General features: G+C 38.4%; 122 protein-coding genes, 4 tRNA genes and 1 riboswitch (2 of these 127 running past the window's edge). Of the genes, 77 read left to right on the forward strand and 49 right to left on the reverse strand.

The window, feature by feature from the left end:
- Positions 1-1184 carry the 3' portion of an acetate kinase gene (locus tag ACPT9C_RS07950; RefSeq protein ID WP_012054452.1) on the forward strand. It extends 22 nt beyond the left edge of the window, so only the last 1184 of its 1206 coding nucleotides appear in the window; its start codon lies beyond the left edge, outside the window; it ends in the stop codon at positions 1182-1184.
- Positions 1185-1251: 67 nt separating this feature from the next.
- Positions 1252-3387 carry a phosphate acetyltransferase gene (gene pta / locus ACPT9C_RS07955; protein WP_005686526.1) on the forward strand — a complete coding sequence of 712 codons (2136 nt, stop codon included), beginning with the start codon at positions 1252-1254 and terminating at the stop codon, positions 3385-3387.
- 76 nt (positions 3388-3463) lie between these two features.
- On the opposite strand, the gene smrB is transcribed toward pta, so the two are convergent.
- Positions 3464-3967, reverse strand: a complete 504-nt coding sequence (gene smrB, locus ACPT9C_RS07960; protein ID WP_005689264.1) for an endonuclease SmrB — start codon at positions 3965-3967, stop codon at positions 3464-3466.
- A 130-nt stretch (positions 3968-4097) separates the two neighbouring features.
- On the opposite strand from smrB, the gene prmB reads away from it, so the two are divergent.
- The gene (prmB, locus tag ACPT9C_RS07965) at positions 4098-5042 is read left to right on the forward strand and encodes a 50S ribosomal protein L3 N(5)-glutamine methyltransferase (protein WP_050846899.1); all 945 of its coding nucleotides are present in this window, start codon (positions 4098-4100) and stop codon (positions 5040-5042) included.
- 58 nt (positions 5043-5100) lie between these two features.
- On the opposite strand, the gene cysB is transcribed toward prmB, so the two are convergent.
- From cysB to ACPT9C_RS08000, 7 genes are all read right to left on the reverse strand, one after another.
- A complete protein-coding gene (gene cysB, locus ACPT9C_RS07970) occupies positions 5101-6072 on the reverse strand; it encodes an HTH-type transcriptional regulator CysB (RefSeq protein WP_021035010.1) in 972 nt (323 codons plus the stop codon).
- Between the two features lie 10 nt (positions 6073-6082).
- A complete protein-coding gene (rluB, locus tag ACPT9C_RS07975) occupies positions 6083-7156 on the reverse strand; it encodes a 23S rRNA pseudouridine(2605) synthase RluB (RefSeq protein ID WP_050948500.1) in 1074 nt (357 codons plus the stop codon).
- A gap of 61 nt (positions 7157-7217) precedes the next feature.
- Entirely contained in the window at positions 7218-7841 is a 624-nt protein-coding gene (locus ACPT9C_RS07980; protein WP_061671377.1) for an L-threonylcarbamoyladenylate synthase, read from the reverse strand.
- 121 nt (positions 7842-7962) lie between these two features.
- Positions 7963-8844, reverse strand: a complete 882-nt coding sequence (sucD, locus tag ACPT9C_RS07985) for a succinate--CoA ligase subunit alpha (RefSeq protein WP_050948502.1) — start codon at positions 8842-8844, stop codon at positions 7963-7965.
- Positions 8844-10013, reverse strand: a complete 1170-nt coding sequence (gene sucC, locus ACPT9C_RS07990) for an ADP-forming succinate--CoA ligase subunit beta (protein ID WP_061671376.1) — start codon at positions 10011-10013, stop codon at positions 8844-8846. The genes sucD and sucC overlap by 1 nt, the downstream gene beginning before the upstream one ends.
- A gap of 35 nt (positions 10014-10048) precedes the next feature.
- Positions 10049-11140 (reverse strand): 23S rRNA (cytidine(2498)-2'-O)-methyltransferase RlmM, encoded by a 1092-nt coding sequence (gene rlmM, locus ACPT9C_RS07995; RefSeq protein WP_050948503.1) that lies wholly within the window; start codon positions 11138-11140, stop codon positions 10049-10051.
- Entirely contained in the window at positions 11133-12026 is an 894-nt protein-coding gene (locus ACPT9C_RS08000; protein ID WP_005660440.1) for a transcriptional regulator GcvA, read from the reverse strand. The genes rlmM and ACPT9C_RS08000 overlap by 8 nt, the downstream gene beginning before the upstream one ends.
- A gap of 606 nt (positions 12027-12632) precedes the next feature.
- Between ACPT9C_RS08000 and ACPT9C_RS08005 the strand changes: the two genes are divergently transcribed.
- Positions 12633-13664, forward strand: coding sequence for a branched-chain amino acid aminotransferase (locus tag ACPT9C_RS08005; RefSeq protein WP_050948504.1), 1032 nt, complete (start codon positions 12633-12635; stop codon positions 13662-13664).
- 50 nt (positions 13665-13714) lie between these two features.
- Here ACPT9C_RS08005 and ACPT9C_RS08010 read toward each other — a convergent pair whose 3' ends face one another.
- Complete coding sequence (locus ACPT9C_RS08010; protein ID WP_005689278.1) at positions 13715-13858, reverse strand: hypothetical protein; 144 nt, start codon at positions 13856-13858, stop codon at positions 13715-13717.
- A 111-nt stretch (positions 13859-13969) separates the two neighbouring features.
- Positions 13970-14014, forward strand: a riboswitch (PreQ1 riboswitch).
- 1 nt (position 14015) lies between these two features.
- Between ACPT9C_RS08010 and queC the strand changes: the two genes are divergently transcribed.
- Positions 14016-14708: a 7-cyano-7-deazaguanine synthase QueC gene (gene queC / locus ACPT9C_RS08015; RefSeq protein ID WP_050948505.1), complete on the forward strand. Its 693-nt coding sequence runs from the start codon at positions 14016-14018 to the stop codon at positions 14706-14708.
- A gap of 202 nt (positions 14709-14910) precedes the next feature.
- Positions 14911-15666: a Nif3-like dinuclear metal center hexameric protein gene (locus ACPT9C_RS08020; RefSeq protein WP_050948506.1), complete on the forward strand. Its 756-nt coding sequence runs from the start codon at positions 14911-14913 to the stop codon at positions 15664-15666.
- A gap of 55 nt (positions 15667-15721) precedes the next feature.
- Here ACPT9C_RS08020 and ffh read toward each other — a convergent pair whose 3' ends face one another.
- Positions 15722-17110, reverse strand: coding sequence for a signal recognition particle protein (ffh, locus tag ACPT9C_RS08025; RefSeq protein WP_050948507.1), 1389 nt, complete (start codon positions 17108-17110; stop codon positions 15722-15724).
- 280 nt (positions 17111-17390) lie between these two features.
- Here ffh and ACPT9C_RS08030 point away from each other — a divergent pair, with 280 nt between their 5' ends.
- From ACPT9C_RS08030 to ACPT9C_RS08040, 3 genes are all read left to right on the forward strand, one after another.
- Positions 17391-18653, forward strand: coding sequence for an HlyC/CorC family transporter (locus ACPT9C_RS08030; RefSeq protein WP_040034093.1), 1263 nt, complete (start codon positions 17391-17393; stop codon positions 18651-18653).
- A gap of 128 nt (positions 18654-18781) precedes the next feature.
- The gene (locus ACPT9C_RS08035; protein ID WP_005667922.1) at positions 18782-19552 is read left to right on the forward strand and encodes a threonine/serine ThrE exporter family protein; all 771 of its coding nucleotides are present in this window, start codon (positions 18782-18784) and stop codon (positions 19550-19552) included.
- 1 nt (position 19553) lies between these two features.
- A complete protein-coding gene (locus ACPT9C_RS08040; protein ID WP_005628250.1) occupies positions 19554-20033 on the forward strand; it encodes a threonine/serine exporter family protein in 480 nt (159 codons plus the stop codon).
- A 46-nt stretch (positions 20034-20079) separates the two neighbouring features.
- On the opposite strand, the gene ACPT9C_RS08045 is transcribed toward ACPT9C_RS08040, so the two are convergent.
- Positions 20080-20298, reverse strand: a complete 219-nt coding sequence (locus ACPT9C_RS08045; protein WP_050948508.1) for a YdcH family protein — start codon at positions 20296-20298, stop codon at positions 20080-20082.
- A 120-nt stretch (positions 20299-20418) separates the two neighbouring features.
- Positions 20419-20700, reverse strand: a complete 282-nt coding sequence (locus tag ACPT9C_RS08050; protein WP_050948509.1) for a hypothetical protein — start codon at positions 20698-20700, stop codon at positions 20419-20421.
- Positions 20701-20858: 158 nt separating this feature from the next.
- Here ACPT9C_RS08050 and serS point away from each other — a divergent pair, with 158 nt between their 5' ends.
- Positions 20859-22148 carry a serine--tRNA ligase gene (serS, locus tag ACPT9C_RS08055; RefSeq protein ID WP_050948510.1) on the forward strand — a complete coding sequence of 430 codons (1290 nt, stop codon included), beginning with the start codon at positions 20859-20861 and terminating at the stop codon, positions 22146-22148.
- A 50-nt stretch (positions 22149-22198) separates the two neighbouring features.
- Here the strand turns inward: serS and selD are convergent, their stop codons facing one another.
- From selD to seqA, 8 genes are all read right to left on the reverse strand, one after another.
- Positions 22199-23239, reverse strand: a complete 1041-nt coding sequence (gene selD / locus ACPT9C_RS08060) for a selenide, water dikinase SelD (RefSeq protein WP_118879840.1) — start codon at positions 23237-23239, stop codon at positions 22199-22201.
- A gap of 56 nt (positions 23240-23295) precedes the next feature.
- A complete protein-coding gene (lpxM, locus tag ACPT9C_RS08065) occupies positions 23296-24252 on the reverse strand; it encodes a lauroyl-Kdo(2)-lipid IV(A) myristoyltransferase (RefSeq protein WP_050848281.1) in 957 nt (318 codons plus the stop codon).
- A 46-nt stretch (positions 24253-24298) separates the two neighbouring features.
- Entirely contained in the window at positions 24299-25066 is a 768-nt protein-coding gene (locus tag ACPT9C_RS08070) for a TSUP family transporter (protein ID WP_050948511.1), read from the reverse strand.
- 17 nt (positions 25067-25083) lie between these two features.
- A complete protein-coding gene (gene mepA, locus ACPT9C_RS08075) occupies positions 25084-25944 on the reverse strand; it encodes a penicillin-insensitive murein endopeptidase (protein ID WP_050948512.1) in 861 nt (286 codons plus the stop codon).
- Between the two features lie 252 nt (positions 25945-26196).
- The gene (gene aroC, locus ACPT9C_RS08080; RefSeq protein ID WP_050948513.1) at positions 26197-27270 is read right to left on the reverse strand and encodes a chorismate synthase; all 1074 of its coding nucleotides are present in this window, start codon (positions 27268-27270) and stop codon (positions 26197-26199) included.
- A 9-nt stretch (positions 27271-27279) separates the two neighbouring features.
- Positions 27280-30618, reverse strand: a complete 3339-nt coding sequence (gene mscK / locus ACPT9C_RS08085; RefSeq protein WP_076773622.1) for a mechanosensitive channel MscK — start codon at positions 30616-30618, stop codon at positions 27280-27282.
- A 27-nt stretch (positions 30619-30645) separates the two neighbouring features.
- The gene (gene menE, locus ACPT9C_RS08090) at positions 30646-32004 is read right to left on the reverse strand and encodes an o-succinylbenzoate--CoA ligase (RefSeq protein WP_050948515.1); all 1359 of its coding nucleotides are present in this window, start codon (positions 32002-32004) and stop codon (positions 30646-30648) included.
- Positions 32005-32006: 2 nt separating this feature from the next.
- Positions 32007-32612 (reverse strand): replication initiation negative regulator SeqA, encoded by a 606-nt coding sequence (gene seqA / locus ACPT9C_RS08095; RefSeq protein ID WP_050948516.1) that lies wholly within the window; start codon positions 32610-32612, stop codon positions 32007-32009.
- Positions 32613-32681: 69 nt separating this feature from the next.
- Between seqA and ACPT9C_RS08100 the strand changes: the two genes are divergently transcribed.
- The 3 genes from ACPT9C_RS08100 to fur all read left to right on the forward strand — a co-directional run bounded on the left by ACPT9C_RS08100 (position 32682) and on the right by fur (position 34551).
- Positions 32682-33464, forward strand: coding sequence for an alpha/beta fold hydrolase (locus ACPT9C_RS08100; RefSeq protein WP_050948517.1), 783 nt, complete (start codon positions 32682-32684; stop codon positions 33462-33464).
- A 94-nt stretch (positions 33465-33558) separates the two neighbouring features.
- Positions 33559-34083 (forward strand): flavodoxin FldA, encoded by a 525-nt coding sequence (fldA, locus tag ACPT9C_RS08105; protein WP_005648709.1) that lies wholly within the window; start codon positions 33559-33561, stop codon positions 34081-34083.
- A 27-nt stretch (positions 34084-34110) separates the two neighbouring features.
- Complete coding sequence (gene fur / locus ACPT9C_RS08110; protein WP_005671209.1) at positions 34111-34551, forward strand: ferric iron uptake transcriptional regulator; 441 nt, start codon at positions 34111-34113, stop codon at positions 34549-34551.
- Positions 34552-34659: 108 nt separating this feature from the next.
- On the opposite strand, the gene gdhA is transcribed toward fur, so the two are convergent.
- The 5 genes from gdhA to ACPT9C_RS08135 all read right to left on the reverse strand — a co-directional run bounded on the left by gdhA (position 34660) and on the right by ACPT9C_RS08135 (position 38567).
- Positions 34660-36009, reverse strand: a complete 1350-nt coding sequence (gene gdhA / locus ACPT9C_RS08115; protein ID WP_118879841.1) for an NADP-specific glutamate dehydrogenase — start codon at positions 36007-36009, stop codon at positions 34660-34662.
- Between the two features lie 361 nt (positions 36010-36370).
- The gene (tatC, locus tag ACPT9C_RS08120; RefSeq protein WP_050948519.1) at positions 36371-37141 is read right to left on the reverse strand and encodes a twin-arginine translocase subunit TatC; all 771 of its coding nucleotides are present in this window, start codon (positions 37139-37141) and stop codon (positions 36371-36373) included.
- 9 nt (positions 37142-37150) lie between these two features.
- Entirely contained in the window at positions 37151-37711 is a 561-nt protein-coding gene (gene tatB, locus ACPT9C_RS08125; RefSeq protein WP_050948520.1) for a Sec-independent protein translocase protein TatB, read from the reverse strand.
- Between the two features lie 3 nt (positions 37712-37714).
- Positions 37715-37942, reverse strand: coding sequence for a twin-arginine translocase TatA/TatE family subunit (gene tatA / locus ACPT9C_RS08130; RefSeq protein WP_021034982.1), 228 nt, complete (start codon positions 37940-37942; stop codon positions 37715-37717).
- A 217-nt stretch (positions 37943-38159) separates the two neighbouring features.
- Complete coding sequence (locus ACPT9C_RS08135; RefSeq protein ID WP_005671199.1) at positions 38160-38567, reverse strand: MerR family transcriptional regulator; 408 nt, start codon at positions 38565-38567, stop codon at positions 38160-38162.
- 121 nt (positions 38568-38688) lie between these two features.
- Here ACPT9C_RS08135 and ACPT9C_RS08140 point away from each other — a divergent pair, with 121 nt between their 5' ends.
- Positions 38689-39825: an S-(hydroxymethyl)glutathione dehydrogenase/class III alcohol dehydrogenase gene (locus ACPT9C_RS08140; protein WP_050948521.1), complete on the forward strand. Its 1137-nt coding sequence runs from the start codon at positions 38689-38691 to the stop codon at positions 39823-39825.
- 8 nt (positions 39826-39833) lie between these two features.
- The gene (gene fghA, locus ACPT9C_RS08145; RefSeq protein WP_050948522.1) at positions 39834-40661 is read left to right on the forward strand and encodes an S-formylglutathione hydrolase; all 828 of its coding nucleotides are present in this window, start codon (positions 39834-39836) and stop codon (positions 40659-40661) included.
- A gap of 185 nt (positions 40662-40846) precedes the next feature.
- Here fghA and ACPT9C_RS08150 read toward each other — a convergent pair whose 3' ends face one another.
- Positions 40847-42286, reverse strand: a complete 1440-nt coding sequence (locus tag ACPT9C_RS08150; protein ID WP_050948523.1) for an alanine/glycine:cation symporter family protein — start codon at positions 42284-42286, stop codon at positions 40847-40849.
- A gap of 182 nt (positions 42287-42468) precedes the next feature.
- On the reverse strand, positions 42469-43383 hold the full coding sequence (gene nagK, locus ACPT9C_RS08155; RefSeq protein WP_044332088.1) for an N-acetylglucosamine kinase: 915 nt from the start codon (positions 43381-43383) through the stop codon (positions 42469-42471).
- A gap of 271 nt (positions 43384-43654) precedes the next feature.
- Between nagK and tesB the strand changes: the two genes are divergently transcribed.
- A complete protein-coding gene (gene tesB / locus ACPT9C_RS08160) occupies positions 43655-44515 on the forward strand; it encodes an acyl-CoA thioesterase II (RefSeq protein WP_050948524.1) in 861 nt (286 codons plus the stop codon).
- Between the two features lie 10 nt (positions 44516-44525).
- Positions 44526-45392, forward strand: a complete 867-nt coding sequence (locus ACPT9C_RS08165; protein ID WP_050948525.1) for a ferritin-like domain-containing protein — start codon at positions 44526-44528, stop codon at positions 45390-45392.
- 74 nt (positions 45393-45466) lie between these two features.
- Here ACPT9C_RS08165 and cysS read toward each other — a convergent pair whose 3' ends face one another.
- A complete protein-coding gene (cysS, locus tag ACPT9C_RS08170) occupies positions 45467-46846 on the reverse strand; it encodes a cysteine--tRNA ligase (protein ID WP_050948526.1) in 1380 nt (459 codons plus the stop codon).
- A gap of 102 nt (positions 46847-46948) precedes the next feature.
- Between cysS and ACPT9C_RS08175 the strand changes: the two genes are divergently transcribed.
- From ACPT9C_RS08175 to ACPT9C_RS08190, 4 genes are all read left to right on the forward strand, one after another.
- Positions 46949-47458: a peptidylprolyl isomerase gene (locus ACPT9C_RS08175; RefSeq protein ID WP_005634038.1), complete on the forward strand. Its 510-nt coding sequence runs from the start codon at positions 46949-46951 to the stop codon at positions 47456-47458.
- 54 nt (positions 47459-47512) lie between these two features.
- On the forward strand, positions 47513-48301 hold the full coding sequence (locus tag ACPT9C_RS08180) for a TatD family hydrolase (protein ID WP_050948527.1): 789 nt from the start codon (positions 47513-47515) through the stop codon (positions 48299-48301).
- 111 nt (positions 48302-48412) lie between these two features.
- The gene (locus ACPT9C_RS08185) at positions 48413-48931 is read left to right on the forward strand and encodes a hypothetical protein (RefSeq protein WP_230304873.1); all 519 of its coding nucleotides are present in this window, start codon (positions 48413-48415) and stop codon (positions 48929-48931) included.
- Positions 48924-49388, forward strand: a complete 465-nt coding sequence (locus ACPT9C_RS08190; protein WP_009766751.1) for an OsmC family protein — start codon at positions 48924-48926, stop codon at positions 49386-49388. Before ACPT9C_RS08185 ends, ACPT9C_RS08190 begins: the two co-directional genes overlap by 8 nt.
- A 99-nt stretch (positions 49389-49487) precedes the next feature.
- Here ACPT9C_RS08190 and trxA read toward each other — a convergent pair whose 3' ends face one another.
- The 3 genes from trxA to ACPT9C_RS08205 form a co-directional block, all read right to left on the reverse strand.
- Positions 49488-49811, reverse strand: coding sequence for a thioredoxin (gene trxA / locus ACPT9C_RS08195; protein ID WP_050948528.1), 324 nt, complete (start codon positions 49809-49811; stop codon positions 49488-49490).
- Positions 49812-49930: 119 nt separating this feature from the next.
- Positions 49931-50926 carry a 2-hydroxyacid dehydrogenase gene (locus ACPT9C_RS08200; protein WP_050948529.1) on the reverse strand — a complete coding sequence of 332 codons (996 nt, stop codon included), beginning with the start codon at positions 50924-50926 and terminating at the stop codon, positions 49931-49933.
- Between the two features lie 12 nt (positions 50927-50938).
- Positions 50939-52048 carry a methionine biosynthesis PLP-dependent protein gene (locus ACPT9C_RS08205; protein WP_050948530.1) on the reverse strand — a complete coding sequence of 370 codons (1110 nt, stop codon included), beginning with the start codon at positions 52046-52048 and terminating at the stop codon, positions 50939-50941.
- 246 nt (positions 52049-52294) lie between these two features.
- Between ACPT9C_RS08205 and ACPT9C_RS08210 the strand changes: the two genes are divergently transcribed.
- The 12 genes from ACPT9C_RS08210 to ACPT9C_RS08265 all read left to right on the forward strand — a co-directional run bounded on the left by ACPT9C_RS08210 (position 52295) and on the right by ACPT9C_RS08265 (position 61171).
- A tRNA-Gly gene (locus tag ACPT9C_RS08210) sits at positions 52295-52370 on the forward strand.
- Between the two features lie 6 nt (positions 52371-52376).
- Positions 52377-52450 (forward strand) — tRNA-Cys (locus tag ACPT9C_RS08215).
- A gap of 27 nt (positions 52451-52477) precedes the next feature.
- Positions 52478-52564: transfer RNA gene (locus tag ACPT9C_RS08220), tRNA-Leu, on the forward strand.
- A 75-nt stretch (positions 52565-52639) separates the two neighbouring features.
- Positions 52640-53476 carry a ParA family protein gene (locus ACPT9C_RS08225; protein ID WP_005653598.1) on the forward strand — a complete coding sequence of 279 codons (837 nt, stop codon included), beginning with the start codon at positions 52640-52642 and terminating at the stop codon, positions 53474-53476.
- Position 53477: 1 nt separating this feature from the next.
- Positions 53478-54833, forward strand: coding sequence for a replicative DNA helicase (dnaB, locus tag ACPT9C_RS08230; protein WP_112064981.1), 1356 nt, complete (start codon positions 53478-53480; stop codon positions 54831-54833).
- A complete protein-coding gene (locus ACPT9C_RS08235) occupies positions 54826-56526 on the forward strand; it encodes a ParB family protein (RefSeq protein WP_112064982.1) in 1701 nt (566 codons plus the stop codon). Before dnaB ends, ACPT9C_RS08235 begins: the two co-directional genes overlap by 8 nt.
- Complete coding sequence (locus ACPT9C_RS08240; protein ID WP_005653590.1) at positions 56526-57077, forward strand: DUF2857 domain-containing protein; 552 nt, start codon at positions 56526-56528, stop codon at positions 57075-57077. The genes ACPT9C_RS08235 and ACPT9C_RS08240 overlap by 1 nt, the downstream gene beginning before the upstream one ends.
- A 149-nt stretch (positions 57078-57226) precedes the next feature.
- Positions 57227-58450 carry an STY4528 family pathogenicity island replication protein gene (locus ACPT9C_RS08245; protein WP_049380300.1) on the forward strand — a complete coding sequence of 408 codons (1224 nt, stop codon included), beginning with the start codon at positions 57227-57229 and terminating at the stop codon, positions 58448-58450.
- Positions 58451-58714: 264 nt separating this feature from the next.
- Complete coding sequence (locus ACPT9C_RS08250) at positions 58715-59470, forward strand: PFL_4669 family integrating conjugative element protein (RefSeq protein ID WP_112064984.1); 756 nt, start codon at positions 58715-58717, stop codon at positions 59468-59470.
- Positions 59471-59484: 14 nt separating this feature from the next.
- Complete coding sequence (locus tag ACPT9C_RS08255) at positions 59485-59958, forward strand: DUF3158 family protein (protein ID WP_005653583.1); 474 nt, start codon at positions 59485-59487, stop codon at positions 59956-59958.
- A gap of 245 nt (positions 59959-60203) precedes the next feature.
- On the forward strand, positions 60204-60626 hold the full coding sequence (locus ACPT9C_RS08260; protein ID WP_005687556.1) for a single-stranded DNA-binding protein: 423 nt from the start codon (positions 60204-60206) through the stop codon (positions 60624-60626).
- Between the two features lie 26 nt (positions 60627-60652).
- Positions 60653-61171: a membrane lipoprotein lipid attachment site-containing protein gene (locus ACPT9C_RS08265; RefSeq protein WP_005687559.1), complete on the forward strand. Its 519-nt coding sequence runs from the start codon at positions 60653-60655 to the stop codon at positions 61169-61171.
- Between the two features lie 215 nt (positions 61172-61386).
- Here ACPT9C_RS08265 and ACPT9C_RS08270 read toward each other — a convergent pair whose 3' ends face one another.
- Positions 61387-61944, reverse strand: a complete 558-nt coding sequence (locus ACPT9C_RS08270) for a plasmid fertility inhibition factor family protein (RefSeq protein WP_011271830.1) — start codon at positions 61942-61944, stop codon at positions 61387-61389.
- Between the two features lie 90 nt (positions 61945-62034).
- Between ACPT9C_RS08270 and ACPT9C_RS08275 the strand changes: the two genes are divergently transcribed.
- The 25 genes from ACPT9C_RS08275 to ACPT9C_RS08395 all read left to right on the forward strand — a co-directional run bounded on the left by ACPT9C_RS08275 (position 62035) and on the right by ACPT9C_RS08395 (position 84294).
- On the forward strand, positions 62035-64080 hold the full coding sequence (locus ACPT9C_RS08275; RefSeq protein ID WP_105872825.1) for a DNA topoisomerase III: 2046 nt from the start codon (positions 62035-62037) through the stop codon (positions 64078-64080).
- A gap of 885 nt (positions 64081-64965) precedes the next feature.
- Positions 64966-65394 (forward strand): STY4534 family ICE replication protein, encoded by a 429-nt coding sequence (locus ACPT9C_RS08280; protein ID WP_011271832.1) that lies wholly within the window; start codon positions 64966-64968, stop codon positions 65392-65394.
- A 114-nt stretch (positions 65395-65508) separates the two neighbouring features.
- Positions 65509-66150: a DUF3560 domain-containing protein gene (locus tag ACPT9C_RS08285; protein WP_040975694.1), complete on the forward strand. Its 642-nt coding sequence runs from the start codon at positions 65509-65511 to the stop codon at positions 66148-66150.
- A 139-nt stretch (positions 66151-66289) separates the two neighbouring features.
- On the forward strand, positions 66290-66760 hold the full coding sequence (gene radC / locus ACPT9C_RS08290; protein ID WP_112064985.1) for a RadC family protein: 471 nt from the start codon (positions 66290-66292) through the stop codon (positions 66758-66760).
- Positions 66761-66852: 92 nt separating this feature from the next.
- Positions 66853-67449 (forward strand): hypothetical protein, encoded by a 597-nt coding sequence (locus tag ACPT9C_RS08295; protein ID WP_233781949.1) that lies wholly within the window; start codon positions 66853-66855, stop codon positions 67447-67449.
- A gap of 90 nt (positions 67450-67539) precedes the next feature.
- A complete protein-coding gene (locus tag ACPT9C_RS08300; protein WP_047922047.1) occupies positions 67540-68271 on the forward strand; it encodes a TraX family protein in 732 nt (243 codons plus the stop codon).
- A 98-nt stretch (positions 68272-68369) separates the two neighbouring features.
- Positions 68370-68999: a lipoprotein gene (locus ACPT9C_RS08305; RefSeq protein WP_012564935.1), complete on the forward strand. Its 630-nt coding sequence runs from the start codon at positions 68370-68372 to the stop codon at positions 68997-68999.
- 3 nt (positions 69000-69002) lie between these two features.
- On the forward strand, positions 69003-69743 hold the full coding sequence (locus ACPT9C_RS08310) for a TIGR03759 family integrating conjugative element protein (RefSeq protein ID WP_012564936.1): 741 nt from the start codon (positions 69003-69005) through the stop codon (positions 69741-69743).
- Complete coding sequence (locus tag ACPT9C_RS08315) at positions 69722-70480, forward strand: transglycosylase SLT domain-containing protein (protein ID WP_011271840.1); 759 nt, start codon at positions 69722-69724, stop codon at positions 70478-70480. The genes ACPT9C_RS08310 and ACPT9C_RS08315 overlap by 22 nt, the downstream gene beginning before the upstream one ends.
- Positions 70481-70495: 15 nt before the next feature.
- Positions 70496-71002 (forward strand): integrating conjugative element protein, encoded by a 507-nt coding sequence (locus ACPT9C_RS08320; RefSeq protein ID WP_011271841.1) that lies wholly within the window; start codon positions 70496-70498, stop codon positions 71000-71002.
- Positions 70999-73248: a type IV conjugative transfer system coupling protein TraD gene (gene traD, locus ACPT9C_RS08325; RefSeq protein WP_047922048.1), complete on the forward strand. Its 2250-nt coding sequence runs from the start codon at positions 70999-71001 to the stop codon at positions 73246-73248. Before ACPT9C_RS08320 ends, traD begins: the two co-directional genes overlap by 4 nt.
- Positions 73232-73567 carry a hypothetical protein gene (locus ACPT9C_RS08330; protein WP_005687581.1) on the forward strand — a complete coding sequence of 112 codons (336 nt, stop codon included), beginning with the start codon at positions 73232-73234 and terminating at the stop codon, positions 73565-73567. Before traD ends, ACPT9C_RS08330 begins: the two co-directional genes overlap by 17 nt.
- Complete coding sequence (locus ACPT9C_RS08335) at positions 73567-74253, forward strand: TIGR03747 family integrating conjugative element membrane protein (protein ID WP_005687582.1); 687 nt, start codon at positions 73567-73569, stop codon at positions 74251-74253. Before ACPT9C_RS08330 ends, ACPT9C_RS08335 begins: the two co-directional genes overlap by 1 nt.
- Positions 74254-74413: 160 nt before the next feature.
- Complete coding sequence (locus tag ACPT9C_RS08340; RefSeq protein WP_005687583.1) at positions 74414-74734, forward strand: RAQPRD family integrative conjugative element protein; 321 nt, start codon at positions 74414-74416, stop codon at positions 74732-74734.
- A 3-nt stretch (positions 74735-74737) separates the two neighbouring features.
- On the forward strand, positions 74738-74983 hold the full coding sequence (locus ACPT9C_RS08345; protein ID WP_005687584.1) for a DUF3262 family protein: 246 nt from the start codon (positions 74738-74740) through the stop codon (positions 74981-74983).
- 19 nt (positions 74984-75002) lie between these two features.
- Positions 75003-75404, forward strand: a complete 402-nt coding sequence (locus tag ACPT9C_RS08350; protein WP_005653541.1) for a DUF2976 domain-containing protein — start codon at positions 75003-75005, stop codon at positions 75402-75404.
- 19 nt (positions 75405-75423) lie between these two features.
- A complete protein-coding gene (locus ACPT9C_RS08355; protein WP_011271844.1) occupies positions 75424-75795 on the forward strand; it encodes a TIGR03750 family conjugal transfer protein in 372 nt (123 codons plus the stop codon).
- A gap of 11 nt (positions 75796-75806) precedes the next feature.
- Complete coding sequence (locus tag ACPT9C_RS08360) at positions 75807-76451, forward strand: PFL_4703 family integrating conjugative element protein (RefSeq protein WP_047922049.1); 645 nt, start codon at positions 75807-75809, stop codon at positions 76449-76451.
- The gene (locus ACPT9C_RS08365) at positions 76451-77320 is read left to right on the forward strand and encodes a TIGR03749 family integrating conjugative element protein (protein ID WP_047922050.1); all 870 of its coding nucleotides are present in this window, start codon (positions 76451-76453) and stop codon (positions 77318-77320) included. Before ACPT9C_RS08360 ends, ACPT9C_RS08365 begins: the two co-directional genes overlap by 1 nt.
- A 14-nt stretch (positions 77321-77334) precedes the next feature.
- Positions 77335-78741 (forward strand): TIGR03752 family integrating conjugative element protein, encoded by a 1407-nt coding sequence (locus tag ACPT9C_RS08370; RefSeq protein WP_080447656.1) that lies wholly within the window; start codon positions 77335-77337, stop codon positions 78739-78741.
- A 9-nt stretch (positions 78742-78750) separates the two neighbouring features.
- Positions 78751-79158 carry a TIGR03751 family conjugal transfer lipoprotein gene (locus ACPT9C_RS08375; protein ID WP_005653518.1) on the forward strand — a complete coding sequence of 136 codons (408 nt, stop codon included), beginning with the start codon at positions 78751-78753 and terminating at the stop codon, positions 79156-79158.
- 15 nt (positions 79159-79173) lie between these two features.
- Complete coding sequence (locus ACPT9C_RS08380) at positions 79174-82044, forward strand: conjugative transfer ATPase (RefSeq protein WP_425627461.1); 2871 nt, start codon at positions 79174-79176, stop codon at positions 82042-82044.
- Entirely contained in the window at positions 82016-82459 is a 444-nt protein-coding gene (locus ACPT9C_RS08385) for a hypothetical protein (protein ID WP_005687593.1), read from the forward strand. The genes ACPT9C_RS08380 and ACPT9C_RS08385 overlap by 29 nt, the downstream gene beginning before the upstream one ends.
- 9 nt (positions 82460-82468) lie before the next feature.
- The gene (locus tag ACPT9C_RS08390; RefSeq protein WP_011271851.1) at positions 82469-82792 is read left to right on the forward strand and encodes a hypothetical protein; all 324 of its coding nucleotides are present in this window, start codon (positions 82469-82471) and stop codon (positions 82790-82792) included.
- 8 nt (positions 82793-82800) lie between these two features.
- Entirely contained in the window at positions 82801-84294 is a 1494-nt protein-coding gene (locus tag ACPT9C_RS08395) for a conjugal transfer protein TraG N-terminal domain-containing protein (protein ID WP_011271852.1), read from the forward strand.
- Between the two features lie 55 nt (positions 84295-84349).
- Here the strand turns inward: ACPT9C_RS08395 and ACPT9C_RS08400 are convergent, their stop codons facing one another.
- Positions 84350-84679 carry a hypothetical protein gene (locus ACPT9C_RS08400; RefSeq protein ID WP_005667844.1) on the reverse strand — a complete coding sequence of 110 codons (330 nt, stop codon included), beginning with the start codon at positions 84677-84679 and terminating at the stop codon, positions 84350-84352.
- A gap of 157 nt (positions 84680-84836) precedes the next feature.
- Positions 84837-87842 carry a Tn3-like element Tn3 family transposase gene (locus tag ACPT9C_RS08405; protein WP_001143760.1) on the reverse strand — a complete coding sequence of 1002 codons (3006 nt, stop codon included), beginning with the start codon at positions 87840-87842 and terminating at the stop codon, positions 84837-84839.
- 163 nt (positions 87843-88005) lie between these two features.
- Between ACPT9C_RS08405 and ACPT9C_RS08410 the strand changes: the two genes are divergently transcribed.
- The 3 genes from ACPT9C_RS08410 (at position 88006) to ACPT9C_RS08420 (ending at position 89874) form a co-directional block, all read left to right on the forward strand.
- On the forward strand, positions 88006-88563 hold the full coding sequence (locus ACPT9C_RS08410; protein WP_001235713.1) for a recombinase family protein: 558 nt from the start codon (positions 88006-88008) through the stop codon (positions 88561-88563).
- 47 nt (positions 88564-88610) lie between these two features.
- Entirely contained in the window at positions 88611-89471 is an 861-nt protein-coding gene (locus ACPT9C_RS08415; RefSeq protein WP_000027057.1) for a broad-spectrum class A beta-lactamase TEM-1, read from the forward strand.
- Between the two features lie 223 nt (positions 89472-89694).
- Entirely contained in the window at positions 89695-89874 is a 180-nt protein-coding gene (locus ACPT9C_RS08420) for a hypothetical protein (protein ID WP_005667851.1), read from the forward strand.
- A gap of 44 nt (positions 89875-89918) precedes the next feature.
- Here the strand turns inward: ACPT9C_RS08420 and ACPT9C_RS08425 are convergent, their stop codons facing one another.
- Genes ACPT9C_RS08425 through ACPT9C_RS08440 form a run of 4 tightly spaced genes read right to left on the reverse strand, consistent with a single transcriptional unit; the run spans position 89919 to position 93732 of the window.
- Complete coding sequence (locus ACPT9C_RS08425) at positions 89919-90326, reverse strand: hypothetical protein (protein ID WP_005667853.1); 408 nt, start codon at positions 90324-90326, stop codon at positions 89919-89921.
- Between the two features lie 15 nt (positions 90327-90341).
- The gene (locus tag ACPT9C_RS08430) at positions 90342-92342 is read right to left on the reverse strand and encodes an integrating conjugative element protein (RefSeq protein WP_005687597.1); all 2001 of its coding nucleotides are present in this window, start codon (positions 92340-92342) and stop codon (positions 90342-90344) included.
- 14 nt (positions 92343-92356) lie between these two features.
- Positions 92357-93298: a TIGR03756 family integrating conjugative element protein gene (locus tag ACPT9C_RS08435; RefSeq protein ID WP_011271853.1), complete on the reverse strand. Its 942-nt coding sequence runs from the start codon at positions 93296-93298 to the stop codon at positions 92357-92359.
- Complete coding sequence (locus tag ACPT9C_RS08440; RefSeq protein ID WP_005687600.1) at positions 93295-93732, reverse strand: TIGR03757 family integrating conjugative element protein; 438 nt, start codon at positions 93730-93732, stop codon at positions 93295-93297. The genes ACPT9C_RS08435 and ACPT9C_RS08440 overlap by 4 nt, the downstream gene beginning before the upstream one ends.
- 380 nt (positions 93733-94112) lie before the next feature.
- On the opposite strand from ACPT9C_RS08440, the gene ACPT9C_RS08445 reads away from it, so the two are divergent.
- The 6 genes from ACPT9C_RS08445 to ACPT9C_RS08470 all read left to right on the forward strand — a co-directional run bounded on the left by ACPT9C_RS08445 (position 94113) and on the right by ACPT9C_RS08470 (position 97149).
- Positions 94113-94469: a hypothetical protein gene (locus ACPT9C_RS08445; RefSeq protein WP_005653504.1), complete on the forward strand. Its 357-nt coding sequence runs from the start codon at positions 94113-94115 to the stop codon at positions 94467-94469.
- A gap of 84 nt (positions 94470-94553) precedes the next feature.
- Positions 94554-94787, forward strand: a complete 234-nt coding sequence (locus ACPT9C_RS08450; protein ID WP_005653503.1) for a hypothetical protein — start codon at positions 94554-94556, stop codon at positions 94785-94787.
- A 53-nt stretch (positions 94788-94840) separates the two neighbouring features.
- The gene (locus ACPT9C_RS08455; RefSeq protein ID WP_015701374.1) at positions 94841-95038 is read left to right on the forward strand and encodes a hypothetical protein; all 198 of its coding nucleotides are present in this window, start codon (positions 94841-94843) and stop codon (positions 95036-95038) included.
- 3 nt (positions 95039-95041) lie between these two features.
- Entirely contained in the window at positions 95042-95200 is a 159-nt protein-coding gene (locus tag ACPT9C_RS08460; protein WP_005687605.1) for a hypothetical protein, read from the forward strand.
- Positions 95201-95330: 130 nt separating this feature from the next.
- Complete coding sequence (locus ACPT9C_RS08465; protein WP_204705046.1) at positions 95331-96284, forward strand: ArdC family protein; 954 nt, start codon at positions 95331-95333, stop codon at positions 96282-96284.
- Between the two features lie 103 nt (positions 96285-96387).
- Complete coding sequence (locus tag ACPT9C_RS08470; protein WP_204705044.1) at positions 96388-97149, forward strand: N-6 DNA methylase; 762 nt, start codon at positions 96388-96390, stop codon at positions 97147-97149.
- Positions 97150-97273: 124 nt separating this feature from the next.
- Here the strand turns inward: ACPT9C_RS08470 and msr(D) are convergent, their stop codons facing one another.
- Both msr(D) and mef(A) read right to left on the reverse strand, forming a co-directional pair.
- A complete protein-coding gene (msr(D), locus tag ACPT9C_RS08475) occupies positions 97274-98737 on the reverse strand; it encodes an ABC-F type ribosomal protection protein Msr(D) (protein WP_000420313.1) in 1464 nt (487 codons plus the stop codon).
- Between the two features lie 119 nt (positions 98738-98856).
- Positions 98857-100074 (reverse strand): macrolide efflux MFS transporter Mef(A), encoded by a 1218-nt coding sequence (gene mef(A), locus ACPT9C_RS08480; protein WP_000417519.1) that lies wholly within the window; start codon positions 100072-100074, stop codon positions 98857-98859.
- A 1077-nt stretch (positions 100075-101151) separates the two neighbouring features.
- On the opposite strand from mef(A), the gene ACPT9C_RS08485 reads away from it, so the two are divergent.
- Positions 101152-101343: a cysteine-rich KTR domain-containing protein gene (locus ACPT9C_RS08485; RefSeq protein ID WP_001860868.1), complete on the forward strand. Its 192-nt coding sequence runs from the start codon at positions 101152-101154 to the stop codon at positions 101341-101343.
- A gap of 59 nt (positions 101344-101402) precedes the next feature.
- Here the strand turns inward: ACPT9C_RS08485 and ACPT9C_RS08490 are convergent, their stop codons facing one another.
- Complete coding sequence (locus ACPT9C_RS08490) at positions 101403-101756, reverse strand: helix-turn-helix transcriptional regulator (RefSeq protein WP_001227347.1); 354 nt, start codon at positions 101754-101756, stop codon at positions 101403-101405.
- Between the two features lie 503 nt (positions 101757-102259).
- Here ACPT9C_RS08490 and ACPT9C_RS08495 point away from each other — a divergent pair.
- From ACPT9C_RS08495 to ACPT9C_RS08510, 4 genes are all read left to right on the forward strand, one after another.
- Positions 102260-102682 (forward strand): sigma-70 family RNA polymerase sigma factor, encoded by a 423-nt coding sequence (locus tag ACPT9C_RS08495; protein WP_016399599.1) that lies wholly within the window; start codon positions 102260-102262, stop codon positions 102680-102682.
- The gene (locus ACPT9C_RS08500; protein WP_000857133.1) at positions 102679-102909 is read left to right on the forward strand and encodes a helix-turn-helix domain-containing protein; all 231 of its coding nucleotides are present in this window, start codon (positions 102679-102681) and stop codon (positions 102907-102909) included. Before ACPT9C_RS08495 ends, ACPT9C_RS08500 begins: the two co-directional genes overlap by 4 nt.
- A 460-nt stretch (positions 102910-103369) precedes the next feature.
- Positions 103370-103573: an excisionase gene (locus tag ACPT9C_RS08505; protein WP_000814511.1), complete on the forward strand. Its 204-nt coding sequence runs from the start codon at positions 103370-103372 to the stop codon at positions 103571-103573.
- Positions 103574-103654: 81 nt separating this feature from the next.
- A complete protein-coding gene (locus ACPT9C_RS08510; protein WP_204705037.1) occupies positions 103655-104872 on the forward strand; it encodes a tyrosine-type recombinase/integrase in 1218 nt (405 codons plus the stop codon).
- 262 nt (positions 104873-105134) lie between these two features.
- Here ACPT9C_RS08510 and ACPT9C_RS08515 read toward each other — a convergent pair whose 3' ends face one another.
- From ACPT9C_RS08515 to ACPT9C_RS08535, 5 genes are all read right to left on the reverse strand, one after another.
- Positions 105135-105617 (reverse strand): hypothetical protein, encoded by a 483-nt coding sequence (locus ACPT9C_RS08515; RefSeq protein ID WP_204705029.1) that lies wholly within the window; start codon positions 105615-105617, stop codon positions 105135-105137.
- 79 nt (positions 105618-105696) lie between these two features.
- On the reverse strand, positions 105697-106287 hold the full coding sequence (locus tag ACPT9C_RS08520) for a recombinase family protein (protein ID WP_204705027.1): 591 nt from the start codon (positions 106285-106287) through the stop codon (positions 105697-105699).
- Between the two features lie 14 nt (positions 106288-106301).
- Entirely contained in the window at positions 106302-106493 is a 192-nt protein-coding gene (locus ACPT9C_RS08525) for a hypothetical protein (protein ID WP_005653495.1), read from the reverse strand.
- A gap of 29 nt (positions 106494-106522) precedes the next feature.
- A complete protein-coding gene (locus tag ACPT9C_RS08530) occupies positions 106523-106729 on the reverse strand; it encodes a hypothetical protein (protein ID WP_204705025.1) in 207 nt (68 codons plus the stop codon).
- Between the two features lie 25 nt (positions 106730-106754).
- The gene (locus ACPT9C_RS08535; protein ID WP_204705023.1) at positions 106755-106961 is read right to left on the reverse strand and encodes a hypothetical protein; all 207 of its coding nucleotides are present in this window, start codon (positions 106959-106961) and stop codon (positions 106755-106757) included.
- A gap of 217 nt (positions 106962-107178) precedes the next feature.
- Between ACPT9C_RS08535 and ACPT9C_RS08540 the strand changes: the two genes are divergently transcribed.
- Positions 107179-107496, forward strand: a complete 318-nt coding sequence (locus ACPT9C_RS08540) for a hypothetical protein (protein WP_012564948.1) — start codon at positions 107179-107181, stop codon at positions 107494-107496.
- Between the two features lie 289 nt (positions 107497-107785).
- Entirely contained in the window at positions 107786-108484 is a 699-nt protein-coding gene (locus tag ACPT9C_RS08545) for a helix-turn-helix domain-containing protein (protein ID WP_012564949.1), read from the forward strand.
- A 263-nt stretch (positions 108485-108747) separates the two neighbouring features.
- Here the strand turns inward: ACPT9C_RS08545 and ACPT9C_RS08550 are convergent, their stop codons facing one another.
- Positions 108748-109452, reverse strand: coding sequence for a phosphoribosyltransferase (locus ACPT9C_RS08550; RefSeq protein ID WP_020910024.1), 705 nt, complete (start codon positions 109450-109452; stop codon positions 108748-108750).
- A 236-nt stretch (positions 109453-109688) separates the two neighbouring features.
- Here ACPT9C_RS08550 and mobH point away from each other — a divergent pair, with 236 nt between their 5' ends.
- Both mobH and ACPT9C_RS08560 read left to right on the forward strand, forming a co-directional pair.
- Complete coding sequence (mobH, locus tag ACPT9C_RS08555) at positions 109689-111596, forward strand: MobH family relaxase (RefSeq protein WP_425627465.1); 1908 nt, start codon at positions 109689-109691, stop codon at positions 111594-111596.
- 90 nt (positions 111597-111686) lie between these two features.
- Positions 111687-112499: a tyrosine-type recombinase/integrase gene (locus ACPT9C_RS08560; protein WP_080317073.1), complete on the forward strand. Its 813-nt coding sequence runs from the start codon at positions 111687-111689 to the stop codon at positions 112497-112499.
- Here the strand turns inward: ACPT9C_RS08560 and ACPT9C_RS08565 are convergent.
- Positions 112494-113270 (reverse strand): hypothetical protein, encoded by a 777-nt coding sequence (locus ACPT9C_RS08565; protein ID WP_042599689.1) that lies wholly within the window; start codon positions 113268-113270, stop codon positions 112494-112496. The two genes, ACPT9C_RS08560 and ACPT9C_RS08565, sit on opposite strands and share 6 nt — an antisense overlap.
- Before the next feature lie 431 nt (positions 113271-113701).
- Between ACPT9C_RS08565 and ACPT9C_RS08570 the strand changes: the two genes are divergently transcribed.
- Positions 113702-113777: transfer RNA gene (locus tag ACPT9C_RS08570), tRNA-Lys, on the forward strand.
- A 223-nt stretch (positions 113778-114000) separates the two neighbouring features.
- Here ACPT9C_RS08570 and thrC read toward each other — a convergent pair.
- Positions 114001-114210, reverse strand: partial view of a threonine synthase gene (gene thrC, locus ACPT9C_RS08575; protein WP_118879842.1) — the 3' portion only. The gene runs 1068 nt beyond the window's last position; only the last 210 of its 1278 coding nucleotides appear in the window; its start codon lies off the right edge, out of view; it ends in the stop codon at positions 114001-114003.

A 114210-nucleotide genomic window follows, 5' to 3' on the forward strand; every position in this document is an offset into this window, starting at 1 on the left:
TTAACTGCGGTAGTTCTTCACTAAAATTTGCAATTCTTGATCCAGCAACAGGGGAAGAAAAATTATCTGGCTTAGCCGAAGCATTTTTCTTACCAGAAGCACGTATCAAATGGAAACTCAATGGAGAGAAAGGTAACGCAGATTTAGGCGCAGGCGCAGCGCATACTGAAGCGCTTAATTTTATTGCATCTAACATTCTGACTGATGAACTAAAAAATTCTATCGCAGCAATTGGTCACCGTATCGTTCACGGTGGCGAAAAATACACCCAATCTGTTATCGTAACTGATGAAGTTGTTAAAGGTATTGAAGATGCTGCACAATTTGCGCCACTTCACAACCCTGCTCACTTAATTGGTATTCGCGAAGCATTTAACGCATTCCCACACTTAAAAGATAAAAACGTGGTAGTTTTTGATACAGCATTCCACCAAACTATGTCTGAAGAAGCCTTCCTTTATGCCCTTCCATACTCTTTATATAAAGAGCACGGCGTACGTCGCTATGGTGCACACGGCACAAGTCACTACTTCATTTCTCGTGAAGTCGCCGAATATGTAGGCAAACCCGCAGACCAAGTCAATGCTATTATTTGTCACTTAGGTAATGGTGGTTCTGTTTCTGTTGTGCGTAACGGTCAATGTATCGATACGTCAATGGGTTTAACTCCGCTAGAAGGTTTGGTAATGGGTACACGTTGTGGCGATATTGACCCTGCAATCATATTCTATCTATACAAAACTTTAGGTATGTCTATGGAACAAATCGAAGAGACTTTAGTGAAAAAATCTGGTCTTTTAGGCTTAACTGAAGTAACCAGCGACTGCCGTTATGCTGAAGATAACTACGATAATGCATCTAAACCAGAAGCAAAACGCGCTTTAAATGTTTATAGCTATCGTTTAGCGAAATACATTGGTGCTTATATGGCTGTGTTGGGCGATGATCACTTAGATGCGATTGCATTCACTGGTGGTATTGGCGAAAACTCAGCGCACGTTCGTGAATTAGCATTGAATCACTTAAAATTATTTGGCATTCAAATCGATAATGAACGAAATCTTGCCGCACGTTTTGGTAAAGATGGCGTAATCACGACTGATGATTCCGCATTTAAAGCGATTGTTCTTCCAACTAACGAAGAATTGGTTATCGCACAAGATACCGCAAGACTTTGTTTCTAATTCAACAACAAACTGCCGAATTTTTCGGCAGTTTTTATTTATAACATATACATATTAAGGTTTAACTATGTCTCGCACGATTATTCTTATCCCTGTAAGTACAGGCGTGGGTTTAACTAGCATTAGTCTTGGATTAATCCACTCTCTCGAACAAAAAGGCACGAAAGTTGCTTTTATGAAACCCGTTTCTCAACCAAGCACTGGCGAAGATAAATTGGATCGCACAACCTCTATTATTCGCACTAGCACTAGCCTTGAAACTGCCGAACCCTTTATGTTAAGCGTGGCAGAATCATTAATTGGTCAAAATCAGTCTGACGTATTGTTAGAAAAAATTGTAGCTAACCACCAACAATTAACCAAAAATAATGACATTGTTGTAGTTGAAGGTTTAATTCCAACAAGAAAACACGGTTATGCAAATAATATCAACTATGAAATTGCACAAGCATTAGATGCAGAAATCGTATTAGTTGCAGCACCAGCAACTGAAACCCCAACCGAATTAAAAGATCGTGTAGAAGCAGCAGCCTCTTTATTTGGTGGTAAAAACAATCCAAATCTTTTAGGCGTAGTTGTAAACAAATTCAATGCACCTGTTGATGAATCTGGTCGTACACGCCCCGATCTTGCTGAAATCTTTGATTCATTCCAACACAATCATATTAGCGAAACAGAAGTAAACAAATTATTTGCAGGTAGTGCCATCAAGTTATTAGCTTGTGTGCCTTGGAATGCAAATTTAATCGCTACACGAGCAATCGACTTAGTCAAGCATTTAGGTGCATCAATCATTAATGAGGGGGAAATCAATCGCCGTATTCGTGGTATCACTTTCTGCGCAAGAAGTTTACCAAATATGGTTGAGCATTTCCGTGCAGGCAGTTTATTAGTCGCTTCAGCAGATCGTCCAGATGTGCTTGTAGCAGCCGCTCTCGCAGCGTCAAATGGTATTGAAATCGGCGGTATTTTATTAACAGGCGGTTATAAAATTGATGCTCAAATTAATAAACTTTGCCAACCTACTTTTGAAAAAGCGAAATTGCCGATCTTCCGTATTGAAGGCAATACTTGGCAAACGGCATTAAGTTTACAAAGCTTTAATCTTGAAGTCCCTGTTGATGACAAAGAACGTATTGAAAATATTAAACAATACATTAGCCAACACTTTAATGCTGACTTTATCAATAATTTAGTTGCAGATTCTAGCCGTTTACCTCGCTTATCCCCACCTGCATTCCGTTTCCAATTAACTGAACTTGCTCGTGCGGCGAAAAAACGTATTGTGCTTCCTGAAGGCGATGAACCTCGTACAATCAAAGCAGCCGTACTTTGCGCAGAACGTGGCATTGCGGAATGTGTGCTTTTAGCAGATCCTGCATCCGTTCAACGTGTTGCAGAAGCACAAGGTGTTAAATTAGGTAAGGGTATTACAATCATCAATCCTGCTGACGTTCGTGAAAACTATGTTGATCGTTTAGTTGAATTACGTAAAGCGAAAGGTATGACTGAAACCGCAGCTCGTGAACAATTAGAGGATACCGTAGTGCTTGGTACTATGATGTTAGAAGCAAATGAAGTAGATGGTTTAGTATCTGGTGCCGTTCACACGACTGCAAACACCATTCGCCCACCAATGCAGATCATAAAAACTGCACCAGGTAGTTCAATCGTTTCTTCTATCTTCTTTATGTTATTACCAGATCAAGTGCTTGTTTATGGCGACTGCGCGGTAAACCCAGATCCAACAGCAGAACAACTTGCGGAAATCGCAATTCAATCTGCGGATTCTGCGAAAGCATTTGGTATTGATCCAAAAGTCGCAATGATCTCTTACTCAACAGGTACATCTGGTAGCGGTGCTGATGTGGAAAAAGTGAAAGAAGCAACCCGTATTGCGAAAGAAAAACGCCCTGATTTATTAATCGATGGCCCATTACAATATGATGCAGCTGTGATGGAAGACGTGGCTCGCTCTAAAGCACCAAATTCACCAGTAGCAGGTAAAGCAACAGTATTCGTATTCCCTGACTTAAATACGGGTAACACCACTTACAAAGCAGTACAACGTTCTGCAGATTTAGTGTCTATTGGCCCAATGCTTCAAGGTATGCGTAAGCCAGTCAATGACTTGTCTCGTGGTGCTTTAGTTGATGATATTGTATACACAATTGCCTTAACCGCAATTCAAGCGACACAATAGTTCATACAAAACTGTAAAAGAAAATACCGCACTTTGCCCTAGCAGTAAAAGTGCGGTATTTTTTTATAACGTTTTTTTACAAATCAACTAAAATCAAAATTGCGGCTTCGCCACCCCATTCTCTTGGTGCTTGATGTAATGCCCGCACTTTAGGATGTTGTACTAGCCAACGTGGAATTTGTTTTTTCAATGTAAAGGTGCCATAGCCCGTCATGATACTGGCACAATCAATATGCTCATTTTCACAAGCCAGTAAAAGTGCGGCTAATTCTTGCTTAGCTTGTTCACGGGTTAAACCGTGTAAATCTAAAAACAATTCTGGCGAAAAATCTCCACGACGAAGTTGTTTTAATAAATGGGAATCTTCCCCATCACGTAAATATTTCACAACACCATCATGCTCATTCAGTAACGGCTCATATTCATCAGAAAAATAAAATAACGTATCTTCTTTCGCTCGTAATTCTTTCAATTCTATTTTTTTCTGATCACGTTTTTGGTGAGGGGCAACAAAAGTATCTTGTTTCATTGGCTTAATGCCTTTGGTTTCCGCACGGAATAAATCAAATTCGTCTTGCATTTTTTTCTCATTAATTTCAAATTTTGCGTATCATATCATAGTTCTACATTCTCATCTGTGGTATAACTACGCCAAATTTTCATACCGAATTTTATGCTAACTTTTCTACTCACTTTTATGGAGAAATGCGATGGAAACTTCACATAACCAAGAATTAGTTGCAACTATCTTGGAAGATAATGTTGCAAACGAACTGCAAACCATCCAAGATTTTCTGCGTTGGACGTATAGCATTCTCAATCGTTCTGATATTTACTTCGGGCAAGGGCACGATAATCCTTGGGATGAAAGCCTGCAACTCGTTTTAAGTGGCTTACATTTACCCATTGATTTACCTACCGAATTATTTAACAGTCGATTAACCCCATCTGAAAAAGAAACCTTAGTTCAACTTGCATTAACCCGAATCGAACAACGTGTGCCAGTGGCATATTTAACAAATAGTGCTTGGTTCTGCGGTCACGAATTTTATGTCGATGAACGAACCATTATTCCACGTTCTCCAATTAGTGCGTTAATTCAAGATCGCTTTGAAAATTTAATTTCACAAGAACCTCATCATATTCTCGATCTATGCACAGGCAGCGGTTGTATTGCCATTGCTTGTGCTTATGCTTTCCCAAATGCGGAAGTAGATGCTATCGATTTATCGGTTGATGCACTTAATGTGGCGGAGATCAATATTTCACGCCATCAATTAGAACATCGCGTATTCCCGATTCAATCAAACTTATTTACAAATATTTTAGGACAAAAATACGATCTTATCGTGACCAATCCACCTTATGTGGATGAAGAAGATCTCGCCGATATGCCAGAAGAATTCCATTTTGAGCCAGAGTTAGCCTTAGGCTCTGGCAGTGATGGCTTAAACATTACCAAACAAATTTTAAAACAAGCACCAAATTACTTAACCGAAAATGGCGTATTGGTGTGTGAAGTGGGCAATAGTATGGTGAGCTTAATTGAGCAATATCCAGATGTGCCATTTGAATGGGTAGAACTTAAAAATGGCGGGCTAGGCGTATTTGCTATTCAGCGTAAAGATTTAGTGAAATATCACGATCTCTTTTAATCTTTTAAGTGCGGTTGAAATTCTTATTAAATTTCAACCGCACTTCATTTATACATTGTTATCTTGTTTCTAATTCAATGCCTTCAAATAATTTTTTCACTGAATTGTTATCACGCAAACGCTCGGCTTTTTCTACGACACTACGAGTTAAGTGCGGCGAAAAATATTCCATAAAATCATACATATAATTACGTAAGAACGTGCTATGTTTAAATGCAATATTCGTCATACTTGGGCGGAACAAATGGCTTGCATCAATCAGTACAAGATCCGTATCTAGTGCCGTATGTGCCATAGATGCCATAATGCCCACCCCTAACCCCAAGCGCACATAAGTTTTAATAACATCAGCATCGGTAGCCGTAAAGACTATATTCGGTAAAATACCGGCACTATTAAATGCGTAATCTAAATCAGAAACACCCGTAAAACCAAATGTGTAAGTCACAAGTGGGTATTTTCCTAATTCCTCAATGGTCAGTTCTTTCACTTTAGCAAGTGGATGATCGGGCGTAACAATCACGGCACGATTCCACCAATAGCATGGAATTTGAACTAAATCATCAAATAAATAAGGTGCTTCAGTGGTAATTACCAAATCCACTTCGCCTGACATTAAAGCATCGTGAATTTGTGTTGGAGAACCTTGATGAATATGCAAACTCACATCAGGATATTTTTTAGAAAAACGTTCAATCACGCTTGGCAACATATAACGTGCCTGAGTGTTTGTCGTCGCAATACGTAATACACCGTGATTTGGCTGAGTATATTCATCGGCAACGGCACGGATACCTTGCGCTTTAACAAGTAACTCGCGTGCAATCGAAATAATTTTTTTCCCTGCTGGTGTAATTGATTTTATATGCTTACCATGACGCTCAAAAATTTCCAGACCTAATTCATCTTCTAAGAGGCGAACTTGTTTACTGATACCCGGCTGCGATGTGTAAAGTGCATTTGCAGCTTCTGTAACATTCAAATTTTGGTTTACAATCTCAACGATATAACGCAATTGCTGCATTTTCATAAAAAAGTCCTTATTTTTTATAACGTTTATTCATCTCCGAATAACGTTTCACCGCTTTACGAATTTGCCCAGATTTTGGACGACGACTTGCCTGTTTTACATCTAATTTCGTTTCGGTTTCAGCAGGTAATCCCACCAATTCACGCAAATAATTGACGTTTTCAAGATCCATTTCTTCCCAGCCACCACGAGGCAAACCTTTCATTAATTTGATATTTCCATAACGAATACGAATTAATCGGCTAACTTGAATACCTTGGGATTCCCACAAACGACGCACCTCACGATTACGTCCTTCCATCAAGGTTACATCATACCATTGGTTAATACCCACACCGCCTGTAAATTTAATTTCTTTAAAATTGGCAGGGCCATCTTCAAGCTGAACGCCTTTGCGTAAACGTGCTAACATCGCATCATCCACTTGACCAAATACACGCACAGAATATTCACGTTCCACTTCACGGCTTGGGTGCATTAAACGATTTGCTAATTCTCCATCAGTGGTAAAAAGCAATAAACCCGATGTATTAATATCTAAACGCCCTACTGCAATCCAACGAGACCCCGTTAAACGTGGCAAACGATCAAACACTGTGGCACGCCCTTCTGGGTCGCTACGAGTACAAAGTTCCCCTTCAGGTTTGTAATACATTAACACTCGACAAATTTCTTTTTGTGCGTGGCTAAGATTAATGATTTGACCATCAATACGCACTTTCACGCCAGAATGTACGTCAATACGATCGCCTAAAGTCGCAATTTTACCCTCTACGCTCACTCGACCGGAGGCAATCATCGTTTCAATTTCACGACGAGAGCCTTGTCCAGCGCGCGCTAAAACTTTCTGTAATTTTTCGCCCTCTATTTTAGGTTGATTCGAGGCTTTTACAACAGGTTTCGCTTTTGGCTTAGATAAAAATTTGTTATCAGAATTAACCGCACTTTTCTTCGTATTTGCCGTTTCTACGCGTGCAGTACGAGAGACTGAACGTCTATCATTTTTAACTGAAAAATCACTTTTCTTTGCTGAATCTTTGGAAAAGTGCGGTTGTCTTTGAGTTTGTTTTTGACTAGGTTTCATTGTTTTCCTTGAATAATGGAAAGGTCGCTTTCACAAGCGTCTATCTGTTACATAATATGTATTAAATAAAAGGATCAGTGCTTCCACTTCCCTCGCGTAAAATCACTGGCGATTCTTCCGTTAAATCCACCACTGTTGTAGGCTCTTGCCCTAAATATCCACCATGGATAATTAAATCCACTTGATGTTCTAAACGATCACGAATTTCTTCAGGATCGGATTGTGTAGTATGTTCTTCATTAGGCAACATTAACGAACAAGATAAAATAGGCTCGCCTAAAGCTGAAAGTAAATCTAAAGCGATCTTATTATCTGGTACGCGTAAACCAATAGTTTTACGTTTTGATGTCATTAAACGACGCGGTAATTCTTTCGTTGCTGTAAGAATAAAAGTATAACGCCCTGGCGTATTATTTTTAATCAAACGATAAGCAATATTATTTACCGTTGAGTAAGTTGAAAGCTCCGACAAATCACTACACACCAAGGTAAAATTATGTCCTTCAGGCAATTTACGAATTGCTACAATACGATCCATTGCATGTTTATCGCCCATCATACAGCCTAAGGCATATCCCGAATCCGTTGGATACACAATTACACCGCCTTTTTGTAAAATCTCTACAGCTTGATTAATCAAGCGCGCTTGGGGATTTTCAGGGTGGATATAAAAAAATTGGCTCATGTATTTCTTCCTTAAAAAGTGTGCGCTGATTATAGCAGTTTTGCGTTCACTTTATAATGGCGAGCATATAAAAATAAAGGCGTAGAGAGTCAATCTACGCCCTTGTTAAACTAAAGTGCGGTTAATTTTTAGATGATTTTAATACCTTTCTCAAGGCTGAACCAATTTCAGCGAGACTTTTTACACAGGTCACACCAGCGGCGTCTAACGCTGCAATTTTTTCTGCGGCAGTGCCTTTTCCGCCACTAATAATCGCCCCTGCATGCCCCATCCGTTTGCCTTTTGGCGCAGTGATACCCGCAATATAGGCAACCACTGGTTTAGTGACATTATCTTTAATGAAGATTGCCGCCTCTTCCTCTGCGGAACCACCGATCTCGCCAATCATCACAATAGCTTCAGTTTCGGGATCTTGTTGAAATCTTTCGAGAATATCAATAAAACTAGAGCCAGGAATAGGATCTCCCCCAATACCCACACAAGTCGATTGTCCAAAGCCTTCATCTGTAGTTTGTTTTACCGCTTCATAAGTTAAAGTACCAGAACGAGAAACAATCCCCACTTTACCTTTTTTATGTATGTGAGCGGGCATAATGCCGATTTTACATTCATCAGGCGTAATCACACCTGGGCAATTTGGTCCAATCATCACTACGCCCGTTTCATTTAATTTTTGTTTCACTTTAAGCATATCCAATGTAGGTATGCCCTCAGTAATACAGACAATTAACTTAATCCCTGCATCAATAGCTTCAATTATGGCATCTTTACAAAATGGTGCTGGCACATAAATGACCGTCGCTGTTGCCCCCGTATTTTCGACAGCTTCACGAACTGTATTAAATACAGGCAAACCAAGATGACTACTGCCACCTTTATTTAGCGATACGCCACCAACTAATTGCGTTCCATAGGCTAATGCTTGTTCAGAATGAAAAGTCCCTTGTCCACCAGTAAAACCTTGGCAAATCACTTTAGTATTTTTATCAATTAAAATCGCCATTAGTGTTCTCCTTTTGCTGCATTCACAGCTAATTCTGCAGCTTGTTGTAAATTCTGTGCGGTAAGGATATTAACATCGCTTTGCGTTAAAATTTGGCGACCGATTTCAGCGTTCGTTCCTTCTAATCGAACAACCACAGGCACTCTCACGCCCACTTCATTTACTGCAGCAATGACGCCTTCAGCAATCAAATCACAACGAACAATGCCACCAAAAATATTCACTAAAATAACCTTCACGGAAGGATCGGTTAAAATGATTTTGAACGCTTCAGCAACCCGATCTTTCGTTGCACCACCACCCACATCAAGAAAATTCGCAGGCTTCCCACCATAGAGTTTCACAATATCCATGGTTCCCATTGCAAGCCCAGCCCCGTTTACCATACAACCAATATCGCCCTCTAAAGCCACATAGTTTAACTGGAATTTTTCAGCTTCTGCTTCACGAGCATCATTTTGAGTTAAATCTTGAAGTGCTAAGAGATCTTTATGACGAAATAAAGCGTTATCATCAACAGATATTTTGGCATCGAGACAAACCAAATTCCCTTGTTTAGTGAGAACAAGCGGATTGACTTCCAGTAAAGATAAATCTTTTTCTAAAAACAAACGAGATAACCCCATAAAAATATCGGTAAACTGTTTGTTTTGCACACCACTTAACCCTAATTTAAACGCCAATTCACGCCCTTGATAAGGCAATCCTCCAAATAAAGGATCAATGGTAACTTTGTGGAGTAAGTGCGGTGAATTTTGCGCGATTTCTTCAATATTCATTCCACCTGCAGAGGAAGCAATAAACACCACTTTTTGAGAGGCGCGATCAACAACCGCACTTAAGTAAAATTCTTTATCAATATCGCAAGTTTCTTCAAAATAAATCTGGTTTACTGGCTGCCCCAATTTATCCGTTTGAAAAGTGACTAAACGTTGTCCTAGCCATTTTTCTGCAAAAGATCTTGCTTCCTCTACATCCTGTACCAATTTAACGCCACCTGCTTTGCCACGCCCACCCGCATGAACTTGGCATTTCGCTGCCCACTTATCGCCTGAAAGTTGAGCCAGTACCAAATCTACTTCATCAACAGATTGACAGACTGCCCCATTTTTTACGGGTAATCCATAATGCTCAAATAGTTGTTTTGCTTGGTATTCGTGTAAATTCATTCGCGACGTCCTTTTTGGTTATGAAAACAATTCACTCAAGGTTTTAATGCTATATGTACCGTGATTTCTTCACGATCGTGATATAAATGTTTTGCTTGAATCGCAAAATTCAAATTCTGCTCCGCCAACATAACAGCCAAGTTTTCTAAACATAATATCACTTCTTGATAACGTTTTTTCATGGGTAATTTTAAATTAAAGATGGTTTCTCGGCACCAACCATTCAACAACCATTTGCCAATTAATAAAGAAATACGACTTGGTTGTTCCACCATATCACAGACTAACCAATCCACTTTTTTCCTTTTGGGAGGCTGAAATTTAAAGCCATCTTCCACGCAATGTTCAATGCGACCTGTATCATGCAAACTCGTCGCCATTTTTCCGTGATCAACCGCATAAACAAATAAACCACGTTTGACTAATTGATATGTCCAACCCCCAGGGCAAGCCCCTAAATCAACGCCAATCATATTTTCATTTAAACGTTTATTCTCTTCTTTACGCGGAATAAAAGTCAAAATAGCTTCTTCTAGTTTTAACGTAGATCGACTCGGCGCATCTGCTGGAAATTTTAAACGAGGGATTCCCATAAAATGGGGGGAATGATTATCTACATAAGAATATCCCACATAACAGCAATTCGATTTTACAAAAAAACAATGTAAAAATTGACCGCACTTTTGACTCGCTTTTGCAGAAAGCCAGCCTTGTTTTTTCAATGCCTGACGTAAAGGCACGGTAAATTTACGGCAAAAAGTGGAAAGCTCTTTCGCTTCATTGGTATCTGCAGTTTCGACAAAAAGCTCGCTAGATTGAGCAAAATTAACTTGTTGCGATAATGCTTCAAACACCGCCACAATGGGACTAATACGATCAGTGGGATCTAAATCTTCCAATAAATCGGAAATAACTATCATCTGACGAGCAAAAATCAAACGATTAAAAGGAATGTCTCGGGCAAGGCGATCTGCCTCATCAGGTTGATAACATTCAAAAATCACATAGCCCGAATTATCTTGTACTCGTGCAAAACCAAATACTCCTAAATGACTTGCTTGATCAGTAATCTCTGCGGCGACTTCTTTCTCAAAACCTGGGCGACAATATAATGCGAGTTTATTCATTTTCTTCTCGTTTAATTGAGTTAATAATCCATTGGCGGAATGCTTGAATTTTTTGGTCATCAAGGCGATCAAGATGATTGACCACATAAAATGATTTTGGATCAGGCAAATTGGTTGGCAACACCGCTTGCAATGATCCATTTTCAATTTCTTGCAAAGCTAATAAGCGATTAGCTAATACAATGCCTTGCCCGTGAATAGCCGCCTGTAACGCCATAAATGTATGGCTAAATAACGGCCCTTGCTGAATATTTAAATCATCTAACTGTAAATGATTTGCCATCGCTTGCCAATTATCACGGGTATGAATATGAATTAATGTGTGTTTTTTTAAATCTTCAGGCTGAATAATTGGATTTTTATCTAGTAATTCAGGCGACGCAAAAATCAATAAATTTTCTTCGCCAAGACGATCTACTTGAAGATTCTGCCAATTTCCCAAGCCATAATAAATAGCAAGATCAATTTCTTTATTTAACAAGCCTTCATCTTGATCCACGCCTGTTAAACGCACCTCAATTTGCGGATAAAGCTGATTAAATTCACTCAAATGTGGAACTAGCCATTGAATACCAAAAGTTTGTGGCACGCTAATATTTAAATGCGGGTCCGTTTTTAACGTTAATAATCGCTCTGTTGCTTCATTTAAACGACGTAGAATTTTATTAATATCAACAAAATAAGCTTTACCAAGCTCCGTTAATTCTAAAGAACGATTCTTTCGCTTAAATAATTCAATTCCTAAAAATTCTTCTAATAATTTAATTTGATGACTAACCGCCGCTTGTGTCACACAAAGCTCATCTGCAGCTTTAGTAAAACTTAAATAACGAGCAGCAGACTCAAAAGATTTTAGCGAATTCAATGGGGGCAAACGTTTATACATAAGTATTTCCATTCATAAATTTTATGTCTATAATGGACAAGATTTATTTCAAATTAGTTTTTCTAATACCTCAAATAAAAAAACGTCGCTTGTCCTTTCTTGCCCTTTTTTCTTAAAATATCGCCATACTTAATGATTGGTAATTCCTTACTAGTTAATGAGTTTCAGACTTAAGTATGATGTTGTGTTTGCATATAGTTCGGGAAACCGAACTTGAGTAACAATTTGTTACTCATTTACTTCCTGTATATTATTAAACCGATTTGGTTAAATCGCCGCTCCATTGAGCGGCGTTTTTTTCATCCTAATTCTATCACAATTACATATTGATTTCCTGATCCACTTCACAATTTTGACAATTCCTTGTTGATTTCTTGAAATTTGAGCGATTTTGAAAATCTATTATTTTAATCAAAGAGAGAATATTGTAGATTAAGCAACACTTTCACAAAAATATATCACCGTGGGTAAACATACCCACGGCTAATTATAGTAATAATGGTTCCCCTTTGGGGAACATCCTATCTCCCCCAAAGGGGTAGTATTAAAACTAGCCTAGGGTATACTTACCCTAGGCGACATAACTTCATAAAAAAAGGAAGCAAAATGAAAAACTTAGACTGGAATAACCTTGGTTTTAGTTATATTAAAACAGATTACCGTTTCATCGCTCACTGGAAAGAGGGCAAATGGAACGAAGGAAAACTCACGACAGATAGCACATTACATATTCACGAAGGTTCTACCGCACTTCACTACGGTCAGCAATGTTTTGAAGGCTTAAAGGCTTACCGCTGCAAAGATGGTTCAATCAACTTATTCCATCCACAAGCCAATGCAGAACGTATGCAACGTACCGCAGACCGTCTTTTAATGCCACGCGTACCAACTGAATTATTCGTACGTGCGTGTAAAGAAGTGGTTAAAGCTAACCAAGATTGGTTGGGCCCTTACGGCTCTGGTGCAACCTTATACTTACGTCCATTTTTAATTGGCGTAGGCGAAAACATCGGTGTGAAAGCGGCACCAGAGTTTATTTTCTCTGTTTTCTGTTGCCCAGTGGGTGCTTACTTCAAAGGTGGTTTGGCTCCATCAAACTTCATCACGACCGATTACGACCGTGCAGCACCAATGGGAACCGGTGGCGTAAAAGTGGGCGGAAACTACGCAGCAAGCTTACTTCCGCACGAATTAGCAGCAGAACAAGGCACACCAGAACGTAAATTTGCGGATGCTATTTATTTAGATCCAAAAACTCACACCAAAATTGAAGAAGTCGGTGCGGCAAACTTTTTTGGGATCACAAAAGACAATAAATTTATCACGCCAAAATCAGAATCAATTTTACCAAGTATTACCAAATACTCTCTTTTACATATCGCAAAAGAGCGTTTAGGAATGGAAACAATCGAGGGCGATGTGTATATCGATCAGCTAGATCAATTTGCTGAAGCTGGTGCCTGTGGTACAGCAGCAGTAATTACCCCTGTAGGCGGCATTCAACACAACGGCAACTTCCACGTATTCTATTCAGAAACTGAAGTAGGCCCTGTTACCCGTCGTCTTTACGATGAACTAACAGGCATCCAATTCGGTGATGTCGAAGCACCTGAAGGCTGGATTGTGAAAGTAGAATAATTTCTAGCAATATAAAAACCAAAAGAGTGGTTGAAATTAACCGCTCTTTTTTATTGATTCAATCCCCATTGGCGAGAATCTTTATCAAATTTAACACCTGAATGCGAACCTTCTGCGCCGTTAAAATACACATCTTTATTCGCGCAAGCTGAAATAATCAATGTGCCAGCGATAATGAATAACCATTTTTTCATAAATAAACCTTTTTGCTAAATTAAAAACCTGTGAATTGTAGCACAACGACTTCACATCCCAACGAAATATTTCACTTGTCTTGCTAAAATAGAACTTCCCCACTAGAATACCCCCCCGTAGTTCGCAAACCTCCTACAATAAAAAACTAGGTAGAATATGAATATTTTCAATCCAAACCACGATCGTAAAGCGATTGTCATCTTTTCAGGTGGACAAGATTCCACAACTTGTTTATTCCAAGCTATTGCTAAATACGGCAAAGAAAACGTAGAAGCCATTACCTTTCAATATGGACAGCGTCATGCTATTGAGTTAGAAAAGGCGCGCGCCATTGCGCAAAATTTAGGCATTAAACAAACCTTGATTGATACATCTGTTATGAAAGCTATCACGCATAATGCCTTAATGGATGAACAGTCGCATATTGAGCAAAAAGAGAATGAATTACCAAACACTTTTGTTGATGGTCGCAACGCTCTATTTTTACTTTATGCAGCGATTTATGCGAAAGGTCAAGGCATTCAAGATATTATCACTGGCGTATGTGAAACAGATTTCAGCGGTTATCCCGATTGCCGAGATGTGTTTATCAAGTCTATGAATGTTACATTAAATTTGGCTATGGATTATCAATTCAATATCAAAACACCATTAATGTATCTCACTAAAGCCCAAACTTGGCAACTTGCTGATGAATTAGGCGTATTAGATTATGTACAAAAACATACGCACACTTGCTATGAAGGGATTGAAGAGGGATGCGGAAAATGCCCAAGCTGTATTCTTCGCAATAAAGGCTTACAAGAATATTTAGCACAAAAGTGCGGTAAAAAAACACAAGGAATTTAAACCGCACTTTAAATAAAATAAAAAATTTCTTATTTCCCCTTGATCGCTATAAATTTATGTATATAATGAATCCTGTTTTAGATACTAGATAGTAATTTAATAGTAATGAAACTTGGCTAGTGCATTCCCCCACTCCTTCGCACTAGCCATTTTTTTTGGAATTTTGTACCATATCTCAACTTTTTCCAATCAACGATCCATTATGAATAATCTCGAACTTGAACAACTCATTAACCAAAAACTTTCTTCCGATAAAATCAATGACTATGCCCCAAACGGTTTACAAGTCGAAGGTAAAACAGAAATCAAAAAAATCATTACAGGCGTAACAGCGAGTCTGGCTCTAATTGATTACGCAATCAGTCAAAACGCCGATGCGATTTTGGTTCATCACGGATATTTTTGGAAAAGTGAAAACCCTTGTATCCGAGGAATGAAAGGCAAGCGAATTAAAGCACTTTTAGTAAACGACATTAATTTATATGGCTATCATTTGCCATTAGATGTGCACCCAGAATTAGGCAATAATGCACAATTAGCCAAACTGCTCGACATTAAAAATTTACAACCATTAGAAAAAGGTGCTGTAAGTATTCCTGTTTGGGGCGAATTAAAAGAACCGATGACAGGTAAAGACTTTGCAGAAAAAATAGAAAAAGTGTTAAATCGAAAACCGTTAATTTGCATTGAAAACGGACCGCACTTAATCCGAAAAATTGGTATCTGCACCGGTGGCGGACAAGGTTATATTGATCTTGCGGCAGAACAAGGCTGCGATGCGTTTATTACTGGAGAAGTGTCAGAACAAACGATTCATTCTGCCCGTGAGCAAGGATTACATTTCTTCTCTGCAGGTCATCACGCAACAGAACGATATGGCATCAAGGCATTAGGCGAATGGTTGGCGAAAGAATATGGTTTTGATGTAGAATTTAAAGATATAGATAATCCAGCGTAAAATGCAAAAGTGCGGTAAAAATATTTCTTTTTAACCGCACTTTTATCTTCTGAAATTATCGTTTAAACATTCCGCCTAAACCGCCAAGACCGCCTAAGCCTCCGCCCATTAAGCCTTGCATTCCACGCATCATTTTAGCCATACCGCCTTTACGCATTTTCTTCATCATACGTTGCATTTCATCGAATTGTTTAAGTAATTTATTAACATCTTGCACTTGAGTGCCAGAGCCTAATGCAATGCGACGACGGCGAGATCCTTTGATAATATCTGGGTTCGCACGTTCTTTTAGGGTCATGGAGTTAATGATCGCTTCCATTTTGATAAACATTTTGTCATCTACTTGATTTTTAACGTGATCAGGCAAATTTTTTGCACCTGGTAATTTATCAAGCATAGACATCATACCGCCCATTTTTTTCATCTCGATAAGCTGCTCGCGGAAATCATCTAAAGTGAAATCATCGCCTTTCTTGAATTTCTGCGCCATTTTTTCGGCTTTTTCACGGTCAACAGAACGTTCAAGATCTTCAATCAACGAAAGCACATCGCCCATGCCCAAAATACGGGAAGCGACACGGTCTGGATGGAACGGCTCAAGTGCTTCTGTTTTCTCACCTACCCCCAAGAATTTGATTGGTTTACCTGTGATTTGACGAATTGATAAGGCTGCACCACCACGCGCATCACCGTCCACTTTTGTCAAAATAACACCTGTAAGCGGCAATGCTTCATTAAAGGCTTTTGCCGTATTGGCTGCATCTTGACCAGTCATCGCATCAACAGTGAAAAGGGTTTCGATTGGATTTAACGCTGCATTGACTTGCTTGATTTCATCCATCATTTCTGTATCAACATGCAAACGACCTGCCGTATCCACAATCAACACATCGTAGAATTTCAGTTTTGCATCAGCAAGTGCCGCTTTAGCAATATCAACTGGATTTTGTTTGACATCCGATGGGAAAAAATCCACGCCAACAGATTGAGCCAAAGTTTCAAGTTGCTTAATCGCAGCAGGGCGATATACGTCGGCAGAAACCACTAACACTTTCTTTTTATGGCGTTCACGCAAAAATTTTGCCAATTTACCCACACTGGTGGTTTTACCCGCACCTTGTAAACCTGCCATTAAGATAACTGCTGGTGGTTGGGTTGCGAGATTTAAACTCTCATTGGCTTCGCCCATAGCTTTTTCAAGCTCACGCTGAACGATTTTTAAGAACTCTTGCCCCGGCGTTAAACTTTTATTGACTTCTTCCCCAAGCGCGCTTTCTTTTACTTTTGCGATAAATTCACGCACCACAGGTAAAGCAACATCGGCTTCAAGTAATGCCATACGCACTTCGCGTAAGGTTTCTTTAATATTATCTTCCGTTAAACGACCTTTTCCTGTGATATTACGTAAGGTTTTGGAAAGGCGATCCGATAAATTCTCAAACATGGCTAACAATCCTGTTTTTCTTAAAAAATTAAGCTGATTATACCGAAATTTAGGCGTTTTTCATCATTTCAAATGAAAATGGATTTTTGAGTAGGCGATTTCATGAAGAAAGTATAGGACATAAGGAAAAAGAATGATTATTTAGCCAATTTCAGGTATTATTCTGCCCACTCTTGGCTATTTGAGCAGCTATTTGATTTAGCAAAATCAAATAACAGGTAAAAAGTGCGGTGAAAAATGACCGCACTTTTTGTTGATTAACGAACAAAAGGATTTTCCCTTGGATAGCATTCCCCTTAGTACTTTATTTATTATTCTTATTATCTGTTTAGTTTTATCAGCCTATTTTTCTGGTTCTGAAACTGGACTACTCTCCCTCAATAAATATCGTCTTCGTTTTCTATCTGAACAAGGCAATAAAGGCGCGAAAAAAGCGGAAAAACTGCTAGAAAAGCCAGATACCTTGTTAAGTTTTATTCTTATTTTTAATAACCTTGTGAATATCAGCGCATCTGCAATTGCAACAGTAATTGGTATGCGTTTATATGGCGATGCCGGCGTGGCGATTGCAACGGGTTTGCTCACTTTCGTAATGCTCGTATTTTCTGAAATATTCCCCAAAACGGTGGCTGCAATGCACGCAGAAAAAGTGAGTTTTTTTTCAAGTCATATTTTAACTTCATTGCTTAAAATCTTTTATCCGCTCGTTTGGTTAATGAATATTTTTACTAAATCCTTGATGCAAATAGTAGGGTTAAAACTTGATATGCAAAAACAAGTAATTAGTAGTGAAGAACTGCGTAGTATTGTGTCAGAAGCGGGCGAAGCAACACCAAATGAACAACATCCACAAATGTTGCTGTCTATTTTGGATATGGAGACAGTCACTGTTGATGACATTATGGTTCCCCGCAACGAAATCGGCGGTATAAATATTGATGATGATTGGAGAGCTATTATGCGCCAGCTCAATCACGCCGCACACAATCGTGTTGTACTTTATAAAAGTAGCCTTGATGAACAAGTACTTGGCATTTTGCGCGTGCGTGAAGCATTCCGCTTGCTCCTTGAAAAAAATGAATTTACCAAAGAAACCTTAATTCGTGCCGCTGATGAAGTGTATTTCATTCCTGAAAGCACGCCATTAAAAACGCAACTTGCGAATTTCCGTGCAAATAAAGAGCGCATTGGCTTAGTTGTAGATGAATACGGCGATATTAAAGGGCTTGTGACGTTGGAAGATATTTTGGAAGAAATTGTTGGGGATTTTACCACTTCCACCGCCCCAAGCATTGACAAAGAAGTAATTCAACAGTCTGATGGTTCAATGATTATCGATGGCTCCGCTAATCTACGCGATCTCAACAAAATGTTTAACTGGGAATTAGATACAGAAGATGCTCGTACTTTTAATGGTTTAATCTTAGAACACTTAGAGGAAATACCCGATGAAGGCACGATTTGCGAAATTGATGGTTTGCTAATCACTATTCTTGAAGTGGGCGATAATATGATAAAACAGGCGAAAGTCGTCAAACTTTAATCATAAAAAACTCCGCCAAATTGAACCGCACTTTTGACTTGGATCATAAGTGCGGTTCTTTTTTTGCGCATTTTTTAGAAAAGATTTTTATAATTCTTTCTAGGTATATTTTGATAGAGAACAAAGATATGGAACACGAATATCAACGGGCGGTGACTCGCGTGTGCGTACAAACGGCACTGCTCTTGTTACAACATGGGGCAGAAAGTACCGTGGTGGTACAAATGGCGCAGCGTTTAGGCGTAGCACTTGGCGTAGAAAGTGTAGAATGTGCACTTACGGCAAATGCAGTTGTGCTGACGACCTTATCAGATAATCATTGCATTACTACCGCACGAAAAAATACAGATAAAGGCATTAATATGCAAATGGTCACGGATGTTCAACGCATTGTGATTGCCGTTGAGCATCATTTGTATGAGTTAGAGATCGCACAAAGAAAACTGGATCAATTAAAACCGCTTAAATATAACCGATGGTTAGTTGTATTCATGATTGGCTTATCTTGTGCAGCATTCGCCCATTTATCTGGCGGCGACTGGATAATTTGCGGCATTACCTTTGTGGCAGCCGCCATTGCCATGTTTGTGCGACAAGAATTTTCTAAACGGCACTATAATCCTCTTATCGTCTTTTCCATCACCTCTTTCGTCGCCTCTCTGATTTCTGGCGTGAGCTTAAAATATAACTTAGGTAACGATCCTCAAATTGCCTTAGCATCTAGTGTGTTATTACTTGTGCCAGGGTTTCCGCTGATTAATTCTTTGGCGGATATATTAAAAGGTTATGTGAATATGGGATTAGGCCGTTGGACGATTGCAACTATTCTCACTTTTGGTGCATGTCTTGGTATTGTATTCGCTTTAAGCCTATTACATATTACAACTTGGGGGCATTAAAATGTTATTAGACATCACAATATTTATCTTGAAATTACTCGATGATATGCTATTTGCTGCGATTCCAGCGGTGGGCTTTGCTTTAGTATTTAATGTACCGCCCAAAGCCTTAAAATATTGTGCAATTTTAGCCGCACTTGGGCATGTTACACGCACATTATTACTGCATATTAATATGCCTATTGTATTTGCTACATTCTTTGCCACTTGTGTGATTGGATTTTTAGGCGTGCATCTTTCCCATCGTTATTTAGCCCATCCCAAAGCCTTCACCGTTGCCGCAATTATCCCCATGATTCCCGGTGTTCATGCTTATAAAGCAATGATTTCAATGGTACAAATTCATCATTTTGGCTTTTCTGATGCTTTATTTGAACAGATGATTAGTTCCTTTATTAATACCAGTTTTATCCTAGGCGCAATAGTATTTGGATTGGCTTTACCGGGCTTATTGTTTTATCGACAAAAACCTGTGGTGTAACACTAAAAACAGTGCAACAAAAAAGCCGACATTTGTCGGCTTTCTACTATTCTTGTGATTTTTTCTTGAGGTATTCATAAAGCTCATCTTTAATCCGTAATTTTTCTTTTTTCAAAGCCTCAATTTCCATGTGAGTGGCGAGCTGAATGTTTTCCTGCATATTCTTAATTTCATGATCTAATTCGTTATGCTTTTCAAAAAGACGATCAAAATAAGCATCATTACTTTTAAGCTGGGTAATTAAGTCTCGATATTCGGGAAACATAGCATTGCTCCTATAGTGGTTTTAACTGGTTTCAGTTTACTACATTCACCCCAAATAAACAGAACAGGATCTTAAAAATTTGACAACGATCACAAAAATTTATTTATCGCAAATAATTCTTTATTCTTTTGCTTTTTTATTTCTTCCTGCACCTAAAATCATCATCGCTAACAAACTAAGAATAATTCCAAAGCCAGCACCAATACCCGTTGAGATAACATAAGGTTTCTCTGCCATCACAAGATTAGGCTGTTGAACAAAATGAAATGCCACCAAATTATTATCTAATGGTTGAATAGATTGCATCATCTTCAATTTATTTTGTGAGATGAAAACACTTCCTCGCAAAACCAGTCCGCCACCGATAAGCATAAACAGAAAAGAAAGAATAAATTTTCTCATAATTTACCTAAAATTCAGACTAAATGGGGCTGGGTTCTAACACAAAGTGCGGTCAATTTTTCTTTATTTTTATCCGCTGGCTTTTAAACTGGTTTATTTAAAGAAAGCACGCTAGAATAAGGCTATTTTCATTTCAACGAAAAAAGTAAGGAAATTCTATGATCGATCCAAATTTGCTCCGTAATAATTTATCCGAAGTCGCAGAAAAATTAAAAGTAAAACGCAACTTTATTCTTGATACAGAAAAACTCACTTCATTAGAAGAACAACGCAAGAACTTACAAGTCACTACTGAAAATTTACAAGCGGAACGTAACTCGCGTTCCAAAGCGATAGGTGCAGCCAAAGCGCGTGGTGAAAATATCGAACCATTATTGGCTGAAGTAGATAATATGGGCAACCAATTGACTGAAGCAAAAGCACAATTAGATGCGGTACTTGCGGAAATCAATCAAATTGCATTAAGTATTCCAAATCTACCTGCAGACGAAGTGCCATTAGGCAAAGATGACACCGAAAATAAAGAAATCTTACGTTGGGGCACGCCACGTACATTTGATTTTGAAGTAAAAGATCATGTGGCTTTAGGCGAAGAAGCAAATGGCTTAGATTTTGCCGCAGGAGCTAAATTAGCTGGTGCGCGTTTTGCCGTAATGAAAGGTCAAATCGCTAAAATGCACCGTGCATTAGCGCAATTTATGTTAGATCTTCATACTGAACAGCACGGCTATTTAGAAACCTATGTGCCTTATTTAGTGAATCACGCCACACTTTATGGCACTGGGCAATTACCAAAATTTGGGGAAGATTTATTCCATACGCTTGCTTTAGAAGGCGAACAACCTTACGCATTAATTCCAACCGCAGAAGTGCCAGTCACTAATTTAGTGCGTGATGTAATTATTGATGAAGCAGAATTGCCAATAAAAATGACCGCACATACACCATGTTTCCGTTCAGAAGCAGGCTCTTACGGTCGTGATACTCGCGGTTTAATTCGTATGCACCAATTTGATAAAGTGGAAATGGTACAAATCGTTGATCCAGATAAATCAATGGAAGCACTTGAAGAATTAACAGGTCATGCGGAAAAAGTATTGCAATTATTAAATTTACCATACCGTAAAGTTTTACTTTGCACAGGCGATATGGGCTTTGGTTCTTGCAAAACTTACGACTTAGAAGTGTGGGTGCCTGCACAAAATACTTATCGTGAAATTTCTTCTTGCTCAAATATGTGGGATTTCCAAGCTCGCCGTATGCAAGCACGTTGTAAAGCAAAAGGCGATAAGAAAACGCGCTTAGTGCATACCTTAAATGGTTCTGGCTTGGCTGTTGGTCGTACTTTAGTGGCTGTGCTTGAAAACTATCAAAATGCAGATGGTTCAATCACCGTGCCAGAAGTGCTACGTCCGTATATGGGCGGATTAGAAATTATTGGAAAATAATCCTTCTATAAATAAAAAAGCGTGGATTTTAAAATTTCCACGCTTTTTTATTAAGCTATTTCAACAGCGACATCGGATTCTGATTTAGATTTTAATTCACCTACTTCATATAAATCAATGCCCGCATCTTTGGCTATTTCAATGACCGTTTGAACGCTATTAGGCTCAACTGCCACTAATAAACCGCCTGATGTTTGAGGATCGCACAAAATCGCTTTTTGTTCTTCCGTTAATAAACCCACTTTATGCCCATAACTTTCAAAATTACGCCCTGTTCCTCCGGGGACGCAACCTTGAGCAATATAATCTTTTACGCCGTCCAAGGTTTTAATTTTGTCCGCAAAAACTACCGCACTTAGATTTGAACCTTCACAGATTTCAATTAAATGACCAAGTAAACCAAATCCTGTGACATCCGTCATTGCTGTTACGCCATCCACTTGGGAAAATTGGCTACCAATGGAATTCATTTGGAACATAGCGGCAGTGGCTAAACCTTGATGTTCTGGCTTAAGTTTTCCTTTTTTCTCCGCCGTCGTCAAAATACCGATACCAAGCGGTTTCGTCATATAAAGCTTACAACCTGATTTTGCAGAAGCATTACGTTTCACTTTTTCAGTGTCAATCACGCCTGTCACCGCTAAACCAAAAATAGGTTCGGGTGAATCAATGGAATGTCCACCTGCCAAAGCAATACCCGCTTGATGGCAAGCAAAGCGACCGCCATCAACAATTTTCTGTGCAACTTCTGCAGGTAATACATTAGTTGGAAAACCTAAAATAGCGATTCCCATAATCGGCTTACCGCCCATAGAAAAAATATCACTGATGGCATTGGTTGCGGCAATTCGTCCAAAATCAAAAGGATCATCTACAATCGGCATGAAAAAGTCTGTGGTACTGATAATCGCAGTTCCATTCCCAAGATCATACACCGCTGCATCGTCTGCGGTTTCATTGCCGACGAGCAGATTTGGATCATAAAATTTTTCCAGTTCTGAATGTAAAATTGTCCCTAACACCTTAGGCGAAATTTTACAGCCTCAACCTGCACCATGGCTGTATTGCGTCAGCCGAATTTTTTCTTCCATTTCTTATTTACCTTGTTGAATATTCGTTTTCGAGAATATGACGTTTAAACCTATTCTTAATCATAAAGATCTTCGCCATCTTTCCTTGTACGCAATAATTGCAAAATCCAAACATATTGCTCTGGCGTTGGCGTAACAAAAGATTCTATTTCTTCGTTCATTGCTCGGGCTGATTGTTCAGGATCATCGCTTAAATTCATTGCAGGATGAATTTCCATTTCATATTTGCCGGTTTCAGCGTTATAACGAGGAAACATTGGAATAACAACGGCTTTAGAAAGTTTTGCCATTTTATTTAATCCCGGTAATGTTGCTTTATAAGTCCCAAAGAAATCAACAAATACGCTTTGCTCCGCACCAAAATCTTCATCCGGTAAGTAATAACCCATTTCGCCTTTACGAACATGATTTAAAAAGGGTTTAATACCATTTTGGCGAGCATGCATTTTTCCGCCAAAACGTTGGCGTATAATTGTCCAAAGCCAATCCACCAGTGGATTACGATGTGGATTATACATAGAAGTCATTGGCATGCCTTGAGTGTGCAAAATAATGCCAGACGCATCAATCGCCCAGCCATGTGGCACCATAAGAATAATATTCTTGCATTCAGCTTTTGCCTGTTCGATATGTTTAAGACCGATAAATTCACTGCGTTTTTGCAAATGTTTCTTTGAACGGATGGCAATCTCACCAATACCAAACATAACCTGAGCGACAACCGCAAACATTTTATCAATGACTTGCTCACGTTGTTGTTCAGTCCAATGAGGAAAGCAATATTGCAAGTTAGTTTGCGCGCGCGTACGCTGTTTCTTTGCTTTATGCCCAATCCAAATACCTAATTTTCCCGCCAATTTATCGCGCAGACGAAAAGGCACAAATGCTAACAACAATAAAAAGAAAATACCGAGCCAAATTCCCCAATATTGAGGCTTTAAATACGACCATGAAAAGTGCGCTTCATAGCCCACTCTCGCCGTCAGACGTAAATTTTGTTGATTATCCGACATAATAAAATGAAATTAATTTTAACCGCACTTTTGTGCGCTTTCCGAATTAAAAATGAAACCAGCCCTGATCGTAAACCATTTTGGCCGTCATCATAAAAGACATGATAACAACCATCGGTCGAATCAAGGTTTTACCTTTCGTCATCACCATTTTGGCGCCTAAATTTGCACCTAAAATGCTCCCAGCCATCATCACGAACCCCACTTTCCAAAGAATTTGTCCGCCCAATAAGAAAAGTGCAAAAGAAGCAAGGTTCGAAGTGAAGTTCATCACTTTTGCATGTGCTGTCGCTTTCGGGAGATTAAATCCTAGCAAAGTAACACAGGCCAAACTCATAATTGAGCCCGTTCCTGGGCCAAAGAAGCCATCATAAAAACCTAAAAATGGGCTAATTAAAAGACCAAATAACAGATAATTTAATCGTTGTTTCCGATCTTCATCACCTAATTTAGGGGTAAATAAAAAATACAGACCAATGACTAAAATCAGAAAAGGCAGAATTTTTCTGAAAATCGCCACGTCAATTGATTGAATTAATAATGTACCTAGGGCAGAACCTAAGAAAACCCAAATCAAAATAAACCAAATATCGCGTAAATTGACCGCTCTTTTTCGCAAGAAATAAAGACTTGCGGATAATGCACCGCCCATAGCTTGCAATTTGTTAGTGCCTAACGCCATTGCTGGTGGCATACCAGTCATGAGCAACGCTGGAATGGTGATTAATCCCCCACCACCAGCAATTGCATCGATAAATGATGCGACAAAACCAACACAAAACAATATTGCTAAAAGATCAATTCCGATATCCATATTGATTTACCTTAATTCTATTCTAACCATTCATTTCGATTCGGGGAATTTAAAATTTGTTGGCACAAAAACGGCTCAGGTGGTGTAACTTTAGGTTTGCTCACTGAAGCACCTGGTTTTGGTGGCTCAAACCAAGAATATAATTCGTCTCCACAACCATCACTGGGAGGAACGGGTGCTTGATTTTCACAATAAGACGCATCTGCTGGGCAAGTTAAACGAACATGAAAATGAGAGTCGTGTCCATACCAAGGACGAACTTTGTGTAACCAGCCGCGATCATTGCCAGCAGTTTGACATAATTTTACCTTAATCGCAGGATTAACAAAAATACGTGCCACATTTGGATCTTTCGCGGCTAATTTGATTAACGTCGCATGATTGCTATTCCATACGCGTTCATCCACTCGTTGCGCCTTTCTATCTACAACTAATAAACCTTTACCATCAGAATTCAGCGCATCGGCGTCCGACATTTCGCCCATTCTTAACCAAATATCCGCATCTAATCCCATCTGATGGCTAGCATGACCCGTTAAAAATCGTCCACCACCTGGCATGGCAATATCGCCCACTAACATCGTTGGTAACCCAGCAGCTTTAGCACGTTGTCCCAAACGTTCAAGATACTGAATCATATTTGGATGACCATAATAACGATTGCGATTCATACGAATAACTTGGTAACCGTCTCCTTTCGGCGGTAGTGCTTGCGCCCCAATAATACATCCATTGGTATAACTACCAATAGGTTTTGCTTTCCCATCGCCACTTGGTATTGGACGTTTCACTTTTTGCCAATCTAGAGGAGACGCAGCAACGTTCAGAGAGAAAAGTGCGGTAAAAATTATGGTTTTTTTTAATAAAATTTTATTCATTCTAAAGTTTTGCTATGGGTAAGCATATCTTAGATTTTGCCGTGGGTAAGTATATCCTAGGTCTTGCCGTGGGTAAGTATATCCTAGGTTTTACCGTGGGTAAGTATATCCTAGGTTTTGCCGTGGGTAAGTATACCCACGGTTAGAAAAATAGTTCCCCTTTGGGGAACTTTACACTTACCCCAAAGGGGTAATATCAAACTAACCTAGGGTATACCTACCCTAGGCACAGACTCCCATCTTATACTAAGATTATTTACACTGCGCCTTAAAACGTAATAGATGATCTAATAAGACAATCGCCATCATGGCTTCTGCGATGGGTACAGCACGAATACCCACACAAGGATCGTGACGACCTTTTGTCACAACTTCTACTGGCTCGCCATTAAGATTAATTGAACGACCAGAAATTGTAATACTTGAAGTTGGTTTTAACGCAATCGTGGCGATAATTGGCTGTCCTGAACTAATTCCGCCTAAAATGCCGCCTGCGTGATTACTTTCAAAGCCATTAGGTGTCATTTCATCACGATGTTCCGAACCACGTTGTTCAACCACTGCAAAACCATCACCAATTTCGACGCCTTTTACTGCATTAATTCCCATTAATGCGTGAGCAAGATCTGCATCTAAACGGTCAAATACTGGCTCGCCCAATCCTACTGGCACATTTTCTGCAATAACGGTAAGTTTTGCGCCAATAGAATCCCCTTCTTTTTTAAGTTCACGGATCAATTCATCAAATTTTTCTACCGCACTTTCATCAGGGCAAAAGAATGGATTGCTGTTTACCTTTTCCCAATCAATTTCTCCGATGGTCTGTGGCAAAATTTTCACATGACCGATTTGACTTAAAAAACCGCGCACCTCAATGCCAAAATATTCGCGTAAATATTTTTTTGCAATCGCTCCCGCTGCAACTCGCATCGCTGTTTCACGCGCTGAAGAACGCCCACCGCCACGGTAATCACGAATGCCATATTTTTGCTGATAGGTAAAGTCTGCATGACCAGGGCGAAAACGATCTTTAATCTCGCCATAATCTTGAGAACGCTGATCAGCATTTTTAATGATCATTCCAATACTTGTGCCTGTGGTTTTTCCTTCAAACACACCAGATAAAATTTGAACTTCATCATCCTCACGACGCGGCGTGGTATATCGTGATGTCCCAGGTTTACGACGATCTAAATCTGGCTGAATATCTTGCTCAGATAATTCAAGATTTGGCGGTACCCCATCAACGATACAGCCTAATGCAATCCCATGTGACTCCCCAAAGGTCGTCACACGAAAAAGTTGTCCAATTGTATTACCTGCCATAATTTCCCCTTATTTTTTTACATCAACAAAGGGAATTTCTTCGCCAGTGTCATTATTTTTGATAAATACATCTAATTGATTAAAGGCAATATCAATATTATGTTCTGCAAATAATTCATTAATACGGCGATTAATAGCATCTGTAGTACTGGTACGATCTCCAACTTGTTCTACATAAACACGTAATTCGTGATCCAAAGTACTTGCACCAAAAGTTAAAAAATAAGCAGATGGTTTAGGATCGCGTAAAACAGTCGGCTGTTCATCAGCTGCTTGAAGTAATAATTGGCGTACGAGTGTTAAATCAGAACCATAAGCAACACCAACGCTAATCACTAAACGTGTCATCGTGTTAGATAATGCCCAGTTGGTTACTTGACCTGTTACAAAAGATTTATTTGGCACAATCACTTCTTTGCGATCAAAATCAATCAATGTAATTGCACGAATGCGAATTTTCGCTACAGTACCACTTACACCATTAATGGTTACGACATCGCCAACTCGGATTGGGCGTTCAAATAACAAAATAATGCCCGACACAAAGTTTGCAAAAATCTCTTGCATACCAAAACCAAGACCAACAGAAAGTGCGGCGAATAACCATTGTAATTTTGACCAAGACATCCCTAAGGTTGCAAATGCCCACGCACCACCAATGGCGATAAAAATATAAGTGAGCAATGTCGTAATCGTATAAGGCGTACCTTGTGAAAGATTCACTCGAGAGAAAATTAATACTTCCAAAATGCCTGAAATATTACGAACCAACACATAAGTAATTCCTACGATAACTAAAGCAACAAGAAGATTAAATAAAGTAATGCTTTCCACTACAGTGCCAGCATCGGTTGTCGTGGTTTGTTGCCAAAGTGTAATTTCACGTAAATAGCTCACTACTGTGACTAAATCTGACCATACGTAGTAGAAAATCCCCAATAATGCTGTCCAAATAAAGAGATCTACAAAACGTAATAATTGGCTACGCACATCATTTAACGCCAAACTTTCCTCTGGCTCTCCCACTGCAACCACATCATCAGAGGATATATTTTCATAATTATTTTCAAGTGCTTTTTGACGACGTTTTTCTGCTAAACGGCGATGTGCTAAACGACGAGAAGAAACCGTAATACCACGGTAAATCGTATTGCGTACTAACCACCATACACACCAAGCAATATAAGAATGAATAAAATGCTCAATTAAATTTAAAGCGGTGTAGTAATAGCCTAAAACAATAAGTACGATTAATCCCACAGGAATTAATCTCAAACCAATTTGTACAATTCTTATTAACCAATGATGTTTATTTGTTTCAGGTTCATAAGAGCGAAGTACTCGATTAAAACGAGGGGCAATAATCGCCGCACAGAAAATTAGAGCTGTAATAGTATTAATTTGACCTAACACATCATTAGCTAAACCTGCATCAGTGACATTGCTAAACACAGAAGTATTTAAAAGCAATACAATCACAATAATAATGCGTTGGATAACACCACGAAAACGTTGTGCATTCTCTTTTGAAGATTCAAAATGATTAACAAAAATACCATTTGGACGGAACAATGAAATCCAAAATGTAAAGAACCACCAATAACCCGCCATACTAAATGACCAATGCCAAAATTCTTCTGGATTTTTGAAGAAAAAGAAGCCGATCATTTGGCAAACTGCTAAAAACCAAAGTGTACTAGAAAGCGTTAAAAACGCAGTTAATAACAGGGCAAGTGGCGTACTCCACTGACTATCTGTATCTAAGCGATGTATTTCACGATTAATTTTGTTTAATTGTTGTTTAATACGATTTTTAAATTTAAAAATTGCACCGCCTACAATAAATAACCCTAAGAAATACATAAGTAAATAAGGTAAATTGTCATAATTAGTTGGAAAACCTAATTTTTTCAACATACCATTAAACTGTTCAATTAAAGCTCTTGGCAGCATTTTTATCCAATCTAAATTAATGGGATTATTACTTTTCACCCAAAAACTTTGCTGCTCTAATTTAGATTGAATTTGATCACTGATTTGTGTAATTTGCTGCTGTGTTAATTCCAAAGAAATCGCGAGATTTAATTGATTATTTAAGGATTTAATCAGATCAGATGTCATTTTCCGACGCTCAGTTAATAGCGTTTTAACTTGCGTTCTTTCTGCCTCAGTAAATTGTTTTCCATCTTCACTTTCAACTTTATTAATATAGTTATTTAGATCATAAAGTTCATTGCGTTTTTGAGTAATGTCAAAAATATGCACACGCAAATCGGCAATTTGTTTTGATAAACCTTGAATATTTAAGTTAGTCGGTAATTTTTGTTTTTGTTGCTGGATAATACGTGAAAGAACTAACGTGCCTTGTAATGCACTAATTTGTTCATCAATAGTATGTTGAGTTTGAGTGAGGCTATCTAAAATATTCCGCATTCTTAACTCATCTTGAGTTAATGAATTCGCTTTTTCTGTTTGTTGTAATAGATACTGACCAAGCTGTGCATTGCGATCAAGTTCTTTTTGAATGTAATCATTTTGCACAGTTTTTTGCTGTTGCTGCTGAGCTTGTTCTAGTTGATTTTGTGATTGCTGAAGATTTTTTTGATTAATGACTTCTTGAATCGCAATAATATTTTGTTGTTGCACCTGCAAACGTAAATTCAATAGGTCGTAACGACTTTGATAAAGTAAAGAAAGCTGATCATTATTTTTTAATAAATTTTGATTATAACTATTCTTTAAATCAATCAGTTGTAATTCAACCTGATATTGTTTTCGTAATGAGCTACCAATATCATTATTGGCCAATTGTTGATTAATTTGCTGTGTGCGTACAACATTTTCCGTTAATGCTGCTTGAGCTCGTTCAGAAATAGAATTTTGCCCTGCCAATTGTGCATTTGCCGCGCCTAATGCGTTTTGCGTATCTTGTAATTGATCATTTAACTTAGCGAGACTATTTTGTAAATAGTCCTGTGACTGTGCATTATAATCAGTACTTGTTGCTGTTTCTTGTTGTTTTTTTAATGCTTGAATTTCTGCATTATTCTTTCTAATTTCACTCTCTGAATGGCTTAATGTTGTTTGCAATGCATCATTGATTTTTTGTTGAGCTTGAATTTGCTGCAATAAATCAATTGATGTTTGTAATTCTGCTAACAACGTATTTTTTGCTTCCCCCTCACTCATTTTTTGAGCGTTAGCCAAATCGGCTTTAAGCGATTGCTCCGTTGGTAATACATTTGTTGAATTTGCCCCTAATGCCCCTTGTGAAACACTAAGGGTAAACATTGCCGAGGCAAAAAGTGCGGTAAAAAATGGAGGTGTTTTCATAAGTTTCCTAATCATTATTTTTTCCTAATCTAAATGGTAAAATTAATTTATCTTATCTTGCTTTGCCAGCCAATCGGCAAGCTGTTTACGTGAGATCTTAATGCCTTTCCCAAGCATCAGTGGTAAAGGATAATATGCAATAGGTTGTTTAAAACGTGCGAGTTTATCTTGTAAAAAAAACATTAAATTTTCAACCGCACTTTTGCTAAAGGATTCATTAAAATCCACTAAAGCGACAGGACGCTGACCAAATTCTTTGTTTTTTTGTGGTAAAACAAACACTTGATTAACTGAAGAATGTTGAATAATCACTTGTTCAATTTCTTCTGGCTGAATATTTTCGCCACCAGAAATAAACATATTATCAAGTCGTCCGATAATAACAAGTTCGCCCTCTTGCAAAACACCTTTATCTTTTGTCTGAAGCCAACCTTGGTTATTCGTTAATGAAACAATTTGTCGATCCTTCCAATAACCCATCGCCAAACCTGCACCTTTCAGCCAAATTTCATCATTTACTAAGCAATATTCTCTGCCTAATAGCGGTTGCCCCACACCTTGTTTTTCATCAGATTTTTTGGCAAAAACTGTCGAAGCCATTTCCGTCATTCCGTAGCCAGAATAAGTTTCAATACCATATTTCACTATTTTTTTCGTGAGTTCAGCAGGAATATGCGTACCACCAAGTAAAATATGACGTGTAGAAAATGAAATAATCGAATTTTCCTGTAAATAATCTAACAAACGTTGTAATTGCGTTGGCACAAGAGAAACGTGGGTAGTTTCTAATAATGAAGCATAAAAATCATCTTTTGGGAAATGTAATTGCGCACCACAATATAACCAACGCCAAACAATACCTTGCCCTGAAACGTGATATAAGGGTAATGAAAGTAACCAAGATTGATTACAATCAAACTTCATTAAGTTACATACCCCTTTTGCATTATCCAAATGCGCTTGGACATTATGCACAACTGCTTTTGGTAAGCCTGTAGAACCAGAGGTTAGCGTCATCGTCGCAGGACGAAAAAAATCAGCTTTTTGTGTAAAAACATCAATTTCTTGCAAATTCAGCAAATCTTTATCATAAAAACAAAAATCAATTTGATAAAACTCACATAATTCTGCAATTTTTTCTTGTGGAAAAGCAGGATTGATACCTAAAACTTTTGCACCAAGCTGAATTGTAGCTAGATATAAAAATAAAATTTTCTCTGAATTTTTTCCCACAAAAGCAACCGCACTTTCCGCATTTACTCCTTTTTTTTGTAAAAAAGCCACCGTTTGGTTAATCTTTGTAGTTAATTCTATCCAAGTAAGTGCATCGCTCTGCTTAGTACGTAAAGCGATTTTATCTGAGAAATCAGGTTGAATAGCAAAATGTTGCCAAGGATACATTATTAATTTACCGTGAAATATGATCGTACTTCATCAATCAATGTTTCAGGTAATTCCATAGATTGCATTGCGCCTTCTAGCATTAACATTTTTCGTCCACTATTTGTATTGGTAATAACCCAATAAGGCGTATCTGGAATTTGTTTTGGTTTTGTATGATTGCCAGCCATTAATAATGTCGCTTCATCACGAGCAAAATAAACCCGTGTACGTCCCTGTAAAGATTCTGTGGCTTGAGCAAAACTTTCAGGATTTGTACGATAAAGCACACGTAAAATCGCTAAGAAACGCACCACCGCCTTACTTTCTTCTTTGAATTCATCTGAATTTAATAAAGTTTGGACTTTTTCTACTATCTGATTAATTGCGTTTATTGATTGCTTTTTTGTTGTTTTGATATTTACTTCTTTCACATTAATAGCCTGTTCTGGCTTTTGATCTGCGGATTTGTTAGTTTCTGCTGAAGTAAGAACTAAATCATCAACACTTGAAGTATGCACAGGTAAACTAAGCAAACGACGTAAAATATCCGAAGCACTTTCCCCAATAGAGCGGGTTTGGCTCGCAATATATTGGTATAATTCTTCATCTACTTCAATGATCTTCATTTTTATCTCTCTGTTTGCTAAAATTTTTTCAATTATAACGACTTCTTTACAAATTCTCACGTAAAAATTATGGTAAAATCATTACTCAATTATCAATTTCATCAAGTAAAACAAACGATTAATACGCCTGTTTTAATTTTTATTCACGGTTTATTCGGCGATATGGATAATCTCGGCGTTATCGCGAGAGCTTTTAGTGAACATTACAATATTTTACGTATTGATCTACGCAATCACGGTCATAGTTTTCATTCGGAGAAAATGAATTATCAACTGATGGCTGAAGATGTTATCGAGGTAATCCGCCACTTAAGTTTATCCAAAGTGATATTAATTGGTCATTCTATGGGTGGAAAAACCGCCATGAAAATCACCGCACTTTGCCCAGAATTAGTCGAAAAATTAATCGTAATTGATATGTCCCCTCTGCCTTATAAAGGATTTGGTCATAAAGATGTGTTTAATGGCCTATTTGCGGTAAAAAATGCAAAGCCTGAAAATCGTCAGCAAGCCAAACCGATTTTAAAACAAGAAATTAATGATGAAGACGTTGTACAATTTATGTTGAAATCTTTTGATGTTAATTCAGCTGATTGTTTTCGTTTTAATCTTACCGCGCTTTTTAACAATTATGCCGATATTATGGATTGGGAAAAGGTACGTGTATTTACGCCAACTCTTTTTATTAAGGGTGGAAATTCCTCTTATATAAAAATAGAAAATAGCGAAAAAATTCTAGAACAATTTCCTAATGCAACTGCCTTTACGATTAATGGGAGTGGACACTGGGTTCACGCCGAAAAACCTGATTTTGTTATTCGTGCAATTAAACGATTTCTAAATAAGAATTAAGTGGTTTAAGTGAGAATGCTTTTATGATATAGTTCGCCGAATTTGGATAAGTCTTATAATCAATAGATTAAATTTAATATAAAAGGAAATAAAAATGGCAATAGTTGGTCTTTTTTATGGTAGTGATACTGGAAATACTGAAAACATCGCAAAACAAATCCAAAAACAATTAGGTAGCGATTTAATTGATATTCGTGATATTGCCAAAAGTAGCAAAGAAGATATTGAAGCATACGATTTCTTGCTTTTCGGTATCCCAACTTGGTATTACGGCGAAGCACAAGCAGACTGGGATGATTTTTTTCCAACACTCGAAGAAATCGATTTTACAGATAAACTTGTAGGTATTTTTGGCTGTGGCGATCAAGAAGATTATGCGGATTATTTCTGTGATGCTATTGGAACTGTGCGCGATATTATAGAGCCACACGGTGCAATTGTGGTAGGAAATTGGCCAACAGAAGGCTATAATTTTGAAGCTTCAAAAGCCTTATTGGAAGATGGCACTTTCATCGGATTATGTATTGATGAAGATCGCCAGCCAGAGCTTACCGCAGAGCGTGTAGAAAAATGGTGTAAACAAATTTATGATGAAATGTGTTTAGCTGAATTGGCTTAACATTTTTGCATAATAGGAAGAAAAATTATGTCTGAAGAAAATATTAAATTACTCAAAAAAGCAGGATTAAAAATTACAGAGCCTCGCTTAACTATTCTCGCTTTAATGCAAAATCATAAAAATGAACATTTTTCTGCAGAAGATGTTTATAAAATTTTGCTGGAACAAGGTAGTGAAATTGGATTAGCCACAGTTTATCGTGTGCTTAATCAATTTGATGAAGCGCATATTGTAATCCGTCATAATTTTGAGGGAAATAAATCCGTTTTTGAGCTTGCTCCAACAGAACATCACGATCATATTATTTGTGAAGATTGCGGCAAAGTATTTGAATTTACTGATAACATTATTGAACAACGTCAGCGTGAAATCAGCGAAAAATACGGCATAAAATTAAAAACGCATAACGTATATCTTTACGGAAAATGCAGTGATATTAATCATTGTGATGAAAACAATTCAAAATAAATTAATATCTAAGGCGACAAAATGTCGCCTTTCTTATATTCAAATTTTATCCGAAAAAATAACCGCACTTTATTACAGTGCGGTTATTTAATTTAACTTTTTTATCTGTTAATAAACGCCTTGAGCCAACATAGCATCAGCTACTTTAACAAAGCCTGCTACATTTGCACCAACAACATAGTTAATGTTTTCTTGACCTTCAATTGTGCCGTATTTTTTACAGTTTGTGTGAATATCTAACATAATGCGATGTAATTGAGCGTCCACTTCTTCCGCTGTCCAATATAAACGTTGTGAACTTTGTGCCATTTCTAAACCAGAAGTGGCAACACCACCAGCGTTGGCAGCTTTACCCGGCCCAAATAATACATTTGCAGCGAGTAATGCTTCTGTTGCTTCAATTGTTGTTGGCATATTGGCACCTTCAGCCACTAATTTCACACCATTTTTAATTAAAAGTTGTGCATCAGAAAGTTCTAACTCATTTTGAGTTGCACAAGGAAGCGCGATATCAACTTTCACTTCCCAAGGGCGTTTACCTTCAAAATATTGTAAACCAAACTGCTCCGCATAATCTTTCACACGCCCACGTTTTGTATTTTTAATTTCGAAAAGTGCGGCTAATTTTTCAGTAGTAAATCCATTTGGATCATAAACATAACCCGATGAATCAGAACAAGTTACTACTTTTGCACCAAGCGATAATGCTTTTTCAATCGCGTATTGTGCTACATTACCAGAACCAGAAACTGAAACTACTTTACCTGCAAAACTATCGCCTTTTTCAGCAAGCATTGCTTGAGCAAAATAAACTAAGCCATATCCCGTTGCTTCCGGACGAATTAAACTACCACCGAAAGAAAGACCGCGACCAGTGAAAACACAAGCTGATTGGTTTGATAATTTTTTCATATAGCCCGCTAAATAGCCAACTTCGCGCCCGCCAACACCTATATCGCCAGCAGGAACATCTGTATCAGCTCCTACGTGACGATAAAGTTCAGCCATTAATGCTTGGCAAAAACGCATAACTTCAGTATCAGATTTGCCTTTTGGATCAAAGTCCGAACCGCCTTTTGCTCCGCCCATAGGCAATGTTGTTAAAGCATTTTTAAAGATTTGCTCAAAACCTAAGAATTTTAAGATAGATAAATTTACTGATGGATGGAAACGCATTCCCCCTTTAAATGGGCCTATGGCACTATTAAATTGTACACGAAATGCTCGGTTTACTTGCACTTGCCCTTTATCATCAGTCCACGCCACACGGAATTGAAATGCACGTTCTGGTTCAACTAAACGTTCTAATAATGCTTCTGAACGATATTTAGGATTGGCTTCTAAAAAAGGCCAAATTGATGTGAATACCTCGCGAACCGCTTGTAAAAATTCAGGTTGATGACCATCGCGTTGAACAACTTTTGTTAAAAATGCGTCTAAGGAAGCAACTTTTGACATAATGAATTTCCCTCTTTGTTGATGTTGTGTATATTGTATTTTTATTGTCTTCGCCTCGTGAGGCGCATAGACAATATGCAATGGCTAATTTAATCTTGCAACCATTTTTATAAAGGAAATTTAAAGAAAAGGAAAAAGTAAAGAAATTATCTAAAAAAATATCGTATTCATTAGATAAAAAATAAAAAACGACAGAAAACCATCAGGTAATGATATTTTCAATAAAAATATAGAACAGACTACAAATCATATTTCTAGTAAATCACTACGAAAATATGTTTTATGAAAAAAACAAAATTAGGGTTATATCAATATAATAAAAACGGGGGCAAAGCCCCCATACTATTAACAACTCAATTCATCATTGTGTTTTTTCTGATTCATCATTATTTTCAACCGCACTTTCATCGTCTTTTGGTTGATAAAATCGAGCAACCAATAGACCTAGCTCAAACAGCAAGCACATCGGTACGGCAAGCAAAGTTTGTGAAAAAACATCAGGAGGCGTTAAAAGCATTCCAATAAAAAATGCCACAACAATAATATAAGGGCGTTTTTCGGAAAGAGCCTTTACAGTGGTAACACCAGTCCAGCAAAGTAGAATAATCGCAATTGGCACTTCAAAACAAACGCCAAAAGCTAAAAATAACGCCAAAGCAAAATCTAAATAACTACTAATATCTGTTGCGATGGCAACACCTTCTGGGGCTGTTTGTGTAAAGAAGCTGAATACAAAAGGAAAGACGACATAGTAAGCAAAAGCAACACCGCAATAAAATAAAATCGTACTAGAAAATAACAACGGATAAATCATCCGTTTTTCGTGCTGATATAAAGCAGGTGCAATAAAAGCCCAAATTTGATAAAGCAAATAAGGAACAGAAATAAAAATTGCAACAATCACAGTTAATTTAATTGGCGTAAAGAAAGGAGTTTGAATATTGGTTGCAATCATTGTTGCGCCTTTTGGCATAACAGCCGTTAAAGGTGCTGCAACAAAATGATAAATATCATTGGAAAAATACACCAAAGCAACAAAAGCCAATACCACACAAATTACACAGCGTAATAAACGGTTTCTTAGCTCAACAAGGTGCGTAATTAAAGGTTGAGATTCATCCACATTACTCATAAAAACTCGCTATGATTTAGTTTTTGAAGATTGAGATTTTGACGCTGGAGCGATTTCAATATCATCAGGAGGATAATAGCTAGATAAATGTGTGTTCAGTTCTGCTTTCTCGTGAGTTTCAAGTGCGGTCAAATCTGTAGGTGTTTTTTCTGCTTCAGATAAAGTTTCTGCAGCCTCCTCAACTGAGATTGCATTTTGAGGCTTTTCTGCATTTTCAGCCGCACTTTTGATTTCTTTGATTTGATCTTCCACCGTTGTACCAGCTTGAACCGCTTTATCTTCTAGCTCCGCTTTCATCTTATCTGCTCGAGCTTTTAATTCTTCCACCGTTTTACTCAATTCTGGTGAAAGGGCTTGCAAGTTAAGGGATTCCGCTTTTTTAATACTATCTTGTAATTCTTGCAATTTTAGCTCTTGTTTCAACTCATTTTGAACGTTAGCAGCTAAACCACGAATCGTTTTTACCCAATCCATTACAGTGCGAATTGCTATAGGCAAACGTTTCGGGCCTAATACAACTAATCCCAAAATCATTAGCAAAATAAGTTCTGAAAAACCAATATCAAACACGGATTAAGCCTGTTCTTTCTCTTTTATACTTTCTTTTTTTGCAGAAGCTGTTTCATTATCTATAGACTGAAATTCTGCATCTTTTACTTTTTCATCTTCTTTCATCGCTTTTTTGAAACCCTTCACTGCTGCGCCAAGATCTGAGCCGGCATTTCTTAATTTTTTCGTGCCAAAAATCAATAAAATAACGACTAATAAAATAATCAGTTGAGCGGGGGACAAACCAAACATAATAAACTCCGTTCTGTAAAAAAGAAAAAATTTGGCTCGGAATATACTCTTTTTAGCCATTTAGAACAATAGCTATCGGAGATTATTTTTATGTTATCCTGATCTTAATCATAAAAGTTGATTTTTAACTTATTTATGTAATAAAAAAGTTAAAATTTATCTATCTCTAAAAATTGTATTTTTCTTCTAACTCTGTGATTTAACCACTTTTATCCTTTTAGCTTGTTTCAGGAATCTGCGGTAAATTCACGGCTTCCACCGAGCCTAATGCTTTCGCTTTTTGATAAAATGCTAACTTATATTCCAGTAAGTCTAAATAGCGTTTTAATTCGGCAATTTGACACTTCACATTTTCTGTTTGATTTTCAAATAAGGACAGGCGTTCTTCAATAGTATCGTCGCCAATGATAGTACATTCCGCAAAGCGTTTGATATCTTTTAAGCTCATTCCCGTATTTTTCAAGCATTGTAATAAACTTAACCATTGCAAATCCTTATCGGTAAAACGGCGATTACCGTATTCATCACGTCCGACATTAGGTAACAAGCCTTCTTTGTCATAAAAGCGTAAGGTGTAGGCGGAAATGCCTATTTTTTCAGCAGCTTTAGCGGTGGTGTAAGTCACTTTTTATTCCCTTTAAACAAAAAATGGTAAAAAACACTTGCTTTAGAGTGAACTCTAAAGTGTAAACTGTTGCTATCTTGCTTAGGCAAGGCACCTTTGTCAATGAATTAAGAGGAAAACAATGGAAATTAAACAAATCAACTCAACCATCAAATCTCGTGCGGCGGTGGCATTCTCACCAAACCAACCCTTACAAATTGTGGAAATTGACGTAGAAATGCCACGCAAAGGTGAAGTGTTAATCCGCAACACTCACACGGGCGTGTGCCATACTGATGCATTTACGTTATCAGGAAGCGATCCTGAAGGGGTATTCCCAGTGGTGCTAGGACACGAAGGTGCGGGTGTTGTTGTTGCGGTTGGCGAAGGTGTGTTAAGCGTAAAACCGGGTGATCACGTCATTCCTCTTTACACGGCTGAATGTGGCGAATGTGAATTTTGCCGCTCGGGTAAAACCAACTTATGCGTCTCAGTACGTGATACGCAAGGTAAAGGTTTAATGCCAGATGGTACGACGCGTTTTTCTTATCAAGGTCAGTCTATCTATCACTATATGGGCTGTTCAACTTTCAGTGAATATTCTGTTGTTGCAGAAGTTTCACTGGCAAAAATCAACCCAGAAGCGAACCATGAACAAGTATGTTTGCTCGGCTGCGGCGTTACTACAGGTATTGGTGCGGTACATAACACAGCAAAAGTGCAAGAAGGCGACTCAGTGGCAGTGTTTGGCTTGGGAGCGATTGGTTTAGCTGTGGTGCAAGGTGCACGTCAAGCCAAAGCGGGGCGTATTATTGCTATTGATACAAATCCTGCAAAATTCGATTTGGCAAAACAGTTTGGTGCAACGGATTGTTTAAACCCGAACGATTACGATAAGCCGATCAAAGATGTGCTGTTAGACATCAACAAATGGGGCATTGACCATACCTTTGAATGTATAGGCAACGTAAACGTAATGCGTCAAGCATTAGAAAGTGCTCACCGTGGCTGGGGGCAATCTATCATCATCGGCGTAGCGGGTGCAGGACAAGAAATTTCAACGCGTCCGTTCCAATTGGTAACAGGCCGTGTGTGGAAAGGCAGTGCATTTGGTGGTGTGAAAGGTCGCTCTGAACTTCCGCAAATGGTGGAAGATTCAATGAAAGGCGACATTCAGTTAGAACCGTTTGTGACTCACACAATGCCACTCGATCAAATCAATGAAGCCTTTGAGTTAATGCACGAAGGTAAATCGATCCGCACAGTTATTCATTACTAAGGTACGTTATGAAACTGATTGAACAACATCAAATTTTTGGCGGTTCACAGCAAGTTTGGGCGCATAATGCCCAAATGTTGCAATGCGAAATGAAATTTGCCGTCTATTTGCCAAATAATCCAGAAAATCGACCGCTTGGCGTAATTTATTGGCTTTCAGGCTTAACTTGCTCTGAACAAAATTTCATTACCAAATCAGGCTTTCAGCGTTATGCCTCAGAACATCAAGTGATTGTGGTTGCCCCCGATACCAGCCCTCGCGGAGAGCAAGTGCCGAACGATGTGGCTTACGATTTAGGGCAGGGTGCAGGCTTTTATCTGAATGCGACCGAGCAGCCTTGGGCGACGAATTATCAAATGTATGATTATATTTTGAACGAGTTGCCTGATTTGATTGAAGCAAATTTCCCTACCAATGGCAAACGTTCCATTATGGGGCATTCAATGGGCGGACACGGTGCATTGGTATTGGCACTGAAAAACCGAGAACGTTATCAAAGTGTTTCTGCTTTTTCGCCTATTTTATCGCCAAGCCTCGTGCCTTGGGGAGAAAAAGCCTTTACTGCTTATTTAGGGGAAGATCGCGAAAAATGGCAGCAATATGATGCCAGCTCGCTTATTCAACAAGACTATAAAGTGCAAGGTATGCGTATTGATCAGGGCTTGGAAGATGAGTTTTTGCCGACACAATTGCGTACCGAAGATTTTATCGAAACCTGTCGTGCGACAAATCAACCTATAGATGTGCGTTTCCATAAAGGATACGATCACAGCTATTACTTTATCGCCAGTTTTATTGGCGAGCATATTGCCTATCACGCCGCATTTTTGAAGTAAGTCAAAGAGCGGTCAGTTTTCAACGCAGTTTGGAATAGCCGGCACGAGGGCGGTAAAAAGTGCCGGCAAAAGTTTATTTAATCTAAACTAAAAAGACCAAGCCTGAAACAATATCAAAAATATTTCTTTAAATAAGAATCTAATCCTTTGGAAAGACAGAGCATTTCTTTGTAGCCATTTTATCTTTATTTCCAAATGCGGGAATCAAATATTTTCTTACGCAATTCAGGGTGGTCGTCAATCTTAAACTCTGGTGTTTTTCCTTCTTTAAGCTGGCGTTGATAATCCTTCATTAATTTCCATACGATTGGCGACAACATCAAAATTGCGATCAAGTTAATGATTGCCATGACTGCCATTACCGTATCTGCAAAATTCCACACCACATTACCAGAGCGAACCGCACCGAAATACACGAAAAATAGCACCATTAAACGGAACAACAAGACAAACCAAGGTTTATTTTTGATAAAACGGATATTGCTTTCCGCATAAGCATAGTTACCAATAATAGAAGAATAAGCGAATAACAATAAGATAAACGCCAGGAAATGCACCCCAAATTCACCTATGTGGTATTGCAAAGCATTTTGCGTAAGTGAGATACTTTTGAGCGTTTCGCTACCATAATTATTGGAAAGCAAAATAATAACGGCAGTACAAGTACAAACGATCATTGTATCAACAAACACACCGAGCATTTGCACTAAACCTTGGCTAACTGGATGCTTAACGTGAGCTGCTGCAGCCGAATTAGGCGCAGATCCCATCCCCGCTTCGTTTGAGAATAAACCACGTTTAATCCCCATCATCATTGCTTTCGATACCAATGCACCAAACATTCCGCCAGCGGCAGCATCAAAACTAAATGCACTTTGAACAATACGATGAATCACGGAAGGGATCATATCAATATGCATACCAAGAATAATCACCGCCATAATCAAATAGAAAAGTGCCATCATTGGTACAAGGTTGCTTGAAATAATCGCAATACGCTTAACGCCACCGAAAATAATAAGTGCGGTCAAAATTACTAATGAAATGCCGACATATTCTCCTTTCCAATTCCACGCATTGCTCGTCGCTTCAACAATAGAGTTCGCCTGCACAGAATTAAATGCGAAACCAAATGTAAAAATTAATGCAAGCGCAAAAGCCACTGCCATACAACGTGATTTTAAACCTTGTACAATATAATAAGCAGGGCCGCCACGGAATGATCCATCTTTATCTTGAATTTTAAATAATTGAGCAAGGGTCGATTCAGCGAAAGCACTCGACATACCAATAAATGCCGTTACCCACATCCAAAACACTGCGCCTTCGCCCCCTAAGGCTATTGCCGTTGCAACCCCACCAATGTTACCCACACCAACGCGGCTCGCAAGACCTGTTGTAAACGCTTGGAAAGGTGTTAATGAACTCCCCTCCACCGAACGACCAAACCACATTTCACGAAGGCTTGCAGGGAATAAACGGAACTGCACAAATCCTGTTGTAATGGTAAAAAATAGACCAGTCCCAAGCAAAATAATAATGGTGGCATCCCATAAAGGTCCATCAAGGTGTGCGACTATCCAAGTTAGCACTTCTTCTAACATTTTTGAAAATTCAAATTCCATAATCATCCCTCAAGCGATAAATAATTTGATTGTATGGCTTTTCAATGAAAAGGCGAGATTTTTTAATAATTTCTCTAGAGAAAAGAAACACAAACAAGAAAAAATCTAATAAATTCACAATATTCTAAATATTTTCCAAAATAAAGGGCGTATTATTTGAATACACCCACTAGTTTGTTGAATTATTTGGTTAAAAACAACGCTGCCGCACCACGCACACCACCAGAATCGCCGTGTTTCGCTTTTTTAATTGGCGGAACTTTTGCGGTTCGCATCAAATGAGGCGGAAGCGCTTTTGGTAAAGCCTCATAAAGATAATCAAAATTAGATAATCCACCACCTAACACAATCATATGAGGATCAAATGCCGTAATGATATTGCCAATAGAAATCGCCGCCAACTCAACAAAAAGATTCACAAAATCTACCGCACTTTCATTGCTTTGATAGAACAAATCAATAATTTTACGAGCAGATAATGTTTCGCCTTTCAAATCTTGATAAAGCATTTCAAAACCGCGACCAGACAGATAATTATCCAAACAAGCCTTGTTACCACAACCGCATTGATAAATTGGGGCGTTATCCCATCCCAATAATTTCAAAGCATGATAATTTAATTGTAAATGACCAAGCTCTCCCGCCATTCCCACTTGACCTGAATGAACTTTACCGTTTAAGACAAAGCCACCACCAAAACCAGTCCCAAGAATTAAACCAAGTACAGTTGAATATTGCTGATTTTCCGTATCCCATGCTTCAGATAACGCAAAACAATTTGCGTCATTTTCTGCCCGCACTTCACGGCCCAAACGCGCAGACAAATCGCATAAAATTGGTTTATTATCTGCCACACGAATATTGGCAATTTCGGCTAATCCAGTTTGTTGATTAACAAAACCAGGTACGCCCAAACCTACGGTGCCCACCTCACCAAACTTTTCATCAGCACGATTCACTAAATCCACAATCGTGTTAAGCCATTCTTCATAGTCGGTTTTAGGTGTTGGTACCCGTTCAGAATATAATTTTTCTAATTTTTCATTGAATACGGCAAGCTCTATTTTCGTGCCACCAATATCTAAACCATAATACATAATCTGCTCCTGTATAAAGAAGTGCGGTTAAAATTAGGCAAAATTTTAACCGCACTTAAATCATTATTTTATGACAAAGATCGCCTTTTTCTTCAAAAAGATCAAAATAATGCTATTAATTACTCAAAATAGCAAGTCTCAAATCTAAAAGATATTATGAATATAAGCATTCAACCTTTTTATATCGCAGGCTTTTTGTTTCCAACTTTGGCATTCCCCAAAATCTCCGCTAAAATAACCGCACTTTTATCGTATCTTCAAGGAAAGCAATATGTCAGATATTCTCAATAACCTTATTCATCTTCTTAAACTTGAAAAAATTGATGATTTAATCTTTCGTGGAGAAAGCCAAAATTTAGGTTTTCGCCAAGTATTTGGTGGGCAAGTTGTAGCTCAAGCATTATCAGCGGCAATGCAGGTCGCGCCAGAAGATCGTATTTTACATTCTTGTCATGCCTATTTTCTTGCTCCGGGAGACAGTCAATATCCGATTATTTACGATGTAGAAACCTTGCGTGAAGGGCGTAACTTTTCTGCATTATGCGTAAAAGCCATTCAACATAAAAATACCATTTGTCATGTAACCGCTTCTTTCCAAGTGCCTGAAAAAGGTTTTGAACATCAAAATACAATGCCAAATGTTGGTGAGCCTGAAGACTTTGCGGATGAAAATGTGATGCTACAAAAAGTAGCTCAAACCTTGCCAGAACCACTCAATGAAAAATTTGCAGCAGAGCGTCCATTTGAGGTGAGAACAAAATATTTGAATAACCCATTTAACGGGACAAAATTGCCAGCCGAGCAATATTCTTGGTTTAAAACCAATGGTGAAACGCCGCTTGATATAAAAATTCAGCAATGTTTATTGGCTTATTTTTCCGATTTTCACTGTATTTTGACCGCACTTCATCCGCACGAAAAAGGCTTTTTACAAAAAGGAATGAAAGTGGCAACCATTGATCATAGTATTTGGTTCCATCGTCCGTTTGATTTAAATCACTGGCATTTGCACGCAATTGAAAGCAATAATGCCTTTGGAGGTCGTGGTTTGGCTCAAGGGCAGATTTTCTCGCGAGATGGTCAATTAATCGCAACAACACAACAAGAAGGCTTGATCCGTTTTAGCGAATAAGAGAGAAAAAATGACCGCACTTATTACACAATTTTGGCAACAAGTTGAAACTGCGCTGAAAACAGCAAATCCACAAGAAAAATGTCGTTTAGTCAATGATCTCTACGATAATCTTCTGCCACAAATTCAGTTGATTAAATTAGAAGATTTTCCCGAAGTCGTGCCGCAAGATAATATTGCCGCTTTTCCTGAAAAACCGCTCTTAGTTGCACCGAAAGATGTGCCAAAACGTTCTTTTGCCACAGAAGAAGGCTATGCAGCCACATTGCACGCTATCGCACATATTGAGTTTAATGCGATTAATTTAGGTTTAGATGCAGCTTGGCGATTCGGGCGGAATGCACAAGAAGAACTTGGCAATGGTTTGGCTTTTGTGAAAGATTGGCTGCGTGTCGCTCGTGAAGAAAGCACGCATTTTTCCTTAGTCAATGAACATTTGAAAACATTGGGTTATCAATATGGGGATTTTGAAGCCCATGCTGGATTATGGGAAATGGCGCAAGCCACTGCACACGATATTTGGGAACGAATGGCGTTAGTTCCTCGTGTATTAGAAGCAAGAGGCCTCGATGCAACACCTGTTCTGCAAGAGAAAATCGCACAACGTAAAGATTTTGCCGCAGTGAACATTTTGGATATTATTTTGCGTGATGAAATTGGCCATGTGTATATCGGCAATCATTGGTATCACGCCCTTTCTAAAAAACGGGGTTTAGATGCGATGAAATGCTTTACTGAACTGTTACACAAATATCGTATTGTAATTTTTAAAGGTGTCATTAATACCGATGCTCGTATTCAAGCGGGTTTCACGCAGCATGAGTTGGATTGGATTTATGAAGTGGAACAAACATTGAAATCCTATATTAAGAAATGATGAAAAATAAAAAGACTAAGTTCTATTACATTCTGAACTTAGTCTTTTTAATGAAAGTGATTTAACGTTTGAATTTATTGCTTACGCCAAGTTGTTCCATTCGCACCATCTTCCAATACGATGCCCATAGCGGTAAGCTCATTACGCGCAGCATCTGCAGCGGCCCAATCTTTAGCAGCGCGGGCTTCATTGCGTTGTTTAATCAGTGCTTCAATTTTTGCCACTTCATCATCGTTAGAACCTGCTTGTAAGAATTTCTCTGGTTCTTGTTGAAGTAATCCTAAAATCGCCCCCAATTCACGCAAACGCGCGGCAAGTCCATTGGCTTTCTCAACATCTTCTGTTTTTAACTTATTAATTTCACGCACCATTTCGAATAAAACAGAAAGTGCATTTGGCGTATTAAAATCATCATCCATTGCTTCACGGAAAGTTTCTACAAAATGTTCTCCGCCAAAAGCAACCGCACTTTGATCTGTTCCGCGTAAAGCCGTGTATAAACGTTCCAACGCACCTTGTGCTAAATTCAAGTTTTCTTCGCTATAATTGAGCTGGCTACGATAATGTGCCGTTAATAAGAAATAACGTACAGCCTCTGCATTATAGTGATTTAATACATCACGAATTGTGAAGAAATTGCCGAGGGATTTCGACATTTTTTCTTTATCCACCATAATCATGCCGGAATGGATCCAATAATTCACATATTGGCCACCATGCGCACAGCAAGATTGTGCAATTTCATTTTCGTGATGTGGGAACATTAAATCAGAGCCACCACCGTGAATATCAAAATGTTCGCCAAGCTGTTTGCAGTTCATCGCTGAACATTCAATATGCCAACCTGGACGACCAGCACCCCAAGGAGAAGACCAACTTGGCTCGTTTTCTTTTGACATTTTCCAAAGCACGAAATCCATTGGATTTTTCTTGATTTCATTGATTTCAATACGTGCACCAGCTTGTAATTGCTCAAGATCTTGACGGGATAATTTGCCGTACTCTTTGAAGCTTTCTACATCAAACATCACGTCCCCATTATCCGCAACATAAGCATGTCCGCGTTTAATTAATTTTTCCACAATTTCAATAATTTCTGGAATATGATGCGTCGCACGAGGTTCAAAATCAGGGCGTAATACATTAAGTGCATCAAAATCTTTATACATTTCCTGCACCATGCGATCCACTAACTGATCGCAGGTTTCTTTGTTTTCTAACGCACGTTTAATAATTTTGTCATCTACGTCCGTAATATTACGTACATAAGTTAAATCGTAACCCAAAGAACGCAAATAACGGGCAATCACATCAAAACACACAAAAGTGCGTCCATGACCGATATGGCATAAATCATAAACAGTGACACCACAAACATACATTCCCACTTTATTTTCGTGGATAGGTTTAAAGATTTCTTTTTCTCTCGTTAAGGTATTGAAAATTTTTAGCATTTTTAAGCTCGTAAAATGAAATAAAAACAAACCGCACTTTTATAGCACTTTTACCTCGATTGTGGAATAATACAGCCCTTAATTTTTTAGAAGGAAAACAAAATGGTTACATTACACACAAATTTTGGCGACATTAAAATTAAATTGGATTTTGATAAAGCTCCAGTTACAGCAGAAAACTTCTTAAATTACTGCAAAGACGGTTTTTATAATAACACAATTTTTCATCGTGTTATTGATGGCTTTATGATTCAAGGTGGCGGTATGGAAAGCGGTATGCGCGAAAAAGCAACCAAAGCACCAATTCAAAATGAAGCGAACAATCGTTTAAGTAACAAACGTGGAACCATTGCAATGGCACGCACTTCAGATCCACATTCAGCGACCGCACAATTTTTCATTAACGTGGCAGACAATGATTTCTTAAATTATCGTTCAAAAGAAATGTTTGGTCGTGAAGTCGTTCAAGAATGGGGCTATGCAGTATTTGGCGAAGTGGTTGAAGGGATGGATGTTGTTGATAAAATCAAAAAAGTGAAAACAGGCAACAAAGGCTTTCATCAAGATGTTCCAACTGAAGATGTAGTGATTACATCGGTTTCAGTAGAATAATGGCAAATGGCGGATGAATTCCGCCATTTTTTATCGACCTAAAGGAAAATGCCCATGCCTTTCTTCGACACTCACACGCATCTCGATTATCTCCAACAGTTTACTGAGGAACCTTTGTCACAGCTTATTGATAATGCTAAGCAAGCCGATGTGCAAAAAATACTGATTGTGGCGGTGAAAGAAGCTGATTTTAAAACAATCCAAAATATGACCGCACTTTTTCCTGATAATTTGCACTATGGGCTTGGGCTACATCCTCTTTATATTAAAGAACACGCCGAAAATGATTTGATGCTGTTAGAACAAGCCTTAAAAAATCGTGATACAAATTGCACGGCGGTGGCAGAAATTGGTTTGGAACGTGCGATTCCCGATTTGCTCACCGATGAACTTTGGGCAAAACAATGTCATTTTTTTGAAAGCCAACTTTATTTGGCAAAACAATTTAATTTACCCGTCAATATTCACAGTCGAAAAACCCATGATCAAATTTTTACTTTTTTAAAACGTATTCCATTATCTAAACTTGGCGTGGTACACGGTTTTTCAGGAAGCTACGATCAAGCAAAACGCTTTGTTGATTTAGGCTATAAAATCGGAGTTGGCGGCACCATCACTTATGAACGAGCCAATAAAACTCGTCAAGCGATTGCAAAACTACCACTTGACGCCTTAGTGTTGGAAACAGACAGTCCAGATATGCCTGTATTTGGTTTTCAAGGCCAACCTAATCGACCAGAACGTATTGTGGAAAGTTTCAAAGCCCTTTGTGTCTTAAGAAATGAACCTGCTGAATTGATTAAAAAAGTCACGTGGGAAAATGCTTGCCAGATTTTTTCTTGATCCACGTCACATTACTGAAATTACTTTGAATTAAATACTAGAAAAAAGAAACTGAGCATAATAATATCCGCCTCGTAGAAAGTTTTTCTCAACACACAATAAGGATATATTATGTCGCAAATCTATACTCAGGTGAGAAAGTTAGCGGAACTACAATTTGCAAAACGTTTAATTACTCAAATCTTTGAGTATGCAAGAAATAAAAATATCAAAACCGCATTACATGTATGCCGTGGCAACTGGAGCAAAGATGAAAGCGTATTACTGCGCGAGCCTTATACATCACTAGTGGATTTATTTGAATCGGCACCTGATATTTTAATGCTCGAATTTTCTACGCCAAGAGCGGGAGAATTAAGTTCGTTGTTAGAAAGTGAAATCTTAAGACAAAAATGTATTTTAGGCTTAGGCGTCATCAATCCTCGTTCTGATGAGGTAGAAACCGTAGATCAGATTGTTCAACGAGCAGAAAAAGCCTTAAATTACCTTCCACCAGAGCAAATTTGGCTAAATCCAGATTGTGGATTTGCCACTTTTTCTAACCGCCCTTTAAATGGTTTTGACATTATTGAAGCCAAACTTAACACATTAAATGAGGCAAAATCAATATTGAGGGAACGTTATGTATAACGTACCTGAAAGTGAATGTTTTACAGCGAAATATCGAGCCGTATTACGCGGAGAAGAAATTAAATTATTCACACCGAATGACAGTATTTCGCTCTATTCACAAGTCAATTTCGATAACCAATCTTTACAAAAAAGTGCGGTAGATTATTTTGCTGTTTCTATTTTAGGTGGCATTTTGAGCAGTGTAAAAGCCCATTTTGCTCAACAACGTGCTGATATTGTAGAAATGGAAGGAAAAATTTGGCTCAACCTCGCCAATCCTTTAACCCTACTTGGCGTTCGCGGCTATAGTGAGCAGCCTGTCATTAATGACGGCAAAATTAAAATTTTTATTTCATCAGATTTAACCGATGAAACCTTCACACAACTCACACAAAACGCATTACGCTATTGTTTTATTTACAATACAATAACCAAAGCCTTTCCTTTAAATATAGAATTTGAGCAAGTGCTTTGATTCTCATCAGGTCGTTCATCAAAATTTTAGACAAAAAATTGCCCCATTAAGGGGCAATCTTATCAATGCGCTAAAGTTACTTATAACTTTAAGCAACGATTAAATATGTTGGTTAATAAAGTTAGCCAATTGAGTTTTTGGTAATGCGCCAACTTGAGTTGCAATAACTTGACCATTTTTAATCAATAATAATGTTGGGATACTACGAACACCAAATTGTGCTGGGGTTGCTTGGTTGTCATCCACATTCATTTTCACGATTTTAACTTTACCTGCAAATTCAGGCGCAAGTTCATCTAACACTGGAGCAATCATTTTGCAAGGACCACACCAAGGTGCCCAAAAGTCTAATAAAACGGGGATATTTGAATTAACTACAACACTTTCAAAATCTGCGTCATTAATGTGTAATACTTCGCTCATTTTGTTTTCCTTATTTTGTGAATGGAATCCCTATATAAGGGCTTTTTTTAAACTTACAAGTGCGGTGCAGAATAACACCGTTTTAAAAAATGTAAACTAATCGTTTTAATTGCCAAAAGCTAAGACGGCAAAACAATATTTTCACACACTTTGCCCGATTTCAATTTATAAACATTTGATAAAGTCACATCCGCAATATTCGTTAGTGCCTCTTCGGTTAAAAATGCTTGGTGACCTGTTAGCAATACATTATGGCAAGAAGATAAACGGCGGAAAATATCATCTTGAATGACTTCATTAGACTTATCTTCAAAGAACAAATCTCGTTCATTCTCGTAAACATCCATACCTAACGCCCCGATTTTACGCTGTTTTAACGCATCAATTGCAGCTTGAGTATCAATCAAAGAGCCACGACTAGTATTAACTATCATCACGCCATCTTTCATTTTTGCAAAAGCCTCGCGATTTAATAAATGATAGTTTTCTGGCGTTGCTGGGCAATGGAGCGTAATCACATGAGATTTAGCATAAAGCTCATCCAATTCAACATATTGTCCACCAAAGTCTTCCACCACTGGATTTTTGAAAGGATCGTACGCCAAAATATTCATACCAAAACCTTTCAGAATTCGCATCACCGCAATCCCAATTTTACCCGTTCCGATTACGCCGACCGTGCGTCCGTGCATATTGAAACCAATTAACCCCTCAAGAGAGAAATTCGCTTCTCGGGTACGCTGATAAGCACGATGAATTCGACGGTTCAGTGTCATCATCAAACCGATGGTGTGTTCTGCCACTGCTTCAGGCGAATAAGCGGGAACCCGTACAACTTGAATGCCCAATTCTTGAGCGGCTTTTAAATCAACATTATTGAAACCCGCACAGCGCAAAGCCACGACTTTCACACCAAGTGCGGCTAATTTTTCTAATACCTTTCGGCTACCATTATCATTCACGAAAATGCATACTACTTCGCAATGCTCTGCCAAACGTGCAGTACTCTCGTTCAACATAAAATCAAAAAATTCTAAATCGAAATTATATTTCGCGTTAATGAGCTCAATATATTTTCTGTCATAGCTTTTAGTGCTATAGATTGCAATTTTCATGGTTTGCTCCAATTATTTTAAGTTTGCAAAAGCCTGTAATAAATCCGCTTTAATATCTTCTACATCTTCAATACCGACTGAAAAACGCAGCAAGGTATTAGTAATCCCACGAGCTACACGCTCGGATTCTGGAATATCCATATGGGTTTGAGTGGCAGGATAAGTAATAAAACTTTCTGTGCCGCCTAGACTTTCTGCAAAAGTAATCAATTTGATGGATTTTAAGAACGTATTAACCCAAGCTTCATCTTGCAAACGGAAAGACAACATTCCACCTTTATTCGGATAAAGCACCGATTCCACTTGTGGTTGAGCTTTTAAAAATTCCGCAATGGCTTGTGCATTTTCTTGATGGCGTTTCATACGCAAAGAAAGGGTTTTCAGACCACGAATAGTCAGCCAAGAATCAAACGGAGAAAGTACTGCACCCGCACCATTTTGAATATAAGCAATGCGATCACAAAGTTCTTGCCCTTTTGCAACAATCAACCCGACAAGTACATCATTATGACCAGCAATATATTTAGTTCCGCTGTGAATCACCACATCAGTGCCTAAATCTAATGGGCGAGAAAGCACAGGCGTTAAAAACGTATTATCCACGATCAACATTAAGTTATGTTTTTTCGCAAGTTTTGCAATTTCAACTACATCACATTCTTCCATTAAAGGATTTGATGGGGTTTCAATAAAAATCGCTTTCGTATTTGGGTTAATTGCAGCTTCAATTTCTGAAGCAGATGCTGTATTAACATAAACAGGTTTTACACTATTGTTATTTTTATAAGAGAAATCTAATAGTCGATAAGTACCACCATACACATCGCTAGAAACGATCCATTCATCTGGTGCTGTGAAAAGCGTCATCAAAACTTGAATGGCAGCCATACCAGAAGAAAACGCAAAGCCACGATCTCCATTTTCTAATTTAGCTATCGTTTCTTCTAATACTGTACGAGTTGGGTTTTTGGTACGTGTGTAATCAAATCCCGTACTTTCACCGATACCATAATGGCCATAAGCCGTAGAAAGAAAAATTGGTGTAGAAACCGCGCCCGTACGCTCATCACTGCGATTGCCTGCTTGAGCTAATAAAGTATCGATAGCATATTGTTGTGTCATAACATCCTCTAAAAATAATGAAAAAATCAACCGCACTTTACGTGCTAAAAAACGTTTAACATTTTGGCACAAAGGAAAAAGTGATAAAAGTAGAAATTAGAAAATTACATAAAATTCCATTTTTCCATCATTTTCTGTAATTTATTTAAACAAAATGAACTTTTTTTAAACGGTTAGACAATTTTTTTAAATCTGTAATTGACAGTTATCTGAATTTCCGTAAAATGCGCACCACTAACAGCGAATGCGGGAATAGCTCAGTTGGTAGAGCACGACCTTGCCAAGGTCGGGGTCGCGAGTTCGAGCCTCGTTTCCCGCTCCAATTCGTGGCGTGTTAGCAAAGCGGTTATGCACTGGATTGCAAATCCATGTAGCTCGGTTCGACTCCGGGACACGCCTCCATAATACGCAAATGTTAGTTGTCTATATGCCCGAGTGGTGGAATCGGTAGACACAAGGGATTTAAAATCCCTCGCCTTTCGAGGCGTGCCAGTTCAAGTCTGGCTTCGGGCACCATCTAATTCCAAACCAATAATCAGTACCTAGTCCAATACTTAACTTTAATTTTTAATTATCGTTAGGTGAGGAATTATGGACTTCTCTTCTATTTCTAAAAAACCTTATATTATTACTGTCGCTTGTACTAAAGGCGGTTCTGCAAAAAGTACAAATGCTGCCAATATTGGGGCGTTCTGCGCTGACCACGGTTTAAGAACTCTTCTTATTGATACTGATACTCAACCAACCTTAAGCTCTTATTATGCTTTAACTGAAGAAGCTCCCGGTGGTATTTATGAGTTTTTAACCCGTCGTGATATTGAACCTTCCCATATCATTTCAAAAACATCCATTCCAAATTTGGATTTAATTCAATCAAATGACCCATCAAACAATGTAAGTCAAACTCTACGTAATGCCCCTGATGGTGCAATTCGATTTAGTCACTTAATTAAAAACATTGATAATTATGATGTTATTGTGGTTGATACTCGAGGTACTAGAGACATTACTGTCGATATGTCTGTCTTAGCAGCTGACATCCTATTCTGCCCTATTCTTCCACACATTCTTTCTGCGAAAGAATTTATCCGTGGAACTATCGGAATGTATCAAGATTTAGAAACCTTTGAATCATTTGGTTTCAAATTACCACCTCTCAAAGCTATCGCAAATTGCGTTGATAATACTAATGACGTGAAATTTGTACTCAATCAATTACACGTACTCTTTGAAACCAATTTTGATGAAAGCAAAACCTTCCTTGATTTTTCAATCCCAGCGCATGTGGCATATAGAGAAGCTGCAACTTATTCACTGCCAGTTTATCGCCATAGCCAGGCTGAATATCCCGTTATCAAAGAACTGTGTTGCTTGTTACTCCCTCAATTCAAAACACTTTTTGATAAACCAATGAAAAAGGAAGGCTAATATGACTGATAAACTTATTGCTTCTATTGAAGCAGAAAGTGCGGTCATTGGTGCTCTCATTATTGATAATGATAAATTTGATGAGATCGCAACTTTACTGCGCTCTGATGATTTTTATGTCTCAGCTCATAAAGTATTGTTTGAAGGTGTTAGCCATCTATTAACACAAGGAAAACCCGCTGATATTTTAACTTTGGAGCGGTATTTCAAAGATAAAAAACTGATTGATCAGATAGGGGGATTAGCATATCTAGCAGAAGTTATTCACAATACTCCTTCTGCATCAAATATAACTGCGTATGCTGAGATTATTTCTCGTTATAGCAAACAACGTCGTTTTTTGACCCTGGGCCAGTTTATTGTAACTGAAATGCAATCTTCAAAAGATGAAATTGAATTAACTTCTTTTGAGGAAAGTGTTGATAAGCAATATACCAATATTGTCATCGAACAAGAGACGGATGGTGTTGCTGATCTTAATGCCAGTTTCGAGAGAATCCTTTCTCGCATGGAAACTTCCTCTATTAATGCCGATCCAGTTAGTGGAACACCAACAGGCATTATTGAATTAGATAGAGCAACAACAGGCGGTCAACCAGGAGAACTTATCATTATTGCAGCTCGTCCAGCAATGGGTAAAACAACCTTTGCACAAACGATTGCCGCAAGTACGTTAGATAAATTCCCTGACAGCCCTATCCAATTTTACAGCCAAGAAATGCCAGCTGATCAACTATTAGAGCGTTTTATGGCAATGCGCTCTCGCGTCAGCTTGCAATCTATTCGTCAAGCGACTGAGCTTGAAGAGGAAGAATGGACTCGTCTTGCTAATGCAATGGGGACAATTAAAAAAGACTGGAAAGGTCGTTTGCTAATTGATGATGAACCTTCTTTAACACCTCATCGTTTACGCGCCAAAGTACGTAAAAACACTCGTCTATACGGTAAACCTAAAGCGATTTTCATTGATTATATCCAACTAATGAGAACCGGAAATAAAACTGAAAATCGCAATTTAGAACTTGCCGAAATATCCAATGATTTAAAGAAATTAGCCAAAGAAACTGGATGCCCAATTTATGCATTATCTCAACTAAACCGAGGTTTAGAAAATCGAGCTAATAAGCGTCCAATCAATGCCGACTTACGTGACTCCGGCTCTCTTGAACAAGATGCTGATGTCATCATTCATCTTTATAGAGATGAAATTTATAACCCTGACACAGAAGATAAAGGCATTGCGGAAATCATCATTGGTAAACAGCGTAATGGCCCGTTAGCCACAGTAAAAACACTGTTTCAAGGTCAATACAGCCTTTTTGAGAATTTAACGACACAGGATAGATATTATGAATAATCCATTTATTGCTAAAAATAAAAAACAACAAAGTCAATTAGACGCGATTGCGAAAGGATTAAATGTTCAACCTATTAATAATCAGTCTGCTGCTTATCAAACAACAACAGCAACACATTATCCTGCGCAATCTAAATACATTACCGTTACGTTAGATAAATTACGCCCTTATGAACACAACCCTCGTAAGACACGTAATCCTAACTTTGAAATGATTAAAGAGTCAATTCGTCGTCGTGGTCTTGATCATAAACCAAATATCACTCAACGACCTGGTGAACCTTTTTATATCATCGCTGACGGTGGGAATACTCGTATTCAAGCATTAAAAGAACTGTTTACAGAGACTCAAGATCAACGTTTTTGGTCTATTGAATGCTTATATAAACCCTGGAAAGGTGGAAGTGCTGATAGTGTAGAAGCGGAATTAGATTTGCTTATTGGTCATTTAATTGAAAATGATACACGTGCAGACCTCACGTTTATTGAGAAAGCCTTGGGCATCCAGCAAGCGAAAGAATACTATGAGCAAAAGTTAGGAAAATCCCTTTCTTCTCGCGAGCTTTCAAGTGAGTTAGAACATGATGGATACATTATTGCTAATACAACAGTAGCAAAAATGGAACGCTGTATTAATTTCCTATACCCATACATTCCTGATGTGCTATTTAATGGGCTGGGACATGCGCCAATTGATAAATTGCTTGCGATTCGTAATAACGCCTTAGCCATTTGGCAAAATTATCAATTTGAATTAGATGTTTCTTTCGATGAAATTTGGGGAAATAGCTTATCTCGCTGTAACGACGATCAGCCATTCCATATTAAAACTTTCCAAGATTATCTTATTGATGAAATGTCATCCATGTTAGGTGATCGTGTGAGTTATGAAGTCCTTTATCTTGAAATTGATCTCGATGAGCAAAAATTCAAGAAAATGGCGCAAAAACAACACGAAATACAGCAAAGCGTACAAGAAAGCATCCAAGATGTTCAAGCGTTTAATACACCACAGCCACAAGAAACCACATTAGATACATTATCTCAACCTAGTGTAGTCACTACTCCAAAAATGACTACTACTGAAAAAAAATCAATACCTGCGCCAGTATTAAAGCAAGCAAGTGTTGAAATTTCTCCTTCATTTGAGGATGAAGCAGATAATAAAACAGAGGATGAAGAGTTTGATGAAACTAATGCTAATTCAGAAGGGCTTTCTTTTGATTTTGCTAAAAATTTAACTCAACAATTTGGCATTACTCCAGGTATGAGCATCCAAGAACAACGTCAACAACGTGCGGAAGAAAATGGATTAAGCTTTGCTTGCGTAGGCCGTCAACCAGTTGATGATATTTGGAAAATTTATCCTGGTCGTCAGCATAAAGTAGAAGCTTATTCACTAGCACTCGACATTGCGGAAAGTGTTGGATTAACTGACTACATTGAACATGTAGTAAAAGAGCCTGTTGATTACACTTACCGCGTAAAACCATTAGATAAAGATGTGAGCGGTGTAGCACAGATGTGTTATGACTTCTTAAATTTATTACAAACAGATGTGCACCCACAGACATCTTTCACCTTATTACCGGAATATTTACTCAATACTCAAGAAATTGATGATACCACGCTAGTTAAATTATTCCGTTTAATTCGCCTCGTTCGCTATATTCGTTCAGAAGGAGATGCATAATGAGCATGTTCAGCAATTTAAACCAAGTGGTATTGAATGAGATTTTGGTTAATTTACAAGAAGGCAATATCAATGTTTGCCGGAACTATGGTTTCTCAAAACAAGAATTGCAAGAAATTGAAAAACTCAGCACAGAGGAAGTTTATGAACTGGCTAACACCAAAGCTCCCTTTGCCAAAGTTGAAATTAATCACGATGCATTTTGGCGATTAGTGGCTCGAGTACGCATGTCGTCACAAGAACGTCGCCTTATTGATCGCGCATTAATGTTAGGTGCATCCATCCAAATGCTCAATTCCTACTTCGGCTTAACCACTTCAAAAGTATCTGCTCGTCGTAGCCTACTTGGAAAACAAGAACCAATGGGACGTAAGCCAGCTGCAACCGAAGAGGAAGAAAAATTAATTTGGGACTTATGGCAAGAGCATAAAGGTGATGTTCAAACAATTGAATCAACAGAAGGACTAGAGCTGTTAATTTTAATTGCGGAAGAAACCGGTATTAATTTAACTGAAATTTGGAAACTTGTTAGCCGCTGGAATGCAGCTTAAAAAACATAACGCCCAACCTAGTGCGTTACGTTAAGTTGGGCGTTATTCATATCGTTAGTAAGGAACTTGGGAAAGTTCATTGGCTATTGTAAAGATGTTTAAGCACATTGCAACAATAAAAATGAAATATTCTCAGAGAGAATTAAATTATGGAAACAAAATTACAAGAGCATGGGTTGCTCTTTTTTGGCAACCAGCATGAAACAGTTCCAACCCGTTTGCTATTTGATCCTTATTTAACATCAAGAGCAAAATTGGCATGGCAACTTATAAAATACAAAGCAAGAGAATTTCAATCAGGCATGTTCCCATCATACGAAGTGCTTGCAAAATTACTTTCAGATAAACCTTATGATGAAGCAGAACTCTCGCGTAAGCTAGTTAGCCAAACGTTGTTATTACTTAGATTAACTCGTTGGCTAACACTTTGTGAAACTGTACGTAATGAGCAAGGTCAAGTATTGGGTAATTTTTACATCCTTCATGATGAACCTATGCCAATCATTGATACGATTCAATTAAACCATGATTACATCGCACTCCTTGAAAAATCCATTCAGCATCGAGATAACTTTGTGCGAGGTGTAGCAAACCATATTGTAGAAAACCTGCTCTCGGATAATACTCAGTGGCATTATATTTCTCACATTGACTGGATGCGAGCTCGCCTTCAAGACTATCAAAAACGTCCAAAAATGGATATTTCAGAGCAAGAAGAATCAACATTTATTCAAGAAAACCTACTAAGTTCCAATAAGGAACTCTGTGAAAAAACAGGGGAACTCAGTAAAAATCACCTTAGTTCCAAAATGGAACTCAGCAAAATCAAACAGAGTTCCAAAAGGGAACTCAGTGCCCAAAATAATGATAAGTCATTGATTTCAGGCTTAGTTCCAAAAGGGAACTCAGGTTTTTCACAGTACAGTACAGGTACTAGTATTTATATAAATACGTACTGTACTGGTAATGCGGATGAAATTGACTGGCCGACTAATATTCAGTTTTCATCATTGGAAAAAACAGCAATTATGCAAGCGATGCGTGGACTTGATTTAGGAATCTGTAAAGCGATTTTATTTGAGCTTGAACAGCGTGTGATAAAAGGTGAAGTGAAAAAACCACAAGGCTATGTAGTGACATTAATCCAACGTGCACATCGTGGTGAATTTAAACCGTATTTGTATGAACAATTTTTAGCTACACAAGCGCAATCATTATCATCAAAAAATCGGTTATCACAACATGATGAAACTAGCTTAGTTAATAATGTAAAAGCAGATAACGCAATAAAGCCAATGCGAGTGCAATCTGAAGAAGAGCGAAAAGCGAGAGCTGATCGTATTCGACAATTTAAAGCTTCAATTTGCAATTGAATAAGCTGTATAAAAGCAAACTGTGTCGTGTAGAAGGGTTCTACAAAGTACAAAATTTAATCACTGTCCAGGGGCTGGACAAAGTACAAAAATTAATCACTGTGCTAGGGTTGCACAGTGAACAAAAATTAACCAGTGTGCGGGGACTGCACAGTGAACAAAAATTAACCAGTGTGCGGGGACTGCACAGTGAACAATATTTAACCAATGTAAAGGGACTTTACAAAGTGCAAATTTTAACCAAATGATAAAAGGTGACATAACATGACAACAACATACAACCAACAGCTTGGGCCGTTACGCAGTGAGATTACATTTACGCTTCATACTCAGTATGCAACACGTCTTTGGAATGGTCGTGACTTAGTTAAAAATGAAGCCGGGGAAGTCGTTACATCATCAATTCTCAGTATTCCTAATGCTCTATCTCTATTGAGTCAAATTCAGCAAGCTGCCGAACAAGATGATCCTTATGCTGATGATTATCTTCTTCGTTTTGAACAAAAAGTATTAGGGTTTCGTAAAGAGATGCAAGATATGACCTGGAGAATGGTTAATCTCTACAGTGAGAAAATCCCTGAAAACTTTCAAATTGAGCGTTGCGCCAATATTGCTCCGATTCAATACCCTATTTTTGTGAATACTCAGCTGGGTTATCAATTATTGTATCTTTTGGCTGATTTTGATTCGTTAGCTCGTACAGTGATGACCGCTTCACATATTGCATTACTTACAAAAGATGATGCGTATGATTGGCTAGAATCCGGAGCTAAATTAATTCGTCGTGCATTTGGTGTGCTTGAGAATTACCGAAATTCCGGTATTACACGCCAAGATGCGCTTGAAAATAACGCTCGCTATCAAGCTGCTGTAAAACGTATGAAATATACCTTAACGCCTGACGTGCTTTCCGGTACAACACGTGCAACATTTGCTCCAACAATTAAAAAATCATCACTTGCTGAATCAGATAATAATGGCTCTGTTGAAGTCCAAATTACAGCAAATAAAACTGAATAATGGAGATTGGGATTATGGATAACGTGCTCATTCCTTCTGATATGTATAAACAATTAGGACGCACAACCCCACTTAATGACTCGCTGAAACAGTTATTCAGTGAGTTAGACTCAGTGCAACAGTATGAATTACTAGCTGAATCCCTTGCTACAGTCCGTGAAGCTTTAATGTTGCAGCAGAATGAAATGTTGCAGAATGTCCGTAAAAGTGAACTTAGTGTATTACCTATTCACATGATCCGAGATAAAGCATCATCATCCGGTGGGACGTTTTTACGCTGGCGCAGTTTTCAAGCTTCTAAGACTGGTGATGCTGTGTTAAATCCGGTATTTAATAATCCTCAGTTATCTTCAGACTTACGACAAAAACTTGTCTCAGCTGAGAAAGAACGCATTTTGATTAATCTGCAGGTCTCCGTACTAAATTTTATGATGAGACAGGTATCAAGTGCGGTAGATAAAATTAAAGAGATAGAAGATCATTTATAACATTCACATTTGTGAACGTTGGATCTTCTAGTTTGTAATCGGCTAATTTATATAGTTTGTGATCGGCTCACTAAAAGGCCTTTTAAAGGTAAGGGGACAAGCCCCTTACCTTAACGAAAAAAAGCCTTTGCCTTTCGTGGTTGTGTTAAAAAATCTCTGTGTTTTTTACTGAATTTACCCTTAAGGATTAGATGTAAAAAATGCACAATCTTGACAGTTAATTTTGTGATTTAGGAGAAATCAATATGGCTGGAATTAATAAAGTAATTATCGTGGGACATTTAGGTAATGATCCTGAAATGCGAAGCATGCCGAATGGTGAAGCAGTTGCAAATATCAGTGTAGCAACTAGCGAAGCTTGGACGGATAAAAACACCGGTGAACGTCGTGAAGTGACTGAATGGCATCGAATCGTTTTTTATCGCAAATTAGCTGAAATTTGTGGCCAATATCTCAAGAAAGGAGCGCAAGTTTATATTGAAGGACGCTTGCGTACTCGTAAATGGCAAGATCAAAACGGGCAAGATCGTTATACCACGGAAATCCAAGGTGATGTAATGCAAATGTTAGGTACTCGCCCTCAAAGTGCAGATGGTGCAAATAATTCTCAGCCAATGCCACAACAAGATGCATCGGCAAATGCTTTTGATGATTCAATACCATTCTGAACTCAATATAATTAAGGTTAATCGTGATGAAAAAAATAATTTTTGTTTTATCTGCCGTCGCTGCTTTAAGTGGTTGTGCTGAATTAAACTCATTGAATGATGCGGTTGGTAATGTTGCAGGTCAGCTCAGCAGTGTTCTTGGCGGGGGGAATAGTTCCTCTAGTTCTTCCGGTGTGGCTTACACTCAAAGTTCTCGTTCTCATCGCTATAACGTAGAGGATTCAATTACATCATCTAAAAATATTGACTCTCTTTACGTAAAAATTAAACGTAATTTAAAATTCAAAACACGGGAGGAAGCATTAAGTGGATTATCCGGGTATGAGCGTCAACGTTACGAATCGCTTTTAGATGAAGAAGGACATGCTCATGAAGCGACTCCTGGGGTCTATTATCACATGGCAAATAGCTATGTTGGCGGTCGAAAAATTGACATAACGCTTGCAAAAGAGGATGGCAAGGTTAGAATTTCCTGGATTGCATCCTCAAATGAATCTGATTTTGCTCAATTTGTTAAATCAGAAGTGATAAAAGCAATTAAATAATACGACAACATAAACATAGTGTAGGTAATCAATACCTCATTCTCCTTTGCCCCAACCTTAGTGGGGCTTTTTTTATTTCAGTTATTTTTAAATTTCGATACCGATAATAACGATTATTTTGTATGATAGATAACGAAACAAATTTGTTTTTTGAGATCCATCCAAACTTTTCCTTTTCCTCATATTGTTTAATATCTCAAACGTTTACCCCTTGGCTACAAGGGGTATTTTTCTCCTGTAATTGCAAAAAATAAATTAAGTGGCTCAAAATGAAGTGAAGATAATGGGCTTGCATACTTTGACAGAATTTTAGCTTTCTCTTTATGGTTTCTAACCAAAATAGGAAACTCCTTTACACCATTTGCAAGCAACCAAAGCGTTCTTGTCATACCATCATTAAGACTACAGCTTATTTCTCCATCTTTAATATGAACATTTACATCTGCAAGTGGAACTGGAGAATCCATACTTTTAGCAAATCCGTTTTCAGCATGATGAAACTTATAATCTTTTCTCCATGTTGACTCATCGCCCGCACATGTATTTTTATCTACCTCATACGGTGATCGCTGCCATAAAGAAAGAAACTTTTGAGCATCTACGATGACAATCATGTTCTCTTGATTAGCCATATTTTCAATATGCTGTGGATAACGCATATACACGACTTTCTGCTCTCTCGTTTTCATTCTAAAAATAATATATCTATCTCGACCTGAATATCTAAGCGTATCAACCATCACTCCAATTGATGAAGGGGTCAGTTTTATCATGATTTACTCCTCAGTTTAAAAAGAATTCCTAATTGTGGTTTATCTTATTACATCGAAAATATCTCTCAAATATCAATGAGAGAAAACATCATGAAATTATTTTTATGTGAAAAACCATCACAAGGCAATGATATTGCAAAAGTATTAGGTGCGACAAAGCGTGGTGAGGGTTGTTTATCAACACCTGACGGTCAGCTTACAGTTACCTGGGGAATTGGTCATCTAGTAGAGCAATTTAATCCTGAAGAATATGATCCTGCCTTTAAAAAGTGGGCATTTGAGACCTTGCCAATTATCCCGGGTAAATGGGGGCTTTCACCTAAAAAAGAAACAAAAAAACAGTTCAATGTCGTCATGAAACTTATCAAACAAGCTAAACTTGTTGTCATTGCAACCGATATTGATAGAGAGGGCGAAACTATAGCAAGAGAATTGCTGGATTTGGCAGGATTTCGAGGGCAAATAAAACGCCTTTGGTTGTCCGCACTAGATGATACCAGTATTCGCAAAGCCTTGGGTGCACTTAAAAATAATGAGGAGACACTACCTCTTTACTATGCGGGGCTTGCACGTAGTCGAGCTGATTGGCTTATTGGTATGAATTTCTCTCGTCTCTATACCTTATTAGCTCAACAACAAGGGTATCAAGGGAAACCTTTAAGTGTTGGTCGGGTACAAACTCCAACATTAAGCCTGGTTGTTAATCGTGACCGTGAGATAAAAAACTTCATTCCTAAGCAACATTTTGCTTTGCAAGTAATGCTTTCTGATGGAAATCAGCATTTTGCTACGCAATATGTTATTCCGGAGCAATATTGTGATCCTGATGGACTTTGTTTGTCTGCCCAAGTTATACAAGCAGCAAATCAGCAAATTCGTCAATTGGGCCAAGCGAAAGTGGAATCAGTTGAAACTAAACGTGAAAGACAAAATGCCCCACTTTGCTTTGCATTAAGTGACTTACAATCAGAAGCTAACCGCCTTTATGGACTGGGTGCGCAAAGAGTATTGGATATAGCTCAATCACTTTATGAGACTCACAAAGCGACAACCTATCCTAGAACAGATTGTGGTTATTTACCGGAGTCTCAGTTTGCAGAAGCGCCTCAAATTATCCAATGTTTGTTGCAATCCGATAATCGATTACAACCCCTTGCAGGTATGCTAAACCTTAATCAAAAATCACGAGTTTGGAATGATAAAAAAATTACCGCTCACCATGGCATTATTCCAACTATGATTAAAGCTGATATTAGCAAAATGTCTGATGAAGAATTAAAGCTTTATGATCTCATACGTCGTCGTTATTTAGCTCAATTCTTACCTGTTTCTGAAACAGATAAAACACAAATTATTTTGAAGTGCGGTCAACATATATTAAGTGCACGTGGGAATGTGCTTATTGCTCCAGGTTGGAAAATTCTATTTGGCAAATCACTTGATGAAGATGATGACGCACCTCAAGCCTTGCCGACGTTAAAGCAAGGACAAATCTGTCAGATTTCTGATTCAGAAATAAAAACCTTACAAACATCACCACCTAATCACTTCACGGAAGGTACATTGCTCACCGCAATGAAAAATGCAGCTCGCTTTGTAACTGATGAGCGTTTAAAACAACGCTTACGAGAAACAGAAGGGCTTGGTACAGAAGCTACTCGGGCGGGAACGATTCAAGGTTTGATTGATAAAGGTTTCTTGAAAAAGAAAGGTAAATCACTATTAGCGACAGATGAAGCAATGACGCTAATTGATAATTTACCTCAGATGTTAAAAGATCCTGGTTTAACCGCACTTTGGGAGCAAGCGCTCAATCAAATTGCTGAAAGAACGCTTTCTCTAGACGTGTTTATGCAAAAACAAGAAGTCTTTGTGCGGCATTTGATGGCTGATTGCCTTAAAAAGGGAATGAGTTTGGGGAATATTGAAATTCGTAAATGCCCTAAGTGCGGTGCGCCAATGATTAAAAGAAATGGTAAAAATGGGGCTTTTTTTGGGTGTTCTGCTTATCCAAATTGCCAACATATTGAAAATATTGATAGCAAGAAGAATACGAAAAGTACAAAAAATTTAAAGAAAAAGTCGAGTAAAAGTGTGAGTGAGCAAATTTCATCTTTACGAAGCTTATTGAACTAGGATTTAAGCGCCTGTGAATGGCGAGCCCTCAAAAATAGTGCTATACTAAAGCCTTCGTAAGACCGTTCGTGAATTGTCGGTTATCAATTCACACTAGCCAAAAATGATTCCAGCACGCTGAAAGGAATTTCTCACATTGATTAACGCTCCTTGTGAGGTGTGCCACCTAGTTAATCAGAGTAATGATGGAGTAACGCCCCAATTTACTCTCGACTTTTCAAATCGCTGGCCATTGCGGATTTTTAAAGTGTATTGCAAAGTGCATTTTGAAAATTCGCAATGGCTTGCTACTTTCTCCTTACCGGAGCCCACCGGTGAAACAATGGGTGCCCTTTGTGTCAATTTGATGCCACAGATATAACCGATTGATGGCCACAAAGTAATCGGATAAGGCGAGCCGTAAAAATCCGTATATGGTAACGAACGTATCAGTATTTTTATGAATCAAATTAGTTTGGCCTACTTAATTTTTATTTAATCAATCTATAGTCAAAAACTATAAGGTCATTCAGGAAACTGGGTGACCTTTTCTTTTGACTAAAATATCTCCAAATAGAATTTTTAATTTTTTATACATTTACAGTTTGCTTTAGATTTTAATAACAACAGTTTTTAAGGTGCTGTGAAAACAGCCTTTAAGAAGTTGCATGATTCTTGAGAAGCAACGCCTTGCCTTAGTGCAAGTAGAATCATAGCCAAAATTTTTTCCAGCACACTGAAAGGAGAATCTACGAATAATTCGTAGGTGTGCCACCTTAAACTACCCTTAACCTAAAATAAGATTACTTATTCTAGTTTAATCACAATTTAACCCTTGGCGGGAAACATTTTTCCCGTGTTGGGTAAGGATGTTTCTCCGCTTTTTTACTACTTAGGAGAAACATTATGTCTACTCAAAACGCACAACCAAAATATTTCAATCTTCATACTTCTGGCATTGGTTATTTAAGCGATATTCGCGAAATCAAGCCGAAAAAAGGAGATGCATTTTGGGCTTGTCGAATTGCTGCTCTTACAGGTTCTTCCGATTCTCCGGAATATCGTTTTTTTGATATGAACGTATCCGGTGAAGAAACTGTAAATTTAATCAAACGCTGTCAAGAAGCTGTTGAAGCTAAGAAAAAAGTCTTGGTTTCCTTTGTAATGAGTGATTTGTGGTATGACACATTCACTTATTCAAAAGATAGCGAATATCACAAAAAAGGTGATACTGGCGTGTCGATTAAAGGACGACTCTATCGTATTAACTTTATTAAAGTTGATGGTGAGTTGAAATATCAAGCAAAACGCCAAGATGAGCAAGGGAATGACTAACCTATAAACTGATGAAAGCCAACAACAAGATTTGTTGGCTTTTTCTTTACCCTGAAGGGGAAACTCCCCTTATGGGTGGTTTCTCCTTTTTTATTTCTATTTGAGGAGAAACCTATGAATACTTACGCTAAATTTTGCCCTAATGTTTTTGTTGCTAAATGTCCGGATGCTCACCAAAAAGGTGACGTTATCATCTTAACCAGTAAATACGGTAAAGAGACTGAAGTGGAGATTCATAATCTCGTAAAAACCTCTGAGGATGCGTATTTTTATTCCTTCACCCGTTGTGATGGAGTGAATAGTCAAGTTCGTGCAGAACAAAAAGCTGAGCGTTATCAAAACGCAGCTAATAATGCATTAAAACGCAGTGAACAATATTGTGAAGCTGCTAATGAAGGCCGTGAATTTCTTCGCTTGGGGGAACCGATTAAAATCGGTCATCATAGCGAAAAACGTCATAGAGCCTTGATTGAACGTAATGCAAGACGCATGGATAAGTCTATTGAAGAAATGCGTAAAGCAGAAAGTTATGACGGTAAAATCGCTTATTGGGAACAGATGGCAGGGAAAATTGATTTATCCATGCCGGAAAGTCTTGAGTTCTTTAAGTTTGAATTGGAAAAAGCCAAAGAAAAACACCAAGAGCTTAAAGATAAACCTGAATTGCGAACACATGCTTTTTCTCTCACTTATGCTAAAAAAGCAGTCAATGAGCTTGAGAAAAAAGTAAAATTAGCCGAATTACTTTGGGCGTAAATGCAAGTCAGACTTTTTAAATAAAGTGGACTCTATTAAAACCATGTACCATTAAAGTGTGTGTTAATTTGACCGCACTTTCACCCATAGGGGATATATCCCTTATGGGCGATATTCCCTATTTTAGAAGGAATATCGAATGTTTAAATTAAACGAGCAACAACAAGCTATTTTAGAACAGGCACAGGTTATTTTAACTAAAGTGATGGAAGAAAAGCCCTTTTACCAAGGTGCACAGGAATTTACTGAGCCATCAATAGCTAAACTCTATTTTCAAACCATTATAGGTAATGAAGAAAGAGAAAATTTCGTGGTACTTTTCTTGGATAGAATGCACAGATTGATTAAATCTGAGGTGATGTTTCAAGGATCTGTTTCAGAAATTTCTGTGTCGATTCGGGAGATTATTCGACAGGCATTAAAGCTAAATGCATCAGCAATTATCATTGGGCACAATCATCCAACTGGAAATGTTGAGCCTAGTGATGCTGATAAATATATAACCAAGAGATTAAAGGAAGCTTGTGAATTAATGGATATTAAATTACTTGATCACTTTATCGTTTCTGGTTCTGCGTCTTTTTGCTTTACTGATAATCATCTTATGTAGCTAACAACCTTTCACCCATTGGGGGATAACACCCTCAATGGCAGTGTTATCCCCTTTACTTTTTACATTTTAAAAATTTAGGAGAAACACTTATGTGTAAGGAAAATCGTATTTTAGAACTTGGAAAAATCTTCGTCTCTCGTCGTATCTTAGCGGAATTAACTACCGAAAAGATCAATGAGGTCATCTCGTGGCATCAAAATGGCTGCATTATCATGCTGGGGAATAAAGATTGGATTGAAAAACCGCCACATCCGCTTTCAGAAATTGTCATGAATTTCTATCAAGCAGATAATGGTAAAGACACTATTCAACTCTCTACTTCAGTAGATGATGACGGGAATCGAACAACTAAGATTTCTTTTTCTGATGAAAGTGAAGATGAGCAAAGAGGACACTTTGATTGGGATATATGTCAATCAAAAAGAACACCACTTAAGTTAGGGGATGTTTCGTGTACTATCTGCGCTAAACAGTTATTGGGAATGCCAACCATTCATCGCTTAATTGAAAAACAATTAAGTTATGATTGGGGTGCTACCAGCGTTGAAGATTGGATTGAAAACGATCATGCCGTAGAGAAGGATAAACGCATTGTGAGCCAGCATTTTATTGATGGGGAAAGTGTTTTTATCATCACTGAAGCAGATCGTAGCTCTACAACGATTATGCTCGGATATGAATATTAATCTATTTACCTTGAAAGCCTATCTACATAAAGTAGATAGGCTTTTCCTTTTTAGGGTATGATAAATAAAACTCTTTTTAATAGTATAACGATGCCTTATTTAACCTCTTCTCAAACTGAATGCTTAAAATGGTTAGCTCTTATCACGATGATTATCGATCACATTGGTGTGGCTTTTTCAAATGCTTACCCTGCTCTATCCTGGTGTCGGGTGATAGGGCGATTTTCCTACGTGGCGTTTGGATTTATCATCGCACTTAATTTATCTCGAGATAAAGTGAACTTTAAAAGTTATTTCACTTGGATGATAGCAACCGCATTTTTATCTGAAATCAGTTTTACGCTTTTCGAGCCTAATTATGACCGTTTAAATGTCCTATTTCAGTTTTTATCTGTAATCGGGGTAATATGGGTATATAAAAACCGTCAAGACTTAAATAGCTGGGTCATGTTTTTTGGATTGGGCTTTTTTATTATTCTTTCCGCACTCTCTGATTATGGTTTACCTGGGCTTTTATATTGCATTGGTTGTTATCTCTTTTTGCAAACAAAAGATACTCAATATCGTCTTATTACGATGCCAACCTGTGTATTGCTCGCACTTTTCGTCAATCATAGTTTTATTGATAATTTCGGGGAAACTATTGTTGAAACAATCAGTGTTGTAACTGTTGTGGTCGGTACAATGATATTTATTCTTCACCCTAAAGGCCTTCGCCAATGTAATCTCTCAATCTCTCGAATGCCTAAGCTTTTCTTTTATCTTTTTTACCCGGTGCACTTAACAATTATTGTTGGCGTTAAATATATTTTTCTCAGCTAATTTTTCTATCTTTACTTCAAGAAGAATAAATTATTCAAATTCAGGTGAGAGTTATCCATATTAAGGCATTATTTAAATACCTTAATTGGAGCCTCATCATGAAAAAAATTCTATTAACCACTTTTGCATTGGTTGTGCTTTCAGGTTGTGCACATAAACAACAAACAGCCGATGAGCAACAAGCACTAGAAAATCCAAATATTCAACAAGGTCAGCATCAAGTTTTACAACCGGAAGATAGAATTGTTCGTCCGGATATTTACACAGACTATCAGCCTGAACGTACAGAAGTGTTACGTGAAGGTCGATACACTTTAATTAATTTCTCTCCGGAAGAAGGTCAAAAATACCTTCTAGACCAAAGTGTCACTGTCAACATGTTAGGTAAAAAGAAACGAGCCTTAACGGCAACCGTTGAGCAGGGATTACGCACGACGTTAAAAGATACAGGCCTTTCACTTTGCCATGGCTTTGGTCAGAATGAACCAACACTTTCTACGCTTTATTCCCGTCCATTACCAAAAGTACATTATCAATTTGGCCCGATGGCTTTACGTGATGCCCTTCAAATGTTAGCAGGGCCGGCTTATGAAATTACTATCAATGACGTTTCTCGTACCGTTTGTTTTAAATTACGCCCAGCTGTACCGGAACGTGCTACAGGGGAAAAGCCGAAAGTAGAAACCACAACAACGACAACAACCACAACAGAAATCATCGAGGAATAAGCAATGAATCATGTTAAAAAAATATCCTATGTGGCGATGATATTAGGGATGTTTTCTACTGCTGTATTTGCTGATGTCACAGCAGCGAATACGCTGGCTACTCAATCCTTAAACCAGCAAAACTTGGTGACAAATAAATTAAATCAACAAGAGTTATTAGCTAAGTCTCAGGAGTGGGGTTTAACTGAGCAAGAATGGCAACGCTACCAAGAGCTTAATCAAGGTGCTCGTGGTATATGGTCGCCAGGTCTTGACCCTTTAACCTCGCTTGGTGTGGAGTCTCGAAATGAGCAGGAAAGAGAGCGTTATGCTCGACTACTGGCAAAAAAAATGCACGACCGCATGGAGCGAGAGCTGCAGTTCCAACGCACTTATGATCGCGTATTTGCTGAAATGTATCCAAATGAGCAACCATTTAAGGTTGAACCTCATATTTCAGAGCGGTTTGGACGGGTGATTTATTTTACTCGCCTAGAAAATTGTGACAAATGTGAAGCGAATGCTGATCGTGTATTGCAATATGTGAATGATAAAACGCCTATAGATATTTATTTTGTTGGCGTGAAGAATAATGAGCAAATCTATAATTGGGCGAAAAAACATAATATCGACCCAAATAAAGTGAATAGAAAATTAATTACCCTTAATCATGATAATGGAGCCTGGTTACAGTATGCAGATGGCAAAATGCCTGCTGCATTCCAAATTCAACAGGATGGGCAATGGCAACAAATCGTCTATTAAAAATCGTATTTAGCTTAATCGGTCTTGGAGTTGCGACTCACTCCGTTGCATTTAATGGCTTTGGAACTGATATTGATGGCTATATTAAAGATGCATCTAATCGCTACCAGGTCGATGAAGCGATGCTACGTGGGTTAGTAAAAATTGAAGATGGGTGGTATGGAAATGTTTCCCCAACCGGGGCAACCGGTGTGGGGCAATTTACCCGGGGTACCTGGAATTGGCTTGCCACAACAGATGAGGGGCGAGCCTTAGGTATGACTCAAATCACTCGTTACAATCGTGATACACCTTTCGACCCTAGAAAAAACAATCAACTTAACACTCTAGCAACCGCACTTTTAGCTAGATGGCATATTAATCAGTTTTTTGAGCGAGGCATAAAACCATCCCATGAAAATTTATATCTTGCTCATAATATCGGTATAGATGGGTTACATCGAGCGCTACAAGGTAGAGCAACACGTGAAGATATTCTAAATATGAAACGTAACGGGATGAAAAAAGGAATGTCGGTACAAGGCTTTCTTGTTTATCAAAGTGAGCGTTTTAATGTCAGTAAACAAATAGCTAACTTCCAGCGCCCTTCAGTATCACCACGTTATCAAATTGAGAACAAACCATTACCAGCCAATTTACATTGGGTTTCTCCAACAGAAACCGCTATGCGTTGGGTTGAGCCAGCGTCAAATCAAACAAATCAACAAGCTATTCGTTGGCAAAATCCAACCAATTAATACGAGAACAGAATTATGCAGTATAAATCCTTTTTCCTCTCTTTGGTCTGCTTAGGAGCAGTAGTTCAGGCGCAAGCTGAATTAAAAGTTATTGGTGATTTTGGCGGAGAAAGTGCAGTCCGTTTTTATGAAGCATTACAACCGGATGAATCAATGGTTCAAGCCTACCCTAATAGCGTTCCTTCAACATTGACCGAAGCGGATATTTTACCTGTTATCTCACATAGAATGACACCGGGCCAAATACAACCAGTCAGAATGAATCTTCCTGGAATGTTGCCTATTTTTCTTATTGGAACAGATAACTTATCTAAAAATTGGCTACACGCTAATTATAATTACCTTAAAAAAATTGGTGCAATGGGACTTGTAGTAAGCGTTAAAACAACAAACGAATTAAGCGAGTTACGCCAATTAGCACCTGATTTAACCTTAATGCCAACGCCAGGGGATGACTTAGCTTCAAGATTGAATCTTGCTCACTACCCTGCTTTATTGACTTCAGAAGGATTGTCGCAATGAGTCAAAAACATGTATTAGAAGGTTTACTTAGACCGCCTGTTGAATTTTTTCCAGCTGCCGTCCATGGTACTTGTGCTTTTGTTTGTTGCGGTGCGCCTTGGTCGCTCGCATTAAATCCTCTTATTGGATATGGATTAGGGGCTGCTTTCGCAGGTATGGGGGTTATGCGTTTTCGTCAAGGCATGGAAATTGTACGCTATCACCGAAATTTACGCAGACTCCCTCACTATGCTTTGACCAGTCGTCAAATTCCAGTAAGTAAAAAAGCCTTGTTCTTAGGACGAGGCTTTGAATGGGAGCCAAAGCATACGCAACGTCTTTATGACTGTTTCTCTGCAAATGGGCAAATTTATTGGAAAAATGGGAAGTGGTTTAAAGCCGCTCGTGATTATGAAAAAGTGCATGATAATTGGTTATCTAGACTCACTTCAATGGACTCTCCATTAAATCCAGTCAGACCGCTACCGCCAGTTGGCGGCATTCCGGTGATGCATGGTGTGGAGCCGAATGAACGCGATATTATGCTTCCGTTAGGCGACCGTGGCGGTCATACCTTAGTATTTGGTACAACTGGCGTAGGGAAAACTCGTTTTGCTGAAGTGCTTGTTACACAAGATATACATCGAGGTAAAACACCTGAAGAGCGTGAAGTGGTTGTCTTTTTTGATCCGAAAGGCGACCCGGATATGTTAAAACGAATGTATGCAGAAGCAAAACGTGCTGGGCGTGAAAATGAATTTTATGTATTCCATTTAGGGCATCCGGAAATTTCTGCTCGATATAACCCAGTTGGTCGCTTCGGTCGAATTTCTGAAGTGGCAGGACGTATTTCTGGGCAATTAAGTGGAGCTGGAAATAGTGCAGCATTTAAAGAGTTTGCGTGGCGTTTTGTGAATATTGTCTCCCGTGCATTGGTTGAAATGGGAAAACGCCCGGACTATGTGCAAATCTCGCGTTTTGTACAAAATATTGATGCACTTTTCTTAGACTACGCAAAACTTCATTTCGATGCCGTCGATAAGAAAATATGGCCAACGTTGGCTTCAGTTGCGGCTAACTTAGATGTAAAAAATTTACCGTTCTCGATGAAAGATAGACCGCTTATTGCTGTTATTAACCAATATATTTTAGAGAATAAAATTTTTGACCCAGTACTTGAAGGATTATCAAGTGCGGTACGTTACGACAAAACCTATTTTGATAAAATTGTGGCATCGCTTTTACCGTTACTTGAAAAACTCACTACAGGTAAAACTGCAGAGCTTCTCTCGCCTGATTACACTGATATTCATGATGAGCGCCCTATCTTTGATTGGGAATCTATTATTCGTAAAAGAGGGATTGTTTACGTTGGTTTAGACGCGCTATCTGATGCGACTGTCGCTGCAGCTGTGGGTAATAGTATGTTTGCTGATTTGGTATCAATGGCTGGTCATATTTATAAATTTGGCGTAGATGAGGGGTTGCCAGATGCATTTAAAACTAAAAGCAAACCGCCTAAAATCAACCTTCATTGCGATGAGTTTAATGAATTAATGGGGGATGAATTCATTCCACTGATCAATAAAGGTCGTGGTGCGGGAATGCAGGTAACAGCCTATACTCAAACACTTTCAGATATTGAAGCTCGTATTGGAAGTAAAGCGAAAACGGGACAAACAACAGGTAACTTCAATACACTTTTAATGTTCCGGGTAAAAGAGCCGGCCACTGCAGAGTTTTTAACGCGTCAGCTCAACGATGTCACAATTTATCAAAGCATGGTGACATCAAGTACGACAGATAACAGCAATCCGGATGATGGCAAGGCGTTTACGTCTAATACTGGTGAACGTATTTCTGAAAAAATGGTGCCAATGCTATCGCCAGCACATATTACAAATTTACCAAAAGGACAGGCATTTGCTCTTCTTGAAGGGAGTACGCTTTATAAATTAAGAATGCCTTTACCTGCGGTTGATAAAGATGATGTGATGCCGGAATCACTTCAAGAATTGACGGCTTATATGCGCAAAAACTACCATATTTCTCCAAATTGGTGGCAATCTGCATTTTCTGATTATGCGCCAAGTCAAGATATAGCAACCGCTTTTCAGTCAATGTCATTAAATCGTGCACCTTCACACGCAGGAGAAGAAATGCTTTTCGGGGATGTTGAAGCTCCAGTTGCTGAAGATATGGAAGATGAAGATATTGATCAGAATGATGATACAGATGAGGATGATTTTGATGACACAGATAATTAATCAGCCGGATATGAACTTGCTTGATATTCCGGATATGAGCGTAGATTTCAATTCAGTCACTAGCTGTTCTTGTGGGCTGGAAAACGCTGATGAATTACTTAATTACTTTTTACCTTATTTGGAAGATTGGAATAATCAGCGTTATACCACACATGAATTTGCGAAAAAGTATGCAAATAAAGGCATCTCACTTTGGACGGCTAATGATGTAAAAAAATCTGAAAATGGCATCCAGGCAATTCAAATTTTTTTAGACGGTGAAGTAAAAGGTTATCTTTTCTTTCACTGTAAATTATCTCCAGCGGGAACATTACAGTAATGGCAGAACAACAAGTCAAAAAAAAGAAAAAGGGTCTTTTTTACTACATTAATGCGGTATTAGCCGCCTTATTGGGTTCCCTGATTTTGAGCATTATTCTTGAATGGTTAGGTATTGCATTTTTATGGCCTGAAGAAGGTCATTTACACAGTCAAAAAATGATGCTAACTGAGCTTGGATGGCTTTCTGATAGTCTAACGAGAGGTCTTTTCTATCATTCTCCAAAAGAGCTGGCTGAAGGTCTTATTTTGTCATTACATGAATGGCTTTTTGTGAAAACAGGTGTAAAAGATTGGTTAGCCAACCCTCGTGAGCATAGTGGCGTAGGTTTGTGGGTGTATCATTATGGGCGAGCGTATATTGAGTCAGTGATTTATGTTTTTATCACCTTTGTTATTCGACTTGTAGTGATTGTTTTTACTTCCCCACTCTTTTTGTTAGCCGCATTTGCGGGCTTTACTGAAGGGTTAATGATGCGTGACCGTCGTAAATTTGGTGCGGGCAGAGAGTCTAGTTTTCTTTATCATCATGCACGTCGATTAATTGGCCCGATTATGTTGTCGGCATGGGTATTGTATCTTTCTATCCCAATTTCTATTTACCCGAATATAATTTTGGTGCCAGCTGCATTTCTATTTGGACTATCCATCTGTGTAACGGCAGCGAGCTTTAAAAAATACCTTTAATATTCCTCTATGTTGTCATTATGGGTGCTTATTTTTCCAAGAATAAGCGCCCTTTTTTATCACTAAAAACTGTTTTGAATTTAAAAAGAGTTTCTCATTAAATTTCCCTCTCTTCTTTGGCACTCTTTGCTTGGAATCTGTTTCAAGTAAGGAGTTCTCCGTGACTAAAAATATTTTCAGTTTATCTCTAGCAATAGGGTTATTGTTTGGCGCTATAAGTGCTCAAGCAACAGAGCAAGAGCATTTAGCGCAAGCAATTAAACAGTTGGATGCAGCAAAACTCTCATTACAGCGAGCAGCTGCAAGTGCAAAGGTTTCTGCGAAAAGTCGTGAATATTTTGATTACGCTTCAGCACATCAAGATATTGCTACGGTACAGGCAGGGATTAAGCAATATATTAACCCTTCCCGGGCAATCCCTAGAAATCCTAAAGCTATTCGTAACTTAAAAGAAGATTATCTCAATCTTCGGAGTCAATAGCAGATGAGTAACGCTAATTTCCCTTCTGTTTCACCATTAGACAGTTTTTATACTGTAAGTGGTTTAGACCCGCTAAAACTGAAAATCATGCTGGCCATTATTTTGGTTGTCGTATTACTGCTTGCGTATATGTGGGCAACTAATCATGGCTACAAAGGCATGGTGAACGACGGTGATATTTGGTCATTCTTTAAACTGATTCTATGGGGCGCAGCATTAATTATATGTGTTGTCAGCTTTTTTATTTAACAAACCATAAGGACATCTCATGAAGTTGATTAAATCCTTCTTTCAGAATGTTTCAAGTCGTTTTCTTGCGGTAGTAACTTTACTTTGGTTATCCGTTGAAAATGCATTTGCTACAGGCGGTGGTAATGGTATCAATGCCTCTAAAATCCCTGATTTTAAAATCCCAGGCGTAGATAGCAATACCAAAGACCCGATGGAAATTATCTATCTTGTTGCTAAATCATTGGCAACCCTGTTTGCAATTTTATTTGCAGCATGGTCAATCATGACAGTGGTTAAAGCATTAATTAAAACCTATAACGCAGCGACTGACGAAAATGACAAAAAAGGATGGGGCCCATTTATTATCGCTCTTATTCTTGGTTTCATTTTAATTTTCTTCAGCCTCTGGTTGGTGAAATTGGCTATCGGTCTGTTTTAATTATCTCTGTGAGGTCAAGATGTCAAGTGATAAAGAGCAAACGATCCCCTTTCTTCCTACTCGATTAAATCGTGAATCGAGTGTGTATGGCGGGTTATCTGTAAGTGAATTTATGTTGGCTGCAGCAATGGGATTTATCTTAGGTGCAGTGCTTGGCCTCCTTTGTTGTTTTGCCTTAGGCTTTGATTTTTGGTTGTTAATTCCGTCTCTCGCCATGTTGTTTTGCATTCTTTCTGTGGTGATTGGCAAAGTGATTATTGCGCGCCTTAAACGAGGTAAGCCGGAAGCCTACTTGAATCGAATGATTGAGGTTAAATTAGATGGAATATTAGGGGGGAATCGCTTTATCTCCCGTCAAGGCACTTGGTCTATTCGCCGAGTTAAAAAATAAGAGAGTTTATTATGAAAGACTTAAAAGGGATTGTTCATCAAAAAAATCGCGAAATCATGACCGGGCGAATTGCTATCGGTGCATTGCTTGTGATTTGTTTGGTGCTATGTGCCATTATTTTTACCGCGCCAAGTCGGTTAATGATTTATAACCCACCGGATTTACGTGCGGGAAGTCAACGCCCTTGGTGGGAAGTGCCAAAATCAACCGTTTATGCCTTTGCTTATCAAACCTTCCAGCAGTTAAACCGCTGGATGGAGAATGGCGAGGAAGAATACAAATTAAATATTGAAAGAAATAAAGCCTTTATTACGCCAAGTTGCCAAGAATTTTTGAAGAAAGACTACTATGACCGTTTATCTAACGGTGAATTACGGGAACGTGCACGTGGTGTTTATGAAATTGTGGGACGTGGATTTAAAGATAATAGTGTGATTGTTCATAGCCCCGATAGCTGGACGGTTAATCTTGATTTAAGTGTAGATGAGTATTTCAAAGATGAACCAGTAAAACGTGTTTTAACCCGCTTCCCGGTCAATATCGTGCGCATGGAAACAGATTTACAGAACAATCCTTGGGGATTGGGATTTAACTGCTACAGCTCAATTCCATTACGTTTAGAAGCAAAAGAATTTAGAGAAGGGGATAACCAATAATGAAAAAACTCACTTTGTTACTGAGCGCGGCTTTTATCTTTTCACCAATGACGGCATCTGCCGATGTGTTAATGAAATGGGCGCGCAAACCGTTACCTATTGACTTACAAATCGAAAAAGAACGTATTCTATTCGTAGATAAAAATGTAAAAGTAGGTTATCCACCTGAATTAGATAGCAAGCTTCGCATTCAATCAACTGGCGGTGCGGTTTATTTAAAAGCAACTGCAGATTTCCCAAAAACACGCTTACAGCTTATGGATGTTGCAACCGGAGAAATAATCTTACTTGATGTGCAAGCGAAGCATTCTGTTGCCAATGCAAGTGAGCCAATTCGTTTTGTTTATGAAAATAAAGTTGAAAAACAAACAACTGCTTATGGCCAAGATGCAAATGCATATAACGAACCAATGCCAAATGCGCGTCCGGCACTCCCCGCTCCAGCTGCATTAACACGTTATGCCGCACAAATGTTTTATGCGCCTTTACGTTCAGTTGAGCCTTTGGAAGGTGTGCGCCAAGTTTCACATCGCCTTCCTACACCGCTTAAAACGCTCTTACCTGCATTGCCTGTGCGAGCTACTCCATTACTCAGCTGGCAACTTGATGGGTATGTTGTCACTGCGGTTCGCTTGCAAAACCAGGGGCAATCTCGCATTGATTTAGATCCTCGAGAGCTTCAAGGTCGATTCTATGCAGCAACATTTCAGCATAATTGGCTTGGGGGGCATGGTACACCTGAAGATACCACAACGTTATATCTTGTGACAGAAGGTTCACCTAATCATTCTGTTATCCCTCAGTCAAATTCATACAAACCGAAAAAATTGAAAAAAGTCACCACAACAGTGACAACTCAAACGAAATAAATAAGGAGCGAACAATGCAAATGAAAGCAAATAAAGCGTTCTATGTTATTGGTGGGATTACCGCGCTTGTCGTGACGCTGATGGCTGGATTTCTTTTCTCCGGTGGTAGTTCATCTAACTCAAATACAGCAGAAACCAAGAAAGAAGATACTTTAGATATCTCTTTTAAAGATTTATCACCGGAAGAATTACGAGCAATGGGTATTGAGGGTGACACATCTAAAGATACGGTAAGAACACTTATAGGTAAAGTGAAAGAGCATAACAAGCGATTTGATGAAGTGATTTTACAAAATGAACGCTTGGTAAAAGAGAATGAGCAGTTAAAAAATCAAGCAAACAATACGGATTATCAAATTCAACAGGCGGTACAAGCAGAAACAGGGGCGTTAATTAATGAGATTAATGCGTTAAAAGATCAGGTTGTACAAGCTGGTAATCAAGTTGTAGGTAATGGAAATGCCCAGGCAAATCCCAATGCTCCTCTACCAATAAACGGAGCAACAACTGGCCCTCAGGTTGAAACTCGAGGGGGAATTAATTGGGTGAACCCTAGTGATATGCCAACTACAGACAGCCAAGGGAATGCTCTACAAGGTATTGGTGTAAATGGTGCAGGAATCGGTTTTCCCAAAACCTTCGATAACAATGTGAATGACATCCGAAAATCGAATGATGGATTGCAATCTAGTACAGGTAATAATGCAATATTTAATACCGCTACACCATTTTTCACAATTGCAGCTAACTCTACTTTAACTAATTCTGTTGCTATGACTGCGCTTGTTGGGCGTGTGCCGATTGATAATAATGTGACCGAGCCTTATCCGTTTAAATTGCTTATTGGTCGAGATAACTTAATTGCAAATGGTATTGAACTGCCGGATATTGAAGGCGCAATTGTCTCTGGAACAGCAAGCGGTGACTGGACGCTATCTTGTGTTCGTGGTGATGTGAAAAGCTTAACTTTTGTGTTTAGCGATGGACGCATTGTTTCAACGGATGATTCTAACAATAAAATTGGCTGGTTATCTGATCCACATGGTGTGCCTTGCATTCCTGGAGAACGCAGAACGAATGCTCCGGAATATCTAACGACCAACTTCTTCTTAACGGGGGCTTCAGCAGCTGCACAAGGCTTATCATCTTCTCAATCAACAACAGTGGTTGATGGCGGTGCAGTAATTGGTGCGGTAACGGGTAATAACGGTAAGTATATTCTTGGTCAAGCGTTAGGTGGCGGTTTGAGAGAAACAGCAGACTGGTTCCGTCAGCGTTATGGCCAAATGTTTGATGCGGTATATGTTCCACCGGGTAAAGAAGTGGCTGTACACATCGAAAAACAAATTGATATTGATTATGACCGCATGTCTCGAAAAGTGAAATACGGACAAGCCTCAAGACAACCTAACTTGGATTAAGGAGCAATAATGAAAGTTTTAATGATGATGGGCGTGATTTTAGCCGCAAGCAGTGTTTTGACTGGCTGCTCAACTTCTCAAGGTGATTTATTGCCAACTGGTGATGCAACAATGAAAGATATTTGGAATAAAGGTGGTAATGATAGCAATATTACATCTTATCGGACACCGAATGGCCGTCTTATTGATGCACCAAATTACGTTTCATCTCGTGAACAACAAACTTATACCCGTACAGCAGAAAACGAGGTGAAAAACCTTTTCCCTCGTTTACCAAACCCTGATTTAGTGATGTATGTTTATCCGCACTTAACTGATTCCTCAGAGCAAATGCCTGTACCAGGTTATTCTTCAGTAATTCCATTTTATGGACGTGTGCAATATGCCCAACCGGGTGAGCGTACAAGAATGTACTAGATGAGGTAAGAAACGATGGCATTATTCCAAGACGTGTTAGAGGCTTTCTTCCCTGCTAAAAAGGGTGATAAGCCTCAACCTAAAAAGGAACCTATCCTAACATCCATTGCACCGGAAGAAGCACAGCAGGATGATACCAATAACCTAGAAGAGACGATTGAAATCACTCCTGTTATGCGTAATAGAAAAATGACCAGAGAGCAACATGTTAAAATGCTTTATGGGCGCGATCCCTCTTTTATCTCCAATCTTCCTTATGCGGAATATTTGGAAGAAGAAGGCGTAATGCTTTTTGATGATGCTAAAAGTGCAGGTGCGGTATTTGATATTAAGCCTATAGGAACTGAGGGAAGAAGCAGCGACTATCTTAATCGCGTTCGCACATTGGTTAAAGATGCCTTACAGGATAGTTTCGATGAACTTGATACCAATCCTTACGTTGTACAATTCTATTGCCAGGATGACAAGGATTTAAGCGGTTATGTTGAGAATCTGAGACAGTACATTAAAACCACTTCACCTGAAGCGAGCGGTAGTGAGTTTACAGAACAGTGGCTTGGTGAAATGGAGCGTCACTTAAAAGCAGTAGGTAAACCAGGTGGGCTTTTTGTTGATGACCGGGTAACAAATACGGCATGGGCTGGAAAAGTGCGTAAAACACGCATGGTTATTTATCGTTATGCTGGAAATAATGAGACAGATACAATCGAGAAATTAAATACAGCTTGTGATCGTGTTCAAAGTGCTTTTATCACAGCAGGATTAACCATGGAACGCCAAAATGAAACTCAAATTCATCGTTGGTTATTAGAATGGTTTAATCCAAATCCATCACGCTATTTTAACGGACTCGATGATAAAGCTTGCTATGATCTTTTATCACTCTCTAAGGATGAATCTGCTCTACCATTACAAGACCAAGATTTTAGTGAAAATCTCTTTTTTACGCCACCGGAAAGTAAAAATGGCTATTGGTATTTTAATGAGCAACCTCACGAAGTCATTGTAGTTGATAATATTCGTAAGCAGCCGGATGTTGGCCACATGACAGGCGAAGTCACTCGAGGTCGTAATATTAATGCACTATTTGATTTATTGCCGGAATCAACCATTATGGCTATCACTGTAGTCATTCATCCTCAAGATAAATTACAGGCGCATTTAGACAAATTAAGTAGTCGAGCTGTCGGTAATAACTATGAGTCTATCTATTTAAAACAAGATGCCCTCACAGTAACGGAATATTTAAAAGACGGACACAAGCTTTATCAAGCTGGCATGGTTTTCTATGTAAGAGGGAAAGACGATCAAGAGCTACGCATTCGCTCAAGAGAATTAAGAACGGTTTTACTCAGTAATAATTTAGTGCCGGTAAAAGAAGGCAACGAAGTTGCGCCTCTTAATAGCTATTTACGCTGGCTACCGATGAATTTTAATCCTCAATTAGATGCAAAATCTCGTTTTTATACCAAATATTATTGGGTGCAACACATTGCGAATATGTTACCTGTATTTGGCCGTGAGACCGGAACGGGACACCCAGGAATCACCTATTTTAACCGCGGTGGAAGCCCATTAGATTTTGACCCACTAAACCCTAAAGACCGGACTAAAAATGCGCATAAGCTCATTTTAGGCCCTACAGGTTCAGGTAAATCGGCAACATTAACCGCACAAATGGCACAACTGATGGCGGTGCACCGTCCTCGCTTGTTTATTGTAGAAGCAGGTAACTCTTTTGGATTGTTTTCAGATTATGCGGAGCGTTACGGTTTAACGGTTAACCGGGTATCTCTTGAGCCAAGTAGTAACATCGCTTTACCGCTCTTCTCTGAAGCGCATCGTTTATTGGAAATGGATATCGATCTTGAAGTTCAAGATGATGACGATAATGAAGATGAAGGCGAGGAACAACGAGACTTACTTGCGGAAATGGAATTAACCGCTCGCTTAATGATCACCGGGGGAGAAGCGAAGGAAGATGAGAAAATGAGCCGTGCTGACCGCTCGGCTATTCGCCAGGCTATTTTATTAGCTGCAGAGAAAACTTCACAAGAGACCCCACCTCGTCAAGTTTTAACCGGGGATGTAAAAGCCGCACTTGAGGAGTTAAGTCGTCGCCAAGATATTCGCCCGGAACGTGCATCTCGTCTTGCAGATATGGCCGAAGCAATGGATATTTTCTGCACTGGGGTAAATGGTCGATTCTTTAACCGTGAAGGGGAAATTTGGCCTGAAGCTGATATTACACTTGTCGATTTGGCGATGTTTGCACGTGATGGCTATGAAGCTGAATTAGCGATTTCGTATATTTCCCTAATTAACCATATCAACTCATTAGGTGAAAAATATCAACACAGTTTCCGCCCTATCGTGAACATTACGGATGAGTCGCATATCATTACCGTAAATCCACTTCTAGCTAAGTTCCTGGTTAAAGGTTCTAAAATGTGGCGTAAATTGGGTATTTGGTTATGGTTAGCTACACAGAATATGGCTGACTTCCCTGATGAATCTGATAAATTACTCAGCATGGTTGAATGGTGGGAATTACTTAACCTTTCTAATGATGAAGTCGAACAGGTAAACCGTTTCCGTCGTTTATCCGAAGCTCAGAAAATGATGTTGTTATCTGCGAAAAAAGCAGATAAGAAATATACTGAAGGTGTGGTGCTCGCAACCAATATGGAAGCCTTATTCCGTGTTGTTCCACCTAGTCTTTACTTAGCACTAGGGATGACTGAAAAACACGAGAAAGCACAACGTAAACAATTAATGATGGAACATAACTGTACTGAGTTAGATGCGGCATTGATGGTTGCTAAAGACTTAGACAAAAAACGGGGGATTGCAGTCAATGACGAACTTAACTCAATCGCAGCCTAATCCTAATATGACTTTTCATCGTATTTTTGACATTGGGCCTCGCATCCAATCACTTGCTTTTACCTCTGATGAGGTGAAAGCCTACGTGCTGCATTTCATTGCAAAAATTAAGACAAAAATTGGTTCAAACTGCCAATTAAGCGCATTTCCTCAGCGTGTATTTACTCAATCAAGTTGGAAAGTACACGCTAAAGGAGATAAAGGTGAAGTGCATTTATTATTTAATATCTCCGGGCGTTTCCAATTACCTGTGTTTTCTTCCGAAAACTGGCCAGCTAGACTTAATGTGGAATTAACCGATCACGTTGATGCATATTGGTTAATTCAATATTTGCTTTGGAAATTAGCTGCAATTTGGGAATCCCCTGCTGACTTATCCCCAGTTTTTGGGGATAAGACTGTGGGTAATGAATAAGGAGTCCTGATGTCTCAAGGTAAAAAGCCACAATCAAGAGGATGGCTTAAAAATGTACTCCGTTTTATTGCTATCCTTTTATTTTTATTTTTAGCCCTTACTGCAATTGGCATCTTTGCAACTCAATATCTTCAGAATGTTGATATTCGTGCTTGGTTTATTAAAACGCAGTGGATATGGTTTGCAGTACGATTATTACTATATGGTGCGATTATGTTGATGGTCTATTCCATTTCTCGTCGCCAACCATCTTCTATGCCGGCAAAAGCAAAATGGTTAATTGCGATGATTTTAATTTTTGCTGAAGCGATTACACAGATTACTTTAGCTTAGGGGGAAATATGACATTCTCAGTTGACAGTTATCTTGAATATTTCCTGACTCTACTTGGTTGGTTGCTTAATAACGGAGTTTTTGCGTTATTTGTTGGAACAGGGTTATGGCTTCTTCCGCTTATCGGAATGATCTTTAAAATTTGGCGTGACGTAGCTAAACAAGGGGATGATGAAGGTGAGAAAGGGGATTTATTAATCCGCTGGCTCACAATCGAACTCCTTCCAGCAATGCTTATCGTTGTTTTGACATTAGCCCCTCTTATCCCGGTATCATTGAATAACCTTGAATACAATGAACGTTCATCTATTCAATGTGGCTATAAAGTTCCTGCTTCCCCGGATAAATCAGGCTATGCGCCATTTACGACAACATTTGGAGACAGACAAGCCCGAATTCCTATTTGGTGGATGTTGATGCACAAAGTGGATAAAGGTCTAACTTATGGTATGACTGCAGTATTGCCTTGCCAGCGTGATTTACGTCAGGTTAGATTTGAAGTGCAACATCAAAAAATCACTAACCCAGCATTATTAACTGAAGTGCAGCAATTTGTGCAACAATGCTATATCCCGGCTCGTCAAAAATTACAAACAAGCCAACTTGCCTTGAGTCCGGCACAAATCCGCGAAACATCCTGGTTAGGTGGTAAATTGCTTATTAATAACAGCGAGCTCTACCCTCGTTTTAGGGCTCAGCAACCTATTAGCACGTTCCCTTATGATGCAAATCGAGATGCGGCATTACCTAATTCGGGAAAAGGTGGTTTCCCAAGTTGTGATCAATGGTGGGATGAAAGTGGAGCTGGATTAAAATCTCGCTTACTTACAGATATGCGTCAAAACTTATCTGCCCAGGTGAGTGATTTCTTTAACTCTATCGACAACCAAGATGAAGCTTTATTGAGAACACTTTTACGCTCTGAAAACATAGATGTTTCAAAAGGGAAAATGTATCAAGGTTACGGTGGTAGCGTGGATGCTGGATTTTGGAATGCGGTTACTCGACTCACCTCAACTGTAGGAACGGCTGTTGGAAGTTTGGCTATATTCCCAGGCCTAGATGCAATGCGACAAGCCCTACCAATGGTTCAAGCCTTTATGATTATGGCTGTAATTATTTTAATTCCAATTATTACGATTTTAAGTGGCTTTGCTATTAAAACTGTAATGACATTAAGCTTCGTATATTTTGCACTCATTACAACCACATTTTGGTGGGAGTTAGCAAGATGGCTTGATTCATACCTAATAGAAATTATGTATAGTTCTCCATCTCATAATATGCTAAACATCCACTTTTTAGAAAATGCAGAAGATGACATTATTTCTAACTTTGTGATGGGGAGTTTATTTATAATTTTACCTGGTTTATGGTTTGGAGCAATGACCTGGGCTGGAATTCGAGTGGGTGGCGAGCTTAGCGCTGCCATTGCGAAAGGAACTGAATCATCCCAAAAATCAGGGGGGCAATTTGGAGATAAAATTAGTAAAAAAATATAACGTATAAAAAAAGTCCATCTGTTAGACAGATGGACTTTTTTATTTACGAAAATAATTAATCGTCATCATCTCCGTAAACTTTTACTCCGTTAATATAATAGCCAAACCCCTGAAAACCATAATCCCACTTTCCTTCTTCTGATGAATCATCATTTGCAAGTAATTCTGACAACAAAGATGTATCACTTACTGGCTCTTCATCTAAATATTCAATGTTTTTAGAAGGCTTGGTTTTGGAAATTATAACTCCGGCCAAAATTGGACTCGCAGCAAGAGCAGCAGCTGTCACAACAGCTTTACGAGGCTTTCCTGGGAGAAATGACAAAGTGCGGTCAATTTTCTTAAAAAATTGTCCGACAGTATGGCCAAACTTTTGAGCGTCCATATTCTCTCTCCTATTAAAATACTCTGACTTACTCTCATTGTACTCTTATTATTCTTTTATTAAAACCTCGTTTTAAGCAGGAAAAATGTGATTTTTGCGATCCACGTCGCAAATTTTACTAATTGGGGTCTGACGCTCAGTGGAACGAAAACTCACGTTAAGCAACGTTTTCTGCCTCTGACGCCTCTTTTAATGGTCTCAGATGTCCTTTGGTCACCAGTTCTGCCAGCGTGAAGGAATAATGGCCGAGCATATTGATATGTCCGTGGCAAAGCGGGGAGAGGCGTGCGATATCTTCATCATTCAGTGTTTCACCCTGCGCCCGGAGATGATCCAGGGCTGCCTGCATATAAATAGTGTTCCATAACACGACGGCGTTAGTGACCAGCCCCAGTGTGCCCAGTTGATCTTCCTGACCGTCGGTATATCGTTTTCTTATCTCACCTTTTTGACCGTGACAGATGGCTCTGGCAACGGCATGGCGACTTTCTCCCCGATTAAGCTGGGTCAGAATGCGCCGGCGGTAATCTTCATCATCAATATAATTAAGCAGATACAGCGTTTTGTTGATGCGCCCCACTTCAATGATTGCCTGAGTCAGTCCGGAAGGACGTTCACTTTTCAGCAATGAACGGACCAGCACTGAAACCTGTACTTTGCCCAGCTTCAGGGAGCCAGCGGTCCGGATCATTTCGTCCCACTGAAGGACTATTTTTCGGGGATCTGATTGCCCTCTGGCAATATCATTCAGCACGCCATAGTCGGCATCATGGTCCATTCGCCAGAAAACCGAAGCACCGGCATCAGCCAGGCGTGGAGAAAACTGGTATCCCAGCAGCCAGAAAAGGCCAAAGACAAGTTCGCTGGCACCTGCTGTATCGGTCATAATTTCGGTTGGATTCAGCCCGGTCTCCTGTTCCAGAAGACCTTCCAGCACAAAGATAGAGTCCCTCAGCGTCCCCGGTATAACGATGCCATGAAAGCCGGAATACTGATCGGACACAAAGTTGTACCAGGTGATCCCTCTGTTATTACCAAAGTATTTGCGGTTCGGTCCGGCATTGATTGTTCTGACTGGCGTAACAAAGCGCATTCCATCTGCAGATGCCACTTCTCCTCCACCCCATATCTGTGCCAGTGGCAGCGTTGCCTGAAAATCAACCAGTCTGGCATTAGCGCTGGTGATAGTTTCAGCCCGCAGATAGTTCGCTTTTGTCCAGTTCAGCCGGTGTCGGGTCAGTGCAGGAACATTTGATCTGATCAGTGGTTCCAGACCGATATTGCAGGCTTCAGCCATCAGCACGGCGCTGATGCTGACGGGCAGATCATCAACTCTGGCACTGGCTTCACTAGCATGGAAAAACTCATCAGCAAATCCGGTATGGGCGTTAATTTCGAGCAGCAACTCCGTTAAATCCACCGGAGGGAGTAGATCACTGATCATTTTGCTCAGTCGTTTCAGACTGTCCGGCTCATCAAGACTGGCGAGGGGAGAAATTGTCAACCGGGGCTTCGGGCCAGAAACATCGAGTTCGACAGCCTCATTTTCGCAAAGACGTGCAGCAACCTGTCTGTAACGACTATCAAGCTGATGACCCAGAGATTTTATTGCTTCCTGCGGGTCTGTCGGGTGCCCCAAAGAACGATAAACCTTAATCCGGTTTGCCTGCCAGTCAGCACCCTGTAGTAATCTTGCACGAGGATCTCCCCACCGGTTACTGCCGGTAACGTAGACATCCCTCCGCCTCAGACTATCCTGCAGTTTACTGAGAAAGCAGAGCGTGTATCCCCTGCGGGTGATATGTTTTTCCTTGTTAATCACCAGCCGTTTCCATGACCGACTGATAATTTCCGTTGGTGCGTCGTCAAAAAACTGCCGCCGTGAGCTGAACTCCCGGCTGAGGTAGTCACAGGCATTCAGAGTGGTAACCCCGGCAGGTGCGGATGAAAATTTAACGGTATTCAGCAGATGGGGCAGGAAACGACGAACGCGCCCGTACTGCTCCACCATTTCTTCATGAAAATTATCGTCTGAGGGCCGGGCAATTTCACGGACAAGCGTGATGATTTCAGCCAGCTTTTGCCTTGGGATGTAGCTGAACACCTCAGCACGAATCGATTCGTCCGGTGTTTCTTCTTTCAGCAGGTACGAACATGCGCTGGCGAGCGCCAATGCAGATTTATCCAGATCCTTCAGCGAGCGGAGCCGTTTTTTCTGCCCAATCTTTCTGGCGTCACGGATGATAACGGCCAGCATGGCGTCCAGAACGTCCAATGCATCATCCAGCGCCAGCGTTTCCCATGCAAGGACAAAGGCAACCAGAACCGCCATCCTTTTCTGCGGTGACATCCTGGCAATATTGAACACCGAAGTCATACCAGCATAACGTGCGAGATTTTTCAGGCGCACAGCCGGGAGTGTACTCAGGTTTTCAGCATGCAGGCCAAAATCGTTCAGAGTTTTCCAGCGTTCAATTGCTTCATTAAACGCCGGACCACTGATGGTCACAGGGCCCTTTTTCAGTGATTCCAGTAAAGACAGGCGGCTGCAATCAGTTGGCCCCAGCAGCATCTCCAGCTGTGAACGCTGTTCGGCTGACGGTATCAGTGCCAGTTTGTTCCACAGGCGCAACGTCGCCTTTTCCCTTACCTCTGAAATCAACCGGGTCAGCGTAGTGGCTCCGGGGAGAATAATACGATGTTGCATAAGCCACCCTGTCGCCAGATCGAAAAGCAGGCCAGGACGTTCGTTGCTTATCCAGCTCCGGGTATATAAAAGACGGGTAAGGCGAAATGTCCAGGGCCAGGCAAATTCACGATACTGATAGTGCTGACGTATCAGCGCTGCATGCTCACGGCGGGTATTTTCCCTCTGACCGTATTCTGCAAGAACGGTGATATCACGAATCCCGAGCTGTCTGGCGGTAAAATGCCGGACGCCGGAAGGAATATGATTCATATCGGTGAGGAAGGTGCCCAGAAAACGGACACATCCAATTTGCAGGGCAATGCCCAGACGGTTGTGATCACCTCTGCTTTTTCCGATAAATTCCTTGTCTGCTTCATCAAGGTGAAAATATCGTGCCAGCTGAAGCTCATCCGGTTCACCGGTGAATCTGCCATAGCTTTCAGTCTGCTCAGTGGTCAGAAAGTCAACGGGCATATCGGCCTCCCTGCCTGACGGGCATTTAGTAACATTTTTCCAACCGTACGAAATGTTATAAATTATCGGACATCGTAAAACTGTTACATTAATATGTCTATTAAATCGTAAATTTGTAATAATAGACATGAGTTGTCCGATATTCGATTTAAGGTACATTTTTATGCGACTTTTTGGTTACGCTCGGGTCTCAACCAGTCAGCAGTCTCTTGATCTTCAGGTCAGAGCACTCAAAGACGCAGGTGTGAAAGCAAACCGTATATTTACCGATAAGGCATCCGGCAGTTCAACAGACCGGGAAGGGCTGGATTTGCTGAGGATGAAGGTGGAGGAAGGTGATGTCATTCTGGTTAAGAAGCTCGACCGTCTTGGCCGCGACACTGCCGATATGATCCAACTGATAAAGGAATTTGACGCTCAGGGCGTGGCAGTCCGGTTCATTGATGACGGGATCAGTACCGACGGTGATATGGGGCAAATGGTGGTCACCATCCTGTCGGCTGTGGCACAGGCTGAACGCCGGAGGATCCTAGAACGCACGAATGAGGGCCGACAGGAAGCAAAGCTGAAAGGAATCAAATTTGGCCGCAGGCGTACCGTGGACAGGAACGTCGTGCTGACGCTTCATCAGAAGGGCACTGGTGCAACGGAAATTGCTCATCAGCTCAGTATTGCCCGCTCCACGGTTTATAAAATTCTTGAAGACGAAAGGGCCTCATGATACAATAACCCTGGTAAATGTTTCAATAATATTGAAAAAGGAAGAGTATGAGTATTCAACATTTTCGTGTCGCCCTTATTCCCTTTTTTGCGGCATTTTGCCTTCCTGTTTTTGCTCACCCAGAAACGCTGGTGAAAGTAAAAGATGCTGAAGATCAGTTGGGTGCACGAGTGGGTTACATCGAACTGGATCTCAACAGCGGTAAGATCCTTGAGAGTTTTCGCCCCGAAGAACGTTTTCCAATGATGAGCACTTTTAAAGTTCTGCTATGTGGTGCGGTATTATCCCGTGTTGACGCCGGGCAAGAGCAACTCGGTCGCCGCATACACTATTCTCAGAATGACTTGGTTGAGTACTCACCAGTCACAGAAAAGCATCTTACGGATGGCATGACAGTAAGAGAATTATGCAGTGCTGCCATAACCATGAGTGATAACACTGCTGCCAACTTACTTCTGACAACGATCGGAGGACCGAAGGAGCTAACCGCTTTTTTGCACAACATGGGGGATCATGTAACTCGCCTTGATCGTTGGGAACCGGAGCTGAATGAAGCCATACCAAACGACGAGCGTGACACCACGATGCCTGCAGCAATGGCAACAACGTTGCGCAAACTATTAACTGGCGAACTACTTACTCTAGCTTCCCGGCAACAATTAATAGACTGGATGGAGGCGGATAAAGTTGCAGGACCACTTCTGCGCTCGGCCCTTCCGGCTGGCTGGTTTATTGCTGATAAATCTGGAGCCGGTGAGCGTGGGTCTCGCGGTATCATTGCAGCACTGGGGCCAGATGGTAAGCCCTCCCGTATCGTAGTTATCTACACGACGGGGAGTCAGGCAACTATGGATGAACGAAATAGACAGATCGCTGAGATAGGTGCCTCACTGATTAAGCATTGGTAACTGTCAGACCAAGTTTACTCATATATACTTTAGATTGATTTAAAACTTCATTTTTAATTTAAAAGGATCTAGGTGAAGATCCTTTTTGATAATCTCATGACCAAAATCCCTTAACGTGAGTTTTCGTTCCACTGAGCGTCAGACCCCTAATTTTACTGATTTATCTATCCCCTCAATGTACCTTAACACTGCAATATAAAAATAAACCGTACCAGGAGGAGATATGAAAGCTCGTTTTAAAGAATGGCTTATTAGTTTAAATGAAATAGCAATGAATGAATTAGGAATTGATGAAATGCTTACTCATCTTGATGATGAACTGAACATCATTAACGGAAATGAATGTGAACAGGAGATTTTAAATAATTTAATACAAATCTTTAAAAATAGTGAATACCACTAAAAAAATAAGCGGGAAAATCCCGCTTATTTTATCTCTATTTACGCTTATGAAGCTTTCATACTGCGACGTTCAAAGTTTTGAGTTGCACTACCCGCTTTACAGCTCACCGTATCCATTTTACTGCCATTGGTGATATAAAGCATTGGCTCTTCAATACTGTTACTATTGTGTGGTTGCACAAATTGAATCGTGTAACTTGTGCCATTATTTCTCATTTCTAATGAGCTAGTAATAAATCCTGAACCAGTAGCTACATAAGAATCCTGATTAGCAAAAACTTGTTTTACCGGATTTTTAAAAGAAACCTGGCCATAAGTGAATTCATAATCTGAACCATTTTTTGTTACAGACACCGGGCTTCCGTTCTCTGCTGTACAAGAAAAAATATTATTAGCTGCAAAAGCTGGCGTTGCAAACATAGCTACCGCTCCAATAGTGAGTAATTTTTTCATAAAAATATCCTTTATTTATTTTCCTAAAATGTAATCTGCTTCTTGGTTACGACGTTTAGCATTTACACCATTATTATTGTTTTGACGATTTCTTACTGCATTTGCTAGTGCGTTCATATCGCCTGATTGCGCAGATGCCTGGGCTGCAGCAATCACATCTTTTGTTAATGAGCCATAGTTATAGGCATAAGATGTTAATGCGGCTTGGGCATTTGGCGGTAACTTATCCCATGTTGAAGATGATACGTTATTTCTCGCTCTATTTGCAAATTCTTGTGTTCGACGTGCTAAATCACGCTCTGCGTCAGCGCGACTAACTACAGTATCTTTCGTTACTTTGACAATTGTACCATCCGCTTTTGTGATAGTATCTGAACCATATCCAGTGCGATAAGCATTGACATCCCAATATGCTTTATCACTAAACCCTTCAAATTTTTTCAACAACCCTGTAGCTTGATCAAGTGCAGTCCCTTTAATTGCTGGAACTGATGAATAAGAAGTGTTACCTCTACTATTTCCGGATGTACCGCCAGTCCCGGTGTAAGACAGGGAGTTTGACATCTGAGGCACTTCTAAAGTGACATTGTTACGAGGAATATTGATATTGTCAGCATCTGCCAATTCAGCAGCATTGCTATTCGTACCATTAGCTAAATCGCTAATCCGTTTATCTACACTGTCACGTGTAACATTTCCGGTTCCAGTGTTATATTCACGTAGCTCTTTATTTTGTAGGATTGCAACTGCGGAATTCCCGGTAAGTGATTTTTGTAGATCAATCTCCATTCTAATTTGACCTATTTCTCGGTCAATTAAAGTGAGGATCTTTTCTAACTCTTCTTGAGCATCTTTATTGTTGGCCACATTTGGCTCACGCATACCCGTTAAAACAGCTCGACGTGCAAGAAGCATTTTCTCCATTGTTTTAGCTACAGCAATTTCACTGGCTAAACGCTGCCCTAATACTTGAGCATCGGGATCTTCTCGTAAAGACTCAATTAAGCCACGAGTTACAGGAACTGTTGTAGAACTTAATTCTGCAAGTACTTCAACGGAAGGAGTGCTCATGTTAAGCGCTTTTTGTAATTGAGTTACCGTCTTAATATTTTCTTTTTCAATTTCAGGTGTTAAACCAACACCAGCTCGAGAGCTACTAGCAGTACCACAATCTGTTTTACAAGTAGTTAATTGCTTCTCACCGATCACATTCGTTAACCAATCTGTCATATCTTTAGGATTATCCCAAGTTTGACAAAGTAATCCGCTACAACTACTACCGGAGATTCGACCTGATTCTAATACATTACGCTTGTTTTGCATGTTGTAGCCAGCTTTTGCAACATCCTCAACAATTTTGATTGGTTCTTGTCCTTGGCCACCGCGTTTTTTACCCCCGACCCACTCTTTACCTTCCTTACCTTGAGATTCCTCAAGTCTCTTTTTAGCTCGAGTAGCATCTGGTTCAGTTGAAGTAATGTCTTTAAAGGATTCCATATCCGAACTTTGAGACCAACGACCATTTAAAGTTGCGTCTGCAAGCTTCTTAGACATTTCTTCACAGCTGGTTTTTAAGCTATTAAAATCAATTTTACCTTGATATAAACCATTCGTAAGAATATCGTATAACTGAGGATTTGCTCGTTGAATAACCATTGCAGGTAAACTCGCCACAGCTCCTGTGGCTGATTCGATAACGTTACTATAAAGATCTTTAAATCCTTCAGTTAAACCATTTAACTGATTTTTAATACTCGTCTTAATGTCAAAATTACCGCACATCAAGTTAGCTTTCCAACCAATCCCAAATTCAGCTGCAGGAATCGTACCTCGACTCGGGGGAGCCATATAACCTACACCGCCCCCAATTTGATAAAACACCATATCAGACAAAATAGAATCGGCTTTATTAAATCCAAACGGATTACTATTAGAAGCTGATACTGGCATGGTTGAGGATAAGATTGCGCACGATATAGCAATATAAGATGCTTTCAGTGCATGATTTAATTTCATACTCAATTCCTTTATTAATTAGACCAATCAATACTATACAAAAATGTTTGTCCGCGTTTTTTACAGCACTTGTAAGGGCGCCATAATGCCCAGGCATAACTACCATTTTCAGATAGCATACTTGGCGGGTTATCAGGGAAAATAGCACAAGACTGTGAAGTAACCGGGTGAAGCTGTTGCCATTTATGTGTCTTTTCATCCCCTTCTTTCACTGGAGGGGGAAACCACTCACCATTCGATTGATTATCTTTTTTCGCAATCGGTATATATACATGTGGTTGGAAAGTATTTGTCACAACATCCGCTACTCGATGCGCTGTTACAGCTGAAGCTTTATAGTCATGAACTTGTGTTACTGTACCCGCTCGTGGATAAATATTTCCCCAAGTGTCTCCATTTGCTCTAATTTCTCTCATACCTGGAATAAGCGCTTCAGGATAAACCATTTCCGGAACACCAAATCGCCACGCTAAAAAGTCCAAACCACTCAAGTAATAAGGCACAAAAGGCGTTGTCTGACTTTTGCAGTAATACCCTGTACTATTAAGCATTTGACTAATCGCTCCCTGCGGATGACCGATTACATCAACATTTTTAAATGTTGCTTGCGTATAGTCTTTGTGTGGTGATTGATAATCTCCACCTTTTACCCCATTGCTAAGGAAATTCATTTCCACCCAAGGATTTTGAGCCTGATGGTTATAACTTGAAACCACTACCTCGGGAATATAGTGTTTTATTTTCGTAGATGTCCGGATTTTACAGCCGAATTTTGTACAAAATAGCCAAAAACAAGTACCAACGACCTTATAATCTAAACAACTTGTCGAAGCGCTTGATGCCATAATCGATGCAGTGTTTAAAGAAGATTGACCGGACTCCGAAGCTTGTCCTGAAATACTGGTCAACGCAATTGCAATACAAAGCCCGGATAATGTCATTTTTTTCAATTTCATCTTGTCCCCTCTTTTGTAATCTCTCGTTGCCATAAACTTAATGCCTGAGCAATATTGGTTTCACCATATATGACACTATCCTCTTTTCCCGGATATTGAAATAAAACTGCAGGCACCTTCTTGATTCCATTTTGCCAACCACTTATAAGGCCCTGATAAGAACGCTTTAATTGCTCTTCAGACTGTTTCCATTCAGCAGACTGAAAAATCTGAGATGCTTGCTGAGCTGCTACACTAGGATTCGCACTCAATCGCTGACTAATCAAATTTTCCCATTGCTCAACTTGATCAAGTAAATACACCTGGCTTGCAAGCTCTGCGTGAAGAATTGGATAATCTTGTGTTGAATAAACAGTAATTATGGGATTAGGCCCCTGGGCGAACACTGATAGTGGTAACAAACCGAAAAGAAACAGTGATTTTTTTATAGACATAACCATCCCTTACGATGAAATTGGATAGTTGAAACATTAACGAAATGACAGGGGGGAATATATAAAAAATTCTTTTTGATTTTGAGATAAATTCTCCATTTCCAAAAAACAATTTTTAATAGAGATTCGACAGCCTTATTAAGTATGATTGGACTTGATAAGTCGCTGTGCAAACAGCTCTTATAAGTTGCACGATTCTTGAGAAGCAACGCCTTGCCTTAGTGCAAGTAGAATCATAGCCAAAATGTTATCCAGCATTCTGAAAGGATACTCTACGCAATCGTAGGAATGCCACCTTAAAGACCTTCCGAGGGAAAATGATTCCCTTCGGGCATGTCATTTTTCCAAGGAATTTTTTATTTCACATTAGGAGAATGACTATGTCCTCATCCACTCAATTGGAACACTATGATGTTCCATCAAGTAACCCTCTTGAAACTCCAACATTTTCATTTCGTGTGGGAAAACACTTGGGCCGTTTTTTCGTTGCAGCTAAAAACAAAGCAACCGATAAATACAAACAAGTGACATCTGGTATCAATCAAAGCATTGAAGACGAAGAAGCTCGTCGGCTTTGCGAATTACAAATGATGCTAGATAGCCAAGCGGAAGAATATGAGGCAATTATTGATGATGTGCAAAGAACGTGGTTAAAACGAACAACGTTATTTAGCATTTTATTTTTGATTGTCGGTATTGTTGGTACAGTGGGTACTCTTTACTATCTTATGCATTAACATTGCATAAGCTATTCATTTTCAACCCTAAGGGGAATTTTTACCCTTAGAGGTAAAGGTTTCCCTTGCTGTAGGAGAAAACTTATGAAAGTGACATTACATAACAGTTGTTTAGCTTATTTAGCCAAACATAATGACTCAGAATCTCTAATAGAGGAAGTTCGCACTCAAGCATTAAATGCCTGGGAAAATCGAGGAAAAGATGTATCTTCTACTCGTATTATGGTGAATATCCCTAGTCAATACGGACAGAAATATCACTTCTTTACAGTTTCGCCATACGCAAACCGTAAAGATTTGTTAAGTGTAAGGGGGTAAACATGATTAAGCGTTTACTCAAGCTTGTTAGTTCCAATTGGGACAAAAAAACAATGCTGCTGGTTTCTGAAGATTTTCGTAAAATCGGCACTTACATCTTAGGTATTGCGTTTGTCGCAATGTTTGTTCAGAATGACAATATTCCGCTACTTCTTGCCATTATCATTATGATATTTGGCGGAATAGCTTGGTTCTGTGGTGTGTTGTTAGCTAAATATTGCAACAACTTAATGGAGACAGACGGAGCGTAACGTATGAATATTACGTTAAACTGGAATGGGTTCCTCTTTGCAATTGTCTTTGTACTGTTTTTTATGGGAACAGTTGCTTTTATTGGCGTGCGATCATTAAAACGTCAACAAGAGCAAAAAGCACAAAGCAAAAAAACACATTCCATTGGTGTTAATTCATAACTGAATTAATACCTGCAACCTTTACAACAAACCTTGATCATGCCATTGGCGTGTTCAAGGTTTTCTTTTACCCGACTGGGAGCAATTTCCCATTCGGGGGGTTGTTCCCTTTTTTTATTGGAGAACAACCATGAAAAAAAGAACTCAACCTGCCAAAGATTTATATCAACAAATTACAGACCAAATCCTCGAAGCATTAGAGCAAGGTGTGATGCCATGGCAGAAACCTTGGGATAGTGGATGGCCACAAATGGCTATTCCATGCAACGGTGAAAGTGGTCGTCAATACTCCGGGATCAACGTACTTCTGCTTTGGATGAGCGCCATTAGAAAAAACTTTACTCAACGCAAGTGGGTAACTTTTCAAGGAGCAAATCATCTAGGTGGCCAAGTCCGAACAGGTGAGAAAAGTACAGTTATTATTTTCTATAAACAAAATATGTTTGAAGAAAAAGACGATAGCGGAAACATTGTACTTGATGAAAACGGTGATCCGAAAATGAAGTCATCTGTATTTATTCGTGGCCATCACGTGTTTAATATTGAACAGTGTGAAGGCTTAGAAAAATACTATGAAGAATATCCTGAACCGGAAAAATCTTCAGAAATGCAAACTCGTCCGGATTTAGATGTATTACCTAATAAAATGGGTATGCAGCTGTATAACAAGGCACAAGATCGTGCTTGTTATATGCCGAGAAAAGATTGCATTGTGATGCCGGATTTCAAAAAATTCAATACAGCTGACGACTACTATGCAACTCTACTGCATGAATGCGGTCACGCCACCGGGCATAAAGACCGGTTAAATCGTGACGGTGTAGCTAAATTTGATAAATTTGGCTCTGAACAATATGCATTTGAAGAATTAATAGCTGAACTCACAAGCGCCTTTACCTGTGCGCACGTGAATGTTTGCAATAATATTTCACAAAATGCAGCGTATATTGAACATTGGATTAACGCATTAAAAGCCGATAAAAAAGCTATTTTCCGAGCATCTTCTCAAGCACGTGAAGCAACACAATTCTTGTTAAATGCTCTCGAATTAACATCGAATGAAGAGGAAAAATTAGCGGCTTAGCCTCTATTAAACCATTCTAACGTTTTTTTGTTAGAGCTCTCATAAACCACCCTTTGGGGAGTAATCCTCAAAGGGATTGCTCCCGTTATTTTAGGAGTAATCTATGGATTTCGAGAAAAAATTCACTGCACTTTTTAAGTCGATTGCCCCACAATATCGACGTTCTGAAGTGTTTTACGACTTTATTACAATCTTTGCCCTAGAGTTCTATCTTATCCTATATGGTGCACAAGCAGACGAATCGTTGAGACAACGCTATCAGACTGCAGCTGGGCATTATAATGAGGATGAAAAACAAGCTCTCAGTCGCCTTTTCAACATTATTGTTGAAGCTTTGGAGCATAAAACCTATGATTTCCTAGGCTCTGTGTTCATGGCGTTAGATTTAGGTGATCAATATAAAGCTCAATATTTCACACCTAGTCACATTGCACACTTAATGGCAGCAGTAACTCTATCAGATTGTCATAGTTTAATTAAAAAACGTGGCTTTTTGACATTGCAAGAGCCAACTTGTGGATCGGGCGTAATGATTATTGAGGCTTATAATTATTTGCGCGAAGAGGACTTTAACCCTCAGCAACAAATGTGGGCTCAAGCAAGAGATTTGGATTTTACTGCAGCATTAATGTGTTATATACAAATGACACTCTTGCATATACCGGGAGAAGTCATTATTGGTAACACTCTTAAAGATGAGGTGAATTACCATTTATACACACCTGCTCACATAATGGGAAATTGGAACAAAAAATTGGAGAGTGCAGATTCCTATACTGAAGCAGAATATCAAGTTATTAAACCTGAACCAGTAGAAGATCCCCCGCTTGACATTGATTGGGAAAATGAACCTATGTTTCTTTGAAAAATAGGAGCAGTTCAATTGACTGTTCCTATTTTTAATATTCATAAAATCTAAAGTCTTTATACTCTTTAACAATGGAGTCGCCAACCAGAACAGACTATACTGACCAGCGACTACCTTAAATTTAATGTTTCAGATTTATTTTCTTATCTCTAATTTCATAAACTACATCTGCTACATTTTCGAGTAATCGTTTATCGTGGGTGATAAACACGATAGTTCCGGTGTACTCCTTCATTAGTATTTCCAAAGCCTCTAAACTTGGTATGTCAAGGAAGTTACTGGGTTCATCCATTATTAGGATGTTATATCTACCCATGAGCATTTTAGCAAGCAACAATTTTATAATTTCTCCACCGCTTAAAACAGATAAACTTTTTCCAATATCGTTCTGTTTGAACCCCATAGATGCTAGCACTGAACGAATTTCTGATATATTGTAGTCACAATCCTTCTGCATAAACTCCATAACATTCTGATTACTGTTGTACTTGTAACCATTCTGTGCAAAGTAACCTATTTTTGCCTTAGGCGAAATAGAAATTCCTTCTTCATGGTTTAAGATCATTTGGATTAAAGTTGTTTTTCCGATTCCATTACCACCAGTTAACGCCACTTTTGCTCCTAACGGAATTTGAAAAGATGCATTTTCAAACAGAGCCTTATCCCCAAATACTTTATTAATTTCTGCACCGACTATAGGGTATGGATTATGGAGCTCCAATGCTTTACTTTGCCTGAAACGAATTCTGCGAATGCCTTCCGGAGCTTCTACTTTTCCTAAGGCCGCAATCCTGTGCTCTAGGGTTTTAGCAGCATTATACATCTTTTTTTCCTTACTTCCTATTGATTTTTGATGAGCTAAACGCCCTCCGTCTTCAGTACTTTTTTTCTTTGAAGAACCTTTTGCCTTCTGTTCTATTTTACGAGCCTGTTTTCGCTTTTCCTCCGCAGCCCTTTCCAATCGGGCACGTTCCGCAATAAATTGTTCGTATTCTGCAGCTTGGCTCTTACGTTCTTCCTCTTTCTGACGAAGATAATCAGAATAGTTTCCCCAATACTCAGTGATTTTGCCATCTTTCAGTTCCCATATTTTATCTACTATTTCATCAAGAAAATAGCGGTCATGGCTAATAACTAACAGTGCACCTGTAAAATATTTTAGCTGTCCTATTAGAAAATCAATTCCTTCACGGTCTAAATGGCTCGTAGGTTCATCCGCTAAAATACCATGAACCTGTGCCGATAAGGCCTGTGCTATTTTAAGCCTTGTTTCTTCACCACCGCTCATAGTCTGTATATTTAATTGCTCAACACCTAGCTTGCCTACAAGTGCAAAATCTTTTTCCTCCTGCAGAGTTACTTCGTCCAACTGGGGAATATAGGCAAGTTCACCCAGACGATTCATTTTACATCCTGGGGGAGTTAATTCTCCTAAAAGTACCCTGAGTAAAGTGCTTTTTCCAGCACCATTTGCTCCTACTAAACCAATACGGTCATAATCATATACTTCTAATTCATTTATATCTAAAACATCGCGTCCTTTGAATTCCACACGAATGTCTTTTGCTTTTAATATTAATTCCATAACATTTCCTCCTGTCTATAATCGCATGCTTTCATTTGCTTGTATGCAGGGAAAACCCTGCGATTTTAGCAGGAAGAGTTACATGAAAATAAGATACATAAATATTCCTCCAATATTGTTTATTTTAAATCTAATTTTCTAACCTCAGTTATCATTTGGCAAACTATAGCAATGCCAATAATTAAAATACCTGATAGTAAAAACCAATGATTTACACCGATTTTATCAGCAAAGAATCCAGAAAGAATTAACCCAATTGGCATAGCAAGTGACATGATACTTCCGATCAAAGAAAATACACGTCCTAAATATTCAGGCTTAATTTTCTCCTGAAAAAGAGCTGTTTGCACACCGCTATAAAATGGCACCGAAAGCCCCATTATTGCACAGCAAACTACGAATATTACAAATCCATTTGGAGGAAGTATTCCCGAAACGGCTAAACTGGTCCCCATTATAAAAAATGAACTTGTTATTAGTAATACATGCTTTTCGAAGCCCCCTAATCTTCCTAATAATAAGCCTCCTGCTAGCATCCCAAATGCAAAGGAAATTTCCGTAATAGAAATATGCACAGGCGTTCCATTAAAGTGTTCCATGCTTATTAAAGGAAATAGTGCATTGATTGGCATATAAACAAAAGTATATAGTGTTCCTAAGAGTAATAAGGCAAACAATCCTTTGTTTTGTCTCAGAACCACAACTCCTTCTTTCATCTCCCTTATGAAATTTGGTTCTAAACTTTGCACTTGATTACCCAGCTTAGGTATACGTACAATTGCTACCGTAATAGATGCAATCACAGCACCCAATACGTCGATGGCAATAATAGCATTTAAATCCCAAACGGAGTATAAGAGTGCTGCAACTGCCGGACTAACAATATAGCTTATAGACTGCAAAGACTGACTATAGCCTGCGCATTTCGTTAGCTGTTCTTCTGGTACTAAAAGTGGTGTAACCGCATTGAGTGCTGGGGTATGAAAAGCTGTTCCAATGCTACGGATAAACAATACTATCATAATCATCCAGACAGGTAGCTCCATACAGAATGCAACAATAGCAAGCACTGCACCAGCTGCTGCGATAATTAAATCGGCACCAATCATTATCTTCTTCCTATCATGACGATCCACTAGCACACCAATGGCAGGTCCCAAAATCGCATAGGGTAAAAAACCTACTAATGAAGCCATAGACAAGACCATCGCAGATCCTGTTTTTTCTGTAAGGTAAAAAATAATCGCCATTTGCAGGATGGCACTAGTGATTAATGATACTGCTTGCCCTGCCCATATTGCATAAAATTTTCGTTTCCAATTGTTGTATTTTTCCATTTATATTATCTCCTGCATATTATTTTGCTTGAATTTCTATTTTGAATAGCATTCTAGGCAATAAAAAATGCAGGCCAAACCCCACAATGTGGCTTTTGGTCTGCATACATACAATTTGGAAACATTCATATTAAAGACATAGTTAAATAAAGGTATAGTTAAATAACCAATATCCTCACCGTAACTAATGAATGCTCAATATCGTATAAATAAGCACAACAAAAAAGCCTATCATCGGGTATAGATTCTGCTTTTTTTATTGCCAGCTTATCTTAAACGCATTGAGGCTGTCATAGTTTCGGTTCCTCCTACATCTTTGTTTATATCAATTTATAGTATAACACAACAAGATGATATGTTCAATATAAAAGTTATGGAATGAGACTCATACTTCCAATTCGATGCCAGATTTAAAGGATATGACGAAGTTTTCTTCATAGACTGTAACGCTCTGGATTATCTTCCTTAGTAGCAAGCGATTAGCTTTCACAAAATCTTCTGTTTGTAGTTTTAAAAATTCATCAGGATTTTCTAACTCAACCTCAAAATATTTCATTTTACATTCCCTCATTTCATTTATTGATAAATTGAGTTTGCAAAAAAGAGTGGACAATTTTTGTCTACTCTTAACCTTTAAAATAGTTTTTTTTAATCGATTTGAAGTTGCCTAAATTATTACTTATTCGGTAAAATGAAGTATTGCTTTCAACAGATTTCCTTCAACTACACTTCACTTGATTCAAACAAGGTGGGTACATTTCTATTCCCACAAACTCCTTGTCAATGGAAACAAACACGTACCCACAGGGTAAATGGAAATAGAAACTGATAATTTCTAGCTATCACTTCTACTCATTCCAAAAATTTTCTCACTCTGATACTTACCCACCATAAAGCAAAAAGCCTTGCAATCAAGGCTTTCATTATCCCTTTCGTTCAAAGGTTTCTAAGCTTTTACGAGCAGAGCGACACACTCAGCGGTTCGCTATCTCCGTTCTGTCTGCGTGCTAGCACTTGTCAATCACGGACAGCTATCGCATGGGCGGAAGTAAATGCTAATCTTCGTCGTTTTACTCCTTGACTAGCAAACTTACCGCCTCAACATGTCCTGTATGTGGAAATAAAACACGATTAAAGATAAGGGAAGATACTGAATTAAAAAAATTCCCCCTCTATTGTCCGAAATGCAGACAAGAAAATTTAATTGAAATAAAGCAGTTCAAAGTAACTGTGATTACAGAGCCAGACGCAAAGACGCAGAGCCGATAAAATGAGATTAATACAATCTCATTTTATCGGCTCTTTCCGTTATGTATGGATTCTTTTAATTAGTCTTCGATGTTTCTTGCTTCGTTGATACCGCTGGCTAAAGATTCCATTAAGGATAGTTCTTTGTCTGTAAAGCTATCCATGTATTTCTCTATCTGTAATCGTCGGGTGCTTTTTACCAAGTTATTAGCAGGTAAGAAAAATTCATCAACGGAAACATGAAGTAACGATACAAGGTCATAAAGAACTTGTATGCTGGGGTGTTGCCCTTTATTTTCAATATTAGTTAAGTACCGTGGGTCAATTTCAATCAATGCTCCCACTTGTTCACGAGTTAAACCTCGTTTCAATCGAGCTTCTTTAATGGCTAAACCAAAGGCTCTAAAATCATATTTATCTTCTTTTTTACGCATAGTAGACCACCTCTATACATTTTATTGTTCCTACTGAATTAAAAACAGGTATAGAAAAACGTGTTATATGGTTTATAGGTTTATATTTAATAAAAAGCACTACTAAACGCCAATAAAAAAACCGTTATATGGTAGTGCTATTTACGCTGTTAAAATATTGTATATTACTTCCAAATGGCGGTTTGTTGGAGGTCAACGTCGCCATGAAGTACATCATATACAATAAATTTCCTTACATTGGGTTCTTGTCAAAAAAAGTCGTCTATCTGCAATAGATAAGTACGTCCACCAATGTGGTTTTATAAATCATATAGATAGAATAACAGAAGCATGTAAACAGAGAAATAAATCTGTTTATATGCTTTTTTGGCTATTCAGAACTTTTTTACAAAGTTTATTTATCAGTAATGCAACAAATCCCCCTTTCACATTGGGACTAAGAGTGAAAGGAGATAAACGAGCAAGGCTCACTTCCTTTCCTAGACAGAAAGGGGGTGAGAAACATGAAACCATCTTCTTTTCAGACCACAATAGAAAATCAGTTTGACTATATCTGTAAACGTGCTATGGAAGACGAGCGAAAGAATTATATGCTTTATCTTTCAAGGATTGCAAAGCGTGAGGTGTCCTTTTCGGATGTTGGCGATTATCTTGTTAGCCAGTTTGCGACAACAGATAACTATTCAACTGACTTTCAGATTTTTACACTCAATGGGTTATCAGTAGGCGTTGAAAATGATTTGTTGAGTGAAGCATTACGTGAGTTGCCAGACAAGAAACGTGAAATTCTACTGCTGTTTTACTTTATGGACATGAGCGATTCAGAAATTACAGACCTGTTGAAATTGAACCGTTCTACTGTCTATCGGCATAGAACCAGTGGACTAGCCTTAATTAAAAAGTTTATGGAGGAATTTGAAGAATGAAAACACAATATCCTATGATTCCCTTTCCTCTCATTGTAAAGGCAACAGATGGCGATACCGAAGCGATTAACCAGATTCTACATCATTACAGAGGGTACATAACGAAGCGTTCCCTACGACTTATGAAAGATGAATATGGCAATCAAAGTATGGTCGTTGATGAAGTCTTACGTGGAAGAATGGAAACCAGACTGATTACAAAGATTTTGTCATTTGAAATTAAGTAATATCCTCTCTCCTTTCGTGGAAGCGTGCTAAACCATTCCACGCTTCCCGAACAGGGAGGTTTGTTATTCCACCAAAGCATATTGAGCTTTCAATGTGTTTTGATAGGCTAACGAGCCATTGTTCTTTGAAAACTGAATAAAAGTAATCGAATACGTTTCGATAAGAAAAGAGCCAACGGAACTAACCGCCATGACCTATCTTATAAAGATAGCGAGCGATTCATGTTAGTGATCCGAGAAGCAATCTTTAGCAGGATTGCCTGCAACGACATTCTTATCGTGATAATGATACTCCCATACAGTCAATAGTCCGAGCGTGATAAAACCGTCGCAGGCAATGAGTATGGCTACATGAGAACCATGCAGGGGTGGAACTCCCGTGAGCTTTGCTAAAGCTGTTCGATTGCTGGTAAAACAACTTTTATGAAATCCAAATAAGTGATTTGGAAAGGAGGATTTTATGAAGCAGACTGACATTCCTATTTGGGAACGTTATACCCTAACCATTGAAGAAGCGTCAAAATATTTTCGTATTGGCGAAAACAAGCTACGACGCTTGGCAGAGGAAAATAAAAATGCAAATTGGCTGATTATGAATGGCAATCGTATTCAGATTAAACGAAAACAATTTGAAAAAATTATAGATACATTGGACGCAATCTAGCGTCGCCAAAGGGTCTTGTATATGATAAAATAGTATTAAGTCGTATCAAGGCTCTTTCCATAAAGGAAAGGAGCAAATGCCATGTCAGAAAAAAGACGTGACAATAAAGGTCGAATCTTAAAGACTGGAGAGAGCCAACGAAAAGACGGAAGATACTTATACAAATATATAGATTCATTTGGAGAACCGCAATTTGTTTACTCGTGGAAACTTGTGGCTACAGACCGAGTACCAGCAGGAAAGCGTGATTGTATCTCACTTAGAGAGAAAATCGCAGAGTTACAGAAAGACATTCATGATGGTATTGATGTTGTAGGAAAGAAAATGACACTCTGCCAGCTTTACGCAAAACAGAACGCTCAAAGACCAAAGGTTAGAAAAAACACTGAAACTGGACGCAAATATCTTATGGATATTTTGAAGAAAGACAAGTTAGGTGTAAGAAGTATTGACAGTATTAAGCCATCAGACGCTAAAGAATGGGCTATTAGAATGAGTGAAAATGGTTATGCTTATCAAACCATCAATAACTACAAACGTTCTTTAAAGGCTTCATTCTATATTGCTATACAAGATGATTGTGTTCGGAAGAATCCATTTGACTTTCAACTGAAAGCAGTTCTTGATGATGATACTGTCCCTAAGACCGTACTAACAGAAGAACAGGAAGAAAAACTGTTAGCCTTTGCAAAAGCTGATAAAACCTACAGCAAAAATTATGATGAAATTCTGATACTCTTAAAAACAGGTCTTCGTATTTCAGAGTTTGGTGGTTTGACACTTCCAGATTTAGATTTTGAGAATCGTCTTGTCAATATAGACCATCAGCTATTGAGAGATACTGAAATTGGGTACTACATTGAAACACCAAAGACCAAAAGTGGCGAACGTCAAGTTCCTATGGTTGAAGAAGCCTATCAAGCATTTAAGCGAGTGTTAGCGAATCGAAAGAATGATAAGCGTGTTGAGATTGATGGATATAGTGATTTCCTCTTTCTTAATAGAAAGAACTATCCAAAAGTGGCAAGTGATTACAACGGCATGATGAAAGGTCTTGTTAAGAAATACAATAAGTATAACGAGGATAAATTGCCACACATCACTCCACATAGTTTGCGACATACATTCTGTACCAACTATGCAAATGCAGGAATGAATCCAAAGGCATTACAGTACATTATGGGACATGCGAATATAAACATGACGCTGAACTATTACGCACATGCTACATTCGATTCTGCTATGGCAGAGATGAACCGCTTGGAAAAAAAGAAACAGCAGGAACGTCTTGTTGCTTAGTAGTACAGATGAATTTACTACTAATTTACCACTTCTGACAGTCAATTCATGAGGAAATATATAAGGAAACGTGAAGTATCTTCCAACAGTAAAAATGCTCGAAGCCCTTTAGAATAAGGATTTGCGAGCATTTAATGAGATTTAAAAGGATAATTAGAAATCTATGTTTTGTTTTGTCTAAAAAATGCACTTACTTTTAAAGTAAGTGCATTTTTTTTATTTATACAGATTTAAGCTCTTCTTTGCTCTGCTCTTCTTTGCTTTAGGCTACTTTGGGAACTAATCTCTCAAGCTCTGTTAAACCACAACATGAAATAACAGGCTTTCCATCATCCGAACTACCTAATGGATCATCATCTGAACTACCTAATGGATGAACCCCTGCTTTAAAGTAAACCTCAATAGCCTCATTATATAAAAACTCAATATCCTCAGCAAAAATACGATTAATCTGAGATCCTTGACACTCTTTCATAAAGGTACTAAATCCATCTTTTATAAATGCATCTTGTTCCTTTGATTGTGATAGATACTTTTCTAAATAGCTAGAATCAAAATCCTTCTTATATTTCGGATCAGCAAAAAGTATTTTTTTTACATTTTTTGGGCGTAACCTATTTTTGACCTTTTTGAAATGGGATATATTATCTGCATTGACATAAACCTCTTCCCACTCAAAGCCTTGAAGTTCATCTGCATTATTTTTGATTTCTTTTTCAATATTTAGTTTAATGAAATTCGTCATGAATTTACTCCTTGTTTAAATTCTAGCTGATTAGACATTATATTTTACATTAAGTTCTTTATAAAAAAGAAATTATTAATTAATTCTTATTCTCTCTGTTATAAATACCTTTTAGTCTCGCCACCGTTGATTTAGATAAATCATATCGTTTCATTACTGTTGAAATAGAATCACCAGCTTTAAAATCCGCATAAATCTTTTTACGTATTTTATCTGTCACTTTAGGTGGACGGCCGCCTAATGCATTTTTATGACCTGAAGCAAGTTTTGTTCGCTTCCCTTCCTGAGTACGCTCGACAATAAAACTTCTTTCCAATTCAGCAAAAATACCTAACAATTGAATTAGTGCCATCCCCATAGGATTGTTTTGGGTTCGAGTATCTATTCCTTGTTGAATTGCAACAAAGCCAATATTTTTATTCTTAAATAGTTCAAGTGTATTCAAACACTGAGCAAGGCTCCTTCCTAAGCGATCAAGCTTAGTTACTGCAACGACATCACCCTCTCGAACATAATCCAGTAGTTCATCCAATTGTGCTTTATTTTTCTCAGCTTTACCGGAATGTTTACCTGAAAAAATTTTTTTACAGCCGTATTCTTTTAATGCTTGAATCTGTTCACTCAAATCCTGCTGTTGAGTTGATACTCGAGCGAATCCTATTAATGCCATCTTTTCTCTTAAAATTATTTAAAAATGTTATTAAATGACTGTTGGTTATTTCTTTTAGCTAAATTTATACCAGCTTTTAATCCCTCTCTAAATGGAGTGCTTCCAAGCGGTGTCAATGGTTGAATAGGTGCTAAAGGTAGCAATGCGGATGCTCCCATAATCATTCTATAACCTTCTTCAAAGCCTTTTTGATAATCATAGTCCATAATTAACTCCTTATTTCTTTGTTTAATACCTATTGAGTGATTTTTTGGATTATTGGATTTTCTGATATTTGACTACTAAAATAATGATAAGAGATCATCAATACTCCAAAGAGTAGAAAGAACCAAAAGAAAGAAAAAATAACCTTGATTTTTTCTTTTCCATCTTTCCCTTTTAGTCCTGACGTTAAATTTATAACCATTAAAAAAAATAATGCTCCTATTAAAGCATAATTCATAAATCGCCTCCTATGTGTGCAAAACTTAAAGCTTTCTTAATTTATCTTTTACATCGTCTAGATTCATTCTTTTTTGGATTTGTTCATATCTTCCTATATTTTTCTTGTTTTTTAGTTTTTTTCCAATAAAACGAAATAAAATAAAACAAAACATAATACAAAAAACAAGAGCGATATTGACAAATGAAAACTCCATAAGGGTATTTTTTGCCTCTTCAAAAGCCGCATCCATTTTTTACTCCTTGCTCAAAATTCAAAACTTTTTAGACTACCCATGCAGTATAGTCCCAAAACTTTAACAAAGCAAGTTTTTAGACAGTCCAAAAACATAAATCAAAGTTTCTGCACTAAATCATAGCATTTTACCTCTCGTATTCACTGACAATCTGTTTTTATTTTTAAAAGACTTTCTAAATAAAACTACTTACTAGAAAATCGGATGTTTAGAATTGGTTAAATTTTCAAATACTGCCCCAAATATGAAACGCTATCTACTCTATATCACGTGTATTATTGCAACTCGAAGCCTTGAATCTATAGCTAATATAAGAGACCCACACGAAGGAGGGATTTGTCACGTCGAAGCAGAATACTTTTATCCAGGAGTATGGGAAAAATATGGCGAAAAGGAGTTGATTTGTAACTACTGGAAATTTTTAGGTGATGAAGACCAAAGAACATTAGAATCAGAATTAAACGAAGATACAACTGAATCAGAGAATGAATCTAGCGATTATGATAGCCTGGATGAAATGTATAGTGGATAAACCTATCCATTATGAACTAATTAGTTTAAAATAAAGACTGTTTATATATTAATAACAATTTGATTTTATTATATTTATATGAGAATCCAATAAAAACTATATCTAGATATTGGGGTCGTATAAAGATAAATATACCGTATAAAAATTTATACGGGAGTTTTATCAATATGCAAATACAGAGATTTTTATCATTAATCATGACCGTTTTATCAAACTTCAATTTAGATCATTTATCTACCTTTGTAACTGAATTAACCTATCTTTCAATTGGTATTGGATTTATGTTCTTATGTATGAGTCTATTTTTATGGGTGTACAAAAAAAAATGAAATATTGGTCCAAAATGCCGAGTAGATGGGTTATTGACGGTGGTCTAAAAAAATTTAGATACTCATCTAATAACCAAAATCAAATGAATGCAGCAAATATTGCTGCATTAATGACATTTTTAATTATCGTAAGTAAGGCACAAAAAGATGAATTTAATGATGAGTTAATAACAAATTTGACTTATAAAGAATTTTCAGAGAGTCTAGGCATTAGTAGGCAATCTATAAGCATGGGGTTAAAAGTATTGGAATCCAATAATATTATTTCAATTAAGAGAATTGGAAGAACAAACCAATATATAGTGAATCAAAATGAAGATAAAACGTGGTGTAAAATCCCAATTCATGAGCTAGAAGGCATATTTTGTAGAAGCTTCTCGTTGCGTTCACAAATTGAATTGTATGCACTAAAATTATTTATTTATTTTTCTGCAATAAGAGATAAAAAGTTTAAGTATTCAATGGCATCTTATCTCAAGATAACTGAAAAAACAGGAATTCCAAAAGGGTTTATAAAAAAGACATTATCATTCATGCTGGTAAATGAACTACTCAGCAGAGTTGATAGAGGATACGATAACGTTAATGGAGAGAAGGTTAATTTACCTAACCAATATTACCTAAAAAATTATAATGAACTGATATATTCTAATAGATAAAATGATGGGGAGCTAAGCTCCCCATTGTTTCATTATTTTTCTAGCCGCTGCCTAGAACTCCCTCTACTTGCTCATTATAAGCTGGCCGAAGTTGCACTCTGCGGGTCCCTGCTATGTTTTATGACCGAGGGGACATTTGCCCTGTCAATCTAATCTCTTAGATGTGCTTAATGTTAAGTATTTACTAATTAAATGTCAATCTAATTTTAACTCTTATGATTAACTCTTATGATTAATTACAATGGCTAATCGTTACTTAAAACTCATTTAATCGGTGCAAATAATGTAACTGCTGAGATCATTTCAACTTGTTTGCAATATTGTCTAATCACTGCTGCCGCGCTTTCAAATGTTGTTCCTGAAGAAGATATATCGTCAACGAGTAATACATGTTTCGCATCAGCTGGTAATTTTACATGATCACCACAAAAAATATGTAAGTAGCATCTATTCTTCGGTGCTATGTCTTTTATTGATAATCCCCCTTCGCTTCTCTTTAATGCAGTAATTAAGGACTGTTTTTTATCTGGGGGAATTGTGTTATCACTTATAACATCCTCAATCAATGTTTTAGGCGTTTTTTTCCTGAGAAAATTATCAATAATATTTATGTTAAATTTTTTCTGTAATAAACAAGCTAAATCACGCCCAATACTATGTTTAGATGGCATGAGTATGATCACATCAAATGGTTGTTCGATATGTTCTTCAAATGGATATTCATCAATCAGCTTTTTAGCGTATTCATATACAGCATTGATAGTTTCAATATCTGTTGTTAACCCTTCAGCTCCTTTCATGGCATACAACATAGGGCAATTATCACCGATAGGTCTGCATTTCCCTCTTCGTTCTTTATAACGCCTAATTATAGAGTATATAGTTATTTCTCCATTATGTTTTAACATTGTTTCTTTGCTAGGGTAAGAAGCTATAACAACCCGGTTATCTTTAATTTCAAACTTCATATTTTTCTTCTTTTTTTGTAATTCTTATTATTGTAGCAAAAAAAACAAAAGGTTAAAGGAATCCCTAACGGGATTAAGGGTAATGTAATAAAGGTAACCTTTCCAAGGGAAAGGTCTTACCTGAAAAGGCCAAAAGGCTTTCAAAATGGCTTTAATATTTATCTCCGATTTAGAATTATTTATTTATTGAGATCGATGCATAAATCAATATTCTTTTACAAAAAAGGTTCTGAGTTATGCTTTCATCTATTTTTCATAAAATCAGAGGGAAAAAACAAGATTCCCTTAATATCACATCCTCTCTAAAAAATCTCAATTCATCAACATTCAAAGTGGATGATGAGGGATGGATAACCCCCTTTACTGCGTCAGAATTACTCAATTCTGAATTACGCCAAAAATACTTAAATTTACTTTGGCAACAAGTATCAATGACGCAAGATATGTTTAATGAGCTCTATAAAAAACCTATTGAACGTTATGCTGAAATGGTTCAATTATTACCAGCATCTGAGGCCCATCATCATAGCCATTTAGGTGGAATGTTAGATCATGGTCTAGAAGTCCTTTCATTTGCGACAAAACTCCGGCAAAGCTATGTATTACCTCAGAATGCTGCCCCTGAAGAACAATCACGGCAACGAGATGCTTGGACTGCTGCAGTTATTTATGCAGCACTTGTGCATGATATAGGTAAAGTTATTGTCGATATAGAAATTCAGTTGAAAGATGGTTCGCGTTGGTTTCCTTGGCTAGGGATACCAACGCTGCCTTATAAATTCAAATACATAAAAGGGCGTGATTATGAGCTTCATCCAGTAATGGGGAGTTATCTTGCTAGCTATTTAATACCTAAAGAGGCATTTGAATGGTTGGCTGGATATCCTGAAGCTTTTGCCTCTTTAATGTATGCCATGGCTAACCATAAGGATAAATCTGGTTTATTGTCAGAAATTGTACAAAAAGCGGACCAAAACAGCGTAACTCTCGCTTTAGGCGGTGATGTATCAAAACTGGTTCAAAAACCTGGAACTTCATTTGCGAAGCAAATTGTTATGGCATTACGTTATTTACTGGAACATAAATTTAAAATTAATACTCCAAAAGGTCCATCTGACGGTTGGTTAACAGAAGATGCACTATGGTTAATGAGCAAACCAACAGCAGATCAAATTCGTGCTTATCTTTTAGAACAGGGAATTTCAGCTCCAGCAGATAATCCTAAACTATTTAGTGAAATGCAATCCTTAGGGATTATTGAAAGTACGAATGATGGTACTGCAATTTGGCATTGTAGAATTAAAGCTGACTCCGGTTGGTGTCCGCCTAAAGCATTTTCTCTACTCAGAATAAAGCCCGAAGTAGCCTGGGAAAATTTAGCTGATAGACCTAGCGTATTTTTAGGTCGAGTTGATATTGAAGCTGAAGAAATATCAAATACAAAGATAGAGGAATCGGTATCTAATACAAATGCAGGAATAGACAATATTGATAGTGAAAATACTTCTATATCTATTTCGTTTGATAACATTTCTGAACTAAAACCAATAGAAACGGAACAAGTTCAAAAAAATGAAGATATGATGGACTTGATGATGGATTTATTCTCGCCAACAGAGAAAACACTGATTCCAGCTGATGAAAAAGAAAACAAAGAAGACGTGATTCAAAATAATCAAGTTGCAAAAGGTCTTCAAAATTCTGATGTTCCTCCCGATACTTCTACATCTAGAGATAGTAAAACCATCTCTGGTGAATCATTTGTAGAATGGTTAAAAGCCGGCATTCTAGGGAATACGCTCACAATTAATAATTCAAGTTCCAAATTACACATTGTACAAGGAAAGTTATTTTTAGTTACTCCAGGAATATTCCAGATGTATTTTAATAGTAAAGGTATTGCTAACTTTACCAAAAAAGATATAGAAAGTTTGCAATACAGCTTTCAAGATCTTAAATTACACAAGAAATACCATCAGTCGAATAAAGACAGTGTAAATTTTTGGCGCTGCAAAGTTGTTGGTCCAAGAAAAACGTCTCAGTTGATTGGGTATTTGGTTGATAAAACCGATTATTTTTTCGGTAGTAAAATTCCAATTGATAATTTGCATTTATCGCTTATTGAGGAGAATGACAATGAATAGACTTACATTTGATATGTTACTTGATAAATTTTTTTATACCGTCACCTGCGTATAGATACAATAAAGAGTTATGAAAAAGCAGTTAGACAATTGCAACATAACTGTAATTTAAAATATCCAGATGAAGTATCAAAATTATTGATACTTCAATGGCGTAAAGCAGTTGTTGGTAAATCAATTATTGAAGTAACTTGGAATAGTTATGTTCGCCAGCTAAAAACCATCTTCAAATTTGGCATTGAAAACCAGTTTCTTCCGTTCACAAAAAATCCTTTTGATGGTTTATTTATTAGGGAGGGAAAACGGAAAAGAAAGGTCTACAGCCCTTCTGATTTAGATAGGTTGAGTTTTGGTATTAAAGAATCAAAATATCTCCCCGCAATACTTCGTCCGTTATGGTTCACTAGGGCTCTAATAATGACATTTCGTTATACGGCAATTCGCCGCTCTCAATTAAATAAACTGAGAATCAGGGATATAGACTTGCTAAATCAGGTTATTCATATTTCACCAGAAATAAACAAGAACCATGAATATCACATACTTCCGATTTCTCACACACTTTATCCATACCTTGATAATCTATTAAACGAGTTGAAAAAAATGAAACAATCGGCAGATGCTCAGCTTTTTAATATAAATCTTTTTTCAAAAGCGGTTAAACGTAGAGGGAAAGAAATGACAGCAGATCAGGTAAGTTATTTGTTCAAAGTTATATCAAAGCATACAGGGGTGAATAGTTCACCTCATAGATTTAGACATACAGCTGCAACCAACTTAATGAAGAACCCAGAAAATTTATATGTTGTAAAACAACTTCTAGGGCATAAAGATATTAAGGTTACTTTGTCATATATTGAAAGTGATATAAGCTCTCTTAGAAAACATATTGATTGTTTATAACCATGAAAGTTTATGAGGTACTTTCGGACTTTTTTCGCTATAGTTATACATAGATCTCATATCATTTATACACATCTTAACTAGCATTCCAGCTTCCCCATAGGATAATGGAGCTCCTTTGTTATCATTAACAATGACTATATGAAACATATAATATAATAAATTAAAGCGATAACATGATGGGAAAGCTGGGTGTATGTGAGGTTTAAGTATTGAGAATACTCCATGAGGAGTTAGATCAACGAATACTTTTAGATGTTTGAGCGGAATATCATTAAGCAAAAAATCTTTCATTTCATTAAGAATATGCTCAGGAAACTTGATACTTTGATACATAGGCCAAGTTAAAGCACCTCTCCATAGAATGCTAATAACAAAGTACAAAAGCTTTTTCTCCCCCTCTTGATTAAGAGAATAAAAAGAATTTTTTCCTTGATATTTAGAAGCAATATCTTTTAGAAAAGGGGGAGCGTCATCATATAATAGTTCAGTTCCCATATTAATTTTATCTAGTACCTCTCTTTGAGGGAATGCATTTTGTGAAAAAAATCTTTCTCCATTTTCTGAAAAACGAGCTTCGCATTCACCGCAAAGTCTGTGGCTAGTTATTTGTTTAGATAAGGGGATCAATTTCCCACTTTCATTTTTTATCGTAATGTTTGTATCAGCCTTTTTAGTGTTATTCAAAGCTTTGTAAACAAATTTTGGAATAAAATGACTATCCCTTAATGTAGTATATTTTCCGCACAAAGCACATGTTTTATCATTCATATAGTTTCCTCCTTGGAGATTGATAAATAATTTTCAGAATAAAACATTCAGGCTTTACAAACTAGTATTTTTTATGTAAGATCTCACTTGTCTTTAATGGAGTGTATTTTCCGCACAAAGCACATGTTTTATCATTCATATAGTTTCCTCCTTGTAGATTGATAAATAATTATTCAGAATAAAACATTCAGGCTTTACAAACTAGTATTTTTTATGTAAGATCTTACTTGTCCACATAGCGTTAGTGGATCGATCGTAGTGTATTGGCTAGGTACACGAAATTGATCAGAAAATATAGTTTTAATTTTAATGATGTACACAAGGGATTTAAAATCCCTCGCCTTTCGAGGCGTGCCAGTTCAAGTCTGGCTTCGGGCACCATTTAAACACCAATCCAAAGATTTTAAAATTTACTTTAAAATCATCTAATTGGGTCGTTAGCTCAGTCGGTAGAGCAGCGGACTTTTAATCCGTTGGTCGAAGGTTCGAATCCTTCACGACCCACCACTTATTAAAATAAAGCAAGCAGCGAAACGTCTTTTTTTATCGCCTAAATTTAATACTACTTTTTCAAATCACTGTCTTATTGATAAATAGCTATTCTTTCTATTAATATAAAACTAATTAGTTAGTACATCCTTATTTTTTATCTTAATACCCTATTTTCTAAAAATAAAATAGCACCTGAAAATCAGATGCTATCCAAAACACAATAAAAATTTACCGCACTTTATGACTTCAATAAGTAAGCCCGTAGTTGTGCAAAATCATTATCCATTTCATCAGAAAGCAATGGTAGCTGATTATGTTTATCCAGTGCTTCAGGTAATGAAAGCTGAATACCAAGAATACGTTCTACGGATTCTTTAAATTTCGCTGGATGTGCTGTACATAGGAAGATTCCTGTTTCACCCGCTTTAAGTTGATCTTTCAGCACTTG

The sequence above is a fragment of the Haemophilus sp. HN_Hi16 genome (assembly GCF_049823435.1).
Taxonomy (GTDB): Bacteria; Pseudomonadota; Gammaproteobacteria; order Enterobacterales; family Pasteurellaceae; genus Haemophilus; species Haemophilus influenzae_D.

What these genes read in the sequence shown, in the direction of transcription:
- ACPT9C_RS08190 (WP_009766751.1), top strand. Translation starts at nt 48,924, where the DNA reads ATGTATAACGTACCTGAAAGTGAATGTTTTACAGCGAAATATCGAGCC.
- ACPT9C_RS08285 (WP_040975694.1), top strand. Translation starts at nt 65,509, where the DNA reads ATGAATACTTACGCTAAATTTTGCCCTAATGTTTTTGTTGCTAAATGT.
- aroC (WP_050948513.1), bottom strand. Translation starts at nt 27,270, where the DNA reads ATGGCAGGTAATACAATTGGACAACTTTTTCGTGTGACGACCTTTGGG.
- ACPT9C_RS08310 (WP_012564936.1), top strand. Translation starts at nt 69,003, where the DNA reads ATGAATCATGTTAAAAAAATATCCTATGTGGCGATGATATTAGGGATG.
- ACPT9C_RS08440 (WP_005687600.1), bottom strand. Translation starts at nt 93,732, where the DNA reads ATGTCTATAAAAAAATCACTGTTTCTTTTCGGTTTGTTACCACTATCA.
- ACPT9C_RS08100 (WP_050948517.1), top strand. Translation starts at nt 32,682, where the DNA reads ATGGTAAAATCATTACTCAATTATCAATTTCATCAAGTAAAACAAACG.
- rluB (WP_050948500.1), bottom strand. Translation starts at nt 7,156, where the DNA reads ATGAAACCTAGTCAAAAACAAACTCAAAGACAACCGCACTTTTCCAAA.
- fghA (WP_050948522.1), top strand. Translation starts at nt 39,834, where the DNA reads ATGAAACTGATTGAACAACATCAAATTTTTGGCGGTTCACAGCAAGTT.
- ACPT9C_RS08140 (WP_050948521.1), top strand. Translation starts at nt 38,689, where the DNA reads ATGGAAATTAAACAAATCAACTCAACCATCAAATCTCGTGCGGCGGTG.
- ACPT9C_RS08520 (WP_204705027.1), bottom strand. Translation starts at nt 106,287, where the DNA reads ATGGCATTAATAGGATTCGCTCGAGTATCAACTCAACAGCAGGATTTG.
- fur (WP_005671209.1), top strand. Translation starts at nt 34,111, where the DNA reads ATGTCTGAAGAAAATATTAAATTACTCAAAAAAGCAGGATTAAAAATT.
- ACPT9C_RS08390 (WP_011271851.1), top strand. Translation starts at nt 82,469, where the DNA reads ATGTCTCAAGGTAAAAAGCCACAATCAAGAGGATGGCTTAAAAATGTA.
- ACPT9C_RS08270 (WP_011271830.1), bottom strand. Translation starts at nt 61,944, where the DNA reads ATGATAAAACTGACCCCTTCATCAATTGGAGTGATGGTTGATACGCTT.
- seqA (WP_050948516.1), bottom strand. Translation starts at nt 32,612, where the DNA reads ATGAAGATCATTGAAGTAGATGAAGAATTATACCAATATATTGCGAGC.
- ACPT9C_RS08535 (WP_204705023.1), bottom strand. Translation starts at nt 106,961, where the DNA reads ATGGATGCGGCTTTTGAAGAGGCAAAAAATACCCTTATGGAGTTTTCA.
- ACPT9C_RS08400 (WP_005667844.1), bottom strand. Translation starts at nt 84,679, where the DNA reads ATGGACGCTCAAAAGTTTGGCCATACTGTCGGACAATTTTTTAAGAAA.
- ACPT9C_RS08185 (WP_230304873.1), top strand. Translation starts at nt 48,413, where the DNA reads ATGTCGCAAATCTATACTCAGGTGAGAAAGTTAGCGGAACTACAATTT.
- ACPT9C_RS08415 (WP_000027057.1), top strand. Translation starts at nt 88,611, where the DNA reads ATGAGTATTCAACATTTTCGTGTCGCCCTTATTCCCTTTTTTGCGGCA.
- trxA (WP_050948528.1), bottom strand. Translation starts at nt 49,811, where the DNA reads ATGAGCGAAGTATTACACATTAATGACGCAGATTTTGAAAGTGTTGTA.
- smrB (WP_005689264.1), bottom strand. Translation starts at nt 3,967, where the DNA reads ATGCAAGACGAATTTGATTTATTCCGTGCGGAAACCAAAGGCATTAAG.
- ACPT9C_RS08045 (WP_050948508.1), bottom strand. Translation starts at nt 20,298, where the DNA reads ATGTTTCCCGAATATCGAGACTTAATTACCCAGCTTAAAAGTAATGAT.
- ACPT9C_RS08530 (WP_204705025.1), bottom strand. Translation starts at nt 106,729, where the DNA reads ATGAATTATGCTTTAATAGGAGCATTATTTTTTTTAATGGTTATAAAT.
- sucD (WP_050948502.1), bottom strand. Translation starts at nt 8,844, where the DNA reads ATGGCGATTTTAATTGATAAAAATACTAAAGTGATTTGCCAAGGTTTT.
- ACPT9C_RS08320 (WP_011271841.1), top strand. Translation starts at nt 70,496, where the DNA reads ATGCAGTATAAATCCTTTTTCCTCTCTTTGGTCTGCTTAGGAGCAGTA.
- ACPT9C_RS08035 (WP_005667922.1), top strand. Translation starts at nt 18,782, where the DNA reads ATGGAACACGAATATCAACGGGCGGTGACTCGCGTGTGCGTACAAACG.
- ACPT9C_RS08250 (WP_112064984.1), top strand. Translation starts at nt 58,715, where the DNA reads ATGACAACAACATACAACCAACAGCTTGGGCCGTTACGCAGTGAGATT.
- ACPT9C_RS08465 (WP_204705046.1), top strand. Translation starts at nt 95,331, where the DNA reads ATGAAAAAAAGAACTCAACCTGCCAAAGATTTATATCAACAAATTACA.
- mepA (WP_050948512.1), bottom strand. Translation starts at nt 25,944, where the DNA reads ATGAATAAAATTTTATTAAAAAAAACCATAATTTTTACCGCACTTTTC.
- ACPT9C_RS08545 (WP_012564949.1), top strand. Translation starts at nt 107,786, where the DNA reads ATGTATGAGTCTATTTTTATGGGTGTACAAAAAAAAATGAAATATTGG.
- ACPT9C_RS08165 (WP_050948525.1), top strand. Translation starts at nt 44,526, where the DNA reads ATGACCGCACTTATTACACAATTTTGGCAACAAGTTGAAACTGCGCTG.
- ACPT9C_RS08330 (WP_005687581.1), top strand. Translation starts at nt 73,232, where the DNA reads ATGACACAGATAATTAATCAGCCGGATATGAACTTGCTTGATATTCCG.
- ACPT9C_RS08410 (WP_001235713.1), top strand. Translation starts at nt 88,006, where the DNA reads ATGCGACTTTTTGGTTACGCTCGGGTCTCAACCAGTCAGCAGTCTCTT.
- menE (WP_050948515.1), bottom strand. Translation starts at nt 32,004, where the DNA reads ATGTATCCTTGGCAACATTTTGCTATTCAACCTGATTTCTCAGATAAA.
- ACPT9C_RS08355 (WP_011271844.1), top strand. Translation starts at nt 75,424, where the DNA reads ATGTCAAGTGATAAAGAGCAAACGATCCCCTTTCTTCCTACTCGATTA.
- tatC (WP_050948519.1), bottom strand. Translation starts at nt 37,141, where the DNA reads ATGAGTAATGTGGATGAATCTCAACCTTTAATTACGCACCTTGTTGAG.
- ACPT9C_RS08245 (WP_049380300.1), top strand. Translation starts at nt 57,227, where the DNA reads ATGGAAACAAAATTACAAGAGCATGGGTTGCTCTTTTTTGGCAACCAG.
- sucC (WP_061671376.1), bottom strand. Translation starts at nt 10,013, where the DNA reads ATGAATTTACACGAATACCAAGCAAAACAACTATTTGAGCATTATGGA.
- ACPT9C_RS08550 (WP_020910024.1), bottom strand. Translation starts at nt 109,452, where the DNA reads ATGAAGTTTGAAATTAAAGATAACCGGGTTGTTATAGCTTCTTACCCT.
- cysB (WP_021035010.1), bottom strand. Translation starts at nt 6,072, where the DNA reads ATGAAAATGCAGCAATTGCGTTATATCGTTGAGATTGTAAACCAAAAT.
- ACPT9C_RS08255 (WP_005653583.1), top strand. Translation starts at nt 59,485, where the DNA reads ATGGATAACGTGCTCATTCCTTCTGATATGTATAAACAATTAGGACGC.
- ACPT9C_RS08235 (WP_112064982.1), top strand. Translation starts at nt 54,826, where the DNA reads ATGAATAATCCATTTATTGCTAAAAATAAAAAACAACAAAGTCAATTA.
- ACPT9C_RS08365 (WP_047922050.1), top strand. Translation starts at nt 76,451, where the DNA reads ATGAAAAAACTCACTTTGTTACTGAGCGCGGCTTTTATCTTTTCACCA.
- ACPT9C_RS08280 (WP_011271832.1), top strand. Translation starts at nt 64,966, where the DNA reads ATGTCTACTCAAAACGCACAACCAAAATATTTCAATCTTCATACTTCT.
- ACPT9C_RS08275 (WP_105872825.1), top strand. Translation starts at nt 62,035, where the DNA reads ATGAAATTATTTTTATGTGAAAAACCATCACAAGGCAATGATATTGCA.
- ACPT9C_RS08460 (WP_005687605.1), top strand. Translation starts at nt 95,042, where the DNA reads ATGAATATTACGTTAAACTGGAATGGGTTCCTCTTTGCAATTGTCTTT.
- ACPT9C_RS08305 (WP_012564935.1), top strand. Translation starts at nt 68,370, where the DNA reads ATGAAAAAAATTCTATTAACCACTTTTGCATTGGTTGTGCTTTCAGGT.
- ACPT9C_RS08345 (WP_005687584.1), top strand. Translation starts at nt 74,738, where the DNA reads ATGAGTAACGCTAATTTCCCTTCTGTTTCACCATTAGACAGTTTTTAT.
- mscK (WP_076773622.1), bottom strand. Translation starts at nt 30,618, where the DNA reads ATGATTAGGAAACTTATGAAAACACCTCCATTTTTTACCGCACTTTTT.
- ACPT9C_RS08070 (WP_050948511.1), bottom strand. Translation starts at nt 25,066, where the DNA reads ATGGATATCGGAATTGATCTTTTAGCAATATTGTTTTGTGTTGGTTTT.
- ACPT9C_RS08315 (WP_011271840.1), top strand. Translation starts at nt 69,722, where the DNA reads ATGGCAACAAATCGTCTATTAAAAATCGTATTTAGCTTAATCGGTCTT.
- fldA (WP_005648709.1), top strand. Translation starts at nt 33,559, where the DNA reads ATGGCAATAGTTGGTCTTTTTTATGGTAGTGATACTGGAAATACTGAA.
- cysS (WP_050948526.1), bottom strand. Translation starts at nt 46,846, where the DNA reads ATGCTAAAAATTTTCAATACCTTAACGAGAGAAAAAGAAATCTTTAAA.
- ACPT9C_RS08000 (WP_005660440.1), bottom strand. Translation starts at nt 12,026, where the DNA reads ATGTATAAACGTTTGCCCCCATTGAATTCGCTAAAATCTTTTGAGTCT.
- ACPT9C_RS08350 (WP_005653541.1), top strand. Translation starts at nt 75,003, where the DNA reads ATGAAGTTGATTAAATCCTTCTTTCAGAATGTTTCAAGTCGTTTTCTT.
- ACPT9C_RS08430 (WP_005687597.1), bottom strand. Translation starts at nt 92,342, where the DNA reads ATGAAATTAAATCATGCACTGAAAGCATCTTATATTGCTATATCGTGC.
- ACPT9C_RS08360 (WP_047922049.1), top strand. Translation starts at nt 75,807, where the DNA reads ATGAAAGACTTAAAAGGGATTGTTCATCAAAAAAATCGCGAAATCATG.
- prmB (WP_050846899.1), top strand. Translation starts at nt 4,098, where the DNA reads ATGGAAACTTCACATAACCAAGAATTAGTTGCAACTATCTTGGAAGAT.
- traD (WP_047922048.1), top strand. Translation starts at nt 70,999, where the DNA reads ATGAGTCAAAAACATGTATTAGAAGGTTTACTTAGACCGCCTGTTGAA.
- ACPT9C_RS08375 (WP_005653518.1), top strand. Translation starts at nt 78,751, where the DNA reads ATGAAAGTTTTAATGATGATGGGCGTGATTTTAGCCGCAAGCAGTGTT.
- ACPT9C_RS08505 (WP_000814511.1), top strand. Translation starts at nt 103,370, where the DNA reads ATGAAGCAGACTGACATTCCTATTTGGGAACGTTATACCCTAACCATT.
- ACPT9C_RS08335 (WP_005687582.1), top strand. Translation starts at nt 73,567, where the DNA reads ATGGCAGAACAACAAGTCAAAAAAAAGAAAAAGGGTCTTTTTTACTAC.
- ACPT9C_RS08435 (WP_011271853.1), bottom strand. Translation starts at nt 93,298, where the DNA reads ATGAAATTGAAAAAAATGACATTATCCGGGCTTTGTATTGCAATTGCG.
- serS (WP_050948510.1), top strand. Translation starts at nt 20,859, where the DNA reads ATGATCGATCCAAATTTGCTCCGTAATAATTTATCCGAAGTCGCAGAA.
- nagK (WP_044332088.1), bottom strand. Translation starts at nt 43,383, where the DNA reads ATGTATTATGGTTTAGATATTGGTGGCACGAAAATAGAGCTTGCCGTA.
- ACPT9C_RS08010 (WP_005689278.1), bottom strand. Translation starts at nt 13,858, where the DNA reads ATGAAAAAATGGTTATTCATTATCGCTGGCACATTGATTATTTCAGCT.
- ACPT9C_RS08395 (WP_011271852.1), top strand. Translation starts at nt 82,801, where the DNA reads ATGACATTCTCAGTTGACAGTTATCTTGAATATTTCCTGACTCTACTT.
- pta (WP_005686526.1), top strand. Translation starts at nt 1,252, where the DNA reads ATGTCTCGCACGATTATTCTTATCCCTGTAAGTACAGGCGTGGGTTTA.
- ACPT9C_RS08265 (WP_005687559.1), top strand. Translation starts at nt 60,653, where the DNA reads ATGAAAAAAATAATTTTTGTTTTATCTGCCGTCGCTGCTTTAAGTGGT.
- ACPT9C_RS08495 (WP_016399599.1), top strand. Translation starts at nt 102,260, where the DNA reads ATGAAACCATCTTCTTTTCAGACCACAATAGAAAATCAGTTTGACTAT.
- ACPT9C_RS08470 (WP_204705044.1), top strand. Translation starts at nt 96,388, where the DNA reads ATGGATTTCGAGAAAAAATTCACTGCACTTTTTAAGTCGATTGCCCCA.
- ACPT9C_RS08040 (WP_005628250.1), top strand. Translation starts at nt 19,554, where the DNA reads ATGTTATTAGACATCACAATATTTATCTTGAAATTACTCGATGATATG.
- ACPT9C_RS08455 (WP_015701374.1), top strand. Translation starts at nt 94,841, where the DNA reads ATGCTGCTGGTTTCTGAAGATTTTCGTAAAATCGGCACTTACATCTTA.
- ACPT9C_RS08240 (WP_005653590.1), top strand. Translation starts at nt 56,526, where the DNA reads ATGAGCATGTTCAGCAATTTAAACCAAGTGGTATTGAATGAGATTTTG.
- ACPT9C_RS08225 (WP_005653598.1), top strand. Translation starts at nt 52,640, where the DNA reads ATGGACTTCTCTTCTATTTCTAAAAAACCTTATATTATTACTGTCGCT.
- ACPT9C_RS08150 (WP_050948523.1), bottom strand. Translation starts at nt 42,286, where the DNA reads ATGGAATTTGAATTTTCAAAAATGTTAGAAGAAGTGCTAACTTGGATA.
- ACPT9C_RS08180 (WP_050948527.1), top strand. Translation starts at nt 47,513, where the DNA reads ATGCCTTTCTTCGACACTCACACGCATCTCGATTATCTCCAACAGTTT.
- ACPT9C_RS08525 (WP_005653495.1), bottom strand. Translation starts at nt 106,493, where the DNA reads ATGGACTATGATTATCAAAAAGGCTTTGAAGAAGGTTATAGAATGATT.
- ACPT9C_RS08200 (WP_050948529.1), bottom strand. Translation starts at nt 50,926, where the DNA reads ATGAAAATTGCAATCTATAGCACTAAAAGCTATGACAGAAAATATATT.
- ACPT9C_RS08425 (WP_005667853.1), bottom strand. Translation starts at nt 90,326, where the DNA reads ATGAAAAAATTACTCACTATTGGAGCGGTAGCTATGTTTGCAACGCCA.
- ACPT9C_RS08500 (WP_000857133.1), top strand. Translation starts at nt 102,679, where the DNA reads ATGAAAACACAATATCCTATGATTCCCTTTCCTCTCATTGTAAAGGCA.
- ACPT9C_RS08205 (WP_050948530.1), bottom strand. Translation starts at nt 52,048, where the DNA reads ATGACACAACAATATGCTATCGATACTTTATTAGCTCAAGCAGGCAAT.
- ACPT9C_RS08005 (WP_050948504.1), top strand. Translation starts at nt 12,633, where the DNA reads ATGAAAAACTTAGACTGGAATAACCTTGGTTTTAGTTATATTAAAACA.
- ACPT9C_RS08260 (WP_005687556.1), top strand. Translation starts at nt 60,204, where the DNA reads ATGGCTGGAATTAATAAAGTAATTATCGTGGGACATTTAGGTAATGAT.
- rlmM (WP_050948503.1), bottom strand. Translation starts at nt 11,140, where the DNA reads ATGAATAAACTCGCATTATATTGTCGCCCAGGTTTTGAGAAAGAAGTC.
- ACPT9C_RS08450 (WP_005653503.1), top strand. Translation starts at nt 94,554, where the DNA reads ATGAAAGTGACATTACATAACAGTTGTTTAGCTTATTTAGCCAAACAT.
- ACPT9C_RS08175 (WP_005634038.1), top strand. Translation starts at nt 46,949, where the DNA reads ATGGTTACATTACACACAAATTTTGGCGACATTAAAATTAAATTGGAT.
- ACPT9C_RS08380 (WP_425627461.1), top strand. Translation starts at nt 79,174, where the DNA reads ATGGCATTATTCCAAGACGTGTTAGAGGCTTTCTTCCCTGCTAAAAAG.
- ACPT9C_RS08420 (WP_005667851.1), top strand. Translation starts at nt 89,695, where the DNA reads ATGAAAGCTCGTTTTAAAGAATGGCTTATTAGTTTAAATGAAATAGCA.
- ACPT9C_RS08385 (WP_005687593.1), top strand. Translation starts at nt 82,016, where the DNA reads ATGACGAACTTAACTCAATCGCAGCCTAATCCTAATATGACTTTTCAT.
- ACPT9C_RS08490 (WP_001227347.1), bottom strand. Translation starts at nt 101,756, where the DNA reads ATGCGTAAAAAAGAAGATAAATATGATTTTAGAGCCTTTGGTTTAGCC.
- ACPT9C_RS08020 (WP_050948506.1), top strand. Translation starts at nt 14,911, where the DNA reads ATGAATAATCTCGAACTTGAACAACTCATTAACCAAAAACTTTCTTCC.
- tesB (WP_050948524.1), top strand. Translation starts at nt 43,655, where the DNA reads ATGTCAGATATTCTCAATAACCTTATTCATCTTCTTAAACTTGAAAAA.
- ACPT9C_RS08510 (WP_204705037.1), top strand. Translation starts at nt 103,655, where the DNA reads ATGTCAGAAAAAAGACGTGACAATAAAGGTCGAATCTTAAAGACTGGA.
- ACPT9C_RS08300 (WP_047922047.1), top strand. Translation starts at nt 67,540, where the DNA reads ATGCCTTATTTAACCTCTTCTCAAACTGAATGCTTAAAATGGTTAGCT.
- ACPT9C_RS08565 (WP_042599689.1), bottom strand. Translation starts at nt 113,270, where the DNA reads ATGAATGATAAAACATGTGCTTTGTGCGGAAAATATACTACATTAAGG.
- radC (WP_112064985.1), top strand. Translation starts at nt 66,290, where the DNA reads ATGTTTAAATTAAACGAGCAACAACAAGCTATTTTAGAACAGGCACAG.
- ACPT9C_RS08405 (WP_001143760.1), bottom strand. Translation starts at nt 87,842, where the DNA reads ATGCCCGTTGACTTTCTGACCACTGAGCAGACTGAAAGCTATGGCAGA.
- ffh (WP_050948507.1), bottom strand. Translation starts at nt 17,110, where the DNA reads ATGTTTGAGAATTTATCGGATCGCCTTTCCAAAACCTTACGTAATATC.
- gdhA (WP_118879841.1), bottom strand. Translation starts at nt 36,009, where the DNA reads ATGTCAAAAGTTGCTTCCTTAGACGCATTTTTAACAAAAGTTGTTCAA.
- ACPT9C_RS08370 (WP_080447656.1), top strand. Translation starts at nt 77,335, where the DNA reads ATGCAAATGAAAGCAAATAAAGCGTTCTATGTTATTGGTGGGATTACC.
- lpxM (WP_050848281.1), bottom strand. Translation starts at nt 24,252, where the DNA reads ATGTCGGATAATCAACAAAATTTACGTCTGACGGCGAGAGTGGGCTAT.
- ACPT9C_RS08445 (WP_005653504.1), top strand. Translation starts at nt 94,113, where the DNA reads ATGTCCTCATCCACTCAATTGGAACACTATGATGTTCCATCAAGTAAC.
- ACPT9C_RS07980 (WP_061671377.1), bottom strand. Translation starts at nt 7,841, where the DNA reads ATGAGCCAATTTTTTTATATCCACCCTGAAAATCCCCAAGCGCGCTTG.
- ACPT9C_RS08515 (WP_204705029.1), bottom strand. Translation starts at nt 105,617, where the DNA reads ATGACGAATTTCATTAAACTAAATATTGAAAAAGAAATCAAAAATAAT.
- ACPT9C_RS08050 (WP_050948509.1), bottom strand. Translation starts at nt 20,700, where the DNA reads ATGAGAAAATTTATTCTTTCTTTTCTGTTTATGCTTATCGGTGGCGGA.
- tatA (WP_021034982.1), bottom strand. Translation starts at nt 37,942, where the DNA reads ATGTTTGGTTTGTCCCCCGCTCAACTGATTATTTTATTAGTCGTTATT.
- dnaB (WP_112064981.1), top strand. Translation starts at nt 53,478, where the DNA reads ATGACTGATAAACTTATTGCTTCTATTGAAGCAGAAAGTGCGGTCATT.
- mobH (WP_425627465.1), top strand. Translation starts at nt 109,689, where the DNA reads ATGCTTTCATCTATTTTTCATAAAATCAGAGGGAAAAAACAAGATTCC.
- queC (WP_050948505.1), top strand. Translation starts at nt 14,016, where the DNA reads ATGAATATTTTCAATCCAAACCACGATCGTAAAGCGATTGTCATCTTT.
- ACPT9C_RS08295 (WP_233781949.1), top strand. Translation starts at nt 66,853, where the DNA reads ATGTGTAAGGAAAATCGTATTTTAGAACTTGGAAAAATCTTCGTCTCT.